Origin of the sequence: Hugenholtzia roseola DSM 9546 (genome assembly GCF_000422585.1) — a bacterium.
Classification (GTDB): Bacteria; Bacteroidota; Bacteroidia; order Cytophagales; family Bernardetiaceae; genus Hugenholtzia; species Hugenholtzia roseola.
In genome coordinates this window covers 75,340-190,682 of the sequence record NZ_KE383882.1, presented here as the reverse complement: position 1 = coordinate 190,682, position 115,343 = coordinate 75,340, and the positions used below count along the sequence as shown (strand labels likewise).

At 44.0% G+C, this 115,343-nt stretch carries 103 protein-coding genes and 1 tRNA gene (2 of these 104 only partly in view); 47 read left to right on the top strand and 57 right to left on the bottom strand.

Going from position 1 to position 115,343, the window contains the following annotated elements; genetic code table 11:
* A protein-coding gene (locus G500_RS0115690) for a T9SS type A sorting domain-containing protein (RefSeq protein ID WP_086047933.1) crosses the window boundary here: on the top strand, nt 1-3,479 show its 3' portion. 1,447 nt of this gene lie to the left of the window's left edge; 3,479 of the gene's 4,926 nt are visible here — the last part of the coding sequence; its start codon lies beyond the left edge, outside the window; its stop codon occupies nt 3,477-3,479.
* A 122-nt stretch (nt 3,480-3,601) separates the two neighbouring features.
* Nucleotides 3,602-4,789 (top strand): porin, encoded by a 1,188-nt coding sequence (locus tag G500_RS0115685; protein WP_086047932.1) that lies wholly within the window; start codon nt 3,602-3,604, stop codon nt 4,787-4,789.
* 1 nt (nt 4,790) lies between these two features.
* Here the strand turns inward: G500_RS0115685 and hemA are convergent, their stop codons facing one another.
* The 8 genes from hemA to eno form a co-directional block, all read right to left on the bottom strand.
* Nucleotides 4,791-6,131, bottom strand: coding sequence for a glutamyl-tRNA reductase (gene hemA, locus G500_RS23820; RefSeq protein WP_051203729.1), 1,341 nt, complete (start codon nt 6,129-6,131; stop codon nt 4,791-4,793).
* 394 nt (nt 6,132-6,525) lie between these two features.
* Nucleotides 6,526-6,978: a FixH family protein gene (locus G500_RS0115670; protein WP_027003242.1), complete on the bottom strand. Its 453-nt coding sequence runs from the start codon at nt 6,976-6,978 to the stop codon at nt 6,526-6,528.
* A 40-nt stretch (nt 6,979-7,018) separates the two neighbouring features.
* Nucleotides 7,019-8,452, bottom strand: coding sequence for a cytochrome c oxidase accessory protein CcoG (ccoG, locus tag G500_RS0115665; protein ID WP_027003241.1), 1,434 nt, complete (start codon nt 8,450-8,452; stop codon nt 7,019-7,021).
* A gap of 90 nt (nt 8,453-8,542) precedes the next feature.
* Complete coding sequence (locus tag G500_RS0115660; protein ID WP_027003240.1) at nt 8,543-9,418, bottom strand: cbb3-type cytochrome c oxidase N-terminal domain-containing protein; 876 nt, start codon at nt 9,416-9,418, stop codon at nt 8,543-8,545.
* 1 nt (nt 9,419) lies between these two features.
* Nucleotides 9,420-9,614, bottom strand: coding sequence for a hypothetical protein (locus tag G500_RS0115655; RefSeq protein WP_027003239.1), 195 nt, complete (start codon nt 9,612-9,614; stop codon nt 9,420-9,422).
* An 84-nt stretch (nt 9,615-9,698) separates the two neighbouring features.
* Complete coding sequence (gene ccoN, locus G500_RS0115650; protein WP_051203727.1) at nt 9,699-11,885, bottom strand: cytochrome-c oxidase, cbb3-type subunit I; 2,187 nt, start codon at nt 11,883-11,885, stop codon at nt 9,699-9,701.
* A complete protein-coding gene (ccoS, locus tag G500_RS0115645) occupies nt 11,833-12,018 on the bottom strand; it encodes a cbb3-type cytochrome oxidase assembly protein CcoS (RefSeq protein ID WP_027003237.1) in 186 nt (61 codons plus the stop codon). Before ccoS ends, ccoN begins: the two co-directional genes overlap by 53 nt.
* A gap of 433 nt (nt 12,019-12,451) precedes the next feature.
* Nucleotides 12,452-13,729, bottom strand: a complete 1,278-nt coding sequence (eno, locus tag G500_RS0115635) for a phosphopyruvate hydratase (RefSeq protein ID WP_027003235.1) — start codon at nt 13,727-13,729, stop codon at nt 12,452-12,454.
* Nucleotides 13,730-13,820: 91 nt separating this feature from the next.
* On the opposite strand from eno, the gene lpxB reads away from it, so the two are divergent.
* A complete protein-coding gene (lpxB, locus tag G500_RS0115630; RefSeq protein ID WP_245574496.1) occupies nt 13,821-14,942 on the top strand; it encodes a lipid-A-disaccharide synthase in 1,122 nt (373 codons plus the stop codon).
* Nucleotides 14,943-15,118: 176 nt separating this feature from the next.
* The gene (topA, locus tag G500_RS0115625) at nt 15,119-17,626 is read left to right on the top strand and encodes a type I DNA topoisomerase (RefSeq protein ID WP_027003233.1); all 2,508 of its coding nucleotides are present in this window, start codon (nt 15,119-15,121) and stop codon (nt 17,624-17,626) included.
* Nucleotides 17,627-17,742: 116 nt separating this feature from the next.
* On the opposite strand, the gene G500_RS0115620 is transcribed toward topA, so the two are convergent.
* From G500_RS0115620 to G500_RS0115595, 5 genes are all read right to left on the bottom strand, one after another.
* Nucleotides 17,743-18,252, bottom strand: coding sequence for a hypothetical protein (locus G500_RS0115620; RefSeq protein WP_154657182.1), 510 nt, complete (start codon nt 18,250-18,252; stop codon nt 17,743-17,745).
* Between the two features lie 125 nt (nt 18,253-18,377).
* Complete coding sequence (locus G500_RS0115615) at nt 18,378-18,842, bottom strand: hypothetical protein (RefSeq protein WP_154657181.1); 465 nt, start codon at nt 18,840-18,842, stop codon at nt 18,378-18,380.
* A 150-nt stretch (nt 18,843-18,992) separates the two neighbouring features.
* Nucleotides 18,993-19,493 carry a hypothetical protein gene (locus G500_RS0115610; protein ID WP_154657180.1) on the bottom strand — a complete coding sequence of 167 codons (501 nt, stop codon included), beginning with the start codon at nt 19,491-19,493 and terminating at the stop codon, nt 18,993-18,995.
* 17 nt (nt 19,494-19,510) lie between these two features.
* The gene (locus G500_RS0115605; protein WP_027003229.1) at nt 19,511-21,193 is read right to left on the bottom strand and encodes a hypothetical protein; all 1,683 of its coding nucleotides are present in this window, start codon (nt 21,191-21,193) and stop codon (nt 19,511-19,513) included.
* A gap of 380 nt (nt 21,194-21,573) precedes the next feature.
* Complete coding sequence (locus G500_RS0115595) at nt 21,574-21,975, bottom strand: SAM domain-containing protein (protein ID WP_027003227.1); 402 nt, start codon at nt 21,973-21,975, stop codon at nt 21,574-21,576.
* Between the two features lie 193 nt (nt 21,976-22,168).
* On the opposite strand from G500_RS0115595, the gene ccsA reads away from it, so the two are divergent.
* On the top strand, nt 22,169-22,858 hold the full coding sequence (gene ccsA / locus G500_RS0115590; RefSeq protein ID WP_035757664.1) for a cytochrome c biogenesis protein CcsA: 690 nt from the start codon (nt 22,169-22,171) through the stop codon (nt 22,856-22,858).
* A gap of 129 nt (nt 22,859-22,987) precedes the next feature.
* Here ccsA and G500_RS0115585 read toward each other — a convergent pair whose 3' ends face one another.
* Nucleotides 22,988-23,437 (bottom strand): acyl-CoA thioesterase, encoded by a 450-nt coding sequence (locus G500_RS0115585; RefSeq protein WP_051203725.1) that lies wholly within the window; start codon nt 23,435-23,437, stop codon nt 22,988-22,990.
* A 120-nt stretch (nt 23,438-23,557) separates the two neighbouring features.
* Nucleotides 23,558-24,178, bottom strand: a complete 621-nt coding sequence (gldD, locus tag G500_RS0115580) for a gliding motility lipoprotein GldD (RefSeq protein WP_035757734.1) — start codon at nt 24,176-24,178, stop codon at nt 23,558-23,560.
* A 246-nt stretch (nt 24,179-24,424) separates the two neighbouring features.
* Here gldD and G500_RS0115575 point away from each other — a divergent pair, with 246 nt between their 5' ends.
* The 3 genes from G500_RS0115575 (at nt 24,425) to G500_RS0115565 (ending at nt 28,999) form a co-directional block, all read left to right on the top strand.
* Entirely contained in the window at nt 24,425-26,719 is a 2,295-nt protein-coding gene (locus tag G500_RS0115575; protein ID WP_027003223.1) for a LysM peptidoglycan-binding domain-containing protein, read from the top strand.
* Between the two features lie 77 nt (nt 26,720-26,796).
* On the top strand, nt 26,797-27,945 hold the full coding sequence (locus G500_RS0115570; RefSeq protein WP_027003222.1) for a DUF3298 and DUF4163 domain-containing protein: 1,149 nt from the start codon (nt 26,797-26,799) through the stop codon (nt 27,943-27,945).
* A gap of 148 nt (nt 27,946-28,093) precedes the next feature.
* Complete coding sequence (locus G500_RS0115565) at nt 28,094-28,999, top strand: rhomboid family intramembrane serine protease (protein WP_027003221.1); 906 nt, start codon at nt 28,094-28,096, stop codon at nt 28,997-28,999.
* A 229-nt stretch (nt 29,000-29,228) separates the two neighbouring features.
* Here the strand turns inward: G500_RS0115565 and G500_RS0115555 are convergent, their stop codons facing one another.
* From G500_RS0115555 to G500_RS0115535, 4 genes are all read right to left on the bottom strand, one after another.
* Nucleotides 29,229-29,555: a HesB/IscA family protein gene (locus G500_RS0115555; protein WP_027003220.1), complete on the bottom strand. Its 327-nt coding sequence runs from the start codon at nt 29,553-29,555 to the stop codon at nt 29,229-29,231.
* Nucleotides 29,556-29,618: 63 nt separating this feature from the next.
* Entirely contained in the window at nt 29,619-30,035 is a 417-nt protein-coding gene (locus G500_RS0115550) for a hypothetical protein (RefSeq protein ID WP_027003219.1), read from the bottom strand.
* Nucleotides 30,036-30,223: 188 nt separating this feature from the next.
* Nucleotides 30,224-32,170 carry an OmpA family protein gene (locus G500_RS0115545; protein WP_086047931.1) on the bottom strand — a complete coding sequence of 649 codons (1,947 nt, stop codon included), beginning with the start codon at nt 32,168-32,170 and terminating at the stop codon, nt 30,224-30,226.
* Between the two features lie 492 nt (nt 32,171-32,662).
* Entirely contained in the window at nt 32,663-33,931 is a 1,269-nt protein-coding gene (locus G500_RS0115535; RefSeq protein WP_027003217.1) for a PP2C family protein-serine/threonine phosphatase, read from the bottom strand.
* A gap of 370 nt (nt 33,932-34,301) precedes the next feature.
* On the opposite strand from G500_RS0115535, the gene G500_RS0115525 reads away from it, so the two are divergent.
* Nucleotides 34,302-36,536: a TonB-dependent receptor plug domain-containing protein gene (locus G500_RS0115525; protein WP_211220166.1), complete on the top strand. Its 2,235-nt coding sequence runs from the start codon at nt 34,302-34,304 to the stop codon at nt 36,534-36,536.
* Nucleotides 36,537-36,712: 176 nt separating this feature from the next.
* Here G500_RS0115525 and G500_RS26280 read toward each other — a convergent pair whose 3' ends face one another.
* Nucleotides 36,713-41,620, bottom strand: a complete 4,908-nt coding sequence (locus G500_RS26280) for a PKD domain-containing protein (RefSeq protein WP_161626147.1) — start codon at nt 41,618-41,620, stop codon at nt 36,713-36,715.
* 380 nt (nt 41,621-42,000) lie between these two features.
* Nucleotides 42,001-43,377, bottom strand: coding sequence for a gliding motility-associated protein GldE (gene gldE / locus G500_RS23815; RefSeq protein WP_035757731.1), 1,377 nt, complete (start codon nt 43,375-43,377; stop codon nt 42,001-42,003).
* Between the two features lie 227 nt (nt 43,378-43,604).
* Here gldE and G500_RS0115500 point away from each other — a divergent pair, with 227 nt between their 5' ends.
* Nucleotides 43,605-44,414, top strand: coding sequence for a nucleotidyltransferase domain-containing protein (locus tag G500_RS0115500; protein WP_051203721.1), 810 nt, complete (start codon nt 43,605-43,607; stop codon nt 44,412-44,414).
* 43 nt (nt 44,415-44,457) lie between these two features.
* Here the strand turns inward: G500_RS0115500 and G500_RS0115495 are convergent, their stop codons facing one another.
* The gene (locus G500_RS0115495) at nt 44,458-45,189 is read right to left on the bottom strand and encodes an RsmE family RNA methyltransferase (protein ID WP_035757660.1); all 732 of its coding nucleotides are present in this window, start codon (nt 45,187-45,189) and stop codon (nt 44,458-44,460) included.
* A gap of 126 nt (nt 45,190-45,315) precedes the next feature.
* Nucleotides 45,316-46,545, bottom strand: a complete 1,230-nt coding sequence (porV, locus tag G500_RS23810) for a type IX secretion system outer membrane channel protein PorV (protein ID WP_051203720.1) — start codon at nt 46,543-46,545, stop codon at nt 45,316-45,318.
* Nucleotides 46,546-46,935: 390 nt separating this feature from the next.
* Between porV and G500_RS23805 the strand changes: the two genes are divergently transcribed.
* Entirely contained in the window at nt 46,936-48,156 is a 1,221-nt protein-coding gene (locus G500_RS23805) for a CapA family protein (protein ID WP_086047930.1), read from the top strand.
* A 111-nt stretch (nt 48,157-48,267) separates the two neighbouring features.
* On the opposite strand, the gene G500_RS0115475 is transcribed toward G500_RS23805, so the two are convergent.
* The 5 genes from G500_RS0115475 to rpsO form a co-directional block, all read right to left on the bottom strand.
* Entirely contained in the window at nt 48,268-49,506 is a 1,239-nt protein-coding gene (locus tag G500_RS0115475) for a trans-sulfuration enzyme family protein (RefSeq protein ID WP_086047929.1), read from the bottom strand.
* A gap of 49 nt (nt 49,507-49,555) precedes the next feature.
* On the bottom strand, nt 49,556-49,975 hold the full coding sequence (locus tag G500_RS0115470) for an OsmC family protein (protein WP_027003210.1): 420 nt from the start codon (nt 49,973-49,975) through the stop codon (nt 49,556-49,558).
* A gap of 100 nt (nt 49,976-50,075) precedes the next feature.
* Complete coding sequence (locus G500_RS0115465; protein WP_027003209.1) at nt 50,076-50,939, bottom strand: sigma-70 family RNA polymerase sigma factor; 864 nt, start codon at nt 50,937-50,939, stop codon at nt 50,076-50,078.
* A 425-nt stretch (nt 50,940-51,364) separates the two neighbouring features.
* Nucleotides 51,365-53,596, bottom strand: a complete 2,232-nt coding sequence (gene pnp, locus G500_RS23800) for a polyribonucleotide nucleotidyltransferase (RefSeq protein ID WP_035757657.1) — start codon at nt 53,594-53,596, stop codon at nt 51,365-51,367.
* Nucleotides 53,597-53,770: 174 nt separating this feature from the next.
* Entirely contained in the window at nt 53,771-54,058 is a 288-nt protein-coding gene (gene rpsO / locus G500_RS0115445; protein WP_027003208.1) for a 30S ribosomal protein S15, read from the bottom strand.
* A 351-nt stretch (nt 54,059-54,409) separates the two neighbouring features.
* On the opposite strand from rpsO, the gene G500_RS23795 reads away from it, so the two are divergent.
* Nucleotides 54,410-55,018 (top strand): DUF5683 domain-containing protein, encoded by a 609-nt coding sequence (locus G500_RS23795; protein WP_051203715.1) that lies wholly within the window; start codon nt 54,410-54,412, stop codon nt 55,016-55,018.
* 181 nt (nt 55,019-55,199) lie between these two features.
* On the opposite strand, the gene G500_RS0115430 is transcribed toward G500_RS23795, so the two are convergent.
* On the bottom strand, nt 55,200-56,519 hold the full coding sequence (locus tag G500_RS0115430; RefSeq protein ID WP_027003207.1) for a cryptochrome/photolyase family protein: 1,320 nt from the start codon (nt 56,517-56,519) through the stop codon (nt 55,200-55,202).
* Nucleotides 56,520-56,636: 117 nt separating this feature from the next.
* Here G500_RS0115430 and G500_RS23790 point away from each other — a divergent pair, with 117 nt between their 5' ends.
* The 4 genes from G500_RS23790 (at nt 56,637) to rlmN (ending at nt 59,519) form a co-directional block, all read left to right on the top strand.
* On the top strand, nt 56,637-57,197 hold the full coding sequence (locus tag G500_RS23790) for an RNA polymerase sigma-70 factor (RefSeq protein WP_035757654.1): 561 nt from the start codon (nt 56,637-56,639) through the stop codon (nt 57,195-57,197).
* 120 nt (nt 57,198-57,317) lie between these two features.
* On the top strand, nt 57,318-57,821 hold the full coding sequence (locus tag G500_RS0115420; RefSeq protein ID WP_027003206.1) for a single-stranded DNA-binding protein: 504 nt from the start codon (nt 57,318-57,320) through the stop codon (nt 57,819-57,821).
* Nucleotides 57,822-57,872: 51 nt separating this feature from the next.
* Nucleotides 57,873-58,289, top strand: a complete 417-nt coding sequence (locus tag G500_RS0115415) for a RidA family protein (RefSeq protein WP_027003205.1) — start codon at nt 57,873-57,875, stop codon at nt 58,287-58,289.
* Between the two features lie 159 nt (nt 58,290-58,448).
* Entirely contained in the window at nt 58,449-59,519 is a 1,071-nt protein-coding gene (gene rlmN / locus G500_RS0115410; protein ID WP_051203713.1) for a dual-specificity RNA methyltransferase RlmN, read from the top strand.
* A gap of 362 nt (nt 59,520-59,881) precedes the next feature.
* Here the strand turns inward: rlmN and rpmA are convergent, their stop codons facing one another.
* Both rpmA and rplU read right to left on the bottom strand, forming a co-directional pair.
* Entirely contained in the window at nt 59,882-60,145 is a 264-nt protein-coding gene (rpmA, locus tag G500_RS0115405) for a 50S ribosomal protein L27 (RefSeq protein ID WP_027003203.1), read from the bottom strand.
* Between the two features lie 50 nt (nt 60,146-60,195).
* Entirely contained in the window at nt 60,196-60,507 is a 312-nt protein-coding gene (gene rplU, locus G500_RS0115400; RefSeq protein WP_027003202.1) for a 50S ribosomal protein L21, read from the bottom strand.
* A 250-nt stretch (nt 60,508-60,757) separates the two neighbouring features.
* Here rplU and bla point away from each other — a divergent pair, with 250 nt between their 5' ends.
* Nucleotides 60,758-61,558, top strand: coding sequence for a subclass B1 metallo-beta-lactamase (gene bla, locus G500_RS23785; RefSeq protein WP_086047928.1), 801 nt, complete (start codon nt 60,758-60,760; stop codon nt 61,556-61,558).
* 114 nt (nt 61,559-61,672) lie between these two features.
* Here the strand turns inward: bla and G500_RS0115385 are convergent, their stop codons facing one another.
* Entirely contained in the window at nt 61,673-62,074 is a 402-nt protein-coding gene (locus tag G500_RS0115385) for a hypothetical protein (RefSeq protein WP_027003201.1), read from the bottom strand.
* Nucleotides 62,075-62,501: 427 nt separating this feature from the next.
* Here G500_RS0115385 and G500_RS0115375 point away from each other — a divergent pair, with 427 nt between their 5' ends.
* Together G500_RS0115375 and G500_RS0115370 are read left to right on the top strand one after the other, a co-directional pair.
* On the top strand, nt 62,502-62,717 hold the full coding sequence (locus tag G500_RS0115375) for a hypothetical protein (protein WP_027003200.1): 216 nt from the start codon (nt 62,502-62,504) through the stop codon (nt 62,715-62,717).
* 142 nt (nt 62,718-62,859) lie between these two features.
* Complete coding sequence (locus G500_RS0115370) at nt 62,860-63,162, top strand: hypothetical protein (protein ID WP_027003199.1); 303 nt, start codon at nt 62,860-62,862, stop codon at nt 63,160-63,162.
* 294 nt (nt 63,163-63,456) lie between these two features.
* Here G500_RS0115370 and G500_RS25770 read toward each other — a convergent pair whose 3' ends face one another.
* The gene (locus G500_RS25770) at nt 63,457-63,627 is read right to left on the bottom strand and encodes a hypothetical protein (protein ID WP_154657178.1); all 171 of its coding nucleotides are present in this window, start codon (nt 63,625-63,627) and stop codon (nt 63,457-63,459) included.
* Between the two features lie 21 nt (nt 63,628-63,648).
* On the opposite strand from G500_RS25770, the gene G500_RS0115360 reads away from it, so the two are divergent.
* Nucleotides 63,649-64,257: a riboflavin synthase gene (locus tag G500_RS0115360; RefSeq protein ID WP_027003198.1), complete on the top strand. Its 609-nt coding sequence runs from the start codon at nt 63,649-63,651 to the stop codon at nt 64,255-64,257.
* A gap of 142 nt (nt 64,258-64,399) precedes the next feature.
* On the opposite strand, the gene G500_RS23780 is transcribed toward G500_RS0115360, so the two are convergent.
* Complete coding sequence (locus G500_RS23780; RefSeq protein WP_035757652.1) at nt 64,400-66,184, bottom strand: sodium:solute symporter family protein; 1,785 nt, start codon at nt 66,182-66,184, stop codon at nt 64,400-64,402.
* 418 nt (nt 66,185-66,602) lie between these two features.
* Here G500_RS23780 and G500_RS0115340 point away from each other — a divergent pair, with 418 nt between their 5' ends.
* From G500_RS0115340 to G500_RS0115315, 6 genes are all read left to right on the top strand, one after another.
* Nucleotides 66,603-67,847, top strand: coding sequence for an aminotransferase class I/II-fold pyridoxal phosphate-dependent enzyme (locus G500_RS0115340; RefSeq protein WP_027003197.1), 1,245 nt, complete (start codon nt 66,603-66,605; stop codon nt 67,845-67,847).
* 148 nt (nt 67,848-67,995) lie between these two features.
* Nucleotides 67,996-68,208, top strand: a complete 213-nt coding sequence (locus G500_RS0115335; protein ID WP_027003196.1) for a hypothetical protein — start codon at nt 67,996-67,998, stop codon at nt 68,206-68,208.
* A 158-nt stretch (nt 68,209-68,366) separates the two neighbouring features.
* On the top strand, nt 68,367-69,695 hold the full coding sequence (locus G500_RS0115330; protein ID WP_027003195.1) for a type ISP restriction/modification enzyme: 1,329 nt from the start codon (nt 68,367-68,369) through the stop codon (nt 69,693-69,695).
* 54 nt (nt 69,696-69,749) lie between these two features.
* Entirely contained in the window at nt 69,750-70,919 is a 1,170-nt protein-coding gene (locus G500_RS23775) for a PSP1 domain-containing protein (protein ID WP_245574495.1), read from the top strand.
* A 95-nt stretch (nt 70,920-71,014) separates the two neighbouring features.
* Entirely contained in the window at nt 71,015-71,461 is a 447-nt protein-coding gene (dtd, locus tag G500_RS0115320) for a D-aminoacyl-tRNA deacylase (RefSeq protein WP_027003194.1), read from the top strand.
* 14 nt (nt 71,462-71,475) lie between these two features.
* A complete protein-coding gene (locus tag G500_RS0115315; protein ID WP_027003193.1) occupies nt 71,476-72,714 on the top strand; it encodes a glycosyltransferase family 4 protein in 1,239 nt (412 codons plus the stop codon).
* Nucleotides 72,715-72,718: 4 nt separating this feature from the next.
* Here G500_RS0115315 and G500_RS23770 read toward each other — a convergent pair whose 3' ends face one another.
* From G500_RS23770 to ftsH, 5 genes are all read right to left on the bottom strand, one after another.
* On the bottom strand, nt 72,719-73,198 hold the full coding sequence (locus G500_RS23770) for a peptidylprolyl isomerase (protein WP_051203711.1): 480 nt from the start codon (nt 73,196-73,198) through the stop codon (nt 72,719-72,721).
* Nucleotides 73,199-73,215: 17 nt separating this feature from the next.
* Entirely contained in the window at nt 73,216-75,321 is a 2,106-nt protein-coding gene (locus G500_RS25200) for a GAF domain-containing protein (protein ID WP_154657177.1), read from the bottom strand.
* Nucleotides 75,322-75,621: 300 nt separating this feature from the next.
* Nucleotides 75,622-76,029: a hypothetical protein gene (locus G500_RS0115300; protein WP_027003192.1), complete on the bottom strand. Its 408-nt coding sequence runs from the start codon at nt 76,027-76,029 to the stop codon at nt 75,622-75,624.
* Nucleotides 76,030-76,198: 169 nt separating this feature from the next.
* The gene (locus tag G500_RS0115295; RefSeq protein ID WP_027003191.1) at nt 76,199-77,095 is read right to left on the bottom strand and encodes an RpnC/YadD family protein; all 897 of its coding nucleotides are present in this window, start codon (nt 77,093-77,095) and stop codon (nt 76,199-76,201) included.
* A gap of 225 nt (nt 77,096-77,320) precedes the next feature.
* Nucleotides 77,321-79,348, bottom strand: a complete 2,028-nt coding sequence (ftsH, locus tag G500_RS23760) for an ATP-dependent zinc metalloprotease FtsH (protein ID WP_035757649.1) — start codon at nt 79,346-79,348, stop codon at nt 77,321-77,323.
* A 15-nt stretch (nt 79,349-79,363) separates the two neighbouring features.
* On the opposite strand from ftsH, the gene G500_RS26495 reads away from it, so the two are divergent.
* On the top strand, nt 79,364-79,492 hold the full coding sequence (locus G500_RS26495) for a hypothetical protein (RefSeq protein ID WP_281169334.1): 129 nt from the start codon (nt 79,364-79,366) through the stop codon (nt 79,490-79,492).
* 47 nt (nt 79,493-79,539) lie between these two features.
* Here G500_RS26495 and rsfS read toward each other — a convergent pair whose 3' ends face one another.
* Nucleotides 79,540-79,926, bottom strand: coding sequence for a ribosome silencing factor (gene rsfS, locus G500_RS23755; RefSeq protein WP_245574494.1), 387 nt, complete (start codon nt 79,924-79,926; stop codon nt 79,540-79,542).
* Nucleotides 79,927-80,155: 229 nt separating this feature from the next.
* Entirely contained in the window at nt 80,156-80,500 is a 345-nt protein-coding gene (locus G500_RS0115270; protein ID WP_035757640.1) for a DUF6787 family protein, read from the bottom strand.
* Nucleotides 80,501-80,619: 119 nt separating this feature from the next.
* Between G500_RS0115270 and G500_RS26490 the strand changes: the two genes are divergently transcribed.
* Nucleotides 80,620-80,745 (top strand): hypothetical protein, encoded by a 126-nt coding sequence (locus G500_RS26490; protein WP_281169333.1) that lies wholly within the window; start codon nt 80,620-80,622, stop codon nt 80,743-80,745.
* Nucleotides 80,746-80,829: 84 nt separating this feature from the next.
* Nucleotides 80,830-81,417, top strand: coding sequence for a hypothetical protein (locus G500_RS0115260; RefSeq protein ID WP_027003188.1), 588 nt, complete (start codon nt 80,830-80,832; stop codon nt 81,415-81,417).
* A 72-nt stretch (nt 81,418-81,489) separates the two neighbouring features.
* Here G500_RS0115260 and G500_RS0115255 read toward each other — a convergent pair whose 3' ends face one another.
* Nucleotides 81,490-81,861 (bottom strand): hypothetical protein, encoded by a 372-nt coding sequence (locus tag G500_RS0115255; RefSeq protein WP_245574493.1) that lies wholly within the window; start codon nt 81,859-81,861, stop codon nt 81,490-81,492.
* Between the two features lie 99 nt (nt 81,862-81,960).
* On the opposite strand from G500_RS0115255, the gene G500_RS0115250 reads away from it, so the two are divergent.
* Entirely contained in the window at nt 81,961-82,641 is a 681-nt protein-coding gene (locus G500_RS0115250) for a DUF697 domain-containing protein (protein WP_051203707.1), read from the top strand.
* Between the two features lie 411 nt (nt 82,642-83,052).
* Nucleotides 83,053-83,715 (top strand): L-threonylcarbamoyladenylate synthase, encoded by a 663-nt coding sequence (locus G500_RS0115245; protein WP_027003185.1) that lies wholly within the window; start codon nt 83,053-83,055, stop codon nt 83,713-83,715.
* A 64-nt stretch (nt 83,716-83,779) separates the two neighbouring features.
* On the opposite strand, the gene G500_RS0115240 is transcribed toward G500_RS0115245, so the two are convergent.
* From G500_RS0115240 to rocD, 7 genes are all read right to left on the bottom strand, one after another.
* Nucleotides 83,780-84,994: a hypothetical protein gene (locus tag G500_RS0115240; protein ID WP_161626146.1), complete on the bottom strand. Its 1,215-nt coding sequence runs from the start codon at nt 84,992-84,994 to the stop codon at nt 83,780-83,782.
* Between the two features lie 80 nt (nt 84,995-85,074).
* Complete coding sequence (locus tag G500_RS0115235; RefSeq protein WP_027003183.1) at nt 85,075-85,440, bottom strand: CoA-binding protein; 366 nt, start codon at nt 85,438-85,440, stop codon at nt 85,075-85,077.
* Nucleotides 85,441-85,471: 31 nt separating this feature from the next.
* Complete coding sequence (locus G500_RS0115230; RefSeq protein WP_027003182.1) at nt 85,472-86,839, bottom strand: UDP-N-acetylmuramate--L-alanine ligase; 1,368 nt, start codon at nt 86,837-86,839, stop codon at nt 85,472-85,474.
* A gap of 122 nt (nt 86,840-86,961) precedes the next feature.
* Nucleotides 86,962-87,390, bottom strand: a complete 429-nt coding sequence (locus tag G500_RS0115225; RefSeq protein ID WP_211220165.1) for a DUF2752 domain-containing protein — start codon at nt 87,388-87,390, stop codon at nt 86,962-86,964.
* A 4-nt stretch (nt 87,391-87,394) separates the two neighbouring features.
* Nucleotides 87,395-87,664 carry a CD225/dispanin family protein gene (locus G500_RS23750; RefSeq protein WP_035757703.1) on the bottom strand — a complete coding sequence of 90 codons (270 nt, stop codon included), beginning with the start codon at nt 87,662-87,664 and terminating at the stop codon, nt 87,395-87,397.
* Nucleotides 87,665-87,806: 142 nt separating this feature from the next.
* Nucleotides 87,807-88,607, bottom strand: coding sequence for a rhomboid family intramembrane serine protease (locus G500_RS0115215; RefSeq protein ID WP_027003180.1), 801 nt, complete (start codon nt 88,605-88,607; stop codon nt 87,807-87,809).
* 282 nt (nt 88,608-88,889) lie between these two features.
* Complete coding sequence (gene rocD / locus G500_RS0115210) at nt 88,890-90,131, bottom strand: ornithine--oxo-acid transaminase (protein WP_027003179.1); 1,242 nt, start codon at nt 90,129-90,131, stop codon at nt 88,890-88,892.
* A 190-nt stretch (nt 90,132-90,321) separates the two neighbouring features.
* Here rocD and G500_RS0115200 point away from each other — a divergent pair, with 190 nt between their 5' ends.
* The 9 genes from G500_RS0115200 (at nt 90,322) to G500_RS0115150 (ending at nt 99,921) form a co-directional block, all read left to right on the top strand.
* Nucleotides 90,322-90,642, top strand: coding sequence for a hypothetical protein (locus G500_RS0115200; RefSeq protein WP_027003177.1), 321 nt, complete (start codon nt 90,322-90,324; stop codon nt 90,640-90,642).
* A 126-nt stretch (nt 90,643-90,768) separates the two neighbouring features.
* A complete protein-coding gene (locus G500_RS0115195) occupies nt 90,769-91,224 on the top strand; it encodes a hypothetical protein (protein WP_154657176.1) in 456 nt (151 codons plus the stop codon).
* 174 nt (nt 91,225-91,398) lie between these two features.
* A complete protein-coding gene (secDF, locus tag G500_RS0115185; RefSeq protein WP_027003175.1) occupies nt 91,399-94,377 on the top strand; it encodes a protein translocase subunit SecDF in 2,979 nt (992 codons plus the stop codon).
* Nucleotides 94,378-94,559: 182 nt separating this feature from the next.
* Nucleotides 94,560-94,955, top strand: coding sequence for an effector-associated constant component EACC1 (locus G500_RS0115175; RefSeq protein ID WP_027003174.1), 396 nt, complete (start codon nt 94,560-94,562; stop codon nt 94,953-94,955).
* A gap of 105 nt (nt 94,956-95,060) precedes the next feature.
* Nucleotides 95,061-96,878, top strand: a complete 1,818-nt coding sequence (locus G500_RS0115170; RefSeq protein WP_154657175.1) for a caspase family protein — start codon at nt 95,061-95,063, stop codon at nt 96,876-96,878.
* A gap of 70 nt (nt 96,879-96,948) precedes the next feature.
* On the top strand, nt 96,949-97,644 hold the full coding sequence (locus G500_RS0115165) for an ABC transporter ATP-binding protein (RefSeq protein ID WP_027003172.1): 696 nt from the start codon (nt 96,949-96,951) through the stop codon (nt 97,642-97,644).
* Nucleotides 97,645-97,727: 83 nt separating this feature from the next.
* Entirely contained in the window at nt 97,728-98,420 is a 693-nt protein-coding gene (locus tag G500_RS0115160) for a CoA transferase subunit A (RefSeq protein ID WP_027003171.1), read from the top strand.
* A 38-nt stretch (nt 98,421-98,458) separates the two neighbouring features.
* The gene (locus G500_RS0115155; RefSeq protein ID WP_027003170.1) at nt 98,459-99,115 is read left to right on the top strand and encodes a 3-oxoacid CoA-transferase subunit B; all 657 of its coding nucleotides are present in this window, start codon (nt 98,459-98,461) and stop codon (nt 99,113-99,115) included.
* 149 nt (nt 99,116-99,264) lie between these two features.
* Complete coding sequence (locus G500_RS0115150; protein WP_027003169.1) at nt 99,265-99,921, top strand: hypothetical protein; 657 nt, start codon at nt 99,265-99,267, stop codon at nt 99,919-99,921.
* 177 nt (nt 99,922-100,098) lie between these two features.
* Here G500_RS0115150 and G500_RS0115145 read toward each other — a convergent pair whose 3' ends face one another.
* Together G500_RS0115145 and G500_RS0115140 are read right to left on the bottom strand one after the other, a co-directional pair.
* Nucleotides 100,099-100,611: a phosphoribosyltransferase family protein gene (locus G500_RS0115145; RefSeq protein ID WP_027003168.1), complete on the bottom strand. Its 513-nt coding sequence runs from the start codon at nt 100,609-100,611 to the stop codon at nt 100,099-100,101.
* A gap of 79 nt (nt 100,612-100,690) precedes the next feature.
* Complete coding sequence (locus G500_RS0115140; protein ID WP_027003167.1) at nt 100,691-101,110, bottom strand: nucleoside-diphosphate kinase; 420 nt, start codon at nt 101,108-101,110, stop codon at nt 100,691-100,693.
* Between the two features lie 321 nt (nt 101,111-101,431).
* On the opposite strand from G500_RS0115140, the gene G500_RS0115135 reads away from it, so the two are divergent.
* Together G500_RS0115135 and ftcD are read left to right on the top strand one after the other, a co-directional pair.
* Nucleotides 101,432-101,866 (top strand): TerB family tellurite resistance protein, encoded by a 435-nt coding sequence (locus G500_RS0115135; RefSeq protein WP_027003166.1) that lies wholly within the window; start codon nt 101,432-101,434, stop codon nt 101,864-101,866.
* Between the two features lie 92 nt (nt 101,867-101,958).
* Nucleotides 101,959-103,632 carry a glutamate formimidoyltransferase gene (ftcD, locus tag G500_RS0115130; RefSeq protein ID WP_027003165.1) on the top strand — a complete coding sequence of 558 codons (1,674 nt, stop codon included), beginning with the start codon at nt 101,959-101,961 and terminating at the stop codon, nt 103,630-103,632.
* A 366-nt stretch (nt 103,633-103,998) separates the two neighbouring features.
* Here ftcD and G500_RS0115120 read toward each other — a convergent pair whose 3' ends face one another.
* The 5 genes from G500_RS0115120 to G500_RS0115100 all read right to left on the bottom strand — a co-directional run bounded on the left by G500_RS0115120 (nt 103,999) and on the right by G500_RS0115100 (nt 106,756).
* On the bottom strand, nt 103,999-104,460 hold the full coding sequence (locus G500_RS0115120; protein WP_051203703.1) for an ExbD/TolR family protein: 462 nt from the start codon (nt 104,458-104,460) through the stop codon (nt 103,999-104,001).
* A gap of 41 nt (nt 104,461-104,501) precedes the next feature.
* Nucleotides 104,502-105,083: an ExbD/TolR family protein gene (locus G500_RS0115115; RefSeq protein WP_027003163.1), complete on the bottom strand. Its 582-nt coding sequence runs from the start codon at nt 105,081-105,083 to the stop codon at nt 104,502-104,504.
* Nucleotides 105,084-105,091: 8 nt separating this feature from the next.
* Nucleotides 105,092-105,619, bottom strand: a complete 528-nt coding sequence (locus tag G500_RS23745; RefSeq protein ID WP_035757635.1) for a hypothetical protein — start codon at nt 105,617-105,619, stop codon at nt 105,092-105,094.
* Nucleotides 105,620-105,708: 89 nt separating this feature from the next.
* Nucleotides 105,709-106,554 (bottom strand): MotA/TolQ/ExbB proton channel family protein, encoded by an 846-nt coding sequence (locus tag G500_RS0115105; protein ID WP_027003162.1) that lies wholly within the window; start codon nt 106,552-106,554, stop codon nt 105,709-105,711.
* Nucleotides 106,555-106,668: 114 nt separating this feature from the next.
* Nucleotides 106,669-106,756 (bottom strand) — tRNA-Ser (locus G500_RS0115100).
* A gap of 430 nt (nt 106,757-107,186) precedes the next feature.
* Between G500_RS0115100 and ribH the strand changes: the two genes are divergently transcribed.
* The 3 genes from ribH (at nt 107,187) to G500_RS23735 (ending at nt 111,308) form a co-directional block, all read left to right on the top strand.
* On the top strand, nt 107,187-107,705 hold the full coding sequence (gene ribH / locus G500_RS23740; protein ID WP_035757633.1) for a 6,7-dimethyl-8-ribityllumazine synthase: 519 nt from the start codon (nt 107,187-107,189) through the stop codon (nt 107,703-107,705).
* A 91-nt stretch (nt 107,706-107,796) separates the two neighbouring features.
* Nucleotides 107,797-108,909, top strand: a complete 1,113-nt coding sequence (locus G500_RS0115090; RefSeq protein ID WP_051203701.1) for a glycosyltransferase family 9 protein — start codon at nt 107,797-107,799, stop codon at nt 108,907-108,909.
* Between the two features lie 68 nt (nt 108,910-108,977).
* Complete coding sequence (locus G500_RS23735; protein ID WP_035757631.1) at nt 108,978-111,308, top strand: efflux RND transporter permease subunit; 2,331 nt, start codon at nt 108,978-108,980, stop codon at nt 111,306-111,308.
* 258 nt (nt 111,309-111,566) lie between these two features.
* On the opposite strand, the gene G500_RS25195 is transcribed toward G500_RS23735, so the two are convergent.
* Nucleotides 111,567-112,061: a MerC domain-containing protein gene (locus tag G500_RS25195; protein ID WP_051203699.1), complete on the bottom strand. Its 495-nt coding sequence runs from the start codon at nt 112,059-112,061 to the stop codon at nt 111,567-111,569.
* A gap of 262 nt (nt 112,062-112,323) precedes the next feature.
* On the opposite strand from G500_RS25195, the gene G500_RS0115070 reads away from it, so the two are divergent.
* Both G500_RS0115070 and G500_RS0115060 read left to right on the top strand, forming a co-directional pair.
* On the top strand, nt 112,324-113,508 hold the full coding sequence (locus G500_RS0115070) for a phosphoglycerate kinase (RefSeq protein WP_027003160.1): 1,185 nt from the start codon (nt 112,324-112,326) through the stop codon (nt 113,506-113,508).
* A gap of 181 nt (nt 113,509-113,689) precedes the next feature.
* Nucleotides 113,690-115,343, top strand: partial view of a bifunctional UDP-N-acetylmuramoyl-tripeptide:D-alanyl-D-alanine ligase/alanine racemase gene (locus G500_RS0115060; protein ID WP_342664611.1) — the 5' portion only. Its footprint extends 959 nt past the window's final position; 1,654 of the gene's 2,613 nt are visible here — the first part of the coding sequence; it begins with the start codon at nt 113,690-113,692; the stop codon falls past the right edge of the window.

Sequence of the window (115,343 nt, the reverse complement as noted above, 5' to 3'; positions counted from 1 at the left end):
TAGGTACTACGCTTTCGGGCGGCTTGAATTGGTACAATAGAAATACAGCTCTTTTAGGCACGATGACTCCAAATGCAGTGGCTGCTAACTTGACGCAGACTTGGACTTTCGTTTCAGGTACTGCCGCAGATGCCCTTTTCCCTAACAACGCCTTTTCTTTGGGTGGTGGCTGGGTACTTTCAGGACATCCACTTCCTGCTACAGTTATCGGTCAGAATGATGTCCGTTTTCGTATGGTCTTCCGCTCTAATACCTTTACAAATGGTCAGGGTGGTTTCTATTTCGATGATGTAAAAATCGTAACAACAGATTTTACTCTGATTGCGGCTTCAAACCCTACTGCACCTACTACGGGTACAAACCTTACCAATGCGGAAAATATCACCTTTACCGTAACGAACCAAGGTAGCCTTCCTGTAACAAGTATTACGGTTACGGGTACAATTACAGGTCCCGCTAATAGCACTTTCAATCAGACCGTTGTAGTGCCTGCAATTGCCCCCAATGCTACTGCTACTATTACGCTTACTGGTGCAGCAAACCTTTCTGTTCCCGGCGAATACCAAATTAACTTGACGGCTAACGTTACAGGGCAGACAAACCTTTATCCAAACGTAAATAGCGTACAATACACGGTTATTCACATTCCTACGATTGCACTCGCTTCTGGCTCTTATACTGAAACTTTTGAAACAAACGGTGGTTCTTGGATTCCGGGTGGTACGACACCTGCGGCACAAAACGTATGGCAGTGGGGTGCGCCTACTGACCCTTCTGTAGCCTTAGTACAGCCGCTTCCGCTTCCTTCTGCACCGCTCACGCCAGAGCCTACTAATGAGGAATGTTGGGGTACTATCATAAACGGTCAGTATCCAAATAGTGTGGTAGCCTTCTTAGAGTCGCCTATTTTTGACTTTACAGGCATTACTACAAACCAAATCCTGCTCTTTGATTTCTTTCACGCAACAGAAAGCTGCTGCGACGGTACGCAGGTTCAGATTAGCTTCAATGGTGGCACTACCTACCAAACTTTGGGTACTGCTACAAGTGGCGTAAACTGGTATAACAATGCTGGTACTTTTGCAGGCTTACTTGCAGGCGGTACTTGGAGAGGAACAGGTACATTCACGCCGCTAAATGATGGTTGGTTTAGAGCCTTTCACCCACTTCCTGCTGCTGCTTTGGGCAATAACAATGTCCGCTTCCGCTTTGCTTTCCGTTCTGACGTTTCTGCAACAGGATTGGGTGCTTATGTGGATAACATATACGTAGGCGGCGGCTTCTATGAAGGTGGTATTGTAGCCACTGAAATTGGCGTGAGCAACGCACAGACTTTTAGCACAGGCACTACTTCTTTCATTTTCGGTACAGAGTTGGGCTTAGAGGATATAACCGTTCCTGTTCAAAACAATGGCTCGGAAGTTATCACTTCTGTTGATTTTGAGTTCAACGTACAAGGACCTAATGGCATTGCCTTTACCGTAGAGCGCGAAAACGTAGCGACCAACATCGACTTGGGCGATACTGAAGACATTACACTCGCCGATTTAATTGGCTTTACCGACTATGGCTACTACACCATTCAGGTCAATATGACTTTGAATGATGGTACGGATATTTTCGCACCTAACAATACCGCCGTATTTTTGGTAGAAAACGTGAAGGCTGTAGCCGTTACAGACGGCGTAGCGGGTTCTTATCGCGAAGATTTCGAAATTACGCCTACTAATTCTGGTTGGTATCCACACTTATTCAATGATGTCACTACTGAAACAGAATGGGAAATAGGTACACCTTCTACGGCTACTATCAACGGTGCTGCTTCAGGTCAGAATGCTTGGGTTACGAACTTGAATAGCAACTATGGCAATGACGCGCAAGAAGGTTTGATTTCTCCTTTCTTTGATTTCACTTCTTTGAACGCCACTACGCCTGCTTTCATTAGCTTTGCCAATATCTTTGACATCGAAGAAAACTTTGATGGTGGTGTTTTGGCTTACGTTCCTAACGACATTACAGGTGCGATTGCAGCTCCACAGTTGGTAGGCACTTTCGGACAAGGCGTGAACTGGTACAACAACCCTGCGGCAGGCTTCTTTGGCGTACCACAGTGGGACGGCAATTCTACCGATTGGAGACGTTCTACCATTTCCTTAGCACCTTTCATGGGTACGCAAGGACGCTTTATCTTCTTGTTTGGTTCTGATTCAGACGTTACGGGTGAAGGTTGGGGCGTAGATGACATTCTTATCGCCAATGCAGGTATCGTAGATTTGGGCATCACTGCCATTCCTACTCCTAATACGGCTACGAATCTAATCGCGGTAGAGCCTTTGCAGGTACAACTTCAAAACTTCGGTACTGACGTTGTGAATCAGGTTGCAATTACCTACGAATTGAACGGTGCAAAAGGGCAGCAAATCGTAACTGAAAACGCTACTATTTCTTTAGCCCCTGGTGCAGTTACTACCTACCAATTCTTGAACCTTTTAGACGTTTCTTTCATCGGCGATTACAATGTGAAAACTTCACACAACTTAGCCAATGATTTAAACCCTGCCAACAATGAATTAGACAAAGACTTCACACACTTGGTTTCGCCTGTTGTGATAGACTCTTTACAGTTGAAGGCAAATCTTACCGATTCTTTGGCTATTATCGTAGAATGGATTGATGAATCAAACCAAGAGATTGGCTTCGTATTACAACGCGCCACAGACCCTACCGCTAATGGTGGTATCGGCAACTGGCAAGTCGTAACGGTAGAGCCTGCCAACGACACTTCTTACCTCGATTTGGACATCTTGCTCAACGGTCGTTATTTCTACCGTGCGCAGTATCTCTTTGCAAATGGTCTTTCTGGTTATAGCAATGTAGATACCGTAGATGTATTCTTTGAAGGCGGCGGCGGCGTGCCTGTAGAGCCTTACGAGCCTATCTTAGCGGCTACGCCCGGCTATAATTCAGCCGTCTTGACTTGGAACATGGCTATGCCTGAACAAAATGTAGCCTACTATGAAATCTATGGCTATGATTTGCAGTTCCCTTCTATTCGCGTCGGAACGACAACAAACGCCACTTACACCGTTACAGGCTTGATTAACGGCGTGAAGGTAGGATTCTACGTGCGTGCAGTTTATAGAGATGGCTCACGTGGCAATTTCTCTAACGGCGTAGAAGTAACTCCTTCTATTGTCTTAGGTGAAGACGAGGTGAAGGAAGCCTTCAAATTCCAAGTGTTCCCGAATCCAAACACAGGCACTTTCCAAATCGCTTTGGAGGGCAAAGTAGCAAGCGAAAATCTTACCATCAACATCACCGATTTGGCGGGCAAGGTTATCTATTCTACCAAAGTAAGCAATTACAGCAACCAGTATCAGGCTGAAATTGCATTGCCTAATGTAGCTGCTGGTTTGTATTTGGTACAAATTGCGACAGAAACTGAAACTTTCCAACAAAAAGTAAGTATCGTAAGATAAAACTTGCGGCTTATCGGATTTTCAAATCCTAAATTTTGTGAAAAGTCTAACCCAAAACAACACCTATCTTTGCGGATAGGTGTTTTTTTATGGTCTAAATTTTACGTCTAAATCTCGATAGCATGAACCCAAACCAAATAAATAAGGGCTATTTTTTCTTTCGCCTGCTTTGCGCCACCTGCTTTTCTATTTTCTTGCTGCCGTTTTCTTCTCTCACTATTTACGCCCAGCAAAGCAACGATTTAGAAGCCAAGTCTGATAGCCTTCCTGCTTCCTTTGCGCCTACTTTTGTGTTGAGTGCCTATGCAGATGCTTATTTTGTGTATGATTTTAATGCGCCCCAAAACCAGCAACGCCCTGATTTTTTATACAATCATACCCGTCATAACGAATTTAACCTCAATACAGGACTTCTCCATGCAGGGCTTGAAAATGGGCATTATCGCGCCAATTTGGGATTGATGGTAGGCACATATCCGCAACAAAATTTAGCGCAAGAGCCTACCTTGTTGCAAAACATTTTTGAAGCCAACGTAGGCGTGGCACTCAATAAAAAGTCAAACTTATGGCTCGATATGGGGATTTTTCCTTCGCATATCGGTTTTGAAGATGCACTTTCTGCCGACAATTTTAATTATACGCGTTCCATTTTGGCGGAAAATTCGCCTTACTATTTGGCAGGTGCAAAACTCACCTACACGCCTACGCCCAAGTGGGAATTTACAGCCTTACTCTGCAACGGTTGGCAGCGAATAAGGCGCGTCGAGGGCAGTTCTTTTCCTAACTTCGGTACAAAAATCACTTTTACGCCCAATGAAACAACTACCTTCAATTGGAGTACCTTTGTCGGTACAGACGACCCAGATGCAGTGCGCCGCCTACGCTATTTCAATAATTGGTATACTATTTTTAATGTTTCAAAAAAAATTGCCTTGATTGCAGGCTTTGATTGGGGTTTGCAGCAGGTAGAAAAGGGCAGTTCCGACCTGCATCAATGGCTTGCGCCTGTCTGCATCTTGCGCTATGAGTGGAGCGAGCGTTGGGCTATGGGTTTGCGCGGCGAATACTATCAGGATAGAAACCATGTGATTATCAGAACGCCGCAGGGAGCGCGTTTTCAGGTGAGTGGCGTTTCTTTTAATATAGACCGCCAAATTGTGCGCGATACTTTCAAGATAGGCTCGAAAAATGTCCTTTGGCGTATGGAAGCGCGTCTTTTTCAAAACCCAGACCCGATTTTTAGGCGCGAAAACAACCTTGTGCGCCACAATTTTTTTATCGCCACAGGAATTGCAGCACACTTCGAATAGCTTAGAAAGGGCAAGAGCCTCTGTTGATAGAAAGTCTTTTCTCCGATAAGGTTTCTGTTTCGGCGGTATGGTTTTCTTTTTCTAAGTTGAAAAGTTCGTGCAGAGCCTCTACCAAATGGCTTTCTTCGCCGCGCTTGCATGCCATTTTGAGGTGCAAGGCGGGCTTTTTCAAGATTTTTTGCAAAATATTTTTCGTAATTTCCTCAATCTGACCGCGCTCTGCCTCATTGATTTTTTTAGAAAAGCGATTGATTTCTTCTTGTCGGATTTGCTCTAAGGCATCTTTGAAGCGTTGTAGGGCAGGCGAAACGTCTTGTTCTTTGACCCATTGTTCAAATTGCAGTTGCATTTCTAAAATGATTTGTTCTACTTTGGGCAAGGATTCGCGTCTTTTCTGAATGGCGGCTTCTGTACGCTCATGAATTTGGTCTAAATTAAAAAGGCTCAAATTCCCCAAGGTCGCAAGGTCTGATTCTATGCTACGTGGCAGAGAAAGGTCAATAAAAAATTGGTGCTTAGGCATCTGCGGATAAGTGGCACGTAACTTTTGCATCAAAGATTTGGTGATGAAAGGTTCATTTTTGGCAATCGAGCAGACTACGACATCGGCTTTGGCGAGGCTCTCCTCTATCTGTTCAAATTCGATAGCATCATAAGCGTTTTCGGTGGCTAAAAGGGCAGCTTTGGCATAAGTTCTATTTGTAATTAAAACATTTTTGATACCTTTTTTGTGCAAATTCCGTACTGTGTCTTCGCCAATTTCACCCATGCCGATGATGAGAATGGTAGGATTGAGCGCGTCTGTGGCATGTTTTGCCATTTGCGTAACTAATTCAGTGGCGGCATAAGATACGGAGGCTGCCCCGTCGCGAAAGTTTGTTTCCTGTGCAATGCGCTTATTGGTCTGAAAAATAAGGTGCATCAAACGGTGCAAAAGCGTCCCTACTGTGCCTGCGTCGGTAGCCCATTGATAGGCGCGTTTCACCTGATTGGTGATTTGAAAATCGCCTACCACTTGCGAATCTGCACCTACCGAAATGCGCATCAAACGATTGACGGCGCGATGTGTCGTTTCTATTTCTATAAAATATTCACTATATTCTTTCCAATCTAATTCTTTAAAAATAGAGAGCATCTCCAAAATAGGCTCTCTCAAATTGCGAGGCGCGATATAAAAAATTTCGGTTCTATTGCAGGTAGAAATGACCATGACTTCCTCAATTTCGAGCTTTTCCTTTAAATCTGCCAATAAAAAGCGCACTTCGGTTTCGTCGAATGTCCATTTTTCGCGCACTTCCAAAGGCGCGTTTTTAAAAGTCAGATGAATGTTGCGGAGTTGCATGGGTAGGTTTTGAGAAAAAGTGAGAAAATTTAATTTAGATAACTGCTGTGTTCAACTCTTTTGGATACTGATTGTGATAGGTATTTTTTCAAGTTTTGATACTTTAAACGCGACAAGCCTGCACGACGGTAGTGATGTTAAGTTCTGTAAAAAGCCTTGTTTTGTCAAGTTTGACACGAAATAAAATTTGGTTGAAACCCTATTTTTGGGTCTGAAAACCCTTTTTTATTTCAATCTCGCTGCGGACAAGGCAATGCCCCTTGTCCCTACATTTGAATCTGTTTTTTTAGAATTTAACATCACCGCTTCGGAGGGAGGGCAATGCCCTACCCTACAAATAACTTTTAGAACCTAACCTTGCTGCACAAGACTGCCGTTTTTTGTGCCAGATTTCCTATTTAATCGTCAGGGTCTGTTCTTGGTAAAAGGCTTCGCCTGCTTGTTGCCAATATATTTTGGCACGCCACAGTCCTTTTTCCATTTTGGCAGTAGAAATAATTTGCTGCGCACCCTTTTCTGCTAAGGCGACTTCAAAATCGTACTTGGCATCAGAGGGGCGAAAGAAGGTAATTTTGCCACTTCTGCCACTATTTTGTGCGACTGCTGCCTGCTCTTCTGTTGCCTTTTGAGGGAAAGTAAGCGTTAGGGTCTGTTTTTCTAAAACTACCTCGATGGGGTTCTTTTGGGCGTTTTGCATCTGATTGATGCGCTGTTGGTAGCGTATTTCCTCTTGGTAGTAATCTTTTGTAACCAAATCTATATTTTCTTGTGCAGAAAGATAGACCAAAGAGAGAATCCCCGCCATAAAGAGTCCGTAGAAGATAGCAATTCCGTGTCCCCAGTTCATGTTGTGTTTGGATTTAGAGGGTAAAAAAATGAGAAAGGTTTTATTTTTTGGGAGCAAAAAAGCTCAAATCTTGAATTTCGAGAAGTTGCTCGCCTGCATAGATAGCGACCGAAACAGGTGTTTTCCTGCCTGCCGTCGTTTCGAAGGGCAAATCCACAACGAGTACGCCCTTTTTTAGTCCTTCGGCTTCGAGGGAAAAGGCTTGCCCTACTACCTCGATTTTACCTTTTTGGGGCGTTTCCAATACAAAACGAAGTTCGGCAGGTTCGGAAGTCTTATTGATAGCCTGCACCATGTACATATTGCGAATGTGTCCATTTTCCAGACGCTGAAAAGTCTGCCCCTGCGCTCTTAGAATTGTAACCTCTACGGCTTGGCGTGTGAAAAGCAAGCCGCCCATTACGGCTGCCAAAACCACTAACACTGCCGAATAGAAAAGCAAGCGCGGTGTGAAAGCAAATTTTTTGTCTTCGGCTATTTCTTTTTCCGAAGCATAACGGATAAGCCCGCGCGGACGCTTGAATCTATCCATAATATCGTCGCAGGCATCGATACAAGCCGTACAATTTACACATTCGAGTTGCGTGCCGTTTCTGATGTCTATTCCCGTAGGGCAGACCTGCACACACAAGCCACAATCGACACAATCGCCTTGAATCTTTTGCTCCAAAACTTCTATATCCGACTGTAATTCTTTCTTCGGCTTTTTGTATTTGCCACGCGGTTCGCCACGCACGTAGTCGTAAGAAATGACAATGGATTCTTTGGTGAGCAAAACGCCTTGCAGCCTACCATAAGGGCAAATTGTGGTACAAACTTGTTCTCTTAGAAAGGCAAAGACCCCATAAAACGCGCCTGTGAAAAAGAGAAGGGCAGTAAAGATACCCATGTGTTCTTTTGGCGTATCGGCTATCATATCGCCCAAACGCTCGGTACTGACGATATAAGCCAGAAATAGGTTTGAAATCCCAAAGGCGATAAGAAGAAATATCAGATGTTTGGCGGTCTTTTTCGCTATTTTTTCGCCCGTCCAAGGGGCTTGATTGAGGCGGCGTTGTTGGTTTGCGTCGCCTTCTATCCAATATTCTATTTTTCTGAAAACCATCTCCATAAAGATAGTTTGCGGACAGACCCAGCCGCAAAATATCCGCCCGTATGCTAAGGTAAAGACAATGACAAAGACAATGGAAAGCAACATACCCAAGACAAAAAGGTGAAAATCCTGTGGCATGAAAATCTGACCAAAGATGACAAATTTGCGGTCTAAAACATCAAAGAGTAAGGCTTGATGTCCCTTGATTTTGATAAAGGGTATCGCAATTAGGAAAGCTAAAAGCAAGATAGAAACGATGATGCGTCCGTTGTGGTAGCGTCCAGAGGGCTTTTTGGGATAAATCCACTTGCGTTTGCCGTCTTTATCTACCGTCGCAATTACGTCGCGGAAGTCTTCGTCGGAATGAGCTTGCGTAGCCATAAGTAGGGAGGTTTTGAGAAGGTGGGGTTTTCAAACCCTTAGCCTGCATTTTGAAAGCCAGCTAAGGGTTTGGGAGTCTGTTATGCGTGTTTATTTTTGTTCAGGCTTGTATAATTCGCCTTGTGCTTCTTTGGCATTGGCAGGGTTTGTCCCTTGTAGGGTTAGGATATAGTTGGAAACATCTTGAATGTCTTTGGGCGAAAGTTGGTCTTTCCATGAAATCATACCTTTTTCCACTACCCCATATTTGACCGTTTTGAAGATGTCGCTCAAACTGCCGCCATGCAGCCAATATTCGTCGGTTAGGTTTGGTCCTACGCCGCCTTGTCCTTCTGCGCCATGGCAGGATTTGCAGTTGTCGACATAGATTTTTTTGCCGCCTTCCAGCCCTGCATCACCTTTGGCATACGCGCCTACGTTGTTTTCATCTATCAAGGCAGCCATCTTTTTGAGGTACTCCTCTTTTTGGATAGCAGCAATCGCCATCTCTTCGCGGTATTCTTTCACCGACACAAATTCACTTTCGGTAAAATGATAATTGTAGAGATACCAACCGCTGGCAGCGATACAGGCGTAGAAGCCATATTTCCACCAAGGCGGCAGTTGGTTGTCGAGTTCTCTGATGCCGTCGTAATTGTGGTCGAGAATGATTTGCTCTTCGGTTTCGATGGGAGCGGCGGCGTTGAATTTATCCCAAAACCACTTCCAAAAGCCATCTTCTTGGGCTTTCTGTGCCTGAATACCTGCTTTTTCTTCTTCTGTGCGTGTAATAAGTTTGATAAATTGCACAAAAGAAAAAGCAATGATGATAAAAAGAACCACGATAATCGCAACAATTAGCACTAAGAGTAAAATCATTAGCTCTTCGAGCGAGAAAGTGCCTGCGCTTGTTGTTGGGCTAAGGGCAAATCCTGTCCTGCCTATCAGAAGCAGGGCAAGCGTTGGAAAAATTATTTTCTTGTACATATTAGCGTCTGTTTTCGGTGAAAGAAGGAGAAGGGTCGTCGTTTTCCAAAGGCAACGACTCTAAATGCTCTACTAAGGGCTTTTTGATAAAAACCGAATAGGCGGCAAAGGCAAGGAAGACGGCAATAAAGAGAAGAAGTCCGATGACGGCAAAAATCTCCACGCCTGAAATATCTCTAAGAACGTCTTTGTACATGGCTTTTCGGAATTGAGAAGGGCTAAGTAAGGGTTAGCCCTTCGGTGAGAGTTTTACTAAAAGAGAATCTTACCAATAAGACTCTTACTTGGTAGGCAAGTTTTCGGGCTTGACCTTCTTGATGTCCGTACCTAAGCGTTGTAGGTAAGCAATCAGGGCTACCAATTCGGTGTCGCTTTCGGTTTCGATGCCCTCTTTTTTGAGGTTCGCCTGCACCTGTGCCGCTTGTTTTTGTAGGTCTAAAACGGCTCTCTTTTCGTATCCTTCGGGATAAGGCACGCCTAATTTTTGCATGGTTACGATTTTGGCTTCGGTAGAAGAAACATCTAATTTGTTTTCATCAAGCCAAGGATAAGGCGGCATAATAGAGGCAGGCGACATACTTTGCGGCGAAATCATGTGGTTGTAGTGCCAGCCATCAGAATATTTGCCCCCGATACGGTGCAAATCGGGTCCTGTGCGCTTCGAACCCCACATAAAAGGACGGTCATAGACAAATTCGCCTGCTTTCGAGTATTCGCCATAACGCTCCGTTTCAGAACGGAAGGGGCGCACCATTTGAGAGTGGCAGACGGCGCAGTTTTCGCGCATATAAATATCTCTACCCTCTAATTCCAAAGGCGTGTAGGGCTTCACTGCCGCAATAGTAGGAATATTCGAGCGGATAAGATAAGTTGGTACAAATTCGATGATACCCCCAATCGCAACCGCTACAAATGACCAAACTAACATCTGCACAGGGCGTGCTTCAATCCAAGAGTGCCAATGTTTGGCAGAGCCGTCGTCATGGCTGTGCATAGCAGGGGCAGAGGTTTGCTCATCGCCAATAAATGCGCCCTGACGTGCCGTCATGATGAGGTTATAGACCATAATAATTGCGCCTGTGAGGTAAATTGCACCCCCTACGGCACGCATTTTATACATAGGTAAGATTTGGACAACCGTTTCCAAGAAGTTTTTGTACTTCAAAAAGCCATCTGCACCAAAATCTTTCCACATCAAACTTTGTGTAAAGCCTGCCCAATAAAGGGGAATGGCGTAGAAAAGAATACCCAAAGTGCCGACCCAGAAGTGCGTTTCGGCGAGCTTTTTAGAGTAGAGTTTGGTATTGAAAAGTTTGGGAACAAGCCAATACAAAATACCGAAGGTAAGAAAACCATTCCAGCCCAAGCCGCCAATATGCACGTGTGCGATAGTCCAGTCGGTGTAGTGGCTAATTGCATTGACATTTTTGAAGGAAAGCATCGGTCCCTCGAAAGTTGCCATACCATAAGCCGTAACCGCTACGACCATAAATTTCAGAATCGGCTCGGTGCGAACTTTATCCCACGCGCCGCGCAAGGTGAGCAAACCATTCAACATACCGCCCCAAGAGGGAGCAATGAGCATCAATGAAAAAATCGTCCCTAACGACTGCGCCCAGTCAGGCAGGGCAGTATAAAGTAAGTGGTGAGGACCCGCCCAGATATAGATAAAAATCAACGCCCAATAATGCACAATAGAAAGGCGATACGAATACACAGGTCTGTTTGCCGCTTTTGGTACGAAGTAGTACATCAGACCCAAATAAGGCGTAGTGAGGAAAAATGCCACAGCATTGTGTCCGTACCACCATTGTACCAACGCATCTTGCACGCCTGCAAACATCGAGTAGCTTTTCATACCCAAGAAATCCACAGGCATAGCCAATGAATTGACGATATGCAACATCGCTACCGTAACGAAAGTGGCGATATAAAACCAAATCGCTACGTAAAGGTGCTTCTCACGACGTTTGAGAATCGTACCAAACATATTCACCCCAAAAACTACCCAAACCAGCGCGATAAGAATATCGAGAGGCCACTCCAATTCGGCATACTCCTTTGTGGTGATAAAGCCCATCAGGAGCGTTACGGCGGCTAAAACGATAATGAGCTGCCACCCCCAGAAGTGTAGCTTGCTCAATACGTCGCTAAACATACGCGCCTTGCAGAGGCGTTGTAGCGAGTAATAAACGCCCATAAAAATCCCGTTTCCTACGAAGGCGAAAATTATCGCGTTGGTGTGAAGCGGGCGAATACGCCCAAAGGTAGTAGGCGCAAATTCGAAGTTGAAAACGTGATGCGTGAGCTGGAGTGCCGCTAAAAGCCCAACCAACATACCGACAATGCCCCAGAATGCCGTCGCTATCACAAACATCTTAACGATACCGTTATCGTAAGAGAAGGTCTCGATTTTACTTTCCGTCTGAGGAGGCTTGTTCAGAACGGTTTGCGTGTTTTGGCTCATCTTCTAAAAGGATTCTTAAACTTGGTGTATAGGTATCCTCGTACTGTCCGCCCCTAACCGAAATCAGGAAGGCAGCCAAGAAACCTAAAGCCACCAACAAACTCACGAGGATTAAAATTAGAATAGCACTCATTGGAATTGAATTTTATGCTGTTACAAAAGTAGAGCAGGCGGCGCAAGCAAAAAATGAGATTTATCAGGGTAAAAACCTGATGTTTGTCAGGTTTTTGTCTAATCTATTGATTTTCAGAGTCTTATCGCCTTTTTTATCTGCCTAAAATCGCCTTTGTGCGGTGTTTTTATCGGAAAAAAAGCCCCAATAGGCTAAAAAAATCCAAAAAAATCCAAAAAAATCTGCGACAACCCGTAAAATCTGCTTTATCTGTGTGCTTAAAATCAGGCAGTAGGGACAAGGTACTGCCTTGTCCGAAGTGAAAAGGCAGTGTGCCTTTTCAGAAGTGAGATTGAAAGAAAATGATAAAAAAAACAAACCCCAAACGTTCCCAAGACGCTTAGGGTTTGCAATTTTGGTCTATGACCAAGTTCTAAAACTTTGTAACAATACCTTAGAAATTTAGACTTGGGAAATAAGCCGTTTCGCCCAACTCTTCCTCTATGCGCAGGAGTTGGTTGTATTTCGCCATTCTATCCGAGCGCGAAGCCGAGCCTGTCTTGATTTGTCCTGTATTGAGGGCGACGGCAAGGTCGGCAATGGTGCTATCTTCGGTTTCGCCGCTTCTATGCGACATGACCGATTTGTAACTATTTCGGTGCGCCAGATTGATGGCATCGATGGTTTCGGTAAGTGTTCCGATTTGATTGACTTTGATAAGGATAGCGTTGGCTACTTCCTGCTCTATGCCCTTTTTGAGGCGTTTGGTGTTGGTTACGAAAAGGTCGTCGCCTACGAGTTGTACTTTTTCGCCTATCGCCTCTGTTAGGTTTGCCCAACCCTGCCAATCGTCTTCGTGCATGCCATCTTCGATGGAAATAATGGGATACTTTTTGACCCAATTTGCCCAATATTCTACCATCTGTTCGGAGGTGAGTTTTTCGCCTGACGATTTTTTGAAATGGTAGAGTCCTGTTTTTTCGTCGTAAAATTCAGAGCTTGCTGCATCTAAGGCAATAAAAATATCTTCGCCTGCTTTGTATCCTGCTGCTTCTATCGCCAAAAGCACGACTTCGAGGGCTTCCTGATTCGAGCGGATATTAGGGGCAAAACCGCCTTCGTCGCCTACGTTGGTGGAAAGTCCCTTTTTGTGCAATACCTTTTTGAGGTGGTGGAATACTTCCGTTCCCATGCGCAAAGCCTCAGAAAAGCGTTCCGCCTTGATGGGCATAATCATAAATTCCTGAAAATCAATGCCATTATCGGCATGTGCGCCGCCATTTAAGATGTTCATCATCGGCACAGGGAGCGTATTGGCATTCACGCCGCCTACATAGCGAAAAAGTGGCACGCCTGCTTCTTTGGCGGCGGCTTTGGCTACGGCTAAGGAAACGCCCAAGATGGCATTTGCGCCTAAGTTGGCTTTGTTGTCAGTGCCGTCTAATTCTATCATGATGCGGTCGATGAGATTTTGCTCAAAAACCGAGCAGCCCAAAAGCTGTGGAGCAATTACCTCCTGCACGTTCTTGACCGCTTGTAAAACGCCTTTGCCCAGATACAGTTGGTTATCGCCGTCGCGCAATTCCACTGCTTCGTGTTTGCCCGTAGAAGCACCCGAAGGGACGGCAGCACGTCCTAAGTGGTTGTTGGTAGTGAATACATCTACCTCGACGGTAGGATTGCCACGCGAGTCGAGAATTTGGCGTGCCGTAATATGCTGAATTTGGCTCATAAGATAGATTTGCAGTTTAGCAGTGAAAAAAGGTTGGTGCTGCAAAGATAGCGTTTTTTGGTATTTTTGCCCCTCGAATCCAAATCCGTTGATGATGAAGTTTTATCTGATTGCAGGCGAAGCCTCTGGCGATTTGCACGCCGCCAATTTAGTGGCTGCCCTCAAAACCCAATTCCCTACCGCTACCTTTCGCGGATATGGGGGCGAAAAAATGCAGCAGGCAGGCGTAACTTTGGTGCGCCACTATGCGCAAATGGCTTTTATGGGCTTTGTGGAGGTGCTGCGCAATTTGCCTACGATTCTCTCTATTTTGAGCGAGTGCAAAAAAGATTTACGCGCTTTTCAGCCCGACGCGCTTATTTTGGTCGATTATCCGGGCTTCAATATGCGCATTGCCAAATTTGCCAAACAAAAGTTGGGCTTAAAGGTTTTCTACTATATCCTACCCAAAGTATGGGCATGGAATCAGAAACGCGCCCTTGCGCTCAAACGCGATACCGACGCACTTTTTTCTATCCTACCCTTCGAAATTCCCTTTTTTGCGCAATACCAAGTAGAGCATCTCTACTATGTAGGCAATCCGCTTTTTGATGCCATTCAAAACCAAGCGCAAAAAAAGCCACCTGCTCACCTTACCCAAATAGAGAAGCCTATCATTGCCCTGCTGCCCGGTAGTAGAAAACAGGAGGTGCGCCTTTTGCTGCCCCAGATGTTGAAAATTACGGAGGCTTTCCCCGACTATCAGTTTATTATTGCGGGGGTGATAGATTTGCCTACCGAACTTTACTACCCTGCCTTAGATGCAGGTATTCCCATTTTGTATGGCAATACTTATCACCTTTTGCAAGTGGCGAAGGCTGCCGTAGTCGCTTCGGGAACAGCGACGCTCGAAACGGCACTCTTTGATGTTCCCCAAGTGGTGGTCTATCAAGTAAATCCGCTGACGTATCATATCGGCAAGCATCTGATTCGCGTGCCTTTTATTTCTTTGGTCAATCTGATTGCAGAAAAAAAAGTGGTTTCCGAATTGATACAAAAAGAATGTAACCCTTTGCGCATCAAAGCCGAATTAGCACGTGTTTTGCACCAAGATAGGGCGCAAATCTTAGCCGATTATCGGGCTTTGCGCCAAAAAATGCAAACCGAAGAGGTTTCCTTGCGTACTGCACACTATATTTCAACTTTTTTGAAAGAAAGCGATAAGAAAAGTTGATTTCTAAAAAAAAATCTATTTTTGCACCCTTAGCACCTTGCGCTGCTTTTTCCTACCCCTGCAAGGCTCTGCCAATGTGTCATTTCCCTTTCTAAAAGCCTATCTTTTTGTAGGGTAGTGCGTAGGATAGGGCAGCCCGCTGCATTTTATTTTCTCACCTTTTGAACCTTGTTGTGATGCCTAAAAATTTGGTAATTGTAGAATCGCCTGCTAAAGCTAAAACGATTGAAAACTACTTAGGGAAAGATTTTGTCGTCAAATCCAGTTACGGACACGTGCGGGATTTGCCCAAGCACAATCAGGCTATCGATATTCAGAATAATTTTGAGCCTACCTACGAAATTTCAGAAGACAAACAACAGGTAATAAAAGAATTGCGACGCATTGCCGAAGATGCCGAAACAATATGGCTTGCCACTGACGACGACCGCGAGGGTGAAGCCATCTCTTGGCATTTGAAAGAAGCCTTAGAATTGGATACGCGCAAAGTCAAGCGCATTGTTTTTCGTGAAATTACCAAAACGGCAATCTTGCAAGCCATTCAGAAGCCGCGTAGCATCGACGACCACTTGGTAGAAGCACAGCAGGCACGCCGCATCTTGGATAGAATTGTGGGATTCGAGCTTTCGCCTGTGCTTTGGAAAAAGGTGAAATTTGGGCTTTCGGCAGGGCGCGTGCAGTCGGCAGCGGTGCGCGTAGTGGTAGAGCGCGAAATGGAGATAGAAAAGTTCGATTCGGAAGCCTATTTCCGTTTGCAGGCAGAATTTGAAGCCGAAAAGCGAAGCCTACAAGCCGAATTAAGTCGCCGCTTGGAAAACGAAGGGCAGGCGCAGGGCTTCCTACAAGGCTGCAAATCGGCAATTTTTAGGGTAGAAAATTTGGAAAAGAAAGCCGTCAAGAAATCGCCTACGCCGCCTTTTACTACTTCTACTTTGCAGCAGGAAGCAAGCCGCAAACTTGGCTATTCCGTTGGGCAGACCATGTCTTTGGCGCAAAGATTATACGAGGCAGGACACATTTCTTATATGCGTACCGATTCGGTTTCGCTTTCAAAAGAAGCACGCAACAATGCCGCCGCCGCCATCGAGCAGAGCTACGGCGCAAAATACGTACATTCCCGCCAATACACGACCAAATCTTCTTCGGCACAAGAAGCGCACGAGGCAATTCGTCCTACCAACTTTGCCGCCAGAGAAGTAGGCGCAGACGCACAACAAAAACGCTTGTATGATTTGATTTGGAAGCGTGCCATTGCCTCCCAAATGGCTGATGCCGACATCGAGCGCACTATCGTTACGATAAGTATTGAAAAGGACAAAGAAATCGCGAAAACGGCGAGCCTGCCTTTGCCTGCTGATAAATTTAAAGCCACAGGCGAAGTGATACTTTTCGATGGTTTTCTAAGGGTTTATTTAGAATCTACCGACGAGGAAGAAGATGACGAGGCGAAAAATGTCATTCCACCGCTGCAAATTGGGCAAGTGCTGGATTTGAATTTTATGAAAGCCACCGAGAGCTTTACGCGCCCTAAGCCACGTTATACCGAAGCTGCCTTAGTCAAAGCCTTAGAGGAATTGGGTATCGGACGACCTTCCACTTACGCGCCTACCATTTCTACTATCTTGAAAAGGGAGTATGTCGTCAAAGAATCGCGCGAAGGCAAGAAAAGACCCTACAAAGAGCTAACTTTGAAAGAAAATCAAATCAAGACCCAAGTAAAGACCGAAATGACGGGAGCAGAGAAAAACAAACTCTTTCCTACCGATTTGGGCATTATGGTCAATACTTTCCTAACGCAGCATTTTTCAAATATCATCGACCTTTCCTTTACTGCCCAAGTAGAAGAACAGTTCGACCACATTGCAGAGGGCAAGCTCAAATGGCGCGATATGCTCCGCTTTTTCTACCAAGATTTTCACCCACAGGTGCAGAAGGTAGAAGAAAATGCAGATTTTGCCTCTGCCGCCAATTCCCGAAATTTGGGGACAGACCCTAAAACAGGGCGTAGCGTCATTGCACGCATGGGGCGTTATGGGGCGTTGGTAGAATTGAAGTCGGAAGAGGAGGACGAAAAATCGCAGTTTGCCTCCCTTAAAAAAGGGCAGTATCTCAATTCTATCACCTTAGAAGAAGCCTTAGAACTATTCAAACTGCCGCGCACAGTGGGCGAGTATGAAGGCAAGGAAATGGTCGCTGCCGTAGGGCGTTTCGGTCCTTATATCCGCCACGATAGCAAATTTTATTCTATTCCAAAAGAAAAAGACCCCTTAGCAATTAGCCAAGAGGAAGGCATCGAAATTATCGAAGCCAAAAGAAAAGCCGATGCGCAGAAAAATATTTTAGACTTTCCCGAAAACCCTGATGTCAAGGTTTTGAATGGGCGTTATGGTCCTTATATTGCGTATCAGGGGCAAAATATCAAAATTCCCAAAGACAAAGTGCCGAGCGAACTCACTTTGGCGGAGTGTTTGGAGCTAATAGAAAAAAGCCCCAAAAAGCCCACAAAGGCGATTGCCAAGCCTACAAAAGTTGCTACCAAAGCCACAAAAGCCACAGACGCAAAAGCTAAAAAAGCACCTGCCAAGCGCGTTTCTAAAAAGGCGGCTACCGAGCCAAAAACTGTCGCTAAAAAGGCAACGGTCAAAAAAACAACCGCTAAGGCAAAGACCGAAAAAAAGAAATAGCTTTTTGGGAAAAAAATTAGGGGAAATTTAGCACAATTTTCCGCTGCTTTAATAATTAATCGCAATTTAGAACCAAACCTAACAGTTTTCAAAAATCTGTTAGGTTTATTTATACCCTATTCTTTCGCAAAGCGATAATCGTCTTCGGTGAAGGTGTAGGTGAAAAGATAACTTACCGTTTGCTTAGAGGCTTTTTTTACTACCATTTCGAAATTCTTTTGATTGGGAATATTTCGCTCATGGTTATAGCCATAAAATTTTGTAGGCGTATTAGCAGGCAGAATAGAGTCGTAATAGTGTGTTACGCGGTAGCGGTGGTTAAAAATAACCACTAAGGAATCGCTGCGACGAGGCCACACGCCATATTTATGACCACTAAAATATTCTTTTGTAACATCTGGGGGCGATAATTTGCCTGTTCCAGCAAAAACCTCACGTGCATACAACAACTTTTCAGTAGGTTGAATTTGTACCGAATCGACAATCTGCCCCTCTTCAAAAAATTGAATAGAAACAATAGTTGAGGTTTGGTTTTCAATTTCTGCCACATTTTCTTCTGTCCAACCTGCTTGGCAAGCGGAAAAAAGAAGCGTAATAAAAAACACTGATAATATTTTAAATTTCATAAACAAAAGCAGAAAATTAGTAGAAAGATAAAAGAAGGTCAATTTGCGCATCAGTAACGCCAGCGGGTTTGTGTTGCTTCGAAAAAGTAGCGAAAAACTTTCGCCCTTCGCTACTTTTTTCAATCCTATTCCTTCGCAAAGCGATAGTCTTCTTCGGTGAAGGTGTAAGTGAAAATATAATTGACAGTTTGACGGGATTTTTCTTTTACTTCCAACTCAAAATTATCGTGATTCGTAAAATTGCGTTTGTCTTCGTAATAGAAAAACTTAGCAGACTTTTCCGTTGGCGGAATCGTATCCCAGTAGTGCGTAACGCTATGCAGACCATCAAAAACAACAACGACCGAATCGCGAACAAAGTAACGACTATAACCGAAATCAGGTCTTATAGTTGCATTACTCGGCTTTGTTTTTGAATCAATAATCGCATCTGTAAAGTATAGAAAATCCTTTTGAGCAGGGATATGCAGCGAATCGGTGAGAACTCCCTTATCAAAAAAATAAACCGAAATAGGAACAGATGATTTGTTTTCGAGAACAGCTTTTACGCCATGTAACCACTCCGCATTACAAGAAAATAAGAATAACAAACACAGTATTGCCCACAGTTTTTTTACTTGCATGGCTGTTTTTTTTAGAGGTTAGTAAAAAGATAAAAGAAGGTCAATTTGCGCATCAGTAACGTTGTGTTGCTTCGAAAAAGTAGCGAAAAACTTTCGCCCTTCGCTACTTTTTCAATCCTATTCCTTCGCAAAGCGATAGTCTTCTTCGGTGAAGGTGTAGGTGAAAATGTAATCGACCGTTTGGCGAGATTTTTCTTTTACTTCCAACTCAAAATTATCGTGATTGGTAAAATTGCGATTGTCTTGGTAATAGAAAAACTTAGCAGGTTTTTCCGCTGGCGGAATCGTGTCCCAATAGTGCGTAACACGATAAAGACCATCAAAAACAACCACAACCGAATCACGAACAAAATAACGATTGTTGTAGAAATCGGGTCTTATGCTTACGTCTTCTACTTCGAGTTTGCCTCCAAGAATGGCATTTTCTGCGTATGTAAAAGTTTGGCTTGGTGAAATTAGTATAGAGTCTGACGTTCTACCTCCATCAAAGAAATAAATTTTGATAGGAACAGAACTTTCGTTCTCTACGATAGCCTTAACGCCATGCACCCAGGTTGCGTTGCAGGCGGATAACATCAATAGCAAATAAGTTATCCAAAATAATAAGTTCAGTTTCATTTATTTAAATTTATAAATTAGTAGAAAGATAGTAGAAGGTCAATTTGCGCATCAGTAACGCCAGCGGGTTTGTGTTGCTTTAGCTTTTGGCTAAGGCTGGAAAGTCCGTAGCTATGTTTCAAAATATTTGCCTCAATACCTGCAAGCGTATAGCCTGAAACTTGGTCATTGACAAAACCAAAACGACGACCAGTATATTCTCTATTTAGTTCATTGTGACTATCTACTAAATTAATAAAAAGAGTAGTATAGTCAGCACTAACATCATTAAAACTTAGTCGCCAATACTGATAGCCATGTTCTCTTGGCATGTTAGTTGGCAGCGGATGGTTATAGTTCCACTCCCCATAGTTTGAAACACCACGTGCTTGATATTCTCTTTTAGTAAGCCACCATTCCACAGCTAAAGCCCAGCTTTCTTGTATTTGGGTAGATACTTGGCTAAACTGAATTACGCCTGCGTTCATACGAATTACATGGCTTACATGGGCGGTTTCGTGAATAGTTGTCCCAAAAACATCATCAGAGAGCATTTCAACATTGCCCGATTCATTGTTTTTATACCGTGCAATTTTCACAACATTGGTTACAGGCGAGCTGATTCCCTGCCAAGTTTCTTTGGCATCAACCGCTACATAGCCCGTTTGTGTGCCAAATGGTCTATAAGGTCGTTGCAAGCCATCGATAGGGCGGTAATGATACATGTAGGCTGCTCGCAATATATGCCCTGCAAATCTATTGTATCCGCTTGCTATGGTATGATTCCAGTCGGCATCTTGTTTGGGACCGTTTATCCAAACCAAAGCACCTAATACAGTTGCCTTACGAATATGGAAGTGCTGATGTTCCATGTGCAAAGAGTAGTTACAACGCCTATTAAAGGTCTTGCTCATGCGGTAGTTGCCAGCAAAGTCTGTCGTTGCTTTGTAGGTAGTAAACCATCGGTTTGCTCTTATTTCAGCACCTTGTAAGCCTATGTTCATTTGCAGGCGTGTGTCATATATCAGAATCCTACCGCCAGGTCGGTAAGGCGTAACTAAGGGTTCGTCTATATCAACCTCTATCGGTGTTCCATTTCCGCCTCCTGTGCCTGTTTGTGCATACGCCTGATTAAGCAACATATCTACATAGGCTTGGTTGAGTTCTAAAAGTCTTTCGTCTTCTTCGGGGATATAAAGTTTGGCTAAAACTTCATACTCACAAGTTACTTCCAACTTATTTTCCTTCCTTACTGACGCATATTGGTAAGTCGGTACGTCTTGTGGTAAAGTAGGGTCGTGATAGAAACTTCCTCGCTCCAAGACTTCATAGTCCAAAGGGTAGCTATAAAGAGTTAAGTCGTTGTTTGCCAAAAGCGCACTGTATTCCTCTTCGTTTTTGGGTTTAAACTTGATGTAATAGTGGCTTTCCTCGAGGTTTTCTGCTTCTAAAAGCGTATAACCTCTTCTTCCAAGTACGGCTACGGCTGCTTTCATGTTTTCCACCGTATAAGGGTTTTCCAACTTTCTACCCAATACTAAGGGCAGTGTTTCGTCTGCTTCGCCTTCTGCGTATTGTGAAGCTGTTCTTTCGCTTTTTTCGAGTTCTACTTCCTCTTCGAGCTTCTCACAAGCCGAAAAAAGAATCATAAAACCCAATAAAAGCCCTATCCGAAAATAGCTTTTTTTCCTATTTTCAAGTGTTTTCTTTTTAATTAGCATAGCGTTTATATGTAGGTACAATTAAAAAACAAACTTACATGCGTAAGCGGCTGCAAAGGTAAGGATAGTTTTTTATTGCACAAGAGCAAAATCTATTTTTAACATATTTTAGTGCTTGAAAACACAATTTTATAGGCTTTTCCTGTATAGCTATGCCTATAAAAACTATCTTTCTATCAGAAAAGGCAATTCAAGCCGCTTATCTTGCTTTTTTCTATGAAAAAAAACATAACTTTCCAAACTTTCACATTAAAAAACTTACATGGCTATCTATCACAAAAAAGAACCCTAACCCTTTTTATGAAAGGTTAGGGCGCGTAAGGTTAGCGAAATGAAGAAGAAAAAGAGCTAAAAATAGCCAGAAAGTAGAAATAAAGTAGTTAAACCTCTTTTTCTGGTGTGTCTGGGGTTTTGGATTCAATCGGCGTTGTAATCATGGCACGCACCAAATCTAAGATAAGAAAGACCTCGTCCTCGAAAGTAGAACGGATGTCCAGCGTTGGCTCCTGCCCCCCGATATTGCGCATCTTGCCTACCAAGTTGTGCTTGCGCGGTTCGCTGCCTAAAAAGACCCAGATGCCATATCCTGCCACGCCTTTTTCGCCTTGCTCATTTTCTTTTACGTCGCTTTGTGTCAAGACTAAAAACGCCTCGCCGTCGATTTCTATATGGGTTAGATTTTTCTCACTTTTTTGTGTAGAAGCGGGATTTTGTCCTTTGACCTGAATTTTCTTATCAGCAAATTTTATCCCATGGCGCGAATTGAAGGTGATTTTTTGCATTACGTCGTGTCATTTTTTTTGTATAAACACAAAGTTAGGGAAAAGACGCGGTTTAGACTACTTTTTTTGTAGCGACGGCTTAAAAAGTATGATTTGACATCAAAAGCTGCGCTCTCTGCGATTTGAGGCGTGAGTAAATTGGCTCAAAAAGCGTATTTTTGCAGCACCTTCTTGTAGCACAAACCTTCTTTTTATGACTACTTCTCGTTCCGCATTTCATTGGCTTTGGAAAGGGGCGGCAATCGCCATTATTTTCTACACAATTATTGGCGGCTTGCTTATTGAAGTGCCACGCCTCAATATTTTGAATGAAACTATCCGCAATTTGTTTTTTCATGTCCCCATGTGGTTTGGCATGCTGCTCATGCTGCTGGCTTCGCTTATTTTTTCAATCCGCTACCTACGCAAGGGCAGATGGCAAGACGACCTCTGGGCAGTAGAACTCGCCAATGCAGGGGTGCTTTTCGGCATCTTGGGCATTACCACAGGCATGTGGTGGGCAAAATTCACTTGGGGAGCATTTTGGAATAGCGACCCCAAACAGAACGCCTCGGCGATTGCGCTTCTTATCTATTTGGGCTATTTGCTACTGCGCAATTCCTTTACAGACGCACAAAAAAGAGGCAGAATTAGTGCCGTCTTCAATATTTTTGCCTTTGCGATGTACATTCCCCTGATTTTTATTTTGCCACGCCTAACCGATTCTTTGCACCCTGGCGCAGAGGGAAACCCTGCTTTTAGTGCCTATGATTACGATAATGATTTGAAAAAAATATTTTATATCGCTATTATCGGCTGGACAATGCTCGGTGTTTGGCTGGTAGAATTGAGAGTACGCTACAAAAAAATTCGCTATCAATGGGAAGAAAAGCAAGATTTTTAGCAGTTTCCAAATTGCGATACCTGCCTTTTCTAATCTTAAAAAAATAGCAAACTAAGAACAAAGTAGGGACAAGGCATTGCCCTGTCCCTCATACGGATATTGCTTAGAGCGTCAAAGCCCTGCGCTTTATCAGGCTTCACTTTGCATTGTTTCCAAGATGCTGCGAATAGAATCGTCTATCGCGACGGCGCGTTGGGTCTTCAAATCTACAAACACAAAGGTTACTTCGGCTTCGGTTGCTACTTTTTCTGTGCCTTTGAGTACAATTTTTTGGGTAAAAGTGCAGCTCTTTGTGCCGATTTCTTTCAAGAAAGTCTGCACTTCTAAAACGTCCCCTAATTGGGCAGGATAGCGGTAGCTGATATTGATATTGACAATCACAAAAGCCAACCCCTTGCTTACGTGCAGTTTCTGAACGGCTTGGTTGCCATCAAAATATGCCCATCGCGCCTCTTCCATAAATTCGAGATAGCGGGCATTATTGACGTGCTGATACACGTCTAAATGGTAGCCGCGCACGATAATATCGATGCGGTCTTTGTTCTGATTGGGGTTCTGATTGTGAGAAGATTCGTTCATCTGACTTTTTTTTAATAGATTTTGGATAAAGACTTAAAACGAACAGTTTTTAAGAGCCATTCGCTTTGTTTTTTTTAATAATTTAATAAGAGGAACAAGGTTTTTGCCTTTCGAGTGTTTTTATTGCGCCTTTTCTTTCCATCGAAACGTTTTGAGCAGGTGCATCATATCGTTTTGTGTGTATTTGAGGATAGGAGCTAAGGAATCGTTATCGCGTGAGGAGGGTACGTAGAGGGCGGCGCGGAAAAAGTGTTGGGTAGAATCGGAAATCCAATAGTTGAAGACAGTGGGGACTTCGCCTTCGGAGAAGGTGAAAAAGACGGTATTTCCACCTGCAAGGGTATCTACTTTTTGGTCTATGGCTGTGGCGCGTGCCGTAATGAGCGGGTTAAAAGTCATTTTGTAGGCATCATTGACGTATTCTTTGAAGCGTTGTGGGTTGTTTTCTATGGTATGAAAGGAAATATGAATACTCGAAATGGTGATGGAATCGTAGTCAATTTCTATCCAATAGGGCTGTGCGTGACTGGTCTTGTAGGGTTTGATTTTGGCATATTGCGAATATTCGAATTGGTAGGGATAGTCGCCTTCCAAGAGTTGATATTCTGGTTTGGGTAGTTCTATCCGATGGAAACCAATCGGTTTGGGCAAATAAACCGCTTCCTGCTCTCCACAAGCACTAAGGGCGAGCGAAAGTAGGCAGAGGGCAAAAAGAAGCCGTTTGTTTATGTTTTTTAGCATATCAATTTTTGTATCAGAATGAGGATAAAAGGGCAAAACTTGCGCTTTCTTATCTAACGCATTTTCCGACAAGACCTTACAAAAATACAAGTTTTGCACATAAAAAAGCCTTTTTAGGGCATATTTGGCTGCTAAGGCATTGAATAAAAGTAGCTTTGGAAAAGATTTTGTATATTTAAGCCCAAAAATAGCGTTATAGCCTTACATTCCGACTTGTTTTCAAATACGCTAACAAAATTATACAAGATGAAACCATATCGTTTTTCTCCTCATTTTTGGCTACCTTTTCCCAAGAAGCAGACCTTGATGCTACTTTCTCTTTGGGCTTTCGTAGGGGGCGCACTCCTTCTGACCATCTCCCCAAGCAAGGCTCAAAATCCACTTTGGCAGATAGAAGAAAAGGAAGATAGAAATATCAACGGCAAAATTTTTTCTTTTGGCAAGGTCAATCAGCTCAAAGCCATCTTGCCCGAAGAAACCGACATGATTTCCGAATTGGCAAAGGCGGCAGGCATCGAGGTTGTGGATTTTTTAAAGTACAATGACCTCAATGTGTCGGCTACCGTAGAAAGTGGGCAGGTCTATTATTTAGAGCCTAAACACAAGATTGCCTTAGTGAGCATGCACGTATTGAGCGAAGGCGAAGACTTTTGGCAGGTCAGTCAGCGTTACGGACTCGAACTCAAACGCCTCTACCACTACAATCGCTTAGAAGAAAATACCAAGCCCGAAGTGGGGCGTGTGCTTTGGCTGCAATCGCGCCGCCCCAAAAATGTACCCGTAGAGATTCGCACCGTAGAAGCTACACGCGGTATCGTTGTCAGTAGAATTGAGGGAGAAACCGCTACCCTGAATAAAATCGTGAACGACACCACCAAAAAGCCCAATTTAGCCCAAGAAGACCCCGAACTTAAACAGCAGTGGGAGGAAAATCTTAGAGAAGAAGGCTTCATTGATGCAAAACCCGAAGAGGCTACCGAACAAAAATTGGATACCCTTGCTCAAAAAGTGGCACAGAACACGACAGCCCCCCAAAAGGAAAACCCCACAGAGCAGCCTTTCAAAAACCAAGAAGAGCCACAAAAAAATACAGCCACAACCCTTGCGCCTGAAAAGCAAGCCACTACACAGCTCGAAACCCGAAATGGCGACCTCTACTACACTACCCAGCAGGAAGCAGAGCGGCTCGATAGTATCGCCAATCGCTACAAGGTTTATGTGGCAGACCTACGTTTTTGGAACAATTTAGACATTGCTACCAAAACTTTTCCCAAAGGCACGAAGCTAATTGTAGGAAAAACTTCACAGAAAGTGGCGCAAAATACGCAAACTACCACCAAACTTTCTACGCCACAGCGACTAAATGACTCCCTTTATTTGCCCGTACCCGATACAAAGGTGCAAAATGTAGCCTCGCCTGCGCATTTTGTCAATCCCGACGTGCAGTATCACTATGTAAAAAAAGGCGAAACGATTTGGCAAATCGCCAAACTATATGGCATAGAACACAAAAAGCTAATCGAATGGAATCAGTTGGGAACAGGGGACGACATCGCCATCGACCAGCAAATTGTCTTAAAGGAGTATTTGGCTTTACCCAAAAAGGAAGCGACGGCGCAAACTTTTGTAGAAAATACGCGCGGCTTGGGAACAAGCGAAAATACGACCACCACCGCTACACAGAACAACAACCAAAATACGGCTCAAAATACGACCCAAAATACGGCAACAAATCCTTCCAAACCTACGCGCGAGGAAATTCTCAAAATCGGGGGCGACCCTGATAAGGCAGGAACAAAAGGGTATGATATGTACGGTTTTCAAGTGGCGATGGCAGAGCCTGAAAAGCCCCTTTTAAAGGCAGATACCGCACAAATTTTGCTGCACGTAGTAGGTGAGAAAGAAACCCTTTGGACTATCGCAAAGGAATTTGGCGTTTCTTCGGGCGATTTAATGCGTTGGAACAAATTGCAGGACAACGGCATTTTGCATCAGGGTACAAAACTTATCGTGCGCGGCGGCGATGCCCTTCCTGCCCAACTTTTAGAAAAGCACAAACAAGAGCAAACACAAGACCTGCTGCAAAATATTCCTGCCCCCAATTCGAAGGGCGAAGGCTTGCATGTGGTTCAGAAAGGCGAAACTATCTATCATGTAGCCAAACGCTACAACCTAATGCCCGACCAAATCATCACTTGGAACGCCCTTGCCAAAGACGTAATTGATTTGAAGGCAGGCGAAACGCTTATCGTATCGCAGCCGCAGCCTATCAAAAACAATCCGACCCAAGAAAAGAATCAGGAAAAGCAAACCGCCACCGATTCTACCAAAACCACCACTTCGCCCGATACTGCCCTTGCCTCGAATCAGGAGTTAGCCGCTAAAAACGAAGTTTGGGTCTATCACACCGTTTCTTCGGGCGATACGCTCAATAAAATCGCAAACCTTTATGGGGTGAGCAAAGACCAGATTCGCCAATGGAACGAAATGAAAGACGACATAGTGCGCTTAAATGCGCGTCTAATTGTGGGCAAAAAATAGAGTAGCCTTAAAAGCGAAGGCAATGCGTCTTCGCTTTTTTCTTTTTATGATTTTCCAGATTAAGATTTTTTCAAAACATGACCGCTTTCCAAATTCGAAAACCTTTCAAACCCTTTACAATTTCGTCTGCATTTGTTTGGCTCTTATTTTGGGGTCTTTTTTGGGTAGAAAAGGCAGAGGCACAAAGCCCCCTTGTACGCAATTTTGAGCAAATTCAGTATCAGGGAACGCTCAACGGCAATCTGCCAATCGTTATGAATCTTACCTTTACAGAACAAACCGCTTCGGGGCATTATTTCTACACCAAATACCAAATTCCGATAACTTTGGAAGGCGCAAAACAAGCCAATGGCACTTGGAAAATAGAGGAGAAAGACAAATCCTACAACACAACCGCCTTTTTTGAGGGTAAAAAGGTAGGCGATAAGTTTTCAGGCAGTTGGAGAAATGCCGCAGGTACGAAAAAATTTGCCTTCGCACTGACCCAAATAAAAGAAGGCATTGTAGGCTTCGAAGGCTACCGAATCAAGGACGAAAAGCAGGACAGCAAAGGCGGTATCTCCTCCCTTGCCATCGAGGTTTTGTATCCGACCAGCATACCTACCGATTTGCCCACTACCTTGCTGCAAAAACTGCAAGATAGCGTCATTGTAGGACAGTTGGGGGCAGAATTTTTGGGAAAAGACAACGTCGCAGCAAAATTAAAACGCCTGCACAAAGGCTATTTCGAGGGCAACACCCAAGACGACGACCTCGATTTTGCACTCAACTACACAGACGAGCGCAGCATGAGCGTCATCTTTAATCAGTCCCATATCCTAACTCTGGACTATTCGGGATATAGCTATGCAGGGGGCGCACATGGCACGTATGGCACGCTCTACCAAATTTGGGATTTAAAGAAAGGGAAAATCTTACACGCCAAAGATATTTTTGTAGCTCCACAAAATCCTGCCCTTCGACAGCTCTTAGTGCGTCAGTTGAGAAAAGATTTAGCCCTCCCAAAAGAACAAAGTTTGGGCGATTACGGTTTCTTTTTGGATAAAGATGCTGATTTACCGCTGCCTGACAATATGGCAGCCACAGGAACGGGCATACTTTTTCTATATGGCTTGTATGAAATTGCGCCTTATGTCATGGGTACGACTGAAATTTTCATTTCCTATGCGGAATTAAAGCCTTTTATGCGGAACGATTGCGCCTTATGGCTACTTGCCAATCAATAACCTTTCTCCTATACGCTCACAAGTCTTTTATCGCTCTTTCGCATTTGTATAAAAAATCGTACTTTTGAGAACCCCAACCCAACGCAAGCCCTCGAAATTGCGTTTTGAAAACTAATCTCTTTTCCTCTTGCTCTAAAACCTTGTCGTCATGAGAAGTTTTGTTGATGATTTAAAATATGAATGGAATAAGCCTAATAATACGGTTATTCGCATTATCCTTATCAATGTCATTGTGTTCATTGTGGTATCCTTAGTGGGGCTATTTGGGCGTTTTGGTACTTTTATGATGGAAGTCCAGAACCTGACTAACTACTTAGTCGTCTTGCGCCCTAATGCTTTCGATGCCCTGATGACCCCTTGGACGCTACTCACCTACGGCTTTACCCACAAAGGCTTTCTACATATCTTGATGAATATGTTGATGCTTTATTGGTTTGGCAAATTTGTAGGCGATTATATCGGCAGTCAAAGGCTTTTAGGGCTTTATCTTTGGGGCGTAATTGCAGGCGGTTTGCTTTATCTTCTTGCCTACAATACCGTCTTTGTTGGGTATCAAAACTATACCACAGGGCTAATTGGGGCTTCGGCGGGCGTGTATGCTATCTTGGTAGGGGGGGCTACGTTGCTTCCCGAAATGCGTGTGCATCTTTTGCTTATTGGGGCAGTCAAGCTCAAATATGTGGCAGCCGTTTCGGTCTTTCTCTCTATTTTAGCCATCGGCTTAGAAAATACAGGTGGCAATTTGGCGCACCTTGGAGGGGCTTTGATGGGCTTTGTCTTCATCAAACAGTTCCAAAAGGGACGAGATTGGAGCGTTATTTTCGTCAAAATTGGCAACTTTTTTTCCAACCTTTTCAAAAGACGCAGACCCAAGATGCGTGCCAAAAGCTATGCCCATCATAGCAGTCAAAGTCAAAGCCAAAAAAATTCGCCTTCTGCCGTTGTGCCTAATCAAGAAATTATAGACCGCATCTTAGACAAAATTTCAGAGTCGGGTTATGAAAGCCTAACACAAGAAGAAAAGCAAGTGCTTTTTAGGGCAAGTCAAAAGTAGGGACAAGGCATTGCCTTGTCCGCATAACAAAATTGAAATAAAAAAGGATTTTCAGACCCAAAAATAGGGGTCAGTCCAAACTTTATTTCGTGTCAAATTTGACAAAACAAGGCTTTTTGCAGAACCTAATATGGCTATGCGTTGTGCGATTAAAACGCCTAAAAAAAGGAACAAGGGTATAACTTGTTCCTTTTTTTGTATCGAGGTCTGATGTATTTTGTGCTATTTTCTAAACTGCAAAACTTTCGCCACAGCCACAGGTGCGCGAGGCGTTTGGGTTGATGAATTGAAAGCCTTTTCCATTTAAGCCGTCGCTAAATTCGAGCGTCGTGCCGATAAGATAGAGCAGACTTTTTTTATCTACCAAAATCTTAACACCTTGGTCTTCAAAGACTTCGTCGGAAGCTAAAATTTGGTCGTCGAAGCTCAAATCATACATCAATCCCGAACAGCCACCACCTTTTACCGCTACGCGGACATGATGTTGTAGGGAGTGTCCCTCTTGGTTGCGAAGTTCCTGCAACTTATCAAGGGCTTTATTTGAAATGCTAATCATAGTAGAATCTTATTTGGGGTTTTAAAACAAAGATTCGCCTTTCCAAACACGACGCTAAGGCGGTTAGGAGATAGGATTCAAGACGATACTATAGACCGTTAGAGAATTTACCTCTCTGCCAAAGTAGAGTTTGTCTAAGGCTTCATACATATTACGAGCGCGAAAGTAAGAAGTTTGCAAACCTGCCGATTTTGCGCCTTCCTCTCGGCTTGCCCATTGGATTGTGTAGGAATTGTCTTTTTCTTTGTAATCTCTCACATAGGAGAGCATTTTTTGGAGGGCATCTAATTTATCTGTCCCTACTTCGGAATGAAAGAGAAAGGATTGGTTATGGCGCGGATTGACCGTAATCAGATTAAGGCGTGTATTTCCGCCTTCGGTTATAAAATCGAAGATAAGCTGGGCATCAGAAAGTCCTAAATGGTCGTGAATGGCTTTTTGAAGGCGTGCATTTGCTACGTGAATATCGGTATAACTCATAAATAAGCAAGGGAAAAAGAGAAAGCGGAGAGGGTTAATAAGATATGTCTAACACAAAGATACAAACCCTTGTTTGTAAAAGTAGTGCCTTAGACAAGAAAAAACGAAAAAATCGTAGCAGGAGCAAATGTCCTACTACGATTTAGACCTTACGGTCGATGTTTTTCTCGCAAGCGCGGTTTAAAGGCTTATTTTACTACTTTAAACTCTACACGACGGTTGATAGCCATGTTTGCTTGGTTTTGCTTGCCATCAATTTCGTTAGGTACAGTAGGACGACCTTCGCCGTAACCTTCAGACTCTAAACGGCTTGCAGGGATACCTTTTCCGATAAGGTAGTCCATGGCAGACTTCGCACGATTTTGAGAGAGGCGCAAGTTGTATGCGTCGCCACCGCGGAAGTCGGTGTGTGCTTCGATACGGATACGCAACTTAGGATAGTCGGTTAAGAACTTATAGACTTTTTCAAGTTCTTCTTTTGCTTTGGCGTTCAAATCCCAACGTGCAGTAGCGAAGTTGATGTTGTCGAAAGCGATAGCAGTTTCGTCCAGCATGCGGATATACTTGGTAACTTTGTCGCCGTAGTTTGCTTTTGTCAAGTCCAAAGTGTCCATTTCGTCGAAATAACCGCTTGCTTTTGCAGTAAGGTCATAGACAACTTTAGGCTCTAAACGGGCTTGGTATTCGCCTGTACCTTTTTTCTCTACGTTGCCGATGCTGGTGTTGTCTGCACTTTGAACCGTAAGTTGTGCATCAACAGGCTCTTCTGTAAGCAGGTCGACAATCTTGACAACTACATCTACTCCCTTAGGAATCAAACGAACACGCTTACAGATGTTAGTCAAAGACTCTTGTGAGGTGAAGTCCCACTCAAATTCGTAAGGCAAGTAATCAGGGTGATTGATAGTAACCTTGTACTTGTTGCCTTCGGTAATCATGGTTTCAAACTCACCTGTTTCAGGGTCGTTATTTTTTTCGTAACCCAAGTTAGGGCGCGTCAAGTTTTCAAATTTGAGCGTTACGGCTACGGGGTCGCCAGTTACAGAGTCTTCTACGTTTCCACAGGCACGCATTACTTTCTTAGGTGCGAAAGCAGGAGGTACGAGCGTCCAGAAAACTTCGTGTGAAGCGTTCATGTCTGCATTGAAGTACATAACGGCGTTAGGAGCGTCGTTAGGGCAGATAGAAACGAAACCTTCGGCAGAAAGGTGGTTTGCAAAGTCGGCAGCCATTGGCTCGTCCCAAGCAGCACCGCCTTCTTGTAGGCGCGTCATGAAGAGGTCGAAATCGCGTGCGTCAGCGCGGATACCTTTTACGGCAGCTTGTCTTTTAGCACCTGTCTTCAAAGAAGAATAGTAAGCGGTTTCGTTGTCAGCCATTACGCGGAAAGCCATGCTGCAATCGTCGGTGAAAGGCGAAGTAATTTCAGTAGGTGCGCCCCAAGAGCCATCTACGTTGCGCTTAGAAACGAAAAATTGGTAGCAATTTTTGCCTTTCGCGCCTTTTTTGTCGTCTTCAGTTTCAGTAGCGGCAGCCTCCTCTTGTCCTTCTTCACTGCTTGCTTTTTTGCGTGAGAAGTAAAGGAACATACCGTCGGCAGAGATAGAAGGGAAGCTCTCGTGGTCGCCTGTGTTGATGGCATCGCCTACACTAACAGGCTCTCCAAATTCAGCCTCTACGCTTTCGCGTGTAGCCATGTAGATGTCCATGCCACCTTTGGTGTCTTCTAATTCGCCACAGAAGAAGAGGGTTAGGTCGTCGTAGCTAATCCAAGGACCTGCCACGATTTTGCCGCCTGCTTTTTCGTTGATGGCTTTGATAGGCTCAGGGTCAAGCCACTTGCCATTCTTGTCCATTTTTGCTACATAGAGTTGGTAGCTATTCCAGCCTTTTCCTTCCTTGTTGGATTGGAAGTAGAGAGTTTTGCCGTCTTTGCTGATACTTGGCGCGTACTCATCATAGAGCAACGTGTTGATAGCAGGGCTGAGGCGGTGGCGTTCTGGGCTGACCCAGTTTTTGTACATATCGCCTTCCTTCTCTTCGTCGGGGCTGTTTTGCGCCTTTGCAGTACCTACTCCTAAGAAGCAGGCGAGCAGAAAGCTCAAGTAGAGATAAACTGTTCCCTTTCTCATCATAAAGGTTATTTTGATTAAATTTAGCAATTAGAGTTAAGTTGTTCCACAAGAATTCATGTAAAGGTAAAAAAATCCTTGTGTTTTCTCTACCTTTTGCCGATTTTTCTTGAAAAAAAATGTGTAAAGGTGAGATAGCACCATTTATTTGGCTGCATTTGCTTTCAAGGCATCAGCAAGGGTAAATCCAACACTCCCAATTGAAAAACAAAAAAAGCAAATTTTGGGGACTTGCTCAAACGTTTTTTTTGGGTTTAGTTAGTTTGCTGCAAATTTAAGGCAATTTGAGATAAAATATAAGGTTTCGACGTTTTTTTTTGCCCTCAAAAGGCAAAATTGCGATAAAATTTCTGTTATCGCAGACGAAAGCGAGCAGTTTGGGCAATCTACTTTTTTACTTCTGTTATTTTTAGCATCATAAAAAAGATAAAAAGCTCATTTTCGCTTCAAAGCGGCTGTTTTGCTGCGCCCTTCCAAGTTTGCGTGTTGTCAGATTTAGCCTTGTTGTGTTTTGGCGCGATTTTCTTTGAACGAAACTCGACAGGAGAGCAGGGTAATATCGTCGGCAAAACCATTGTTTCCCCGAAAGGAATTGAGATAGGAAAAGAGCTTTTCGTGCAACTTTTCTTGATTGAGGTGGTAGTAGCGCGTGATGTAGGTAATGAGCGATTCTTCGCCAAATTCCTGCCCGTCTTCGTTGGAGGTTTCGGTAAAGCCGTCGGTAAAACAAAAGAGTAAAAATTCGTCCATCTCTTCTAAGGTCGCCAAAGTTAGAAAGGGCAGGTCTTTGAAAATACCCAGAATGGTAGTTCCCTCTTGCAGGCTATGCACTTCGGTTTGGCTACGAAATAATAAGGGCGCGTTGTGTCCTGCATTGATGTAAGTGGCGGTATGGTTCTTTTTGTCATAGATAAAGAAAAAAGCGGTGATAAAATTTTCACCCCCCGAATTTTCTATAATCAGGCTATTGAGTTCAAGGACAATTTTTTTCAAATCATCAGTCTGACGCGCCAAAGTGCGCAAACCTGCCTGAAAGTTCGACATCAAAATAGCCGCAGGCACGCCCTTGCCCGATACATCTGCCACACAGACCAAAAAACGATTTTCGTCTATGCGGATATAGTCGTAATAGTCGCCTCCCAAATTGTGGTGTGGCTGATAGCTGGCTTGGATAGAAATTTGGTCGGTATGGGGCAAAGTCTTGGGTAGCAATAAAGTCTGTACCTCTTGTGCAATTTTGAGCTGTTGGTTGATGGCATCTTGCTCCTTTTGCTTACGTGCCAACTTTTTGTTTTCTACCGCCACGACGATAATATTGGTCAGTGCCTCGATATAGTCTAAACTTACGTTGAGTTCCTCTTGGTCTAAATGGTCGGTCAGGATTCTACCTATAAAAAGATACGCCAACACTTCTGTTTTGTGGCGCACAGGCAGTAAGTAAGAAAAATCGTTAAAAGGAAGGTCTAAATCCAACGCGGCACAGGCAATAGGCTCACGTACCGCCAATACGCTTTCAGGTAGTTCCGCCCCCTGATAATTAGCCTGCTGCTCTCCGCTTTGATGCCACGCACGCACTTTCCAAGTTTGGTCTTTTACAAATAAGACAAACTTCGAGATGCTCATATTCGAGCGCAGAGTTAGGTGGTAAAGGCGAAAGAGTGCCTCTTCGGGGGCATTGTTGTTGATAGAACGGATAGTTTCTATCAGCGCATTGCGTTCTAATTCGCGGCGGCGGAGTTTGAGGTTTGTTATCTCTTGAAGCATAAAAGCGCGGATTTTGGCACGTGATAGGAAGGCACAAAAGGGCTTATTTATTTGAAGGCAAAAGCGAGTAGGGTGTCCTTTGCCAAGACCAACGGCTGTAGGTTGTTTCGATAAGCAAGATACAATTTTTTTTCTAAAAAAAGCCCTTTGCTACGAAAAACTTTTTAAAAGGTTGCTTTGGGCGCGTAATTTTTTCCCTTTTTTTACAAATTTAAGCCGCTGCCGCTTCAAACCGAAAAAAAATGATACACGAGGTTTGGAATCTTGATAAAAATTTTGCAACTTAGACTTCACACCAAATTAAAGAACCCCTAATTTCATTATGTCAACTTTTACAAGTCCTACCACATTTTTGAGGGTTTCACTTTTTTTGTTTCTCCTTTGGGGTTTGAGTGCTATCGCTGTGCTTTCCGCCCAAGACCAACAAAATTCAAACCTATATCAATTTTCATTAGAAGATTTTTCAAATCCTACCCAAAGTCAAAAAAGCGTAACTGTGGCTTCGAATCTGCTGCAAAGTTCGGAAAAACAACCAGCTTCCGTAACCACAATTTCGCGCCAATGGCTGCACACTTCGGGCGCACGTACCCTTTCCGAAGCCCTGATGCTCTTTGTACCCGGTTTTTTTCTGGTAGAAGACCAAGATGATGTCATTGCTGGCTTTCGCGGATTAGCTCCCGACAACAATTCGAAGGTGCTGCTGCTCATCAACGGACAAAGCCTCAACACTGAATTTTTTTGGGGTCCTGCCGATGCCATTCTCAATTCCGCCAACTTCGACTACATCGAGCGCATTGAAGTCATCAGAGGGGCTGGTTCGGTTACTTTGGGGCAGGGTGCGCTTTTGGGCGTTATCAATATCATTACTCGACAGGGCAATGATTTAAACAACCAACAAAGTTTGGCGCAGGGCAGCATGAATATTGGCGTTGGGCAAAATACTTTCCTGCATGGCAGTGCTGATGTGCAGGTAAATACGCACGAGCTAAAAAGTTATTTCTATCTTTCCACAAACCGTTATGAAGGACAAACGCTTAGGCGCGAGGGCTGGACAGTTGCACAAAACAATCAAGGCTATGCAGGTGGGCAGGTCGCCGATATTGGCTTGCGCCTAAAAAGGGCGGAAAATGTTACAATGGTTGGGGTTTTGAGCTATAAAGATTTCACACTCAACGCTTTACATACCAATCAAACCCGCGATTTATACAATTTCTTTCGCGATAGAAATGTCTTCAATCAGAGTCTAACCGCCATTACAGGTTCGTATAGAAAAAACCTAACCGCACGCCTGCTGCTTCAAGCCGACCTTTCCTACCAAAAAGACCTATTTGCGCTCTATTCCGTCGTCGGTACTGCTATGGGCGGCACGCGCGAAGACCGTTTTGGAGGTAAAATTTTGCTTACCGCAAATGAATGGATTGCCAAAAACAAAATCGCGATAGGGGCAGAGGTCAAACGCTTTGAGATGGGAAAAGCCAATGCGCAAAACAATAACTTTATCGCCAACGTCATCGGCACTTTCGACCCTATCACCGCCAACGATTCCCTTACGATGGGCTTTCGTAAGGATATTCACCTGATAAGCCTCTTTGCAGAAAATCTGTACAGTCCCAACGATAAGCTCGACCTTTTTGCTGCCCTGCGTTACGACAATCACCCCTTTTGGGGCAACAACCTTTCGCCGCGTGTCGGTGCTATTTATAGCCCAAAAGAAAAATGGCAACTGCGCCTTTCCTATCAGGCTGGTTTTAGGGGAGCAGTGGGGCTGCATTACACAGGTGGCTACCGCTTAGATGGCTTCTTGCGTGCCGAAAACTACAATCGTGTGGAAACGGCTGCCATTGGCGGAGCAGGGCAAGATGGCTTGCAGATGGAGCGCAACATTCCTACCACTTTGCCCGAACGCATGCACAACATAGAAGCGGCTCTTTCTTATCAAATTTCGTCTTCTTTTCAGTTTAATACCGTACTCTTTTTCAACCGCATCTCAAACGTAATTGATGTAGGGGTCATTTATCGCGACCCTAATCAGATGCCACTAACCGCTATCGGAACAGATGTCGCAGGCGATTGGAATGGCTTTTGGTTTTTCAAAAATACACCAGGTGCCTTCAATCAGATAGGGGCAGAAAGCACCCTTTCTTACCAAAATAAGGCGCAAAATTTGAGCCTACGCCTCTCGCAGGCTTGGGTGCGCGTGTTGGGTGCTACACAGGCACAGCGCGAATTGGCACAGAACCAAAACAGTATGTATTTAGCTGCAAATGAAAGTGGAGAATTACATTTCAAAGCCTATCCCGAAAATATCATACGCGCTCACCTGCACTATAAGCCAATGAAAAAGTTGGGTTTTGCCCTTCATGCCCTCTGGTATAGCCGCTGGTACTCGCCCATAGGCAGTGTGTCGGAAGGTGGTCTATTGTTCAATGCAGGTTTGAATTGGGAAATCTCCACACGATTGACTTGGACGCTAAATGTTAAAAATCTGCTCAATATGCAATCGCTCTACCCAATGAATAGCAATGCAGGAGGTCCCGATGTTTCGCCCGGTACGCCTGCTTGGGAAGGCAGAACCTTATGGGCAAATCTAAGGCTTTTGTTCTAAATCCGATGAATGTTGGATTCTACAAAAAACTTGTGTTGTAAAATTTTTTTCAACCTAATTTCGGACAAGGCACTGCCTTGTCCCTACAAAGGGTATTTCGCACGAAGCTGGAGCTTCGTGCTACTATATGAGAGCTGAAAATTGTCGAGCCTATTTCTTTTATTTTGATTCTCTTGCTACAATTTGAGAATCTTCCTATGAATGATAGCATCGGGCAGGCGTATTTGTAGGTGATAAATACCTGCCGCCAAAAGTCCTAAGTCGAAAGTGTATTGTTTGCCCTTGACCAATTCTTTTGAGGTAAGTATAATTTCCTTGCCCGTTTGGTCTGTGAAGACAATGTAAGTTTCTTGCGCTTTTTCGCTATCGATATACACCTGCAAAATGTCGCGCGTAGGATTTGGGTAAATCAAGATGGCATACTTACCATCTTCCACAGCACTGATGATAGGCGTATCCAAGACGGTGATATGGCGCGAAAGCGTATCGGTGCAGCCGAGCAGGTCTTGTGTAATGAGGTCGATTTGATACTCGCCTGCGGCTTCATAGGTAAGGCGTGGATTTTCCTCTTGGCTCATTCTGCCATCGCCAAAGAACCAATACCAATTCAAAGCCCTTTCACTGCGATTTTCTAAGACTAAGGTATCTCTATAAAAGCGATTGATGGTATCGCGACTCATTTGAAAGTCGCTCTTAGGTTTGGAAAATTGAATACGTATCCTTTTGGCAGGACTTTCTATCATAGAGTCGATATTAGTTACGAAAAGGGTTTTTTCTTCGAAAATCCAACCCAAATCATAAAAACGCCCTTGGTGAATGGGAGTGCTGCTAAATTCGGAGTCATAGAAACGGAAATTTGTACCACCCTGCGGCGTTAGGCGAATAGAATCGCCCCTACAAATGGTTCTATCAGCCAATGTCGGCATGGGCGAGCGGCGAAAAGCCGTAACTACTTTTTCAGCTATCCCAACACAACCATCTACGTCGGTCATGGTCAGGCGGACGGTATAAATGCCTTGTGCAGCGTAGGTATGGGCAGGATTTCGCTCGGTGGCGGTATTGCCATCACCAAATTCCCAAAACCACTGACGCGCTAATTGGCTTTCGTCGCGAAATTGTAAGGGACGGTTTTCATCTAAATTTACTTCGCGCTCTACTGCAAAATTTGCCACTGCTTGGCGGAAGACCACTTCAATTTTGACCTTATCGCTTTCTATTCTATTGTCCATATTGCTCACCCAAACGGTAAATCTGCCTTCGGTAGGCATAGGAATAGCATAATTCCTACCGATATGAAAAGGCTCTGTATCATTTGGGTTTCGGTAAAATCTGAAAATGATGCCGTTGGTAGGTGCAATCGTAAAAGGCTCGCCTTTGCATTTGTAGGAAAGAAGCGGAAAAATAGGCGTGGGGCTTTTCCTACCTACTTTATAGACACGTTTGAGAACAGAAACACAACCCAAATTGTCGCGCACGCGAAGCGTAACTTCATAGTCGCCTTCCTGTGCATATTCGTGATAGACCTGTGAGCCATACGCCAAAGGTGAGCCATCGCCAAAATTCCACTCTCTTAGGGTAATGAAATTGCGGCTTTCGGTGCGGTCTATAAAGACGACATCAGAAAACAAAATGGTATCGTATTGTGGAATGGCATCAAATTCAGGGTTTAGCAAAGAGCGCGTGATGCGAACTTCCATAGGCAAACTTTCATAACCATTTACAACTTGTGTAACCAGTACCTGCGTCAGCAGTGGGTCATCTATCCAAAGCGAATCCGACTCCTGCAAAAGAATAGAAGGGTTGTTTTTATCATAAAGCCTCAAAATATTGAGCGAAGGCTGTGTGAGCAAAATGGGCTGTTGCCAACAAGCAGTATAGAGCCTCTGTAAGGTAGGCGGTGCGGGACGGTCTATTACCGTAACCACTTTTGAAGTAGTAGCCGAGCAGCCTATGGCATCTACCACTGTAAGCGTTACGGTGTAAGTGCCTGCCTGCGCGTAGGCATGGGAAGGGTTTTGTTGGGAAGAGCCAAATCCATCGCCAAAAGACCAAGTCCAAGATACGGCATTGGCACTTAATCCATAAAAATTCATCGCACTCGAATCGGTCTTATTAAAGAGAGAAGCCGACACAATGGCGACATTCGTGCCTGTTCCTGCATAAAAACGCGCCGCTTTATAGCCTCCTTCTAAGGTAGAATCTACACAAGTGATGTAATAGAGTTCGCCCAGTTCGCTATCAGGCAGATTGTAGGTCGTTCCGATATGAACAGGTGTTTCGGTATTGTCGTGCCTATAAAACCTAAAATTTGTACCCCCATTAGGCGCAATCGTATAAGGAGGATTGCCGCAAAAGGTGCTATCTACTTCGGGGGTAGGGCTAAGAGAGGTTTGTGGATTTTCTGCTATCGTTGCGCCGTCGATGAAATTTCTAACCTGCGCTAAGGTATTCGAAATGGCAAGGGCAAAGCGCACTGTCCTTTTTTCATTGGGTAGGAAATTGAAAAGTACCGTCCCAACTACATGCGCAACATCGTTGCCACTAACCGAAAAACCTGCCTGTGTGCGTCCTACCCGCTGTGAAAGGGTCGAGAATTTTTCGGAGCGCAAAAAGCCGTCTGTTACATTTATGTTGCTGCCGCCGACATTGGTTAGGTCGAGGGCAAAGTAAGTGCGTGGCGTGTTTTCCAACATCTTGACTCCTGCATGCAAGCCCCCTGCCTGATAGACATAGCCCATGCCACGTGTGTTGTCCCAGTCGGCTAAATTATTGCTTTTGTTTTGAATGTCCCAATCTAAGTACAGACCTACTAACATCGAATCTTGCAGGCTACCCGTCAGATTTTCAATTTCATATTCTACGATAACGTATTGATGATGAGGCGTATTGGTTTTACCTCTCACTATTTGTTTTACTGCAATTCCCACAGGCGGAGCTGCGCCTACGGTATCGGTATAGAGGGTCTGCGCTTCGGTATAAAAAGGCTCTTGCGCCGTCAGGTGGGGCGATTCGAGCATCTTAAAGTCCTCATCTTTGATGATAGTAGGCAGATTTGTCAGGACATTGTTCGAAACTTGGGTAGGATTCAGAGCGACGATTAAGCCGCCTTCGTTCAATACCTTTTGTCCGTTGAAATTGATGCCCATGCCTTGTGAATTGTAGAGGTCGTAATGCCCTTGTCGGCTATTTCCGCTTACAGTGAGGCTGATTCTATTAAAATCCACATTGATAAAGCCCGAATTGATGCGAATGGGGAGGTATTGATAATCGGTATAACCCCCTACGTCTGTAAATTCGAAGCGCAACTTGACCGTTAAGTCATTGGGCGCGTCAGCGGCTACTACAAATCGGAAGGGCAAATTTGGCGTTTGTGTCCCTTTGAGTTGCATTTCTGCCATTGCACCCAAAGAAAAGGTATCATCTAAAAAAGTAAGGAAAGGGGAATTGGTAGAAACCGTTACGGCGGCGTTGGTGGTAGGATTGAGATAATTGATAAAATCGGCGTGCAGCGTTACGGTATCGCCCGAAAAAATATAACCTGCCTGTGCGGTTTGGGGGTAAATCTCATCTACGCGGATACTTTTGGCGGTATTCCGCAAAGACAATGCTTTGAAAACATTGAGCCTGCCTGTGCCTAATTTTTCCACAAAGGCTGCATTTGCCGCAATGCCATAAGTGTTGTCGGTAGTGGCGCGGACGAGCATATTGGCTTGCATGGCGTTTAGTTCGGGGAAAGCCGAGCGCACCAGCGCGACTGCGCCTGCCGCCATGGGCGAAGCAAAGGAAGAGCCTGTTGCGCTCACGTAAGCACCTGTAAAGCGCGTCGTGAAGACCTGCCTACCCGGTGCCATAAGGTCTATATTGGTGCTAAACGTGCCGGGACTATGCCTTTGGTCGGCAGAATTGGTATGCACCACAGAAAGAGCGTATTTGTAGGAAGCGGGGTAGAAATCCCATTCTGCGGTCGTATTGCCTGCTGCTGCTACTACGGAAACATTTTTTACCAACGTTACATAGGTGATAATATCCTGCTCCCATTGAAAGCCCAAATTAGGTCTGCCCAAAGATAGATTTAAGACGGTACAGCCATTTTCAGCTCCATACAAAATGGCATCATAAGTATTGACAATCTGACCCAAAACGTTCATAACGCGCAAAGGCATCAGGCGTACTTTATTTCCTACCGCAGCAATTCCTACGCCGTTATTGGTTTCACAAGCCGCCATGCCTGCTACGGCAGTGCCATGATTGTGAACTTCGAAGGAATTGGGGTTCATATCGCCAAAATTATAGCCCAAAGAATCATCTACAAAACCATTGCCATCATCATCTACGCCCAAAACGCCATATCGCTCGGCGTGATTGTACTTCATAGCACCATCTAAATCTATGTGGTCGTATTTGATGCCTGTATCAATAATTCCCACTACAACGCTTGTGTCGCCCTGATGTAGCCCCCAAGCGTCATAGACTTGGCAGCGATTCAGATGCCATTGGCTGCCGATAGAAGGGTCGTTGGGTATGAAAGGTGGCGGCGGCGAAAGCATAAGTTGGTGCGTATAAATCGGTTCGGCGTATTCTACCCAACTTTGGGCGGCATAGTTTTGCAGGGCGCGGTCTAAATCTTGCTCGGAGGAAAGTGTAATTTCATAGAGATTGTATAACGCAATTTCTTGCGCCAATTTTCGTTTTTCTGGCGAAAGGCTCGCATAATTGGCTGCCGTCATCTGGGCATACTTGTTGTCGATGCGCTCCAAAGCCACACCTGCCCCCTTTTCAAGGGTCTGCAAAAAGCCCACAGATTTGGCAAGCGTTTCAGGCGAATGGTCGGCACTGCTCCCTAAGGCATTTCTCTTTATCTTGACCATGAGTTTGTTTGGCACGCGCACAATATCGGGGTTGGGAAGGGTCTGCGCTTCTACTTTTGGCATCAAAACCGAAAAAATAGCAAGACAGAAAAGAAACAATCTTTTTTGTGCCTGCGTCAGGGAAGAGCCAATTTGTTTGTCCCATATTTTTTTGTGTTGTTTTTGATTTTTCTTTTCGCCCGAAAAGCGCGAAAGAAAATCTATAAGACCAACCATTTTCATACAATTCTTGGTAAAATTATTCAAAATTTACTTGTAGGATTTTTGTGATGAAAGTATGAGCGTGATGGCACAAAAATTTGAAATTTACTTTTTTTACACTTTATCTTTCAAACTGTATTTTGAGCCACGCCGAAAGTACGCCCTTGTTTTAGACCTTTTTTTTAGACCCTTGTCTTAGAAAAGGGTTCGAGTCATGGAAACGATTTTTGCAAAGGTATTGTTGCAAAAGGTTTTCCCCTATGGCTTAAAGGTAGTAAATATTTGAGAATAAAGCAAATAAGGGGCAAAAAATAGCTGCCCCGAAGCATTTTTCAAGGAAAGAAGCGAAACAAAAAGTTGCATTTTATCGCGCTTCTCCAAATCTTGAAACAAGGCTATTCTGCATCTTGGCTCTGGTATTTTTCGGCTTTCTGATGCTCTATGCGCACACGCACCCTGCGAATACGGGTCTTATCTACGCTTTCTACCACAAAGTGCAAAGGCGCGAAGCTCACCTGCTCGCCTTTGATGGGCATTTTTTCAAATAGTTCTAAAAGCAAACCGCCTAAGGTTTCGCTTTCGCCACGTACAGATTCTATCAAACTCAAATCCAAACCTATCACCCTACAAAAATCATTGAGCGGAATTTTTGCCTCAAAAATGTAGTTGGTTTCGTTAATGCGATTGAATAATTTTTCCTCCTCGTCATCAAATTCGTCATTTATATCGCCTACAATCTCCTCAATGACATCTTCGAGCGTAACCAGCCCCGAAGTACCGCCATATTCATCTACAACGATTCCCAAATGGATATGAGTAGATTGAAACTGTTTGAAGACTTCATTTATTTTTTTATATTCAGGAATACGCAAAGGATTCGGCTTGATGAGTTTTGTCCAATCAAAATGATTGTCATGCTCTAAATGTAAAAGCAAATCTTTGGCATACAAAATTCCTACTACGTTGTCTAAGGTATCTTCATAGATGGGGATACGCGAGTAGCCACTTTCGCGAATGAGTTTGACCATCTCCAAATAGGGCGTTTTGAGGGAAGCCGCCGTCATGTCCATGCGCGAGGTCATGATTTGTTTGGCTGTAATTTGTCCGAAATTGATAACGCCTTTGAGAATATTGCGGGCTTCGTCGGAGGCTTCGTCTTGGGTTGTGATTTCTAAGGCTTGGTTTAAATCTTCTACCGAAATTCGCGCCCTTTGTTTATTTTTTTTCAAACGCCGCTCTAAATAATCGCCTAAAAAAGCCAGCAGCCACGCAAAAGGGCGTAGGCTCGAAGCCAGAAATAACATCGGGCGGCTCATCTTACGGGCAAAAGACAACATTCGCTGCCGCGCCACCACTTTGGGAATGACCTCGCCGAAAAAGACTATCGCCGCCGTTACGAGCATCGTTACAAAGACAACTATCCAGCCCTGATTGTCTTTGCCTGCAATTTGCCACATCATATAAGTAGAGATGACCACAATCGCCACATTGACCAAATTATTGAGCAATAAAATAGTGGCTAACAGCATTTTCTGATTATCGAGCAGGCGCAAAATGGCTTTGTCCGTAACTTTGGTACTATCCTTACAAATCTCTAATTCTTTTTGTGTTAGTGAAAAAAAGGCTACTTCCGAGCCAGAAATCATGGCAGAGGAAAAAAGTAGGAGAATCAAGATGATACTTTCTAATAAATAGACTTGCAAGATAGCCCAATCTATTTGAAGAAGTGCCGCAAGTAATAAAAAAGACGCTGATACAGGGTCGCCGTCCAAGGGATATAGGAGTTTAGTACAACAAAAGCCTACGAAAAGTAAAGTTTTGCTTTTCAGAAAGCAAAGATAAAAAAAAATAGAAACAAAACGCCCTTCGAGAGAATTTTGCCCCCCAAGCGAACTTAAAAGACAAGCCCTTTGTTTTTTTACCGCTTCCCAATTTGAGAGGCGAACTTTTTTAGACCCAAAAGAAGCAATCTCTACCCTGCAAACCTCCTTCAAACGTTATGCTCGAAAACAATGCTATCACACACACCCTCATACCCGAAGCCTTGCGCCATTTAGAAGAAAAGCACGACATCAAAATCCTCTATGCGGTAGAAAGTGGTAGCCGCGCTTGGGGGTTTGCCTCCGCTAATAGCGATTGGGACGTGCGCTACCTCTACCTTCACAAGCCCGATTGGTATTTGAGCATTGACGAAAAAAAAGACAGCCTCGAAACCTTTTTGCCACACGACCTCGACTTATCGGGTTGGGAACTTCGCAAGGCTCTCAATCTCTTCAAAAAATCCAATCCCGCCCTTTTGGAATGGCTGCAAAGTCCTCTTATTTATGCAGAAAATGGCGAAACAGCCGAAAAATTGCGCCTACTCACTGCACAATATTTCAATGCCAAAGCCTGCCTGCACCACTACCTCAATATGGCGATAAATAATTACAAGGGCTATCTACAAAAAGAGCAGGTGCGTGTGAAAAAGTATTTTTATGTATTGCGCCCGCTTTTAGCCTGCGACTACATTCGCCTTCACGATGGCATGATTCCCGTCGAGTTTGAAACGCTTTTAAACCAAGTACTCTTAAATCAAGCACCTCTCGAAAACGAAGTAAAAGGAGAGATAGAAAAGTTAGTGGTCAGGAAAAGGGCAGGCGAAGAATTGACGGAAGAGTCACAAAATGCAATCTTGAATCATTTTATAGATGAAAAGATTGAATTTTATCACCAATATCTGAAAAAGGTAGAAAGCCCCAAACAGCCCGATAACACTGCCTTGAACCAACTTTTTAGAGAAATATTGAAAAAGACCTGGGCATTGTAGTAGTCAAATTATACCTCATTTCATACCTCATTTTTCTCTATTTTTAAATACCCAAAAGCGCGTGCAAGCCCATGCAGGCTGCTAAGGCTGCCGTTTCGGTGCGTAAGCGCGTTTTGCCCAAACTCAATAATTGAAAATTGCAGGCAAGTGCGGCTTCTACCTCCTTTTCGGAAAAGCCGCCCTCTGCCCCAATCAAGATGCAGTAACTTTTTTGGGTAGGATTTTCAAGCTCTGCCACATACTGGGCTAAGGATTTTTGCGCCGTCATGTGTGCTATAAACTTCTGATTTTCAGCAGCATGCATAGCAAACTCGGCTACCGAAACAGGGGCATTGATCTGTGGTATGCGCACCTGCAAAGACTGTTTGGCTGCCGCAATCGCTTTTTTAAAGAGCCGCTCCGAATTAAGGTGTTGCCTTTCGGCGTATTGCGTGTCTAAAAAGCTAATTTGGTCTATGCCCATTTCAATGGCTTTTTCTAAAAAAAACTCGATGCGCTCGGTCTGTTTGGTAGGCGCAAGGGCAATGTGGAGCGTAAAATCGCGCAAGGGAGCAGGCGTTTCCACTGATACAATTTCTATGCGACAATCCTTGACGCTGGGCGAAAGCACACGCCCTACGGCTAATTTGCCTTTTGCGTCAGTTATCAAAATTTCATCTTGGCTCTGAATACGAAGCGTTTTGAGGTGCTTTGCCTCCTCGCCATCTAATTGTATCAAATCGCCAATTTTTAAATCGGGGTGAAAAAAGCGGTATTCGTTTGTTCGATGTGCCATTTTGGAAAAAGAAGAAGCCCTGCATAGGAATAGTACCTATACAAGGGCATTGAAATTGTGAGAAGATGCGTTTTTACTGTTTTTTGTATGATTTTTTAGACAAAAAATAGCATTTGTAGGTGCAATTTAATTTGCTTGGTCATCTACTTTGTCTAAATCCTCACCTTTCCCTTGTCCAATTTTGAGCAAAAGCGAAAAGCGCAAAGTTTCGGAAAGCGGATGTCTTTGTTGGCTTGGTATCCAATAAGCAACATCTAAGCCGAAGGACTGATAGCGCAAGCCTGCACCTAAGGAAAAAAACTTGCGATTGCCTTTAAACTGATTTTCATAGAAATAGCCTGCGCGAAGTGCCAAAAGATTGTTGTACCAATATTCTGCACCAATATTGACAATAACCTCCTGCAATTCTTCGCCAATGCCATCGGGGGCATCACCAAAGGAGCTAAAAATAGAAGACATCAAGGGTTGGTCTGCGCCATTGCGTACATTAGTTTCGGGCGTAGGAACGAGCAGTTTATTGAGGTCTAAGGCAAAAGTTAGTTTATTAAATTCGTCAAATTGAGCCGTAAAAGCCGAGCCAATTCGCAAGTTGGCAGGTAGGTAGTCGCGACGGGTAGGGTCGTTGTAGGAAATAGGCGCACCGATATTAGAGATATTCATACCAAAAGCCAAATCTGCGTCCATAGAATTGAGGTTGAGTTTGCTTTTGTAGAAAAGCGATAAATCTACGGCGGCAGTGTTGCCAGGGCGTGCGCCAGAGGCGTTGGGGTTGGTGGTAGAATTGGAAATATTGCCTGCCAAGTTGGAATGGATAAAACGCGCCGTACCTGCGATGCTCAATTTTTCGGAAAGTTGTTGTGCAAAAGTGGCATCAATCATGGCTTCGCGTGGGTTGAAAATCTGCAATTCGTTGCCCTGATTGTCGGTAAATTGTAGTTCGCCCATATTGAAATAGCGAAACGAAACGCCAACGGTTTGGCGGTCGGTCAGGCGGCGCGTAACGCCGATATAACTAATCCACATATCATTGACGAGGTTTGCTAACCAAGGCGAGTAGCCGATACCCAAAGTCCATTTATCTTCTATAAATGCCAATTTTGCAGGATTCCAATGCGCCGAAAACGCATCAGGCGAGGTAGCAACCCCTGTTTCGCCCATGCCTGCGCCACGTGCGTCGGGCGAGATGGTCAGAATAGGGACGGCGGTAGTGATAGCCCGACGCGCCGAGTTTATCCCAATAGGATTTTGTGCCTTTAAAGCAAAAGAGAAGGGCAATAAGCAGAGTGCCATCAAAACCTTATAGGCAGCCAAGCCTACGTGTGGCTTTTTTTTGCCCCAAACAAATAAAACTGACATATCAAAAGGGAAATAAAGGTGGAAACACTAAAATTAAAAGCGGTTGAATTGGGTATAAAGAAAACAACACCTATTTTTTTGCCATGAAGCTAAAAAATTAGCCTGCCAAAACCAAAAGGGGCTTTAAGACCCTTAGCGTTTTAAAAACTAAATTCAGACCGTTGGTAGAATTATTGCATCAAATTTCCGAAAAGGTTTTTAGTGTTTGCGAAAGAAGCCGCCCTGCAAACGAAGGCAGTTTTGGCACAAATTAAGCAAAGATTTATCAGAAAACGCAAAAAAAAGCCAAAGGGCTGCAAAAAAAAATGCAATTTTAGCCCTACAAAGAAGCACGAAAAAAAATAGTGGCACTTTGTCTTTAAAACAGCCTATTCTGATATAAAAAACGTTATGAAGCCAAAATCTTTCTACCTATGCCTGCTCCTGCTCTTGATGGGATTAAGTGCGCAAAAATGCAGCACCGAACAGCCTACGCCCTACTCTCTTTTAGATTCCGATACGCTCCATTACCAAAAGGCTGACCAGCGCGATTCAGTTCAGACCCTTACGTTGGCTTTTGTAGGCGACCTGATGTGCCACACGCCTCAATTTAAGTACGCCCAAACCGATAGCGGCGGCTATGATTTTTTGCCTGCCTTTTCGCAGGTGCAGCCCTATTTGGAAAGTGCCGACCTTACCTTTGGCAACTTAGAAACAGTTTTGGCAGGCAATACCGCACCTGCTTATAGTTCGTATCCCATTTTCAACTCGCCCAATGAATATGCCGACGCGCTCAAAAGCATAGGTTTTGATGTCGTCGTTACTGCCAATAACCACTCTTACGACAAATTAGAAGCGGGGCTTATTCGTACCTTAGCCGAACTGCAAAGGCGCGGTTTGCAGACCGTAGGCACGCACTACACGCCACAGGGCAAAGATACTTTTTGTATTGTAGAAAAAAAAGGATTTAAAATTGGTATTTTAGCCTACACCGAATTTAGCAACATTCCACTCAAAGAAGAAAAAAAATATTTGCTCAATCACATAGACACCAGCACCTTAGCCCTCGACATCGAGAAAATAAAAAAGGCAGGTGCAGAAGTGGTCATTGCCCACTTTCATTGGGGATATGAATATCAGACCCAACCCAACAGTTTCCAACGCGCCGTTACACAAAAAGCCTTCGAAGCAGGCGCAGACATCGTAATTGGCGGACATCCACACGTTTTGCAGCCGATAGAAAAAGTAAAAAGTGCATCAAAGGCAACCTTAGATTCGGGTTTGGTAGCCTACTCTTTGGGAAATTTCTTTTCAGGGCAGCACAAGCGTTTCCGACACACAGGGGCGATTTTAAATATAACCTTAGAAAAAAATAATTTGCAAAAAAAAATAAGGCTCAAAAGCTATGATTTCCAACCCACTTTTGTCTTTCAGGGTTTCATAGAGGGCAAACGGCAGTATCGCATCTTGCCCACTTTTGCCGCCCCACTTGTGGCTTCAAATCAACAACCAGACCTTTCAAAAGCGAACTTTTCAAAAATAGACAGCCTTTTTCCCTACCTCAACACACACGACAAAAAGCAGTTTTTTGAATCCTTCCAAGATGCCACTCAAATTTTGAAACAGCAGTAGGGAAGTAATGTTAAATTCTAAAAATTAGGGACAAATGTAGGGACAAGGCACTACCTTGTCCTAACAGTCTAAAAACTAATTTTACTAATTTTATACAAAAAAGCCTGTTAATTATTCCTCACTTGCCGCTATTGCCTGCGTCAGGTCGGCTTTGATGTCCTCTACGTGTTCTAAGCCAACGGAAAGGCGCACCAAGCCCTTTGTGATGCTTACCTTTTGTTGTTCTTGGTCGGAAAGTTTCGAGTGAGTCGTAGTGGCAGGGTGCGTGATGATGCTGCGCGTATCGCCTAAATTAGGGGTTAGGGAAATCATTTTCAGCGCGTCTAAAAAACGGACTGCACGCGTCTGCCCTCCTTTTAGCTCGAAGGTAAGCAAGCCGCCACCCAAGCGCATCTGCTTTTTTGCCAATTCATATTGTGGATGCGAAGGCAAAAATGGATATTTTACCCATTCGGTTTGGGGGTGTTGTTCTAAAAAAGTAGCAATTTCTAACGCATTCTGACAATGTTTTTCCATGCGTACTGCTAAGGTTTCCAGACTTTTAGAAAGTACCCAACCATGAAAAGGCGACATAGCAGGTCCCGTATGACGCGCCATATAACGCACCTCTTGTATCAAATCTTTCCTACCCAAAATCGCTCCGCCTAAAACTCTTCCTTGCCCATCAATAAATTTAGTAGCCGAATGGGTGATAATATCCGCTCCCCACTTGGCAGGATTTTGTAGATAGGGGGTAGCAAAACAGTTATCTACATTAAGTAGTAGGTTGTGCTTTTTGGCAAGTTTGCCTAATTTCTCCAAATCTAATAAATCAAGACCGGGGTTTGAAGGACTTTCTACAAAAATCATCTTCGTTTGGGGCGTAATATAATTTTCCCAATTCTCTAAATCGTCCCAATCGGCGTAGGTGTGTGTAATGCCCCAGCGCGGCAGAATTTGCGTCAGGATTTGATGGGTAGAGCCAAAAAGTGAGCGACAGGCTAAAATATGGTCGCCACTGCGGACAAAAGAAGCGATACTCAAAAACATAGCCGCCATACCCGAAGCCATCGCCATGCCATCTTCTGTACCCTCTAAAAGGCAAAGTTTTTGTATAAATTCGTCGTTGTTGGGGTTTGAATAGCGCGAATAAATATTACCCTCTTTTTCGGAAGCAAAGAGGGCGCGTGCTTCTTCAGCGTCATCAAAGATAAAACTTGAAGTAGCAAAAATCGGTACGGCGTGTTCTTTTTGGGCAGAACGGGGCGTTTGGGTTCTGATGGCGTTGGTTTCGAAATGCGTATAAGGCGCATTTTCATTAGGCTTTGGGGAATCGTGAGAATCCGCTACAAAATGGTTAGCATCAGGCATAGAACTGCATCGAGGTTTTGGGTGAATAGGTCAGGTTTTGAAATGACTTTTAGTTTTTGATACTAAAAGAATAGGCAATTTCTGCGGTCTTTTCCAACATTTTAGAAACCGAGCAATACTTTTCCAAAGAAAGCTCGATGGCTTTTCGCACCTTTTCGGGGTCTAAATTGCCAAAAAGGGTATAGTGCAGATTTATCTTTTCGAAAACTTTTGGAATTGTATCAGCCCTTGCGCCCTCAATTTCAATTTGAATATCTACTAAGGGCTGCCGCTGTTTTTCTAAAATAGAGATGATATCGATGGTGCTACAGCCGCCAATGGCAGCCAATAGGAGCTGCATAGGGCTAAGTCCTTGCGCCTGATTTGGGGTAGCATAAGCGGCAGCATTGTCCATCAAAAGCGTGTTGCCGTTTTCATTTCGCGCTTCCATCAAAAAAGCCTCGTTGCGGCGTTGGATTTGTATTTTCATAAAAAACTTTTAGAAGGCTATAAAAAAGAGAAACGTTCTACTTAAAAAAAGTGGAACGTTTGGATAAACGACATTTTAGTACAATTTTAGAATATTAAAGTTATCCTAAATAAGGCTTCAAAGCCTTGCTGCGCGAAGTGTGGCGCAAACGTCTGATGGCTTTCTCCTTGATTTGGCGTACCCTTTCGCGCGTGAGATTGAACTTTTCCCCAATTTCTTCAAGTGTCATGGGGTGTTCGCCGTTCAAACCGAAATAATAGGTAATTACGTCGGCTTCGCGTGGCGTAAGGGTAGAAAGCGCACGCTGCACCTCACGACGAAGTGAATCGTTCATTAAACCTGAATCAGGTTTTTCTTCTAAATTATTTTCTAAAACGTCTAAAAGTGTGTTGTCTTCGCCTTGCACAAAGGGTGCGTCCATCGATACGTGTCTGCCAGAAATTTTGAGCGTATCTATTACTTCGGCAGCCGTAATCTCTAAGGCTTCCGCCAATTCTTCGGGCGAAGGTTCGCGTTCATAGCGTTGCTCTAATTCGGAAAAAGTTTTCGAAATCTTGTTTAAAGAGCCTACGCGATTGAGCGGCAGGCGCACAATACGCGACTGCTCGGCAAGTGCCTGCAAGATAGACTGACGAATCCACCAAACGGCATAAGAGATAAATTTGAAACCGCGCGTTTCGTCAAAGCGTTGGGCAGCCTTGATAAGCCCTAAGTTGCCTTCGTTGATGAGGTCGCCCAAAGAGAGTCCCTGATTTTGGTACTGTTTAGCAACAGAAACGACGAAGCGCAAATTGGCTTTGGTGAGTTTTTCTAAGGCTACTTGGTCGCCTTCGCGTATGCGTTTGGCAAGCTCGACTTCTTCATCGGGCGAGAGCAAATCTACCTTGCCAATTTCTTGTAAGTATTTATCGAGCGATTGGCTTTCGCGATTGGTTATCTGTTTGCTAATTTTGAGCTGTCTCATCTAAACAATTTTTTACGATTTTGAAAGGACAATTTGGAAAGGACGGAGTTGAAAAAAGAGTGGGAAAGGGGCAAAATAAAAAGACAAGGGGTTATACCGCAAATTTTATGCTAAGTGTGTAAAGATGGTGATAAGTTTCTATTTGGGGCAGACGTGTTTTTACGTATAAGGCTTGTCAAGTCCGAATCGGCGCAAGCACTTTAAAAAAAAGAAGGAAAAAAGATAGGCATCGAGAGCCTACTCTTTTTTCTTGCTTTTCTCCTTTCAATACTGAAAAAAGGGTGCAAAGGTTACAAAAAAAGACAGAGGGTCTCTTTTTTAAAACCGTTTTTCTTAAAAAAACAAAAACCTTTGCCCTTTTGCGGATTTAGCCAGCGTCTGCGCTCACCAAGGGCGTGAGCGAGCCGACTTCTGCGCGGTCTTGATTAGCGTCTGCGGTTGAAATTGCCGCCGCCGCCTTGTCTTCTACCTGCATCACGACTTCCTGTTTGTGGCGTGCGCGGTCTTTCTACATAACCTTCGGGCTTTTCCAGAAGGGCTTTGCGCGAAAGACGGAATTTGCCTGTGCGTTCATCTACTTCAATGAGCTTGACTTCCAAGATTTCGCCTTCTTTGAAGATGCCTTCCATCGAGGCGATACGCTCCCAAGAGATTTCGGAAATATGAAGCAAGCCTTCTTTTCCGCGCATAAATTCTACAAATGCGCCAAATTCGGTAATGCCTTTGACCTTACCTTGATAGACTTTGCCAATTTCGGGTTCGGAAATAATCTCCTGTACGGTTTCATAGGCACGTTGCAAGCCGTCTTTATTAACCGAAAAGATAGACACTACGCCTTTGCCATCTATTTCCTCGATAACGATAGTAGTAGCCGTTTCGCGCTGAATCTCTTGAATTACTTTGCCGCCTTGTCCGATAATTGCACCAATCATATCGCGTGGCACGTCGAATTTGGCAGAGCGAGGGGCATGGTCTTTCAAGTCAGTACGAGGCTCTTCGAGGGTCTTGTTCATTTCACCCAAGATATGCAATCTGCCTTCTTTGGCTTGCAAAAGAGCCTCATTCAAGACTTCATAGGAAAGCCCATCTACTTTGATGTCCATCTGACAAGCCGTAATGCCTTGTGCCGTACCTGTGATTTTGAAGTCCATGTCGCCTAAGTGGTCTTCGTCGCCTAAGATGTCGGACAAGATGGCATATTTTTTCGTTTCGGGGTCTGAAATCATACCCATAGCAATCCCTGATACGGCGGCTTTGACGGGTACGCCTGCGTCCATGAGTGCCAAAGAGCCTGCACAGACCGTAGCCATAGAAGAAGAGCCGTTAGATTCTAAAATATCCGACACTACACGAATGGTGTAGGGGTTTTCGCTTTCAGCAGGCAATACTTGTTTGAGGGCGCGATGTGCTAAGTTGCCGTGTCCTACTTCGCGTCTGCCTACGCCGCGAATTGGCTTGGCTTCACCTGTGGAAAAAGGCGGGAAATTGTAGTGCAGCATAAACTTGCTGGTGCTGGTTTGGGTAGCACTATCGAGGAGCTGCTCATCTAATTTTGTACCCAACGTAACGGTAGTGAGCGACTGCGTTTCGCCCCTTGTAAAGACGGCAGAGCCATGCGCTGCGGGCAAATAATCTACTTCCGACCAAATTGGGCGAATTTGGCGTGTGTTGCGTCCGTCGAGGCGCAAGCCTTCGTTTAAGACCAAGTTGCGAGCCGCCTTTTTATTGATTTCGCCAAAATATTTCGATACCAATTTCAGATTTACGCTATGGTCTTCGGGGAGCGAAGCTATGTACGATTCCTTGATGGCTTTGAAGGTGCTGCTGCGTTCATCTTTCTTGCGATTGATGCCTTCTTTGTGCATCTGATAGATGCTATCATAGTAAGCGTCGAAAAGCTGTTGGCGCAGGTCTAAATCTTCGTTGGGCTTGGCGTATTCGCGCGTTTGCTTGCCTACTTTTTGTGCTAATGCCTTTTGCGCTCTGCACTGCACCTGAATTGCCTGATGTACCACTTTTAGAGCCTCTAAAAGTTCGGTTTCGGAAACTTCCTTACTTTCACCTTCTACCATCATAATATTTTCTTCGGTAGCGGCTACGATAAGGTCGAGGCGTGCGCCTTCCATCTGGCTTAGGTTCGGATTGACGAGATAGTCGCCTTTTGCATCTTGAATTACGCGCACTTCCGAAATAGGGTCGGGAAAGGGAATATTCGAAACCGCCAACGCTGCGGAAGCCGCCAAACCTGCCAAAGCGTCAGCAGGGGTGTCCTTGTCGGAGGAGATAAGCGTTATCAGGATTTGGGTTTCACAAAGGAAATCGTCGGGAAAAAGTGGGCGCAAGGCTCTATCTACCAAGCGCGAGATAAGGATTTCTTGTTCAGAAAGCCGTCCTTCGCGTTTGAGAAAGCCGCCTGGAATACGCCCTGCGGAGGCGAATTTTTCTTGATAATCTACCGAAAGCGGGAAAAAGTCTTGGTCTTCGCGAAGGTCTTTGTTCGCCACTGCTGTAGCCAAAAGCATGGTCTTGCCTAATCGAAGCACGATAGCACCATCAGCTTGCTTGGCGAGTTTGCCCGTTTCGAGGGTAATGATTCTGCCATCAGGAAGCGAAATTTCCTCTACGATAGGCGTAGGAATGTGTGAATGAGATTGCATGAAATTACGAGTCTATGAAGATAAATGGCAAATAGCGGCAAGAGCCGTTATTTAGCCTGAAAGATAGGCAAAAAAATAAATAAAGCCGTCATTTTCCCTCCCTTCTTTGTAGAAAGAAGCCAAAAAAACCTATAAAACATAGAAGTTTTATAGGTTTTAGAAGTAGCAAAAGGCTTACTTACGAATACCTAATGCCTTGATGATGGCGCGATAACGCTCGATGTCGGTCTTGATTAGATAATCTAAAAGGCGACGACGCTTTCCTACTAATTTGAGCAAGCCCAAGCGTGTAGCGTGGTCTTTGCGGTTGATTTTGAGGTGTTGCGTTAGGTGGTTGATGCGGTAGGTGAAAAGCGCGATTTGCGATTCTGCCGAACCTGTATCATTTTTAGACTTTTGAAAGCCGTCTTTTTCGAAGATTTCTTGCTTCTTGACGGGAGGAAGATATGCTGTTCTTGCCATTGTGAGGAAAGTTGGGGTGATGCGCCTGTGCAGATAGCTATGCTCGAAACTGCTTTCCTTCTATCAGGAGCCATTATCTTGCACCAGCCCATACGCCTATGAAAATTGCCTATTGAAGAATAAAGAAGGTGGAAAGCAAATAGAGCGCAAAGGTAGTATTTTTTTGGTAGATGACAAAATCGCATGCCTTTTGGGGCTATGATTCTGAAAAAGATAGCCTCAGAGCGGCTGCCAAACTGTTAAAAAGTTTTAGAAAACAGACAAAAACAAGGGCAAGCACGATTTTTTGCACTTTTTTTCGTTCTTTTGCAAACTCAAAACCCAAAGCCTTTTCTAAGCGACTTTAAAGCTATGCTTCCACTTTCTTCTCTCCTGCGTACCTGTTGGCTTTTTAGCCTGCTGCTCTTTATTCCTGCTACCCTTTTTGCCCAACAAAGCGAAACGGTTTTGGATAGTGCCTTACAGATAGAAAAGCCCAAACTCAAACTCTCGAAGCCTGCTCGCGCTGCCCTGCTTTCGGCTGCCCTACCCGGCTTGGGACAATACTACAACGGGCGCGGTTGGGCGGTAAAAGTTCCTGTTATCTACGGCATTGGCACTACTTTGGGCTATCTGGTTTTGAGTACGCATGGCGAATATCGACGTTTTCGCGAAGGCTACCTCGCCTTAGAAGACGACAACCCCAATACCCAACTTTCGCCACTTTTAGAAGGACGCACTTCCGACCAACTTTTGCGTAGCCGCGACACTTTCCGCCGAAATCGCGATTTTTATATCATCATGCTCTTGGTCTTGTACGCCCTCAATGTAGGCGAGGCAACTACTGCCGCCCACCTCAACGATTTTGACATCAATGACAATATCTCTTTTAAAATTAAACCCTACACCGACCAATTACAAGGGCAGCCACTGATGGGTTTTTCACTGCAAGTGCCACTATTTAAAGGGCAGTACAAATAAAAAAGGGCGTTTGGGCAGTCCTGTGTAAGTTCTGCGCAAACTCTTGTGTTGTTAGATTTGAAGCAAAATAAAATTTGGTCTGAACTCTATTTTTGATTCTGAAAATGCTTTTATTTCAACCTCACTTCGGATAAGGCAATGCCCTATCCCTACAAATGTCGAGCCTTTTTAAGGTTGAATTTTATCGCGCCAGACCAGCCTTGTAGCGTTCAATCGCCCTTTCGCGTGCGAATTTATGCTCTACAATCGGTTTTGGATAGGCGGCAGTATTCCATTCAGGCACAAATTTTCGAACATAAACCAAATTGGGGTCAAATTTTTTCTGCTGCTCCAAAGGATTGAAAACACGAAAATAGGGGGCAGCATCACAGCCACAGCCCGCCGCCCATTGCCAACCGCCCAAATTAGAGGCAAGCTCGAAATCCAAGAGTTTTTCGGCAAAATAACGCTCGCCCCATTGCCAAGGCAGAAGCAAATGTTTGGTCAGAAAACTTGCCACAACCATGCGCACGCGATTGTGCATATAACCCGTCTGATTTAGCTCACGCATGCCTGCATCTACGAGCAGGTAGCCCGTCTTTCCTTCGCACCAAGCCTGAAAGTTGGCTTCGTCTTTTTCCCAAGCAATGTGGTCGTACTCTTTTTTAAAGGCGCGATATTGTGTGTGGGGATGATGGTATAAAATCATCATATAAAACTCACGCCAAATTAGCTCATTCAAAAACTTTTCATTGGTTTCGAAAGCCACTTTTGCCAAACGCCGAATACTTATCGTACCAAAACGCAGGTGCAGCCCAAGCCTACTTGTTCCTTGTGGTAGATGTGGAAAATCGCGCGTTTGGTCGTATTTCTGTACAGTTTGATGCGAAATTTCGGCAGTAGGGAAAGAAAGGGCAGTAGGGATAAATCCCAATTCGGCAAGCGAAGGAAAGGGCAAATTTTCTATCTTCAAAAAATTTGAGAAGTACTTTTCTGTATTTTTTTCCTGAAAGTGAAAATCGGGAGCAGGATTGTGTAGGGCAGCCTTCCACACTTTACTATAAGGCGTGAAAACGCTATAAGGCGAGCCGTCCGCTTTTGTAATTTCGCTTTTTTCGAAAATTACTTGGTCTTTAAAATCTTGAAAATCAATGCCTTGTGTTTGTAAAAAGTCCTTGATTTGGCTATCGCGCTCTAAGGCGTAGGGTTCGTAGTCGCGGCTGACAAAGACCTTTTCTACCTTGAATTGGGCGACGATTTTTTTCCAAACTTCAAGCGGTTTGCCCTTTTCTACCCAAATATCAGAACCATAACTTTGTAGTTGGGTCTTGATTTGGCTTAGGGTCTGATGCAAAAAAGAAAGACGCGCATCTTGGGCAGGGAGTTTTTCTAAAATTTGCGCATCAAAGATAAAAAGCAGCAAGACAGGATTGCCACTTTGCAGGGCAGCAGCAAGGGCAGCTTGGTCTTCTAAGCGCAAATCGCGACGTATCCAACAGATAGAAAGAGGAGGGCTTGGCATAGTAGCATTTTTTTTAGGCTTCAAAAACAGAAAACCCCGCCTGCACGCGCATTGTTTGATTTTTTACCTAAAAAAGGCTAAATTTGCCCTACTTTTCGCTTTCCCGACCCCAACGCTATGCTCCAATTTTCAACTGATTTTGAAACGATTTTTAAGGCGCAGTATGCTCGTCTGTGTAAAATTGTGTTGCCTATTGTGGGCAATGCAGATACGGCAGAGGACATCGTACAGGAAGTTTTTATGAAAATTTGGCAAAAAAAGGAAAGCCTGCAAGTAGATATTTCGCCCGAAGCCTACTTGAAAAGGGCTGTCGTCAATGCCGCCATCGACCACTTTCGCAAAGAAAAGCGGCAGCCTACGGCTTCTATGGAAACCTTAGCCACCGAATTAGGCGAAAGCCTTTCTGCGCAAAGCTCTGAAAAAGAACTACTTACCCAAGAATTAGATACCAAAATTCAGGCTGCCATCAATACGCTGCCGCCGCAGTGTCGCGCCGTCTTTGTCTTAAATCGCTTCGAGCAGTTGAGCTATAAGGAAGTAGCCGAGCAGATGCAAATTTCGGTCAAGACGGTAGAAAATCAGATAGGAAAAGCCCTGAAAGTCTTGCGTTTGCACCTTGCCGATTACCTTTGTTTGCTTTGGTTTGTGATAGAAATTTTTAAAAACCAGTCTTTCTGAAAAGAAAAGTAGCCATTTTTAAAAGAAACTTCAAAAAAAATTTGCAGGGTCGTAACTTTTTTATTAGATTCACACTTAGATATTCTTTTCCTAACTTTTACACAAAAAGCATATTTAATTATGGCACTTGGAGTCAATAAAGTAACTTTAATCGGAAATTTGGGGCAAGACCCACAAGTACGCCCTGCCAACGATACCAAAGTAGCAACCTTTTCGATGGCGACGACAGAGTCGTATCAGGATAGAGAAGGAAAGACCGTAGAAAAGACCGAATGGCATCGCATTGTCGCTTGGCGCGGATTGGCAGAAATCATCGAGCGATACGTTAAGAAAGGCGATAGGCTTTACATCGAGGGCAAATTAGCCACGCGCTCTTACGAAAAAGAGGGACAGACGCACTATGTAACCGAAATTGTGGCGCAAAACTTAGTCATGCTCTCTACCAGAGGCGATGGAAGCAAGAGTTCGGGTGCAGTGCCGCCGCCCAACGAGGAGTATCCAACGCGCACGAATACCGCTGCGGCTTATACTGCCTCCTCTGCCCCTGTCGCGACGAATAATCCTACACACAACGCTGAAATGGAAAACAATGAAGGCGGCAACATCGACGATTTGCCCTTCTAAGGCTCTTTTTCCTTTTTCAAATCTAAGTACCACAAACTACGACATACCACGATGGCAGAAATTACCCATACCGACAAAGCTCCCAAACCTGTGGGGCTATACCCTCATGCGCGTAAAGTAGGCAATCTGCTCTTTCTTTCAGGCGTAGGACCGCGCAAGGCAGTTACAAACGAAATTCCCGGTAATGTCTATGATGCAGAGGGAAAGTTGGTCAGTTATGATATAGCCGCACAGTGCCGCTCTGTTTTCGAAAATGTTAGGACGATTTTAGAAGAAGCAGGTAGCAGTTGGGATAAGTTGGTAGATGTTACCGTTTTTCTAACCAATATGGAAGCCGATTTTCCTACCTACAATCGCCTTTACGCCGAATATTTCAAAGACAATCAGCCTTGTAGGACAACTTTGGGCATTACTGCCTTGCCTACGCCTATTGCGATAGAATTGAAATGTATTGCCATAGCGGAATAAGTTTTTTCCCGTCCGAACCCTAAGCGTAGGCAGACTTATTTGCTGCAAGGCTTAGGGTTTGAAAATATCCGCTGCACAGACTTTTGGTCGGAATGATAAGGCTGTATTCATAAACGCTGATAATTTCGTATCTTTGCAAGTGGATACAAAACCCTGATTATGAAGCCCATACGCCTCCAAATTCCTACCCAAGAAATACGTAAGCCCGATATTCGCAAACAAAGTTTGGCAGAGCTAACGCAATTTTTACAAACACAAGGCGAAAAGAGTTTTCGCGCCAAGCAAATCTACCAATGGATTTGGCAAAAGTCGGCGCATAGCTTCGAGCAGATGAGCAATCTTTCTCAAAAGTTGCGCGATTTGCTTTCACAACATTACGCCTTCTATCCGCTTGCCGTAGCCAAAACACAACAAAGTGAAGATGGCACGATAAAATCTGCCTTTAAATTAGACGGCGGACACTTGGTAGAAGGGGTGCTAATTCCTGCGCCACCGCGCATGACTGCCTGCATTTCCTCACAGGTAGGTTGTTCGCTTTCCTGCAAATTCTGCGCTACGGGCTACATGGACAAAAAGCGCAACATCGATGCCGCCGAAATTTATGACCAAGTTGTGGCGATACAAAGGCAAGCCGAAGCGCATTTCAACCTTCCCCTAAGCAATATCGTCTTTATGGGCATGGGCGAACCCCTGATGAATTACCAAAACGTTTTGAAGGGAATAGAGATGCTTACTTCGCCCGACGGCTTGAATATGTCGCCTAAAAGAATTACTGTTTCTACGGCAGGTATCGCAAAATTTATCAAAAAGTTGGGCGACGACGAGGTGAAATTTAATTTGGCACTTTCTCTGCACGCCGCCAACGACGAAAAGCGCAATCAAATCATGCCTATCAATGATAGCAATAATTTAGCGGTCTTGCGTGAGGCTTTGATGTATTTTTATCAGAAAACAAAAAATCGCATCACCTACGAATACATCATGTTTGATGATTTTAATGATAGTTTGAAAGATGCCGAAGAGCTATTTCGCTTTACCAAACATACGCCCTGTCGCGTCAATATCATAGAATACAACCCCATCAGCGAAGCCGAATTTCGCAAGCCAAGTGAGGCACGCATAGATGCGTTTGCGGCTTATTTGGTCAAAAAAGGCGTGATGGCTACGGTGCGCCGTAGTAGAGGAAAGGATATTGACGCTGCCTGCGGACAGCTTGCCAACAAAGGATAAAAGCGCAAAGGGTGCGTAAAAAAGTTAAATCCGAAATTGAATTGCAATAAAATGGCGAAACAGTAGAATGAAGCTCTGACTTCGTTCGCAGTCAGTTCTCCTTGCCAAGTAGGAATTTCGCTTTCGTAGAAACAAGACAGAGCCTTGCTTGAATTGTAATAAAATTTGTAATAAAATGGTGAAAAATAAATCCAAAGGGTCTTCAAGATGCTTTGGATTTAGCACTTGCCGTTTTTACTTCCGCAACAACGCTTTTTTAGGCTTTTTCTAAAAAAAGAACCCTAAACGGCAGAAAGCAGTTTAGGGTTGGTAGGAAAATGAGAAGTAAAGAATGGGCAACTTCTAAAAGCGTAAGCCTATGCTTAGGCTTGAGCAACGGGTTTTACAGAAACAAAAGAACGGTCTTTTTGTCCTTTGCTAAATACGACCTCGCCTGCAACCAACGCAAAAAGCGTGTGGTCTTTGCCAATGCCTACATTCTTTCCTGCATGATAACGTGTGCCGCGCTGACGGACGATGATGTTACCTGCAATTACTTTTTGTCCGCCCCAAACTTTTACGCCCAATCGTTTGCTTTCCGATTCGCGACCGTTTTTGGAGCTACCTACACCTTTCTTATGTGCCATAGTTTTCTGAATTTAAGGCGCAAGATGCGCTGTAGTGGAGAAAAAGGTGATTAGAAATTGATGTCTTTAATCAAAAGTTTGGTGAGATACTGGCGGTGTCCGTTTTTCTTTTTGTATCCTTTACGGCGTTTTTTCTTGAAGACGATAACTTTGTCGCCTTTGAGATGAGAAAGGACTTCGCCTGTGATGCTCGCACCACTCAAAGTGGGCGCGCCGATGCTAACAGTGCCATTATTATCTACCAAAAGGACGCTATCAAAAGTGACAGTTTCGCCCACTTCGCCTTTCAAGCGGTTGGTGTAGATATAACGGTCTTTTTCTACTTTGAACTGTTGCCCAGCAATCTCTACAATTGCGTACATACGATTAGGAAATTAGATTTTCACAATTTGAAACGCAAAGATACGGCTTTTTTCGGCTTTTCCAAAAGCGCACCCTCGATTTTGCCGCTAATTTGTGTAGAATTTTAAAAAAACGCGCTTATCGCGTCTGAAAGCCTCTAAAAATCTAAAAAAAAACAAAAGACAGGGCAGGGCTTTGGCTTTTTAGTCTAAAAAACAGACCTTTACCGCTTGTTTTCTTTCTCTCCTTTGTCTGTTTTTCTTTACTTCTATGCGCCTCAATCTTCTCTTTTGTTTTGTGTCTATGTGGCTGCTATTGGCTGCTTGCCAAAAAACGCGCCCTCTTTCCGCTAAGGCTGCGCCTGCCGATTCGAGCCAAAAACAAGTGCTTGTTTTGGATTCGCCCGAACTTCAAATTTATCGCCTCACGCCTCATACTTTTGTGCATATTTCCTATCTCCAGACGCAAAGTTGGGGCAAAGTAGCTTGCAACGGATTGGTTTATCTTTCTCAAAATCAAGCCCTTATTATGGATACACCTACCGATTCTTTGGCGGCTGAAAGGCTGATAAATTGGTTGGAAAAAGAAAAGGCTGCTCAAATAAAAGGCGTGATTATCAATCATTTTCATAATGATTGCTTGGGTAGTCTTTCTATTTTTCACCGTTCTCAAATTCCTTCCTATGCTTCTGCCCAAACTTTAAACTTAGCAAAGGCGAATGGACAAACAATTTTACCACAAAATACATTTGAAAAAGAACTAATCTTGTATTTAGACTCGACTAAAAAAGAGGCTGTTCGGAATTTGTACTTAGGCGCAGCCCATACGCAGGACAACATTGTGAGTTTTGTAGAAAAGGAAAAGGTGCTATTTGGGGGCTGCATGGTCAAAGCCTTAGATGCAAGCAAGGGCAATTTGGCAGATGCCGATACGTTGGCATGGTCGGAAACGATACAAAAAGTAAAACAAAGGTTTCCACAAGTTCAGTACGTAGTGCCAGGGCATGGCGAAAGTGGCAATCGCGCACTTTTAGATTATACCTACCAACTTTTTCTACCTACCCAAAAATAAGCCTAACAATAAGCCTCAAAAATAAACAAAAAAGCCTTTCCAAAGTGGAGAGGCTTTTTTAGTTTCGAGCTACATTTACCTAATTAACTACTGTACTTGAACGATTTTTAAAATCTACTTTTTTACTCTTTTGAGCAGATATTTGGTGAAATAAACCTGATTGCCGCCGCTTGTGGTAGAAACGACTTCCCAGCCCTCTTTGCCCAAAAGGTTGAGCTGTGTCGTAACCTTTGAGTCATTTGAGGCGACATTGCCAAAATTGATACCTGCCATGCTGTAATAGTTTTCCAAATTGATGGGTTCGCCTGATTTGCCGTTGGTATCGGTAACTATCATACGCGAACGCCCAACGCCACCTTGCACCACAGATTCCAAGACATTGACCTGCATATATTCGTATTGTGGGGGCGGGTCGTTTAGTGTCTTCGCTTGCGGTTTGAAGGCGAAAAAGAGGGTAGTAAGGGCAAGGGCAAAGCCTAAAAATAGGGCGCGTGTGAAAATAGGGCTTGTTTTCATGTTGGAAGTGGGTTTAAAGTTTGAGATTTGTCTTGAGATTTGTAGGGAAGATACAAAAACTTTGCGATAGGTTGCGTGGCAGCATCTTAATTTTTGAAAAAATGCCCTTTTTTCTTTGGCTTGTTTTATCTTTGTAGAAAAACCGCCAAACAGTATCTCTGCACAATGGGTCTTTCTTTTGCGAAGCTAATTTTTTGCAGCCCTAAAAAAGGAAAGTTTGTAAGAAAACTTAGCAGGTCAAGGAATTATTTTCGCGCCTTTTGTGTTGTGAAGATGTGTGCAAATGTATAGCTTTCAATAACTTTCGTCAAAATAGCAGCTTCTAAAAGAGATAGCATTTTGTAAAGATAAAAAACGAATTTAAAAACTAAATCTTACAACTGTTATCTTACCTCTGACTTTTATCACCCTCAATCTCGTTTCAAATATGTCGCACTTCGCTGGTTTATTTACTCAAAATCATACGCAAAACCCTACGCTTGTTGTCCTTTCTCCGCTGACTGGGCAGGATTTGGTAGAGGCGTTGTTTCTGGGCAATATCAAGCAAGGTGAGAGAGTAGAAAGAGGCGGTGATTTGTTACCCGAAGGCGTTGCATTTGCAGCCGACACAGTTGTAAAAGTTACTTTACAAAATGCCTTATAAGCGCGTAGGCTTGTAAGGTATTTTTTATGTCTTTTCCCAAACTGTTTAAAGGCAGATACATAGGATTCACTTTGGTTCTCGCCTGCCTTTAGCCCCTTTGTTTTCTTACTCATACTCACTTACTTAGAAACTCTTAATGCCCATGAACCTCCTCCAAGACCTCGATTATTTCAAAGTAGCCGTCCAGAGCCTACTCGATGGCGAAGCCTCGCCCGACGAAGAAAAACAACTCATGCATTTTTTAGCTACCTCCCCATGGCACAGTCGATATTTTGAAAATGAAAAGCAGTTTCACTCACTTTTACGCCATCGCCTCGAAAGGCAAAAAGCCCCTGCCGACCTGCACCAAAGCATTTGGGCAAGTGTCATGGCGAACACTGCCGCTCCCACCAGCGAGCCTACCCCCACACGTGAGTACGTGTACATCGAAACCCCCAAATCGTAGAGAAAAATACACTTCCCTACTCATTTTTTCAACTTCCTCATAAAATCCTAAGCAAAGTCCTTTTTTGGGAAAAATGCTTAGGATTTTTTTGTATGATGCTGTCTTTTTTCCAAATTTCTATGAATAGGACGATTCCTCTTTCCCTACAAACAACAATGATTGTTAGATTGCCTTCTAAGATTTTATCATAGCGAAAATAGCATTATTTTTAACCTTTAAAACTCCAAACAAAACATCGAGTTTATGAAAAATGCGTATATTGAGGTGCTAAGAAAATATCATAAAAAAACTAAATTAGATATGGAAACCTTTTTTAAGGAAGCAACGCAGGTGTAAGGTCTGGATAAGATATTGATAAAAAAGACGCGGATAGTTTTGCAACTCTGAAAGTAGAGCGGTATCGAAAGGAGCTACCAATAGGGCAAAACTGCCATTTTTTAGGTAGTTTTGCCGTAGCGTTTTCAAATTCTTTAATCCTCTCTACCTATGTTTACAGGCATTGTCGAAACCCTTGGCGAGGTTATCGCCCTTGAAAAGGAGCAGAGCAATCTAAACCTTACCATTTCCTCTTCTGTATCAGACGCACTCAAAATAGACCAAAGTGTCGCCCACAATGGCATCTGCCTAACCGTAACGGCAGTAGGTGAAGATAGCGCAGGGGCTTGGCATCGTGTTACGGCTATTTCCGAAACAATAGAAAAGACCAATATCGGCTCTTGGAAGGTAGGAGATGGTGTAAATATAGAACGCTGCTTGTCGGCGCAGGGGCGTTTTGACGGGCATATCGTACAGGGACACGTAGACCAAATTGGTATCTGTGTAGTGGCAGAAGAAACGGCAGGCAGTTGGCGTTATGCTTTTGAATATGAACCACAAAGCGATTTTTTTACGGTACAAAAGGGTTCTATCTGTGTCAATGGCGTAAGTCTGACGGTTGTGGAATCGCGTCAGGGTTATTTCAGTGTGGCTATCATTCCCTATACCTATGCGCATACCAACTTCAAGACCTTGCAAGTAGGCGATAAAGTTAATTTAGAATTTGATATTATCGGAAAATACGTCCAGACGTGGTTAGCAAGGCAGCAGAAAGGTTAGAATAATAGGGTCAAGTTCCAACTTCGCGCTACAAAGTAGGGACAAGGCACTGCCTTGTCCTAAATTTAAGCAGGTAAGTCTAAATTTTATTTTCGGTCAGATTTGAAATCGCAAGGTTTTTAGGGAACTATCCCTTTTGGGGCTATGTGTTTTTTTCTTTAAAAAGGTGAGCAAAAATCCTTTGTATGCCCCAAATGGTAGCCAAAAAGATAGAAAAAGAGAGTGCCGCCGCTGCAAAATTTTGAAACAAAAAGTAGCCAATGCCAAAAACAAAGCTATAACCCATTAACACGCCCAGAATCCAACCCAAGCCCAAAAGTGGCAGTTGATTTGGGGGTTTAGGCAGAGCCAGCGATTTTCGGACGGGTTTCCAAAAGCCTTGCGGCTCGATGTGGCGGTAAAATTTTTGAAGAATAGGGAGCGGTTCGGCAGGGAGCAGAAGCGTGCCAATAAGCCAAATGGCGGTAGAAGTAAAGGTTATGACCAGAAAATCGTTTGGCGTTTCTATGGGTACAAATTTTATCAGACCAAAAACCAAAAGGGGCGCAAGGGTAGCCAAAATTTCGCTCCATACGCTAATGCGCCACCAATACCAACGCAAAATTAGCACTGCCCCCAAGCCTGCACCTGCCGTAACCAAAAACTCGAAGGCGGCTTTGAGGGTAGAAAGTTGTGCCGTCGCCCATAGCCCTACGCCCATCAAAACTAAGATACATATTTGAGAAAGGCGCACCAAATTAAAACCTGTTTCGGCATTTTGGGCTTTCTTTTTATCGTAAAAAATAGGGACAAGAAAATCATTCACCAAATAACTTGCACCCCAATTCAGTTGGGTAGAAATCGTACTCATGTAGGCAGCAAAAAAGGCAGCCAAGAGTAAGCCCTTCAAGCCCGAAGGCAGAAAATCGCGCATGGCATAGACATAGCCCAACTTTTTATCAGCGGCAGGCAAATCAGGGTATAAAATCGTAGCGGCTAATCCTACCAAAATCCAGACCCAAGGGCGCAAACCGAAGTGTGCTAATTGGAAAAAAAGCGTCGCACCGAAGGCGTGTTTTTCGTTTTTTGCCGACATCATACGCTGCACAACATAGCCGCCGCCGCCCGGCTCCGAACCCGGATACCAACTTGCCCACCATTGCACAAAAACGTAGGAAAAGAAGGTTACGGCACTGATGGTCAGCACTTCGGCGGTTTGGGACGCAATTTGAGTTGGTTCTGAAAAGTCGAGGGTAGGAAAAAAGGCAAGACTTGAAGTTGGCAGTTTGGCAATAAGTCCGCTCATGCCACCGATACCTTCGCTGCTCACGACTAAATACGCCAAGATGGTGCAGCCTATCATCGCAATTACAAACTGTATCGCATCTGTAACCACTACGCCTCTCAGACCCGAAAGTGCCGAATATAGCACCACAAAAGCCATTGCCGCACCTGTCCAGATGAAAGCCTCTGTTTTGCTAAGTTCGAAAAAGACTTCCAAAATAGACATAAGGGCTACATTGACCCACGCCATGACAATCGCATTGAGAAAGATGCCCAGATAGAGGGCGCGGAAGTAGCGCAAATAAGTGGCTTTTTTGCCTGCATAACGCAGCGTAATAAATTCAACATCTGTGAGCGTGCCTGCTTTTCGCCAATATCGCGCAAAGAAAAAAACGGTGAGCATGCCGCCAATCATACCATTCCACCAAATCCAATTGCCGCTGATGCCATTCTGTGCCACTAGTTCGGTGATAAGCAACGGCGTATCGGCGGCAAAGGTAGTCGCGACCATCGATGTTCCTGCCAACCACCAAGGCAGATTGCGTCCGCCCAGAAAAAATTGCTCTAAGTTGCGGTTGCTTTTTTGGGTATAACGCAGGCTTACTACCAAAATCAGCAGAAAAAATAGCCCAATTAGACTATAATCCAAATAAGAAAGGGTCATGGTACGATTTTTTGTTATCTTTGTAGGAAGTGGCTAAAAAAGTCAAATTGCGCCAAAGATAGGGTTTCATTTTTGATACACAAAAAGAAAACCTTACAAACAAGGTTCATACCTTAGAAACGCTTTGCCACTTTTTGCCGCTGGATAAGAAAAGGCAAGAGAAGGCAGAAAATATCGCAACGCACACAAAAGCACTCAAAACCATTGAGAAGGATTGAAGGGTTTGAAAAGAAAATGATGAAGTGCCTATTCTTCTGACTCTTGGGGTCTGAAATAGCCTACAAAACGCTACTTTTAGCCTTGAAAGTGCCTTTTTTTTGCCTTAGAAAGGCGAAAATCGTTTTTTTTGCCAAAAAGCCTTATTTTTGCGGTTACGTTCTTGGAAAACGATTTGCTCACCATTAAAGAGAATATAGAAGTGGATTTATTCGAGAAATTACAATCTAACAAAGGTCCCTTAGGACAACACGCCCATATTGCACATGGCTATTTTGCATTTCCCAAGTTAGAAGGCGAAATCAAGCCGCGCATGCGTTTTAGAGGAAAAGAAGTATTGACATGGAGCTTAAATAACTACTTAGGATTGGCAAATCACCCTGACATCCGTCGCGTGGACACTGAAGCCACTGCACAATGGGGGTTAGCCTACCCTATGGGCGCACGTATGATGTCGGGCAATTCTAATATCATCGAGCAATTTGAAGCACAATTATCAGAATTTGTAGGCAAAGAAGACACGATGGTCTTGAATTACGGGTATCAGGGCATTATGTCGGTGATTGACGCACTCTTAGACCGCAAAGATGTAGTTGTGTATGATTCCGAATGTCATGCCTGTATCATCGATGGCTTGCGCATGAGCCTTGCCAAGCGTTTTGTATTTCCTCACAACGACATTGCCAACTGCGAAAAGCAATTAGAACGCGCCACCAAGTGGGCAGAAAAAACAGGCGGCTCTATCTTAGTCATTACCGAAGGCGTGTTCGGTATGCTCGGCGACCAAGGCAATCTCAAAGACATCGTCGCTTTGAAAGAAAAATTCCAATTCCGCCTTTTAGTAGATGATGCGCATGGCTTCGGTACGATGGGGGAAAAAGGTATCGGTACGGGGGAAGCGCAAGGCGTACAAGCAGAAATAGACCTCTATTTTTCTACCTTTGCCAAGTCTATGGCAAGTGTAGGTGCTTTTATTTCAGGCGAAGAACGCGCCATTAGCTACCTGCGCTACAATACGCGCTCACAGATTTATGCCAAGACCTTGCCTATGCCTATCGTTGTGGGCAATATGAAGCGTCTGGAAATGCTGCGCACGATGCCCGAACTCAAAGACCAACTCTGGACGGTTGTCAATGCCCTACAAAATGGCTTGAAAGAGCGCGGCTTTAATATCGGCAAGACAGAATCGCCCGTTACGCCTGTTTTCCTAAGCGGCGGCAACAACGAAGCGGCAAATCTTATCATCGACCTGCGTGAAAATTACAATATCTTCTGTTCGGTCGTTATCTATCCCGTTGTGCCAAAAGATGTCATTATGTTGCGTCTTATCCCAACGGCTTCGCACACCTTAGATGATGTAAAAACTACCATCGAGGCTTTCGAGCAAATTTCGGACAAGCTCAAAAGTGGCTTCTATGCCAACGCCGAAATCAATGTGAGCCTATAAGCTCTCCTCTCAAAGCCCTAAGTAAGCCCCCAAACGAGCCGCGCTTAGGGTTTGCCCACCCAACTCCTATCTGACTCCGACAGCGTAGCAGTTGTGTTTTTCTTTTTTTCTAAATCTTTTCCGTATTCTCTTTAATTTTATTTTTGCTATGGCAGAAAATCCGTACAACAAAATCGAGGCGATTATCACCGAATTGAAGGCTGATTTCGAGAAATTTTATGAAAAAGACAATCAAGCCGCAGGAACACGTATCCGCAAAGGCATGCAAGAGCTAAAAGTCTTAGCACAAGATACGCGCAAAGAGGTGCAAGACATCAAAAATGCACGTGCCAAGGCGGAAGCCGATGCCAAGAAAAAGTAAGCCCTGCTTCCTGCAACGCGCTGAAACCTGCTCTTTTTACCCTAAATCGTCAAATCTTTCCGACGATTTAGGGTTTTGATTTCTACGAGCAGACGCTAAAAAACGTAGAAAATTGCGGAAAAACTTAGCATTTTCCAAATAATTTGTATTTTTGTGGTATGACAAGTCAAATCAGCCCTTCGCTATCTTCCGCGACCCTGACGCACGAATCCACTATGCACACTTTCCCGACCCTACCTCTGAAAGGTAACCCTGACGCTATCTTTGTCAAGGCTTCACAAGGCGTGCTTACGGCGAAAGATGAATGGCTCTATGATTTTGCCCCAGACAAATTAGCTCCCAAAGTCGCATTTTTTATCCAGACCTACGAAAAGGAACGCCTCCGTTGGCAGCAGGCAGGGCAGCGTGCCTTTGCCCACCAATTTGTCGCCCCCCTTATCAAATGGACTCCCGAACTGATAGAACATCTGACCCAAAATCGCCCCTTGCAGCTTGATTTAGAGGCGTTTAGATGGGCAGCCTATCGCCCTTTCATAAAAAAAAGAACTTATTTTGCCCCCCTTATTACGCACCGCCCTTATCAGCAGCCTTGCTTTTTTCCCTTTCAGGGTCAGGTAGAAAATCCTACACTTTGTCTAACGTATCACAAGCAAGTACCCCTAACCGTTCATGCCGTTAAGCATCTGCCCGATAATGGCTATGGCTCACGCGCTACCCAGAGTTTTTCTCTTTTTTGGTATGATGAAAACGGGCAGCGTCAGGACAATATTTCAGACGCAGCCTTAGAAAAGTTCAAAAATCATTATGCCAATATTAGTTTTAAAATAAAAGCCAAAAATATTCACGAACTAAAAGCCTCCCTACAAAAAGTAAGAGAAGCAAAAGGAGACGGCATCAAGCCCATCAAAAAAGAGGACATTTTTGCCTATGTATATGCTGTTTTGCAAAGCCTTGATAAAAAAGATTTTCAATACCAAATTCCGCTCTACAAAGATTTTTGGAAGTGGGTACAATGGGGCAGAGAACTCCTGACATTGCACCTTGATTACGAACAAGCACCTCGCTACCCTTTGGAACGCATCACGCATGTAGGGCAGGCGTATCGCGATACGCCAAATCTAAATAGCTTAGATGGAAAAGAAACTTTTGCAGCCAGCACAAAAAAAGTATCACATTTGAAATCATATCCTGCACAGGGGCGTATTCGCATTGATGCCGAAACAGAATTGGCAGCCATTCCGCTTGCCGCTTGGCGATACCGTTTGGCAGGCAAACCCGCGATTGAATGGGTCTTGCAACATTATCAACCGCGCCATTTGCGCGATAAAAGCCTGCAAAAGTTAGTGGCAGAGGGCAGGTTTGCGCCTTACGATTTAAAACAGGAGAAAGAAAACCTAATTAGCCTACTCGGAAAAGTGGTGCAGGTTGCGCTAAAAAGTGTAGAGATTTTAGAACAAATCAGACAAGAAGCCACTCAAAACCCGTAGATTTTACAAACTCCCCCTTTGATAAGCGCGTCAGAAACGAAAAAATGCGTAAATTTGATTTTATTAGACCTAAAAAAAATCGACATGGCGTGTAGCAGTTGTGGCACAAAAAAGACGCAAACAGGACAGGTGCAGGGCTGCCAAAATAATGGCTCCTGCGGCACTTCGGGCTGCAATAAAGTCAATCAATTTGATTGGCTCTCGCATCTCGAAATTCCCGACCCAACTCCTTTTCCTTTTGTGGAGGTCAAATTTAAGGGCGGTAGGAAGGGCTACTACCGAAATGAGCAGGGCATAGACCTACAAATTGGCGACTATGTCGTCGTAGAGGCGTTGCGTGGCTACCATATCGGCATGGTTTCCCTGCGTGGCGAATTGGTGCGCTTGCAGATGAAAAAGCTAAAACTAAATACCCAAGACGCAAATCTTACCGAAATTTGGCGCATGGCACAGGCTCGCGACATGGAAAAATTTGCCGAATCGCGCCGAAGAGAACTGCCGACACTTTACCGCTCGCGACAGGTTGTGATAGAATTAAACCTAAATATGAAAATCTCTGATGTAGAATTTCAGGCAGACGGTACAAAGGCTACTTTTTACTATTCTGCCGACCACCGCGTAGATTTTCGCGAGCTTATCAAATGTTTGGGCATGGAGTTTCGGGTCAGGATAGAAATGCGACAAATCAATGTGCGGCAAGAGTCGGCGCGTATTGGGGGGATTGGTTCGTGTGGGCGCGAATTGTGTTGTTCTACTTGGCTTGCCGACCTCAAAAATATAGAGCCTATCATTGCCCGTTATCAAAATCTTTCTATCAATGCTCAAAAAGTTACAGGACAGTGTGGCAGATTAAAATGTTGTCTTAACTATGAATTAGATACTTATTTAGACGCTTTACACGACATTCCACAAGTTCCCAACGAAGAACTTACCACAGGTTTGGGTATTGCACGCCTACAAAAGACCGATATTTTTAAAAAAATACTTTGGTTTAGTTATCAATTTGAAGGCGACGGCGACTGGTATCCCCTTACGGCGGAACAGGTAACGCAGGCTTTGCAGTGGCAAAAAGAGGGGCTTATCATACCCTCCTTGCAAGCCGATGAGTGGGGACTTTTAGAAAATGCAGTTTCAAATAAAAACGAGTCAGGTTTAAATCAGAAAAAAGAGAAAAGTCTAAATCGCAACACACGACGACAAACAGATAGTCAGGAGTACGAATAAACCCATTGAATCGCTATCTTGCCCCAACAATGCCTTGTGATAGTCTTTTAAGACAAAAAATAAAAAACAGAAAACAGTTGAAAATATAGCTAAAAATGAAAGCAGTTATCCAACGTGTAAGTCAGGCTTCGGTAGAGGTCGAGGGCAAAACTGTGGGCAGCATCTCACAAGGTTTGCTTGTCTTATTGGGTATCAGTCAGCAAGATACGCCACAAGAAGTTGAAAAGTTGGCACAAAAAATCGTCAATTTACGTATCTTTTCTGATGCCGAAGGTAAGATGAATCGTTCTTTGCTCGAAAGCGAGGGCGAGGTTTTATTGGTGAGTCAATTTACTTTGATGGCAGATACACGCAAGGGCAATCGCCCTTCTTTTGCCGCCGCTGCCGCGCCTCCTTTGGCATTGCCGCTTTATGAAGCTATGCAGCGAAGGTTGAGCGAACTTTTACAGAAAGATGTACCCACAGGGGTCTTTGGGGCAATGATGCAGGTACGACTTTGCAATGAAGGTCCCGTTACGATTATTTTAGATACTGAAAAATAAATTGAACCCAAATAATGAAAATTCTTTTCCTCACCCATTATGCCCTGCTCTATGGGGCTAATCGTTCGCTGCTTTCTTTGGTAGAAAATTTTGCTGCGCGTGGGGTGCAGGTTTGGGTTTGGATAGGCGAAAAAGGCGATTTGGGAGAATATCTGCAAGCGCGAAAAATCCCATTTTGGGAAAAAGATTTTCCTATCTCGATGCATTACGCGCCTGAAAATGAGGCATTTTGGAAAAAAAAAGCAAGGTTTGTATTCAATAAGTTTAAAATTTTAGAAAAAAAACACAAACAAAAAAAAGCAATTTCTTGGGCATTAGAAACGATAAAAAAAGAAAAAATAGAATTCGACTTTATCTATTCCAATTCTACCGTCTTTGAAGTAGGTACGATTTTGGCGCAAAAACTTCGACTGCCTCACGTGCAGCACCTGCGCGAATTTGGTTATGATGACTATTTTTTAAAGCCTGACGCTGGTCTGGACGCTCATTTCAAACGTCTGGCGGCTGCTCAAATCAAAATTTGCATCTCGAAAGCGATTGAAACGCATTATTTCGGAACATTAAGCCCTGAATTGCGACAAAAAAATGCAATTTTTCAAATCTACAATGGCGTTTTGAGTAAGGAGGAGGGGCTGAAAAGGGAAAAGTTGAAAAAACAAAATGATTTGCAAAACAAAGCAGAAGCAAATAAAACTGCTACTTTTCTTTTTATCGGACTAATACACCCCAACAAAGGCACGCACGAAGCGATTGAGGCTTTGGGGTTGCTCAAACGCGCTTATCCGCAGTTGGCAGAGGTACGTCTTCAAATTGTTGGCACTTGCAATGTGAAAGGCTATCAAGCAAAGTTAGAAGAATTGGTAGCGCAATATAAATTAGAAAAACAAGTAGATTTTGTAGGATTTGTGTCTAATCCAAGTATTTTTTATCAAAATTCTGTTGCGTTGTTGGTTTGTTCTAAAAAAGAGGGCATGGGTAGAGTTACGGCAGAGGCGATGTTGGGCAGCTGTGTGGTAATTGCTAAAAAAAGTGGTGCTAATATCGAACTTATTACAGAAGGCGAAACAGGTTTCTTTTACGAATCAGTTTCGGATTTAGCTTTAAAAATGGTTGAAGTATTAGAAAATAAAGAAAAATGTGAACAGATAGCAGCAAAGGCATTTGATTTTGCCAAGCGTCATTTTTTGATAGAAAACTATGCAGCGGCGGTTTTTGAGGTTTTAGAAAATTACCAAAAAAATAGCACCATTTAAAATTTTACCCTAAGCGGCGGTTTCCTATCGCGTTTTGTGTGCCATCTAAAATTCGGATACGCTGTATTTTTGTGCCTAATTTAATGTTATTTAAAAATTCAAAACCTTTTACTACTTGCCCAAAACAAGTATGGTTGTCGTCTAAATAGGCTATATCGCGCTCGCCCAAACAGACGAAAAATTGCGAACTTGCCGTATCTCTGCCCGAATGTGCCATAGAAAGCGTACCTAATTTATGGGCTTGATTGTCGCCAAAAAGTTCGCAACGAATAAAATAGCCTGCATTTCCCGTACCATTTCCTTTTGGGCAGCCTGTTTGCGCCAAAACATTGGGAATGACTTTATGAAAAATCAGACCATTATAGAAGCCGCGCTGCACTAAGTAACAAAAATTAGCGACTGTAATGGGCGCATCACGCTCAAAAAGGTCGACAAGAAGTTCTGCGCCGCCTTCGAGTAGGATTGAGGCTTGTAGTTTTTCCATACAAAAGACGACTATTTTTAGAAGGAATCGAAGTGGTGGTAGCCCTCCCAGCGAGTAGGATAGAGCCAAGTAACGTCGCGTGTGAAGATGGTAATACCCACGATTTGGTCGCTTTGCTCTTCGCTATAAATCGGACTTAGTTCAATTTCGTAATAAACATCTTCGTAATCGTAACTCTTCACCGTCGAGATGATGGTATAAGATTCACCTTTGAGTGCGCGTTCGTAGAAAGGTCGCCAATATTCCAACTGGGCGGGAGTCATAATTTCTAAAATATTGACCCCTGCGGGTACTTCTACCCCCTTGATGCGGCGCAAGAGGCTCGAATAGGCGTGATTTAGGAATTTGATGTTAAAGTTTTGGTCTAATGCCAAAATCATTGTTTTGGTATTATTCACAACTGCATCTAAGATATTCGCCTTTTTGCGTAGCTCGCGTTGGCTTCGTTCCATCTCTTCCTGTGTAGCCGCCAACTCTTCCATATTTTGGCGCATCTCTTCTTCTTGCGCTCGCATCTGTTCGGTAAACATTTGCGATTCTTCCAAAAGTTGGCGCGTGCGCTCATTGGTCTTGACTGTGGCTAAGGTAGCGGCGATATTGGCTGAAATGCTCTGCACAAATTCTATCTGATAGGTTTCTAAACTTTGAAAAGAGGCAATTTCTAATACGCCATAGATAGTTTCGTTCATTAAAAGTGGCATCACCAGCAAGGCACTTGGCGTAGCCGCACCCATGCCAGAGGTAATGTAGGTGTAGCCATTTGGCACTTGTTCCAAATAGGTATGCTCTTTTTCTAATACCGTTTGCCCGATAATACCTTGTCCAACGGCAATTTCTTTTTCCAAATAGCGGCGTTTGTCGTAGGCGTAGGCGGCTTGCAAAACTAATGCTTCTTTTCCTAAATCTTTTTGTAAAATATAAACTGCCCCCTGATTTGCACCCAAATAGCGTACTAATTCGGAAATGACCTGATAAGAAAGCTCTTGAATATCCTCATTTGAAGTGCGCAAGATATTACCGAAAATGGCAATGCCTTCATTTGCCCAGTTGCGTCTTCGGTCGGCTTCGGCGTTGATTTTGAGGTTGTTACGCATTTCCAAAAGGGCAAAACTGATGCTATCTTCGGCACTTCGCTCGCGTAGGGGCGCGTCGTAGTTGCCTTGCCCTACATTTTTAGCAAATTCGGAAATCGTTGCCAAGCCCTGTGAAAGGTTTGCCAAACTTTTGCGTAATTGACTAATCTCATCTTTTTGGCGGCTATAAACAGGGCGTAAGACCTTGCCTTCGCTCAAACTGTCTATATTGCGCTTGATACGGCTTAAAGGTTTGATGCCATAATCAATAATAAAGGTATAAGCCAAAATCAATAAAAAGAGGTGAAGGGGCAGCAAAGCAAACCAAAAAGTTCGCGCCGCTAAGGTTTCCTTCTGCTCTTGCTCGATGCGATAGGCTTGTCCTAAGTTTTGAAGCGACAAAATAAGCGGGTCTATGTTGCGCGTAATTTGGCTGATGTGCTTGGTGAGCATGGGATTGACCACTTCAAGGGAGAGTGAATCGCGCAAGTATTGGTTTTGTTTTGGCAGCGGCTCTGAAAAAAGGCTGGCTAAATCGTCGGTCGCTTCTATGTCCATAGGCGCGTCCGATTTTTCTCTGGATTGATAGAAAAAAAAGGTGCTATCGTGATGCAGGGGTTGTGCCAAAAGAAAACGATAACTTTTTTCTACCTCCTGCCACTGTTTTTCGATGAGCAAAAGTTGGGGCAATACTTCTTCGCTGGTCGGCTCGATTTGGTAGGAAATTTTGGTATAAATATCGAGGTACGCACCTCCATTTTTAAGAAGTTGCTGCTGTTTTTTTATCTTTTCGAGGTAATTAACCAAATCATTCAAACTGGTAGGCTGATGGAAATAGAGGGCGTTGCGCATAAAAAAGATGCTGCGTTGCAAAAGCAAAGCATGCTGCCCTACCAAATCAGACTTGGCGCGGTACTCTTCTTGTTGTGATTGTAGATACCATTGGTGGCTACTATGAAAGACAAGCAATAGCCCTAAGCCTATGAAAAATAGGGCAATCCGCTGTTGTAGCGTCCAACTAATTTGTGAGAGGCGTTTTTTCCAAGTCATACGAGCCGAATTACGAGCCAAATCAGGCAAACGAAAAGATGCGTTAAGATAGTCATTTTTTACCGATTTCCTACTTTCAAACGAAGAAAAAGCAATTTTTTTGCCGTTTTTCCTTTTTGCAGAGCTATCAAACAAAGAAAACCCCTTCGCAACAGCAAAAGAGGGCGAAAGGTAGTTCGGTTAAGTTTTAAAAATCGCTTGTCAATGGATAGGGCAGAGGCGCAGACAAAGGTTTACATTTGATTTTGTTTTTTTAGTGTTCGGAAGACTCGCCGAACAGGGTATATTTTTAAAATATATTTATTTTATTACTTTTTGAATATCAAAGCGTTCTATAACAAAATAGACATAATTACCTATCACACTTGAATTACTAATCCAATCTTTAAAATAAAAATTTATCAAACCACAATTAACTGTTACTGGATTAATACTTTTTAGTTGACCATAACAATAATAGCGACATCTATTATTTTCTGATTGTATTAATTCTACTTTACAATTTTTGTTCTCTGTCCAAAATATAAGTTCTGATACTTCATCTTCAAGAAAATCAAAGTAAACTTCAGCTATTTCATTTTCTTTAAAGTTGCAAGGATGACAGAAAGCCCAGAAAACTGCCCCATTTATTTCAAATAGCACATCTGCTTCAGGATTTTCCTTGTCAAACCAATCTATTTGTTTTATAAAAACTTTATATTTTTTCATAGTTTTTATATTAAGCTAAGTTCTGATGCTAATTTTATATGAAAAGTAGAAATTGTAGAGCCTCACATTGGGCGTACCCCATATCACACATTGAACCAACAAAATCTCACTTATCATCTTTTTCCACTAATTATCCTGCACAAGCAACAGCCAACTACGCCTAATAAGGTTACAACTCTTTACTTAATTTGCGAATTTCCTCGATAGATAGTTTTGTGAGTTTGGCGGTTTTTTCGACAGAAAGCCCATCTTGTAAGCAAGAAATCGCTAACTCACGGCGAGCTTCGAGCTTGCCTTCAAGTTTGCCTTTCTCTAAGCCTTTCTCTATACCTTTCTCTATGCCTTTTTGCAAGCCTTTTTCCAAACCTTTTTCCAAACCTTGCAAATAAAAGTCATCTTTTTCGATGTCGTATCCTATCGTTCCCATATTTCCTAATTGGTTTTGAATGATTTTTGGAAGTTTATTGCGCAGACGTGCCAACACAAGCAACTGCTTGACATACTTATTTAACGCAGTGAGGTCGGTTTTTAGTTGCGAAAGGCGAAATAAAATTTTACGAACTACCTCTTCCTGCTTCTCCTTTTCAAAATCTGCCAAAACAGCCATAATGACCTCTTCGGCATTTTCAGATTCGATAAATTCTTTGTAAGAATAATCTCTAAAAGACTTTAATTGAAAGCCTGTGAATACCTCCGACGGCGCAAGGGTAGCACGCATATTGCTGGGCGTTTCACCTAAGTAATAAACGATTTGAATAATAGGCTTTTGATATTTTTTTTGTAAAATGGCATAATATTCTTGCATGCGAAGCACCATATTAGGCTCATCTCTTGCTTGAAATTCTAATTGTAGGATAAATTCTTTTTCGTCTTGGGTGGTGATAAAGATTAGAAAGTCCGCTTCTCGTTCTAAGGTAGTTTGTAACTTATCTTTTAATAAAGTATGCTCTTTAATTTGAAAACCTAACTGCCTTTTTGAAAACTGCAAAATATAGGCTAAGATATTTTCCTTTAAAATTTTATCGTAAAGATTTTGTTCTTTTTGATTAGTTTTTTCGTCTTCCATAAAAGGCTTTATGAGCTAATTAGAGTGTGAAGGTACGCTTTTTTTTGAAAATGTCAGCACTTTGGGTAGTTTTTTCTACGCGCTATTTGAGATTCCGCAATGGGTAAGGCAGAGGCGGCTTTGGGTTTTAAAAAGTGCGATTTTATTCTAATAAAAAAATAGAGACAAGGCAAACCTTGTCCCTACTTGGTTTTGGGTCAGAAAAAAGAAATTCTCTTTTCGCGCTTATATCGCTTCGCCTTCGGTGGGTGCGTCGGTAGCTCCAATATTGGGGCTTGCTTCGGCTACCTGCCATTCTTGGGCTGTGCCATTGGCATAACGTTGGTAGTTGGTCGGATTTTTAAAGGGGCGTGCGCCAATCAAACGCTCTAAGTCTGTTTGGAAGATGACCTCCTTTTTAAGTAGCTCTTGGGCAATGATGTCCAGTTCTTTGCGCTTTTCTACCAACAATTTGTGTGTGCGCTCGTGTGCCTGACTGACCAAATTTTTTACCTCTTGGTCTATGATTTCGGCGGTATTTTCCGAATAAGGCTTGGTCATGCTGTATTCTGATTGTTGCGAATCGTAGAAAGAGATGTTACCAATAGCCTGATTCATGCCATAGACCGTAACCATGCTGTATGCCATTTTGGTGATGCGCTCCAAATCGGAAAGCGCACCTGTGGAGATTTTACCAAAAACGACTTCTTCGGCTACTCTGCCGCCCAAAAGGGCGCACATTTCGTCTATAAATTGTTCGGTGCGGTACAAATAACGCTCATTGGGGAGGTACTGTGCATAACCCAAGGCGGCTACGCCACGCGGCACGATACTGACCTTTACTAAGGGGTCGGTGTGTTCTAAAAACCAGCCCACAACGGCGTGTCCTGCTTCATGGTAGGCGACAATTTCTTTTTCTTCGGGCGAGATGATTTTATTTTTCTTCTCCAAACCCCCAATTACCCTATCAATCGCCGATTCGAAGTCTTCCAACTCTACGGCTTTTTTGCCTTTTCGGGCGGCAATAAGGGCGGCTTCGTTGCAGACATTGGCAATCTCTGCCCCTGCAAAGCCGGGCGTTTGGGCGGCTAATTTTTTTACGTCTAAGTCGGGCGATTTCTTCAAAGGCTCTAAATGCACTTTGAAAATCGCTTCTCTGCCCTTTATGTCGGGTTTATCTACTGAAATGTGTCTATCAAATCGTCCAGGGCGTAAAAGGGCATTGTCTAACACATCAGGGCGGTTTGTGGCTGCCATGATAATCACGCCTGCGTCGGTAGAAAAACCGTCCATTTCTACCAAAAGCGAATTGAGTGTATTTTCGCGCTCGTCGTTAGAGCCGGGCATGCGGCTGCCGCCACGTGAGCGTCCGATGGCATCGATTTCATCTATAAAGATGATACAAGGAGCTTTTTCTTTGGCTTGTTTGAAGAGGTCGCGCACACGTGCTGCCCCTACGCCTACAAACATTTCTACAAAGTCAGAACCTGAAAGCGAAAAGAAAGGTACGCCCGATTCGCCTGCGACGGCTTTGGCAAGAAGGGTTTTTCCCGTCCCCGGAGGACCTACCAAAAGAACGCCTTTTGGTATCTTGCCGCCTAATTCGGTGTAGCGGCTCGGATTTTTTAGGAAATCGACAATCTCCTCGATTTCTTCCTTCGCCTCATCTAAGCCTGCCACATCTGCAAAGGTTATCTTGACTTTGCTTTCGGCATCAAAGACCGAAACACGCGCCTTGCCGATATTAAAGAGTTGTCCGCCGCCTGCGCCTCCTGTCATGCGACGCATAAGAAACCAGAATCCGACTACTAATAAAATTAGGAAGCCCCAAGTGGCTAAGATGCCGCTCAAATCGGTGCGCTCCTCTATTTTGTAGGGGATTTCGGTTTTGGTTTCGGCTAAAAGTTTTTCAAACTTGTCTTGAAAGTTTTCCGCTGTGATGACGCGAAAGGCGTATTGAGGCGATTGCGGATTGACTAAACCCAAAGGGTTTTGTTTTTGTAAGACCTGTGCGTATTTTTCCTTTTGCAGGGCTTCGGGAGTCAGGACTACCTCGACGACGTTTTCGTTCTTGACGATAATAATTTCCTTGACTTCGCCTGCTCGTACCATGCGCTCGAAATTGCCTATGTCGGTCTTGACGGCGGTACTACGGCTCAAATACATCAGTCCTAAGACGACTACCGCCGAAATGATAAGTAGCCAAAGCTGGTAGGAATTGCGCTGTGGCGATTTGGGCAGCAGGTTTTTATTTTGATTCGGATTTGTTGCCATTTATAGAAAGAGAATATGATTACAAGAATAGAGTTGGGAAAGAAGCCCAAGCGCGTAACGCAAGCCTCTTGGAGGGTGGGAAGCAGGGGCGGCTTCGGTGCGCCTTCTTGTTTGGGGAAACACGCCAAACAAGGACTTTGTTAGGAAGTAGGCGATAAAAGCAAGAGTCTGCCTACTTATTTTTCGCAGGCTTAGAGCATTTTGCCCTCGTCGGAAAAGCGGATTCTTTTGGCATCACCCCAAAGTTCTTCTATGTCGTAGCGTTGGCGTTTTTCTTCCTGAAAAATATGTACCACTACATCGATATAGTCTATCAAAACCCATTCGCCCTTGCGCTCGCCTTCCACGCTACGGGCATATTCGGCTAATTCCCTTTTTACTTGTATTTCTACGGCATCTTTAAGGGCATTGACGTGCGTATCGGAAGTGCCTGTGCAGATGACAAAATAATCTACGACGGCTTTTTGCAGGTGTCTTAAATCTAAGAGAACAATGTCTTTGCCTTTTCGTTCAATTAGTCCATTGATAATGACTTGGCTAAGGGTTTGAGAGTCGGCTTGTGTTTTTTTTATCATCATAAAATTGGCTACATAGAAATAAAATGAGTATGCAGGAGCAAGGCTTGCAAGAGTTAGTCCAAATACGCAAAAAGCGGCTTTTGGGTTCATTTTTGCCCTTTGTAGGCTTGCTTGTCAGGTTTGGAACGCTTGCTACGCCAAAGTGCAGCCGCTAAGAGGCAAAAGACGACCAAAGATAGGTAAAAATACTGTCATATTGGCATCTTTTCGAATGAAATTTCGCCTGCCTTCATTTTCCAAAAAATCGCTGCCAAAGCCAAACCAATCCCTGCCCAATTCTACCAAAAAAACGCTTCTCGAATTGCCAAAAAAAGCGAAACTGCCCCAAAAGCGCACCATAGCCCAAGAGTAAGACCTGATAGGCAGGAAAAACCGTCAGCCACCAAATAAGGCTGCGTTTCCAAAAGGGTGTTGTTGCCTCTACCCCTAAGTAGGCGTAAATCGGGATTTTGAGATACATCGCCGAAAAGCCTGTCAGGGCAAAAACACAGAGGATAAGCAAGACCTGCCAATTACTTTCTACCTGCCAACGCTGACGAAGGCGTTGCAGCCACGAGGGAGAGGGATTATCCATGCCAAAGGAAGTCGGGAAAGAAAAAGAAAAGTGCGAAAGAAGCCCAAAGGTAGCGATTTTTTGACACTTTCCTTTTCAACTGCTTATCCCATCTGAATTTCCCTTTTTTCCCACTTGGTTTGGCAAAACGCCAAAAAACACTAAAAAAACCAGATTTCCCTATCCAAAATTTTAAAAAACCTAAAAAGAATAAACATTTTAAAGAAAAAAGTAGTATATTTGTGCCAACAGATAGGGCTTTATAGCCTTTTAACAAGATAAAATAGCCCTATCGCTCTATTCGTTTCCTTCCAAAACTACTCTATTTTCTTACCAACCACACACCATTTATGCCTCAAATAACGCTCACGCCTACCCAACTTGCCGAAATGATAGCACGTTATGAGCGCAGGCTGGCACTCATTACCAAAGAAGCGGAGGATATCAGGAGTGTCTTAGCACAGCTCAAACAAGCGCAAGCCGAACATTTCCCCAAAAAGCAAGAGTCCGCAATCGGTATCAAAGAGCTACAAAATGCGCAAGATGCGATGCTACACGAAGATATTTTACCTTCCGACTCGGATTTGCCTTTGGCAGCGTTGCCCAAAAGACGCGGAAAGCGCATCAACTGGGAAGAATTTATCCTTGAACATTTGGCGAAAAAAGGCTCGCTTATGTTTAAAAAAGAATTGCGACTCTTGGCATTTAAAGATGAAAGAATCGGCGACCGAAATAGGGAGCAGGTTGATAGGGCTTTATCGGCGGCTCTTTTTAAATTAGGGAAAGAAATTGGCAAATTGCAGGTAGAAGGCAAGAAAGGACTGGTCTATGGGCTGCCACATTGGTTTGATGCACAAGGCAATCCTTTGGCGCAATACCTCCCTGCACACCTCAATCCCGAAGAATTAAGCCCACTGACGCATAACGTAGAAGCCTAATTTTGTGCCTATACAAAAAAAGTATTCTTCCCAACTGCAAAACGCAAAGCCCTCGCCTTTCAAGGTAGGGCTTTATTTTTTTCGCGTTTTTTCAAAATTTTTCCTTTTCAAATAGGCAAAAGAAGCCCAAATTTCGCGCTTTTTCAGGTAGTCAAAATCGTCTTCTTTTTCAAAGGCTTCGCGCTCGAAAAAAATATCGTAGTAGGCTTCGTAGTGGTTTTTGTTCCGAAAAATTCTATTGTAGAGATAATGTGCCACATACAAGACGTAAAAAGGCAGAATGAGCAGCTCTATTTGCTGACGGAGGTGGATTTTTTCGTGATTGAGCAGGCGCAGGTTGTTGCGGTCGGAGCGGCGGCGCAAAAGCACAAAAGGGTACAATGCCATGCCCATTGGGGGCTGATGCATCAGACGAAAAAGCCAAGGATTGTAGATGATAAACATAGCGATATAAACTTTTAGAAGCCCTTTGGAAGTGCAGTTTCTGGATTTTGAAACCCAAGGTACGCTTTTTTTGTCAAATCTCAAACCTAACTTTTTAGAATGAATTGCGTTTATCGCAAAAATACTTTTTTCACCCAATTTCTTTTTCTGATGAACACAACGGCACAAGAACAAGCCTCTGAAATTGTACAAAAACACGTCTTATGGTCGATGGGGTCGGGTCTAATTCCTTTTCCTATCGTCGATAGCATTGCCGTTACGGTAGTGCAGCTCGATATGTTACGCCAAATTTCGCACCTTTACGGCAAGGAGTTTTCGGAAAATATAGGCAAGTCGGTTATTTCGCTGCTCACCAGCGGTTTTTTGGTGCGACAAGGTGCGTCTTTTATCAAGGCGATTCCGATTTTGGGTTCGGTAGTGGGCGGCTTCTCGTTTTCTATTTTGGCGGGTGCTTCCACCTACGCCATTGGGCAAGTCTTTGTTCAGCATTTTGAAAGTGGCGGCGATTGGCTCAATTTTGATACCGATAAGTTTAAAAATTTCTACAAAGAGAAGTTTGAGCAGGGCAAAAAAGTTGCCCAAGATTTGAAAGACGAAGACCAACAGCCCAAAGCACAAGCCAAGCCCCAAGACAAAGCGGCAGCAGCAGAAACAGGCTCCAAAACAGAAACGCTTATCATTGAAAAGCTCAAAGAGCTACACGATTTGCACACCAAAGGGATTCTTTCCGAAGAAGAATATGAACGCCTCAAAGACAAGGTTTTGAAAGGAGAAGCCTAAATCTAAGACTTCAATCTGACAAATAAAATCGCGCTCATTCGCAGGGACAAGGCATCGCCTTGTCCGCAGTGAAATAAAAACACGTTTTCAGCCCTAAAATAGGTTTTGAGCCAAATTTTATTTCGTCTCCAATTTGATAAGATAAGGCTTTTTGCAAAACTTCCTCTGGCTGCCTTATTTATTTGGCGCGAGCCACTTGACAGGCTTCAATTTTTTCCCTAATTTGAGTCAGGCTTATGCGTCCTTGTCAGTGAGCCTTGTAGCAGAGAGCCTCCTCTTATTCACTGATTTGAAGATTTCAAATGATAAGGATTTGAGTCTGTCGAGGCGGAAAGGCAGGCGCAAGCGTGTGAAACTACCTGCGCTGCCTTGCTTCTATTTTTCTTCTTTCACCTTCAAAACAAATTCCCAATGGCAGAACTCATCAAGATTCACCCTGACAACCCACAGGAAAATAAAATTCGTCAGGTGGTAGAGTGCCTCCAAAAAGGCGGCATCATCATTTATCCTACTGATACGGTCTATGGTATCGGTTGCGACCTAACGCAAGCGCGTGCCGTAGAGAAAGTCTGCCGCATCAAGCAAGTCGACCCCAAAAAGATGCACCTCTCCTTTATTTGCAACGATTTGAGCGATTTGAGCCTCTATGCTCATAAAGTAAGCAATCACGTCTTTAAGGTCATGAAAAAAGCCCTGCCCGGTCCTTATACTTTTATCTTAGAATCGAGCAACAAAGTGCCTAAAATTGTAGGCATCAAGAAAAAAAGCGTTGGTATTCGCGTACCCGACCATAAAATTCCGCGCCTGATTGTGGAGCAGATGGGCAATCCGCTCGTAACGACTTCTTTAAAAACAGACGACGACATCATAGAATACCTAACAGACCCCTCCTTGATGATGGAAAAATTCGGACATCAGGTCGATATGATTATCGACGGCGGCTTGGGCAATACTATCGCCTCTACGGTTGTCAAGTGCATAGAAGAAAATATTTACCTTATCCGACAAGGTTTGGGCAATATCGAGGACTTTACCGACGTGCTGCCTATTTCGGAAATGCCCATTGAGGCTTAAATCGTAAAAGTCTTAGCTTTGAAAAGTAGATTTTTTCTTTTTTGATAAAAAGTATAAAAATTTGCTAATGGCGTAGGAAACGCGCCAACTTATCAGCTTCTCCCTGCCAAAGTATCGCCTCTAAGGGTGTGATTTGTGCAGGGATTTCTTTCTGCCAAGTCAAAAAGGCGGCATCAGAAAATAAGTTGGAATCCAGCGCGGTAAAATTTGTAAAAAAACACGCAGGGAGCGTCCCAAACTGACTTTTCCAGAAAATATTATTTTGCAATAAGATTTTATTTTTGAAAAAAAGCCCTTCGTATAGTTTGGTAGGAATACAGTTTTCGGTGCTTGCATTGGGCAAATAGGGAAGCAGCAGGTATTCGGCTCTTTGCATTGCCTGCCAAATTTGAAGCGGAGGGAGCGGCTCTGCCAAAATTTGTGCCTCTATGCGGGCTGCCTCACACGAGTTTTCTATCGCAAGTTTGATTTTTTGGCGATAAGCCGCAGAAGGCGCGTAGCCTATTATGCGCAAACGAAGGGAGGGCGAGGGAAAAAAATGGCATAGTTTTTCAAAAAAAAGAATCCCTTGCAGTGTTCCGTAGGCTTCGGTGAAAGTGCCTGTGAGTAGCCACTCATTTTTTTCTTTTTCTTTATTTTTTTCTGATGTTTGGTCAGATAAAAAGGCAGTAGGTTTAAATTTGTTCTCAATAATTTCATATTTTCTTTTTGATAAAAAATCAATTTCAAATACATAACAACGCTCTGCCACCAAGATTTTATCATAAAAAAGCGTACAAAAACGCTCATAGAGGCGCACCGCAGCGGAAAGCCCTTTTTTCAGAAAGGCAGGATAGACATTTTGATAGCGGATATTGCGGTAATAATTTTCGCGCAAATCATAGAGAAGCAAGGCTTTTTGTTTTGGGTTTTGAAAAAAGCAACAAACCCAACAGTTATAGCCTATTTTATACAAAAAGCCTACCCAAAGTAATTCTACTGCACCAATCAAGACCGTTTGTGGGCGGTAGTGCATAAGCCACCTTAGCAAGCCAAAACCTGCTCCTAAGCGGCGTAGGGAGTGGCGTGAAAAGCGAAAAAGGGGGTGAAAAAAAATTGAGTTCGCCGCCCCTTCTGTCTGTGTTCGGGAAAATGCTTGGGGCAAATTTCCATTATCAAAACCAATGATATGCACTTGATTATCAGGGCTTTGTTTGGCAAAAAATAGCCCTAACTTTTCGAAGTTTCGCACATCATCAATGGCTTTCAAGACGGTGGCTAAGGCTATTTTAGGCATCAAGGCGGCATTTGAACATCACAATAAAACCAAAATAAAACCAAATAAAGTTTCGTACTTATCTGGCTTTTCTCCTTTAAAGGCTAAAATTGCCCCAAATTGAGCAAGACCAACGTGCAGGCGTTTTCTGTTTCTATGCCTGCTTGTTTGGCTAATTTAGCTAATTCGGGATTTTCCGTACCGGGGTTGAAAAGCAAGCGTTTGGGTTTCGTTTTGAGGATAAAATCGTACCATTCGGGCTGATTTTTGACCCCTACATAAAGGGTTAGGGTGTCAATTTGTGCCTCTGGCATCGGATTTTTTTCGGTCAGAATGGGTTGTCCAAAGACTTCGCCTGCCTTGACACCGACAGGTACAATCGGGTGTCCATAGCGCGTCAGGAGCTGGGCAGCGGCGTAGGCGTATCTGTCGGGGTTGGTGGTTGCGCCTAAAATGAGGGTCTTTTTCATTTCAATACAGGATTAGCCGTTGGAATAGGGGTTAGGCATGGTTGAAAATCTCCTGCCAATCTATACCGCCCCATTTGCCTGACGACATGAGTAAAAGGTTGGTGTGTTTTAAATCTTCTTTGGCTACAAAGCTAACAAGTTCGGCGATGTCGGTAAAGACAAGTAAGTCTTCGCGTTGGAAGGCATCGCGCAATTCTTGACTCTCAAAGGTGGGCAGATTTTTCTGCGCCAATACCTGCGGATTGAAGTAGAGAAGTGCCTTGTCTGCTTGTTTGAGGCTGTGGCGATAATTTTCTAAAAAACGCTTATCCAAACTGCTAAAAGTATGCAATTCCAAACAAGCAATGAGGCGACGGTTGGGATACTGTGCCTTCACCGCCTGCACGCTGGCGGCTACCTTCGAGGGTGCGTGTGCAAAGTCGCGGTAAATATGGCGGTCGTCCTTTTCTAAAAGCACCTCTAATCGCAGACTTGCTCCACGAAAAGAGCGCATGGCATCATAAAATTGACTTTCCGATACGCCCAAACGCGCACAGACGGCTTTGGCGGCGGCTAAATTGGTCATGTTGTGTTCGCCGAAGAAAGGCACTTCGATGTCGCCCAGATGTGTTTTGAGCAGGGTCTTATTTTCGCGGATATTGAAAGGGTGCGCCTTGTAAGCAATTTTGATGGTGTCTTCGCGAATGGCGGCGTTGTCGGCACAAATTTCTCTGACCTTTGGGTCGTCTTCGTTGTAAATCAGCGTGCCTGCTTTTACAGAGGCTTCTGCAAATTTACGGAATTGGGCGATATAAGTTGCCTCTTCGGGATAGACGTTGATGTGGTCCCAAGCAATACCATTGAGAACGCCGATATGGTGTTGGTAGTGCAAAAATTTGGGCGTAGGGTCTAAGGCAGAGGAGAGGTACTCATCACCTTCGATGACGATAAGGGGGGCTTCTTCGGTGAGCGAAACTGTCCCTTCGAAGCCTTCTACATACGCGCCTACTAAGTAGTCGAACTGATAGTGTTGCTGCTGTAAGACGTGCATCACCATTGCCGTTGTGGTGGTCTTGCCATGGCTGCCCGCAATCACGATTCGTTCCTTGTTTTGGCTTTGGCGGTAGATGTAGGCAGGAAAGGAAAGGATTTCTAAGCCTAATTCCTGTGCGCGTACAAGTTCGGGATTATCGAGGCGTGCGTGCATGCCCAAAATAATCGTTTCTATGTCAGAACTGATGCGGCTTGCGTCCCAGCCGAGCGAGGCGGGCAGTAATTGGTGTGTGGCTAAGGCACTTCGCGAGGGTTCGTAGATGGCATCATCCGAGCCACTTACCTCAAAACCTTTATGATGGGCATCGATTGCTAAGTGGTGCATAACACTACCACCTATCCCAATGAAATGTATGCGTTTGCTCATTGCGCTATTGAAATGGAAAAGGGCTTTTTTCGCCTGCAAAGTTAGGATAATTAGCAAAGAAACAAAAATCGCAACTTAGAAGCCTTTAAAAGCATTACAATTATAGCGTGAGCCGCCTTTTCCTATTCTAAAATCGGTGCCAAAAGGGTAAAGGGAAAGTAGGGCAGATTTCGCAAGATGACAAAAATAAGCAAAATAAGGGGTAGCGAATACAATATGGGCTTAGGTAGCGGAAAAGGGCGGATTTTTATTTCCCAAAAAAAGCCAAGATAGTGTCGCAGGATTTCATACAAGATAAAAGGTAGCGTCAGGACAAGAAAAATATTTTGGCGCAAAGCCGTTGTTATATCCAGATGCAGCAGGGCATGCACAGCCCTTCCAGAGCCACAACCAAAACAGTGCAACCCCGTAGCGGTATAGACGATACATTTTGGGAAAAAGAGCGTGCCAATCGGATTGAAGTACCACAAGGCTACCACACCCATTCCGAACAAAAAAGGCAAAAGCAAGCCCCAGACCTGCCTTTGCCCTTGTATGTGCATTTTATTCATAGAACTACATTCCGCCGCCGCTCATGACAGCTGCACCGCCCATGACGACCATAAAGATAATGTAAAGTACCATGATGATGCCTGCGCCTGCTGCGCCCCAGATGCTGTATTTTTTGGCATTAGCGGCAGCTTGCTCTGCACCGCTATAATCGCCTTGTGCGTAGAGCTTATCTACTTTTGTGGATTCGATAATGGCTACAATGCCCAAAGGAAGGCAGCAAGCTACTGTACAAACGATTGCCCAGACGAGGTTGTTATCGGGTTTTGGTGGCATGACGTAAAAATATTGAGTGGTTAGAAAAAAGAAAAGATTAGAAAGTGGAGTGCTAAGATATGTTTTTTTTCTTAAACCCCAAAAAAAATTAAAACGTTCCCTACAAATTGTGAAAAAAAGCAAAAGCAGGGTAGTAGCCTTTTCAGACTTTCCCCTGCGACTGCCAAATGCGCAACAAGATAAAACCTACTACAAAGCCGCCTAAATGCGCAAAGTGCGCCACATTGTCGGCAGGGTTCGCCTGATAGATAGCATAAATTTCCATGCCTGCATAGAGCAAGACAAAATACTTGGCTTTGAGTGGAATAGGTGGAATGAGCAGCATCAGTTCCACATTCGGGAAAAGCATGGCAAAGGCAATAAGTAAGCCGAAAATCGCACCCGAAGCCCCTACGGTAGGCGTATTGAGTTTGCGCAAATAAACCTTTTCTACAAAGGCGGTACTTTGCGTAATGTATTCATTATCAGTAGGATTTTCTCCGAAAGCCTCGATAAAGCCTAAATTATTGTGGTAGTTTTCTGTTGAATGTTTGAGCAAAAAAGCCGAAAAATCTTCGGGGGCAGGGCTTTGCAAATACACCTCTACATCTGCCTTTATCGCTTGCGTTTCCCACGCGCTTATGCCTGCATGAATGATGCCTGCACCCAAACCGCAGATGAGATAGTAGGTCAGAAATTGTTTCTCTCCCCAACGGCTTTCCAAAATACTACCAAAAAGATACAGACCATACATATTGAAAAAAATGTGCATCAAGCCCCCATGCATAAAGATATGCGTCAGGATTTGGTGCGGATAAAATAGGTCGGATTCGAAGGGATAGAGTGCCAAATAGCGCACAAATAAGTCGCTATTGCCATTTTGAAGCGTCAGAAGGTACTCTGCCACAAAGACCAAGATGGTAATGATAAGCAAGGCACGGACGATGGGCGTAAGTGGGCGCATAGTGGTATTTTGTTAGGGAATTTAAGGAATCGGCAGGTTTTAAAACCCCAAGCATTTCGAAGAGGCTTAGGGTTTCATTCCAAATAATAGGGGCTATGACCAGTGATGTTAAATTCTAAAAAAACAGATTCAAATGTAGGGACAAGGCATTGCCTTGTCCTATGCCCCAAACCCTAAGGGGCTTGAAGACCCTTAGGGTTTAAGTCCAAATTTTATTTCGTATCAAATTTGACAAAACAAGGCTTTTTACAGAACTTAACATCATTGGGGTTATGACCTATTTTACTTTTTAAAATTCAGGATTGTGTTTTCGATAATATCACAACACTCGTGTAGCTGTGTTTCCGTCATGACCAGCGGCGGCGCAAAGCGAATGATATTGCCATGGGTAGGTTTGGCAAGCAAGCCGTTGTCGCGCAAGGCAAGGCAGATGTTCCAAGCGGTCGGGCTATCTTCGGTGTCGTTGATGACGATAGCATTGAGCAAGCCCTTTCCACGCACTAAGGTTACAAGGTCGGTTTTGGCTATCATCTCTTCCATGCGTTTTCTGAAAAGGATACCCATTTTTTCGGAATTTTCGGATAGCTTTTCATTTTCTACTACTTCCAATGCTGCCATCGCAACTTTACACGCCAAAGGGTTGCCTCCGAAAGTAGAACCATGCTCGCCGGGGCGAATCGTAAGCATCACCTCATGGCTTGTCAGGACGGCAGAAACGGGCAGCACGCCGCCAGAAAGGGCTTTTCCCAAAATCAAGATGTCGGGTTTGAAGCCTTCATGCTCGCAAGCGGTGAGCTTGCCTGTACGCGCAATGCCTGTCTGCACTTCGTCGGCAATGAATAAAACATTTTTGGCTTTACAAAGTTCGTAGGCTTTTTTCAAATATCCAGCATCAGGAACGACAACGCCCGCCTCGCCCTGAATCGGCTCTACCATAAAACCCGCCACATGAGGGTCTTGTAGTGCCTTTTCCAAGGCTGCTAAATCGTTGTAGGGTATGATTTCGAAACCGGGTAGGAAAGGACCATAGTCTTTATAGCTGCTTGGGTCGGTAGAAGAAGAAACGGCGGCTAAGGTTCTGCCCCAAAAGTTGTTTTCTACAAAGATGATTTTGGCTTGATTTTCAGGTACTTGCTTGATTTTATATGCCCATTTGCGGCAGAGTTTGATGGCGGTTTCGCCCCCTTCTACGCCTGTGTTCATGGGCAGGACTCTATCATACCCAAAAAAATCGGTGATAAATTTTTCATAGACCCCTAAGACGCTATTATAGAAAGCGCGTGAGGTAAGGGTCAGTTTTTGCGCCTGCTCGGTCAGTGCCTTGATGATATGGGGGTGGCAATGTCCCTGATTGACGGCACTATAAGCCGAAAGGAAATCGTAGTAGCGTTTGCCTTCTACATCATACAAAAAAACGCCTTCGCCTCTATCCAAGACCACAGGCAGCGGGTGGTAGTTGTGTGCGCCATGTGCCTCTTCGAGCGCAATTAGTTCGTGACTGCTATATTGAGTGGCTGTAAGCATAAATTCTTGTGTTTGTGGTTAAAAATGGGTTTCGACAAAGATACGAAAAGCAAACGAAAGCCACAAAAGCGCGTGTCTTTTTAGGCTTTGCGCCCAATTTTAGAATTTTTACGATAAAACTTTTTGCCGCCATGCAACGATTTGCCGTCTTTTTTTGTCTTTATATCAACACACACAACTTGAAGACCTTATGAAAGCACAGCACAAATATCTTATCTTCGCCTTCCTGCTCCTTGCCTTTTTCAATCTTGGCACACTTGTTTGGGATAATTGGCAAAGCGAGGCGGCAACTTCGGTAGAGTCGGTACAAAAAGTATGGCTTTCTACCCAAACACAAAAAGAAAGCCCTTCGGTTTGGAAAGAAGCCACCTGCCAACTTTCGCGCAGCCTCAAAGGGGACAAAAAAGACGCAATAGAGCGGCAGCAACTACCCAAAGCGCAAAATTTGAACCCGCAAAAAGAGGCTTATTCTGATAGCTTCGAAAGCGAAAGCACCATTTCTTACGAATAGGTGCTTTTTTTTATGCCCATTTTTTATACTCATTTTTTAGGTCTATCGTGCCGCACAAAAAAGCGAATTTGCATTTTTAATATCCTTCCCCTATCTTTGCGCCCGATATTTCTTTTGCTTTTAGTTATGATGCGCACTTCTCCAAAAGATTCTTTTTTGATGTTTGAAAAGCCACAGCGTTTTTCTTGGCTCAAAAGCCGCTCTTTGGCGGTCTTGATGTCCTTGATGGCGTTTTGGGTCTTATTTGGAAATAGTGCTTCCTTTTGGCTTTCCTATGCCTACCCTTCACACTTCGAAACGCCCTTTCAGACGGCTATAAAAGATGCAGCGTCAGAAGAAAAGCAAGAAGCGGAAGGCAGCTCGCCCCAACTTATCTTTAAAAAACAGCTTCAAACTGATGCCCTGCTACAAATTCCTGCCTTTTGGGTAGAAAAAATAGCTTGGGCAAGTCCTTTTTTTGTATTCGAATTTCCCATTGCGGCATTTTTTAAAATCGGAACAACAGAAAAGACCTACTTTTTTCCTACCACAGCCCATTTTAAGGCTCTTTTTCAGTGCTTTATCGCAACGAAAGCCCCTTAAACGTATCCTTTTTGTACTCTTTTAGCCCTAAAACCTAATTTTAAAGCGGGTAAGATTTCAAAAAAAATACTCGACTTCGAAAATTGATAGGCTTTTGGTTGTGAAGTGCTGGTTTGGTGCTTCCCCTTTCTCTCGACTTTATTCATTCAATTACCTATTTCATATCCTTATCTTATGCAAAATCGCGGACTGATTATTTTCATCAGCGTTTTGGTTTCAGTGCTTTGTGCTTTTTATCTCTCTTTTACCTTTGTAGCGCGTAGCGTGGAAAAAGATGCAGATGCTTTCGCACAAGGCAGCGTAGCCAAAAAACGCCAATATTTAGACTCTATCTCGAATAAAGAGGTCTATAATTTGGGCTTTAAAGCCTTCACCTATCAGGAGGTTAAAGACAAAGCCCTCAATTTAGGACTCGACTTGCAGGGTGGCATGCAGCTTACCTTAGAAATTTCGCCTGTCGATATCATCAAATCGCTTTCTGGCAATAGCCAAGACCCTAACTTTTTGGCTGCCTTAGACGAGGCGCAAAAAATGCAGGCTTCGCGCCAAGACAAATTTACGGTGCTTTTCTATGAGGCTTTCAAGGCAAAAGCAGGAGAAAACAAACTCAACAACATCTTCTCTACCGCCGACAACCGCTCTAAAATCACCTTCCAATCTACGGACAAAGATGTAATGGATTTCATCGACAAAGAAGTGGATTCGGCTATCCAACGCGCCTTTGAAATTATCCGTACCCGTATCGATAAATTTGGCGTGTCGCAGCCCAATATCACCCTTTTGGAAGGGACAAATCGTATCCAAGTAGAACTACCCGGAGCAGACAACCCTGAAAGGGTGCGCAAACTCTTGCAAGGGGTAGCCAAGTTGGAGTTTTGGGAAGTCTATCAGCCACAAGAATACCAAGAGTTTTTGATGAACATCAATACTTATTGGGTAGAAAATAAAATGCCTAAGACCGACACTACCCAAACGGCACAAACGGCTCAAACCACTACCGATTCTACAACTACCGAAACTACTTCGGACGACCTCTTTGTAGAAGGCGACAGCAGCAAAGTGGCACAAAACGATTCTACTTCTACCGACTCGACAGCGACGGCACAAGCCGACACAACAAAAGCCCCCACCAACGTTTCGCCTATGCTTGCCAAATTAGCAAGCCCTTACGAACTTTTGTATGCTTCAAAAGATACGGCGGCGGTCAATGCCATGTTGCGCGACGAAGGCGTGAAGGCTTTGCTTCCTTCTACGGTCAAATTCTTTTGGAGCGTCAAGCCTACTTTCGAAAACAATGGCGAGAATTTTTACACCCTGCACGTCATTAAGGCAGGCATGGGCGGAATCGCGCCCCTTGGTGGCGATAAAGTCATTGATGCCAGCGGCGACTACGACCAATTTGGCAAGCCTTACGTGAGCATGACCATGAACCCCGAAGGTGCTAAAACTTGGCAAAACCTAACGCGCGAAAACGTAGGCAAGCAAGTAGCCATCGTTTTAGATGACTTGGTGTATTCTGCTCCTCGTGTGAATGAGGAAATTGGCGGCGGACGCTCCTCTATTTCAGGTAATTTCACCATCGAAGAGGCTTCCGACCTTGCTAATATCTTGAAGGCAGGTAAGCTCCCCGCGCCTACGCGCATTGTAGAAGAAGCCGTCGTGGGACCTTCTTTGGGTAAAGTGGCACAAAATCAGGGTATCATTTCGGCGTTGGTCGGATTGGGCTTAGTGGTAGTCTTTATGGTGCTTTACTATGCCAAAGCGGGCTTAGTGGCTAATGCAGCCTTGCTTTTCAACCTTTTCTTTGTTTTTGGTCTGATGACGCAATTTGGCACTTCGCTTACCCTACCCGGTATCGCAGGTATCGTTCTTACGATGGGTATGGCTGTTGATGCCAACGTGCTTATTTTTGAGCGCATCAGAGAAGAACTCCGCAATGGGGTCAAGCTCACAGAGGCTATCAATTTAGGCTTTAATCGCGCCCTTATCACGATTTTAGATGCCAACATCACCACTTTCATTACGGCGGCGTTTTTGCTCGTCTTCGGTTCGGGTGGCATCAAAGGTTTTGCCGTAACGTTGATTATCGGTATCCTTTGCTCTTTCTTTACTGCCGTCTTTATTACGCGCTTGCTTATTGCACAAATTACCAAAAAACAAGGTGATAATAGCAATTTCAAACTCGAAACAGGCATTTCTAAAAACTTCCTTCAAAATGCGCATTTCGACTTTATGGGCAAGCGCAAGATGTTTTACGGCATCTCGGCGGTATTTATTGCTATCGGATTGGGCTTAATTTTCACCAACGGCTTGAACTTGGGTGTAGATTTCAAAGGCGGACGCTCGTATGTGGTACAATTTGAAAAAGAGGTATCGCCTACACAAATTAAAGCCGACCTTTTGAAAGCGATTGCAGCCAGCGTAGAGGTAAAATCTTACGACGGCAGCGATAAGGTCAAAATCACGACCAACTACAAAGTAGAGCAGGAAGGTTCTGAAATCGATACCGAAGTGCAAAATGCCGTCATGACAGGCTTAGAAGCCTACAAAGACCTCAATCCGACGATTGTAAGTACGGCAAAAGTAGGGGCTACTATCGCCGACGACATTCGCGATGCTGCCTCCTCTGCTGTTATTTATTCGCTGATTGCGCTTTTCCTCTACATTTGGGTACGCTTCAATGGTTGGAAATTCGGCTTAGGCGCAGTGGTTTCGCTCTTCCACGATACCTTGATTGTGTTGAGTGTATTTGCTCTTACCTATGCTTTGGGTCTGAATTTGGAAATAGACCAAGTCTTTATCGCCGCTATCCTGACCGTAATCGGTTATTCTTTGAACGATACTGTGGTTGTTTTTGATAGGATTCGCGAAACCTTAGTGGGCAGAGAAGACCAAAATTTGGCTACTGTCTTCAATAAAGCCATCAATGAAACCCTTAGCCGCACAGTCATGACCTCTGCCACTACTTTGGTTGTGATTTTGATTCTGCTCGTCTTTGGGGGCGAAGTGTTGCGCGGCTTCTCTTTGGCTCTTTTTGTGGGTATCATTGTAGGTACGTACTCCTCTATTTTTGTGGCGACTCCGTTGGTCTTAGATTTTTCAGGTAGGAAAATCAAGGCGGAAGCGGAAAAATCAGCTGCCGAAAAAGTGTAGTAAGCCCTTATTTGTCCTTCTTTCAAACCCCAATGCACCCTTCGGTGTATTGGGGTTTTTTGGTTGTCAAAAAATAAAGTTGCAAAATCGCGCAAAAATACCTACCTTGCCGATTGTAATCTTACGAATAAAGCCCTTCGCGTAGGGCGCACTCCTACTCATTTTCCATTCTTTTTTCCAATATGGCATCACTATTTTTGCAAATCGAGGGCTTAGAAAACGAGGAAGCCCAAAAGGAAGCCCGTTCTTTGCGCCAGTGGCTCGAAAACGACGAAGATTTAGACTATGATAAGATTGAAACTGTGCGCAAGGAACTTGCCCCCGACGAGGCTGGAGGCGCATTGGAGGCGGTCTTAGCCGTTGTCTTGGGTGCGCCTGCGGTGGTGCATCTTGTCAAATCCCTACAAGTCTTTTTTAGAGAAAAAACCAAAACTACCAACGGGCAAAAGCTCAAAATAGACATCACCACACCCAACGGCGGCAAACTCAAAATCGATGCCCAACAGATGAACCGCGATACTGCCGATTTGGTGCGTGAAATTTCGGCTCTGCTCCAAAATCCGAAGGCGAGCGAATAGCACCCTGCGCTTGTTTTTCTCTTTTTCTCACTTTTCGCACCCTTTCAAGGGGCTTTTCCGAAGTAGAGGCGCGTTTTGCTGCCTTCTTCATCTTGCTTTGCAGCCATGAAACTCATCGACGCTGAACACACACAGGCACTGCTGATAGGGGTGAGCGAGTACCAAGACCCTGCCTTGCCGCCCCTACCTGCTGCACAAACCAACCTGCAAAAGCTCCAAACGCTTCTTGCCTCTGACTCCATAGGCATGGCTGCCGACAATATCCAGACCCTCTACAACGAAACCAACCCCCAGAAGGTATTTACTGCCCTTTCACAGGCTACCCAAAAAGCGAAAAAGACCCTCCTGATTTACTATGCAGGACATGGCGTTTTAGACGACAACAACGAACTTTATCTGACCCTAAGCAGCACAACGGTAGAAACGGTCTTGTTTTCAGGGCTTTCCATCGAGATGATGAGCCGCATCATCAACAAAGAACGCTTAGATGTCATCTTGATTATTGATGCTTGTTTTAGCGAAAAAGCCTTCGAGTATTTCAAAAAGACCAATTACTATGTAATGGCTTCGTCTAAAAAAAATACGCCCTCGAAGTACCCTTTGGAAACCCTTTATTCGGCTTTTACCAATGAAATTGTTGAGGCTTTGGAAAAAGGCATCAACAATAGAAAACGCGAAATTACGCTCCGCGACCTATACCGACACGTGCGCGAAAGCCTTTTGAGCAAGGATTTTCCCGAACCGCGACAAATCAATACCAATATCATTCAGGAAAAAGTCTTTGCGCAAAACAATTACGACGTACTGCTGCCACTTGCCGAGCGCAATAGAAACCTCATTGTGCCAATTTTTCAAGCCATGCAGCACTACCGCCCCGAACAGTTTATTAACGTCCAAAATGATGTAGGGCTTGATGAAATCAACGATTTGAGCCGTTATTTCGAAGATGATTCCGACGAAGATTATCACGACAATTTGGCACTAACTCAGAAAGCAAATCATATCATCAATCATTATCCCCTCTCTATTGCCGAAGAACTCAAACTCTTTTTCGCCCCCTCGCCCCACCAACTCCAACAGACGCAATGGCGTTTGCAGCAAACGCTTAAAATCTATGAAGAAACGCTGCGTTATTTAGCCTATTTGCTTTTGGCGCAACTTTGGGACTTGCAAATGGCGGAAAAATTGACTTTGCCTACGCCCTTGCAAAGTGAGTGGAAGGCGCACTTGCAGCAGATTCACAATCCTACTCCTGCGTGGCTTTTTCATACCATTCAAAAAGTAGGTCTGATTTTTAAATCGCAAAATGTACCTTTTTTTATACCTGAATTAGAAAAATGGCACGATAAATTAGTAGGCAATCAAGATTTGGCACATATCACGCAAGACTTTTTAAGCCTTTATGAAAAGCCGCTCGACCAGATTTTGGCAGAAAAAGAGAGCGACTATTGGGCAGCTCTCTGCGGTCAGACCGAGCAGGCTTTGAGCCGTTTGCTGCAAAGTTTAGCCTTCCTGACTGCCTATGAGTTGGTTTCGGTCAAAAACATCTTGATTGTCAAGCTCAAAAATGAAAAGCCCGATTTTCTGCACTTTCTTAGTAAAGTGAGTTCGGAAAGTACCAACTTAGGGCAAATTAGCCAACTGCCTTCGCTTTTTTATACAGATAGCCATTCGGTTTTGTTGGTAAAGGATAGCAAACGCATAGAGCCTACTTTTTTAAATCTTTCGCCTTTTATTGTAGATAAAAATGCGTATAATACCAAAAGTATTCCCAGTATTTTTATTTACGAAAAACAGGAAAACGACCAAGCCTTTCTCTACCGTTCCCTTAGCAATAGAAATGAGGCGAGCTTTGCTTTAGCTTCACAGGCGGGCAATGCCAAACTTTTAAAACAGTTCTTGCAGTTTCTCAAAAGTTTTTAAAATGTTTGTAAAATATTTTAAAAAATGAAATTCTTTCCATATTTTAAAACTCTTAGCATTTAGCGTTTCAATGGCAGCACAAAAGGAAAAATTGGTCTTGAAGGCTGAAAAAATCAACAAGTTTTTTTATAGCCCCCTCGAATTTCATGCCCTCAAAGATATAACGGTAGAAATTGGCGAAGGCGAATTTGTAACCCTTATCGGCAAATCGGGCTGTGGGAAATCTACTTTGCTGTATATCCTTTCCACGATGGATACGCAATATAAAGGCGATTTATACATCAAAGAGGAGCTACTGACGGGCAAGGAGGCAAATTTTTTGGCACATTTTCGCAATGCCCATATTGGCTTTGTTTTTCAGTTTCATTACTTGCTGCCCGAATTTAGCGTCTTGCAAAACGTGATGCTCCCTGCTCTCAAATTAGGGCTTTACACACGTGCCGAAATAGAGGAACGCGCCTATACCAAATTAGCACTTTTGGGGGTGAAAGAGCAGGCACTCAAACGCGCCAGCCAACTTTCGGGGGGGCAGCAGCAAAGGGTTGCGATTGCACGCGCTCTTATCAATGACCCTGCCGTTATCATGGGCGACGAGCCGACGGGGAATTTAGATTCCAACAACACCCGAATTGTTTTCGACATCTTCAAAGAACTGACAAGCGAATACAAACAGACCATTATCGCCGTTACACACGATGACGAATTTGCACGCAACGCCGACCGCATCATAGAAATGCTCGATGGGCGCATTATTAGCGCAGGTTAGTACGCCTCTGTGTTTGCATTTTGTATTTCAACTTTTTTTTCTAAACTTTGGAATGGCAAATCCATTTCCTTACACTCAACAAGATGAACAAAGTATATAAAAATGCCGAAGATGCCTTAGTAGGAGTCAGCGATGGCATGACCCTGATGCTGGGCGGATTCGGACTCTGTGGTATCCCTGAAAATAGTATCGCCGCGCTGGTCAAGATGGGCGTGAAGAATCTCACTTGTATTTCCAACAATGCAGGCGTAGATGATTTCGGAATCGGACTCATGCTCCAACAGCGGCAAGTACGCAAAATGATTTCCTCCTATGTAGGCGAAAATGCCGAATTCGAACGCCAACTGCTTACGGGCGAATTGGAGGTAGAGCTAATTCCACAAGGCACGCTTGCCGAGCGTTGTCGGGCAGGGGGCGCAGGCATACCCGCCTTTTTCACACCTGCTGGATACGGTACCGAAGTGGCACAAGGCAAAGAAACGCGCCAATACGGAGAGAAAATGTACGTATTAGAAACCGCCCTAACCGCCGACTTCGCCTTCGTCAAGGCATGGAAGGGCGATACAATGGGCAATCTTATCTTCAAGGGAACGGCACGCAATTTCAATCCTATGATGGCGATGGCAGGAAAAATTACCGTCGCCGAAGTAGAGGAATTAGTGCCTGCGGGCGAATTAGACCCCAATTTTATCCATACGCCGGGTATCTTTGTGCAGCGCATCTTCAAAGGCGTAGGGTATGAAAAGCGCATCGAAAAAAGAACGGTGCAAAAATAATATCTTCCTTTTTTTCCCAACTCTAACGAACTTAGTCTATGCCCTTAGATAAATTTGGCATTGCCAAACGCATTGCACAAGAACTACAAGACGGCTTTTATGTCAATTTAGGTATCGGAATCCCTACCTTAGTTGCCAATTACGTACCCCAAGGTATCGAAGTCGTCTTGCAATCAGAAAACGGACTGCTCGGAATGGGTCCCTATCCTACCGAAGAAAAAGTAGATGCCGACCTCATCAATGCAGGCAAAGAAACCGTCACCACCTTAGCTGGTTCTTCTATCTTCGACTCTGCCCTTAGTTTTGCCATGATTCGCGGCGGACACGTAGATTTGACCGTTTTGGGTGCGATGGAAGTAGCCGACAATGGCGATATTGCCAACTGGAAAATCCCCAACGTCATGGTCAAAGGCATGGGAGGCGCGATGGATTTGGTAGCCTCTGCCCAAAATATTATCGTGGCGATGATGCACACCAATAAAAAAGGCGAATCGAAACTCCTTTCGAAATGCACCCTCCCCATCACAGGTTTGGGTTGTGTCAAAAAAGTGGTAACTGATTTAGCCGTTTTAGACATCACCCCAGAAGGCTTTTTATTAGTAGAAACTGCCCCTGGTGTGAGCGTTGAGCAGGTAAAAAATGCGACCGAAGGCAAACTTATCATTCCTGCACACGTGCCTGAAATGAAAATCTAACCAAACACAACAAACCCTAAGCCTCGATAAAGGGCTTAGGGTTTCAATTTGGACTTGCGTAGAAATAGGACTTTTTTCGGAATAAATTTTTTATTCGTATCTTGCGGCTTCAAATTCTTTTTTCGTCATCTCTTTTAAACGCTATTTTTATGAAACGCTATTCTTTTATGCTGCCCCTATGTGTGGCAACGACCGTACTTTTTTTCGGATTGAGCAGTTGTGATAAAATCAAAGAAGCCGCTCAAAACAAAGCCCAAGAAGCCGTACAGGAAGCCTTAGCCGAAGAAGGCATAACGGTAGAAAATGCACAGGAAGGCGAAAATGCCTACCCCGTAACTTTGAATCAGGAAATATTGGATAACTACATAGCGGTTATGCAGGATTTTGCAGGGCAAAATTGGGGCGACAAAAGCGCACTCATGGCAAATGTCGAAATTCGTCAGAAAATTACGGATAAGGGTTTTAAAGACTTCAACGACTTTTTAGCCACTCACATGAAGATTACCAGCGGATTGGCATATCTGCAAATGGAAAATGCAGATTTATCGGGGCAGGTAACAGACCAAATACAAGCCTCCATAGAGAGCTACAAAGAACAACTCAATAACCCTGATTTAGACCCTGAATCGCGCAAGCAGATAGAAGAAGTCATCAAATCTGCCCAAGCACAGCAAGAAAATTATGCGAAGGGGCTTGAAGAAACCCAAGCGCGTGCCAAAGCTGATAACGAAAAAACTTTTACCGCCCAAGAGAGAGAACTCTTGAAGCAAAACAAGGAAAAGTTAGCCGCAGTGGTTAATAACTAAAAATTGTAAAGAAATCACAAACAAATTACAAACAAATTACAAACAAATTATAGACAAGTTCTGAAAGGGCTTGTCTTTTTTTGCCTCCCCTATCTACTGAAAAGGCAATGCCCTGCTCCTACAAATTCCTACAAATCGATGCTATAAAAATGCTTTTTCTACCTAAAAAACAGCAATCTAATACAAATAAACGCCTATTTCCTGATTTTCTTTCAAAATTACCTCTACGTGTTCCAAAAGTGTAGTCGAGAGGCGATACCCTACAAAGTCTGCCGCAATCGGAAAATCGGCGTGGTTTCTATCTACCAAAACCGCCGTTTGCAGCCTTTTAATCGGCACTTCTAAAAAAGGGCGCAGGCTATAAGCCAAAGTCCTGCCCGTATTCAGAACGTCATCTACCAAAATAATCACCTGTTGTTCTAAGGTCGGCAAAGGAACAGAAATGCCTACCTTGCTTTGTGTGGGATACAATTTGTCTAATTCTACCGATACCAGTTCTACTTCTATGGGCGCAATCGCTAAGAGTTCCGCCTTGAGCCTTTGTGCCAACACATAGCCATTTTCTTGGATACCTGCCAAAATAAGGGTATCTACACCAAAATTTTGCTCATAAATTTCATAAGCCAAACGGCGTATCTTTTGCAGCGTTTGGGCGGCAGTCAGGATTCTATTTTGCGGAGAAGCAGGCATAGGATTTTGAAAAAATAAAAATAATTCAAACCCCAAGCCTCTTTTCGCGCTTAGGGTTTGAAAAATAAACCGTTTAAGTTTAGAATTGTTCTAAGTTAGAGAAGAAAAAGCTACCCTCGATGGCGGCATTTTCATCAGAATCAGAGCCATGAACGGCATTGGCTTCGATGGAAGTGCCATAAAGGGCGCGTACAGTGCCTGCGTCGGCTTTTTTAGGGTCGGTTGCGCCGATAAGTTTGCGGAAATCTTCTACCGCATTTTCTTTTTCTAAAATGGCAGCCACGATAGCACCCGAAGACATATAAGCACAGAGGTCTTGGTAGAAAGGACGCTCTTTATGGACAGCGTAAAATTCGCCTGCACGTGCAGGGCTAAGGTGAGTGATTTTTGCCGCTACCAAGCGGAAGCCCGCTTTTTCTATCATAGCCAAAATATTGCCTGCATTGCCTGCGCTAAAAGCGTCGGGCTTAATCATGGTAAAGGTGCGATTCGTCGCCATCTGCAAAGGGTTAAGGGTAAAGAGATAAACAAGTCTATTCGCCTGCAAAGTTACGTTTTTTTTCAAATGCAGCTTAGGAAATTCTCCACGTATTCGCCTACATTTTTTTTATTGCAAAAAATTGCATGGGAAATATAAAAGTGCTTGACAGTCAATACTTTATATCTTCAACTCTGTTCATGTCCCTTATTTGTATTGCAAGTAATTTCATACAATAGCTTTAAAATAGCTTTACTATTTTATATCAAATGCTAAACTCGTATATTCGTGCCGTAAGTTTTTTTATTAGTCTTTAATTTACCAACTCAAAAATTTTATCCTATGGGTTTTCTTGATAGCTTTATGAATAGCGAAAAACGGAAAAAGCAAAAAAGTCACATTAAAAATCTTCTCATTATAGCTGCTGCCGATGGCGATATTAACGAAGACGAGCAGGATTTCTTATTGCACGTCGGAGAGCGACTTGGCATAACACGCGAGGATTATGTCAGCGTTTTAAAATATCCAGAGGGGGTAGAATTTTATCCACCTTCGAGCGATAGAGAACGACTCGACCAACTCATAGACCTTGTGTATATGATGCTTATTGATGGTGAGATAGATGAAGACGAAGTCTATAAATGTCGCCGTTTTGCTAATGCTTTGGGTTTCAAGGCGCAGGTAGTAGATGTTATTGTCGAAGATATTATCGATGCTGCTATCAAAAAACAAAAGCGAGATGAGATTTTTGCAAGTTTATCACGCAGGCTTGGTTAGGGATTAGAAAAGAGAAAATACGCTATCAAGGGGTTTGGAAAAAAGCCGTAATTTTGTCCGACTTCTTTTCCCAACCCTATTTCTCTTTTTTTATGAAACAGTTGATAGAATGTGTGCCTAATTTTTCGGAAGGTAGAGATTTGAAAATTATCAAAGAAATCACCGACCAAATAGAAAGCGTGGAAGGCGTACAACTTTTAGACGTAGACCCCGGATACGCTACCAATCGCACCGTCGTAACCTTTGTAGGTGAGCCTGCGCCCGTCTTGGAAGCCGCCTTTCGCGCCATCAAAAAGGCACAAGAGCTAATTGATATGCGCAAGCACAAGGGCGAGCATCCGCGCTTTGGGGCTACCGACGTTTGTCCGCTTGTTCCGATAGCCAATATTAGCATGGAAGAAACGGCAAAGTTAGCCCACCAATTAGCCGAGCGCGTAGGGCGCGAATTAGACTATGCCGTTTATTGCTATGAAAGTGCCGCTACCAAACCTGAACGCAAAAATTTGGCGTATGTGCGGGCAGGCGAATATGAAGCCTTACCCGAAAAACTCAAAAAGCCCGAACACAAGCCCGACTACGGTGCAGCCGAATTTCGCCCTCGCACAGGTGCAACCGCTATCGGCGCACGTGATTTCCTCATTGCTGTCAATTTCAACCTCAATACCACTTCTACACGACGCGCCAACGCCGTTGCCTTTGATGTGCGCGAGGCAGGCAGGGTAGTAATGGATAGCGAAGGCAAGCCGCTTGTTGATGAAAAAGGTGAGCCAATTCGCCAAGCAGGTGCTTGCAAAGGCACAAAGGCTATCGGTTGGTACATTGCTGAATATGGCATTGCACAGGTTTCGATGAACATTACCGACATCAACGCTACTCCCTTGCACCTTGCCTTCGAAGCCATCGCCGAAAGTGCCTATCAGCGCGGTTTGCGCGTTACGGGGACGGAAATTGTAGGACTTCTGCCTTTGCGTATGATGCTCGAAGCAGGCAAATATTTCCTTCGCAAGCAGCAGCGTTCGGTCGGCGTTTCAGAAGCCGAACTTATCAAAATTGCCATCAAATCTATGGGACTTGATGATTTAAAACCTTTTATTGCCGAAGAAAAAATCATCGAGTATCGCATTGCAGAAAAAAATGCGCGTCCTTTGGTAGGGCTTTCGCTGGCAGATTTTGCACACGAAACGGCTTCGGAGTCGCCTGCGCCGGGGGGCGGTTCGGTATCGGCTTATATGGGTGCTTTGGGGGCGGCTTTGGGTACAATGGTGGCAAACCTTTCTTCTCATAAGCGCGGTTGGGACGCACATTGGGAAGAATTTTCTAACTATGCCGAAGAAGGCGAAAAAATCAAAAATCGCCTACTTTATTTGGTAGATGAAGATACCGCCGCCTTCAATGCCATTATGGAGGCGTTTAAACTGCCAAAAGATTCGGAGCAGGAAAAAATCGTGCGTAGTCAGGCTATCGCAAAGGCAAATCGCAATGCAATAGAAGTGCCTTTGGAAATTATCCGAACTGCCGTATCTGCCTTTCCGCTCATCAAGGCGATGGCGGCTTCGGGCAATCCTAATTCGGTTTCTGACGCAGGCGTGGGCGCGTTGGCATTGCGGGCTGCCGTTAGGGGGGCGTATCTAAATGTCCAAATCAATGCGGCTTCAGAAAGCGACAAGGAATATGTAGCCGAAATTTTTGCAGAGGCAAAAGCCTTAGCCGACACCGCCGAAAAGATGGAAGCCGAAGTATTGGAAATTGTGCAAAGTAAGATGTAGTAAGGGTCTGAAAGGCAGCCCTGTGAAATTTTAACATCATTCGCTTACGTAGAGATAAGGCGTTGTCCGCACAAAAAAACCTAAGAAAATGCTATTTTCTTAGGTTTTTGGCTTTTAATGGCGTTGTTACAATGGTCAGAAGGTCAAAAAATAGGGTTTTGTGCTTCGTGCAAGCCTCCTGAACCCCCACCCTGCCCTCCCCCCATAGGGGAGGGTTCGAAAACCAAATCATTTTTTTTGCATTTATGCAAAAAAAATGATTCCGAATCAAAGCCCCGCCCTATGGGGGCGGGGTTTGGGGTGGGGTGTATTTAAGGCTTTTATCGTTGTTACAACGCCCTTTTAAAACGAAAAGCGTAGGTTATTTTATTCTTCGTCGCTGCTTGTTACGGAAGCGTAATTGATTTTGAGTGCGTTAGATTCTCTTAGTTTTTCGCGCACGTCAGTTACGATACCCATCTTGACATTTCTATCTATTTTGAGCGAAACGACTAATTTTTCTCTATCCACTTCGGGTAGTTTGCTCTTTTCTGAAAAGACAAACTGTGGGATATTTTCGGGAGTAGCCAATACGTCGTTGAGCTGAATACGCGGCTCGGAGCCGAATTTGCCTACGTCGCGCGGCTTTCCTACATAGATAAAACTCACCAAACGCCGCTTTTCCAACTTCTGTATTTGAGAGGCTTTGGGTGCTGCCGTTTCTACCAAAATATCACGCTCACGCAATACCGTTGCTGCCATAAAGAAGAAGAGAAGCATAAAGATAATGTCGGGGAGCGCGGAGGTAGGAATGACGGGTTCTTCTTTCTTTTTTTTCTTGATTTGCATCACCTTGCGGGGTTAAGATTGGAAAAGATAAGGGACTGCGCTTATTGCGCCGCTTCGCCTCCTGTGGGTTCGGCATCAGAAACGTTCATCGGATAAGCGTCCTTTGCCATAGTGTACCACTCTACGTGCTTTTTCTTATCCTGCTTCGAAATTTCTATAAATTCTTCTACCGTTACGCGCCTGCCAAGCTGTTGGCTTAGGTAGTCAGCGCGAACTTCATTGTAGGCGGCACGCACTTGGTCGGCTATCTGCAAATAAAAGTCATAACTGGTGCCTCTATCAGCGCGAATGGAAACGACGGCTACTTGTGGGGTGTCTGCGAAATTAGGGTCTGCACCATTATTTTTAAGGTGCTTGATGACATCTTTTTTAATCTGTTTTACATCACCCGGGCTATCTTCTATTAGAAGGTCGTCTTGCGAATTGATGAGGATTTTGTAGACATTTCGCTGATTTACGTCAGTAGGTTTGGTTTCTTCTTTCGGCTTGGGCGGGAGCTGCACAGAAAGACCGCGTTCTGTGTCGATGCGCGTCGTAACGAGAAAGAATATGAGCAACAGAAAGGCAATATCCGCCATAGAGCTGGAATTGACTTCGGGTGCTTTCTTTTTCTTCTTTGCCATAGTTGAAATTAGTTAAATCTTTTTGCAAAAATATTAGCCACGATACCCAAAATGGCAACAATAGCTAAAATATAGACCATACCTAATAAACCGCCTATCATCTGTGAGCCAGAAGCATCAACGCCATACTTTTCGTAGGGTTCGTTGCTTGCCATCAGATAGCCGATACCGAATAAGACCAAGAGTATGCCACCAGCGGCTGCCATATAGACCAAGCCTTTAAGCTGTCCTTCTTTTACGGCAGTAAAGACGGGCAAAGCCACTGCACCTGCAATAGCGGCAAAGAGTAGAATCATGCTCAAAGTAACCATCGCATCACCAGCGACTGCACCTTTTACCTGATTATCCACCTTGCTTGAGAGCTTGACTTTGCTCTTTTGCTCGTCTGTGGGATTTTCGTATCCTTTATTTTGAGCGGCTTCAGTACGGGCTGCATCAATAGCAGGCATATACTCGACAAAGCCTTTGATTACAAAAATGAATATCATAACAGCCACTACGCCATAGATGATATTACTAAGAGAAAGATTTTTCATATCGTTACAAATTGAGGGCGATTGAGAAAGAAAGTAAAATGAGCGCAAGAGGGAGCGGCTGCCCCCTCTACGGGCGAAATTTTAAAGGCTTACTTCTTGTACTTGATAATCAAATCCACCAAAGAGATAGAAGCATCTTCTAAATCTATAACCAAAGAATCGATTTTGGCCACACAATAGTTGTAAAGAACTTGCAAAATTACGGCAACGATAAGACCGCCTACCGTCGTGATAAGAGCGACTTTGATACCACCTGCTACAAGGCTTGGAGAAATATCGCCTGCTGCTTCAATTTTATCGAAGGCATCAATCATACCCAATACCGTACCCATGAAGCCAAGCATAGGCGCAAGTGAGATGAAAAGAGAAAGCCATACTAAGCCTTTTTCTAATTTGCTCATCTGAACAGAACCTGTCGCCATAACGGTTTTTTCTACCATATCCACGCCTTTGTCGGCAGAAAGCAAGCCTTGTGTGAAGATTTCGGCAATCGGTCCGCGTGTAGAAGCTGCTACTTGCTGCGCACGCTCGATACCACCTTCTTGCAGTGCGTCGCGCACTTTTTCTAAAAGACGCTCGGTATTGGTAGAAGAAAGGTTCAAAACAATGATGCGCTCGATGGCGATAGCCATACCTAAAATCAAACAAATCAGGATAGCCGACATAAAGTCCCAACCACCTTCAATAAATTTCTGCTTGATAAACTGCGTGCCTGTTGCTTCGGCAGGAGCTTCTTCTTCTGTGGCAGTAGTAGCCTCGGCAGTTTGTGTGGTTTCTTCGGGGGTTGCCGTTTCGGTTGTCATGGCTGCGCTATCAGGGTTAGCGGCGTTTTCGATGGAGTCTGGGTTTTGAGCCAAAACTTGTCCGCTGAAAGGTAGCGAAAGAGCCATTACAAGTGCAAAGGCGAGGGTTAAGTTTGCAAGGATTTTTTTCATGAGTCAGAAAGTCATTAGTTTTATAGAGTTGTTGCCAAAAAGAAATGCAGAGGATTAGGTTTGAAAATCATAAAAAAAAGCAGTACGCCTTTGGGGAAAACGCAACACTTTTAGCAGAGAAGGCGGGATTCGAACCCGCGATACCCTTGAGAGGTATACCCGCTTTCCAGGCGAGTTCCTTCAGCCACTCGGACACTTCTCTATGTAGTCGGTTGAAGACGTTTATTTTATGCCTTGCCCCTATTTTTTCGCCCTTAGCGGCAAAAGGAAAGAGCGAACAAGCAAAACGATACTTTATCTTTGAAACGCAAGCCCAAATTTGAAGTATTTTTTTCGAACTTTCAAATTTTTGCCCTAAGAAATGCAACCTTTTTTTAGAAAAAACGTGAGAATCGCCTTTTTTTACAAAGTAAGGGCAAAGAAATTGATAAATTTGGCTATCTCCAAATGTAGAAGTCAAATTTTACCATTCCGTAACATTGGAAAGCAAAAAAGACAGGGCAGGGCTGCCGCCTGTGGGCTTGTCTGGTTTAGGGTTTTAGGAAAAAAAACGTATTTTTGCCCTTTCAAAAAAAGGCACTTCTGCAAAAGCCTTTTCCCTTCTCCTAAGTTTTGCCCTGTGAATAATGAATATGAATACAGATTCGAACCCCTCTTCTGCTGCAAGTTTTGAGAAACAAAACCTAAGTGCGCATGCCCTTCATACTTTTGTCGGCATAGAAAAGATGCGCTTTGTCATTTTGGTATCCGAATGGAACGCCGAGGTAACACACGCCTTAGAAAGCGGCACGATAGCCACGCTTTTAGCCGCAGGAGCAAGTCGTGATAATATCGTTTCGCACCCCGTACCGGGCAGTTATGAATTGCCCTTAGCGGCGCAGTGGTTTGCACAGAAAGCCGAAGTCAACGCCGTCATTTGTCTGGGCTGTGTCATACAAGGCGAAACACGCCACTTTGATTTTATCTCTCAAGCCGTCGCTGATGGTATTATGAAGGTGAGTTTAGAAAATAATAAGCCCGTAGTTTTTGGTGTTCTCACGCCCAATACGCCCCAACAGGCTTTAGACCGCGCAGGCGGAAAGCATGGCAATAAAGGCGACGAAGCGGCGCATGCTGCTATCAAGATGCTTGCCCTACAACAGTTGCTTTAAAAAATCGAGTAGCCTAAGCCTTTTAAAAGAAGCATTTGGGCAAACTTCCACAAAATAAGTCTTTATTTTTGCTTTTACTCCGCCTTTTCGCATGAATCCTACCATTCGCCCCGCCATTCGCCCCGAAGAAGTCAAATACGACTGCCGTTTTTTCAGAGGACATATTCCCTGCCAACCGAACAAAGATTTTGGCGTGATGTGCAATGCTTGTTCGCACTATGCACCCAAGAGTTTTCGCATCTTGATTATCAAATTAGGGGCGATTGGCGATGTCATTCGGACGACACCGCTTTTGGAGCGACTTCGCAAGGTCTATCCCAATAGCTACATCTCTTGGCTTACCCTTTCGCCCGATATTTTGCCGAAAAATCAGATAGAGCGCATCTACCGTTATGATGAAACCTCGCTTTATATCCTTCAAAATCAGGCGTTTGAGTTGGCTATCAATTTAGACAAAGACGAGGAAGCCTGTATTCTGCTTAGTCGGGTGCAGGCAAAGACCAAATACGGCTTTTCATGGCAAGATGGACACATCATTGCCGCCGACGCTGCCGCCGAACACAAATTATTGACAGGGCTTTTCGATAACCTTTCAAAAGCCAATACCAAAAATTATTTGGAGGAGATTTTTGAAATTTGCCACCTCGATTTTCAAAAAGAAGAGTACGTTTTGGAAGTCCGACCTGATTTAGATGCCCTTTGGAAAGGGAAACTACAAGATTTGGCGAAAGGGAAAAAAATTATCGGACTCAATACAGGCTGTGGCGTGCGTTGGCAGACGCGCCTTTGGAAACCTCAAAATTGGATTGCGCTGATAGAAAATATCCAAGCACAGGGGCATTTTCCCCTGCTTTTAGGGGGCAAAGACGAAGAGGCGCAAAACCAAATCTACGCCCAAAGTACGGGCGCAACTTATTTGGGCTGTTTTTCGCTACCCGAATTTATGGCAATTTCAAACCAATGCGACCTGATTGTAAGTGCCGTAACGATGATGATGCACATTGCGATAGGATTGAAAAAGCCACTTTTGCTTTTTAATAACATCTTCAACCCATACGAGTTTGAACTCTATGGCAGAGGACAAATCATAGAGCCTACTTCGGGCTGTGATTGCTACTATGGCAATCGCTGTAAGCGCGAAAAATCGTGCATGGACGATATTGCCGTAGAAACGGTAGTCGCTGCCCTGCAAAAATGGATTTAATCCTCTCGATGGTCAAATTGCTTGCACCCTAAAAAAGCAGATAGCACTTTACGAACCTACTCCTAACTATGTGGAAAAAAATTGCCCATTTCATTCTTCAATACCGAATTGTTTTATTGTGTTTATTGCTGCTTGCAACCGCCTTTATGGGCTGGCAGGGCAGGAAGGCAGAAATGTCCTACGATTTTGCCAAAATCGTACCCGATACAGATGCTGATATGCAGTATTTTATCCAATTTAAAGCCCTTTTCGGACAAGACGACAACATCTTAGTAGTAGGCAGTGCCGACAAACGCCTTTTTGAATACCAAAATTTTAATGAATGGGTCAAATTGCGACAAGCTATCGCCAATTTGCAGGTAGAAACGCCCGATAGTACGCTTCGCCTTATCAAAGGCGTAGTAGGATTGGCAGGTCTGCCGTATCTAAAAGCCAACCGCCAAGAAAAACGATTCGAAGTAGATTTCCTACTCGATAGTGCCATTTCAGACCAAACCCAACTCGATAGCCTGCTTGCCTTTGCAGAAGGGCTAAAACTCTATCAGGGACAAATTTACAACCCTGAAAGCCAAGCCACACTTTTAGCCATTTCCCTTTCGCCTGCCATTTTAAGTAGCCCCTATAAGCACTTGGTAGTGGCAAAAGTGGAAGAATTGGGCAAAGCCTTTGAAGCCAAAACGAGCGTAAAGCTCCACTATGCAGGTGTGCCTTATGTACGCAGCGTAGTGGCAGGGCAGGTCAAGACCGAACTCAACTGGTTTTTGATGCTTTCCGTAGGCGTAACGGCGATTTTTCTCTTTATCTTTTTCCGCTCCTTTTCCGCTACTTTTGTGCCGCTGCTCCTAATAGGCATTATTATCATCTGGACGGTCGGAACTTTGGGCATTTTAGGCTACAAAATTACCCTACTTACGGGACTATTGCCGCCCATTTTGGTTGTGATAGGGATTCCAAACTGCATTTATTTGCTTACCAAATACCACCAAGAGTGTTTGCGTCTGAATGATAAAAAAGCGGCTATTGCTTCGGTGATAGAAAAAATAGGTATCGTAACACTTCTGACCAATACCACAACGGCAGTAGGCTTTTTAGCCCTGCTCAATACCGAAACCGACCTCTTGCGCGAATTTGGTATCGTGGCGGGCATCAATATTTTCATTACCTTTTTGGTGAGTCTAATTTTTATCCCTTCGGTTTTTTCTTTCCTGCCTGCCCCTTCGGAACGCCATACCAAGCATTTGGAATCGCGTTTTGTCAATCAGATTTTGAGTCTTTTTGAAAGTCTGATTTTGCGCCACCGTAGCAAAGTCTATTTGGGTGCAACTTTGGTCTTAATTGTTGCCTTAGTGGGGATTTCCAAAATTACGGCGGTATCTTATATGGTAGATGATTTGCCCGAAGAGAGCGACATTCGCAAAGATTTAGCCTTTTTTGAGCAACATTTCAAAGGGGTCATGCCCTTAGAAGTGGTTGTGGATTTGGGTAAGGAAAAAGCCATTCGCAACCCCAAGAACCTCAAAATTTTGGATAGCCTGATTCAAGATTTGGAAAAATCGCCCTACCTTTCACAATCGGTCTCGATGGTGAGTTTTCTCAAAGCCGCCAATCAAGCCTATTTTGGAAACAACCCTGCCGATTTTACCCTGCCCACTAATAGGAGTGCGCCCTATATTCAGCAGTATTTACGCAATGAAAAAGGCACGACTTCTAACCAAATGCTCGCCGCCTTTGTGGATAGCGCAGGGCAGAAAGTGCGCATTTCGTTTAAAGTGGCGGATATCGGTTCTATTCGTATGGATTCGCTCATAGAAAACGACCTCAAACCAATTCTAACACAAAATTTGGCAGAGAGCCAATTCCAAGCTACTATCACAGGCACAACGCCCATTTTCATCAAAGGCAACGCCTATCTTATCAGTAGCCTACAAAGTAGCCTTATCTTGGCTTGTATTCTAATTGCGGTGATTATGGGGATTTTATTTTTAGACCTAAAAATTGTCCTTATCGCCTTGATTCCCAACGTCATTCCGCTCTTGCTAACGGCAGGCTTGATGGGCTATTTTGGCGTACCGCTCAAACCCAGCACCGCACTCATTTTCAGTATTGCCTTTGGCATTTCGGTAGATGACACCCTGCACTACCTCACGCGCTACCGTCAGGAACTTTTGCTAAACGGACGCAACCACTACGAGGCTATCCTCAAAAGTTTGCGCGAAACGGGAAAAAGCATGGTCTATACCTCCCTTATCCTTTTTGCAGGCTTTGTCATCTTTACGGGGTCAGATTTCGGGGGAACGGTGGCTTTGGGCGTTCTCACTTCTACGACTTTGCTAATTGCGATGCTTACCAATTTATTGTTGCTGCCTTCTCTTTTGATGAGTTTTAAAAATAAAAAATAGAGAGTTGTCTTTCGATAAGGTATCCTCAATCTCTATCTTCGGGCGTGGCATAAAATGACAAATGGCGGCGAAGTTAGAGCTTCGCCGCAGTGATGTTACATTCTAAAAATTAGGTTCGAATGTAGGGACAAGGCATTGCCTTGTCCGCAGTGAGATTGAATGACATTGAAATAAAAAAAGGATTTTCAGACCCAAAAATAGGGTTGAATCCAAATTTTATTTCGTTTCAAATTTGGAAAGGCAAGTTTTTTTCAACCCCTAACAGGGCGGCGTTTGCACCTTACAAACTTGCTGCGCCTTTTTTTCGGCTTGCCAATGCAAAAGGTGTAAAATAATAAGCATCAAAGAAGCAAAATAACCTACGTATGTAAAGGCAGGAATTTGATGCTCTAAAAGGAGGGCGGCAGAAAAGAGTAGCCCCATCATCCACAAAAGCGTTGATAGGCGTTTGGCTTGTGAATGGCGTGTGGCAAAATAAATAGCAATAAGGGCAAAGACGATAAAGGCGTAGTCGAGCATGTGCCAATGCACGAGCCAAGTGCTTGCCGTATCGTGGTGGTGTAGCTCCTGCTGCCCATGCACGTGGCTATGCGCCTCTGCCGTAGAGAAAAACTCTACCCCATGATAGGCACTTTGCAAACCCGTTTGCAGTGCCAAAAAAAGCGGTGCTGCCAAACAGTGCAGCAAACACAAAGTAGAGGCGAACATGCCCGCTACATCTGCTTTTATCTTTCCCAAGTCTTTGAATTTCATAGCTCAAAATTACGCTTTTTTCTTGATACGTGCAACCTTGTTGCAAAAAATATAAACGCAGGCTTGGCTCAAAACGTTGTCTTGCTACTAAAAAAAGTCGTCTTTTTCGAATATCTTTGCAGCCTTATCTCTTTTTGTGAGGGTGAGTCTGTTTGTGGCATCTTTCAAGGCTGTAAAGTTTGCTTGTTTCGGCAAAAGATACAGACCGTCGCGAAGTTGCTGCAAATGCTTTATCAATCCCATTTATCCAAAAAATCTTGTGATGCGATTCTTAGAAGATGCCCATTTTGAAGGAAAGCGCGTTTTGGTGCGCGTAGATTTCAACGTTCCGCTCAATGCACAATTTGAAATTACGGACGACACGCGCCTTGCTGCTACCCTGCCTACCCTGCGTTATATTTTAGCGCAAGGGGGAGCTTTGGTTTTGATGTCGCACTTTGGCAGACCTAAAAATAGGGAAGCCAAATATTCTTTGGTGCATGTCCGCGCCTATTTAGAAAAAGCCTTAGCGCGACAGGTGCTTTTCGCACCCGACTGCATTGGGCAGGAAGCAGAAAGGCTTTCCCAAAATCTTAAAAGCGGGGAGGTCTTGCTTTTGGAGAATGTTCGCTATTATACCGAAGAAACCCAAAATGACCCTGCTTTTGCCCAAGCCTTAGCCCGTCATGGCGAAATATACGTCAATGATGCCTTCGGTGCGGCACATCGAGCGCATGCCTCCACCACAGGGGTAGCCAAATATTTTACAGAAAAAATTTGTGGCAAGGTCATGCAAGCCGAAATAGAAAACGCCAACAAGGTCTTAGAAAAGGCAGAACGCCCCTTTACGGCTATCATGGGAGGCGCGAAGATTTCGGACAAAATTCTCATCATAGAAAAATTATTACCCAAAATAGACCACCTAATTATCGGGGGCGGCATGGCTTATACCTTCTTCAAGGCAAAGGGTTGGGAAATTGGAAAGTCCCTTTTGGAGGCGGATAAAGTGGAAGTGGCGGCAGAGCTACTCAAAAAGGCGCAAGAGATGGGCGTAACGATTCACCTCCCACAGGATAGCGTCGTGGCGGAGGCGTTTTCAAACGAAAGTCCGTATCAGCAGCTCCCAAGTGATGCGCTCCCTGCGGATAAGATGGGCTTAGACATCGGCAGTGCCGCACAAGCCGACTTTGCAAAACTGATACACAATTCCAAGACCCTACTTTGGAATGGTCCGATGGGGGTCTTTGAAATGCCTAATTTTGCCAAAGGGACGGCAGCGATTGCCAAAAGTGTGGTAGAAGCAACGCAAAAAGGGGCTTTTTCACTTATTGGCGGCGGCGATTCGGCAGCGGCTATCAAGCAAATGGGAGCAGCCCAAAGCGTTTCTTATGTATCAACAGGTGGCGGCGCACTTTTGGAATACATGGAGGGTAAAATTTTGCCCGGCGTAGCCGCTTTGATGGACTAAGTAAAAAGTCCGAAGTAAGGTAGCGCGAGTTGTAGGGACAAGGCACTGCCTTGTCCTGATTTTTATTACAAAAAAATTGCATTTTTAGACAAAAAATAAAATTTCGTAGGGGCAAAACGAAGCGCGATTTGAAAATAGATAGGGTGATGGTGCGTTTTCGTTTTGTTTTCTTTTCTTATCTTTGCTCACTTCAAATGTCTGTTTTTTGGTTGTTTCGTTGGTCAAGCCCTCTTCTTTTATGCCACTTTTCAAACCTACCCTACTTTCAGAACACTATTCTACCTTACAAGGCAAACAACTTCTGACCGATAGCCGCAAGGTTTCGCTCCCTTCCCAGACGGTGTTTTTTGCCTTAGCAGGCGCAAATCGCGATGGACACGATTTCATTGGCGAATTGGTCGGAAAGGGTGTGGCGTATTTTGTCGTGAGTCAGATGGAGAAGATAAGCCCCGAATGGCTCGAAGAGGCAGATTTTTTCCTCGTCCCTGATACTTTGCAGGCACTACAAGAGTTGGCTGCTTTTCACCGAAGTCAGTTCAAAATTCCCGTTATTGGCATTACAGGTAGCAATGGCAAGACGATAGTAAAGGAATGGCTCTCACAACTTTTGGGCGATAGCATTTCTATTGTCAAGAGTCCGAAAAGCTACAATTCTCAAATTGGCGTGCCACTTTCTGTTTGGGAAATCAATAGCCAGCACCAGTTGGCTATCTTCGAGGCAGGGATTTCGCGCCCTGATGAAATGCAGGCTTTGGCGCAGATTATTCAGCCCCAAATAGGCATCTTTACCAATATCGGAACGGCACACAGCGAAAATTTCCCTTCGCAGCGAGCCAAAATTATAGAAAAGCTCAAACTTTTTGGTCAGGCAAAATTTCTTATTGTGCGCGACATTTACACACAAATTGTAGAAGAAGCGCAAAATGCTTTGCCAAACCTCAAAATATTTGGTTGGGCAACGGGGCAGAGCCAGCGCGACCAAGTATCGCTCCGCTATTGCGATAGGAATGACGACGGTTATAGCGTTGGGCTTTATGATTATCGCAACCAAAAAACGCACCACCTACACGTACCCTTTACCGACCCCGCTCACTTCGAAAACGCACTGCATTGTATCGTCGTGATGCTTTTCTTCGACTATTCCACCGAAGAAATCCAATACAAGATAGAGCGATTGCGCAATATTCCCATGCGCTTAGAACTCAAAAAGGGCATCAATAATACGCTTTTGATAGATGACACCTACAATAACGATTTAGCAGGGCTAAAAATCGCCCTCGATTTCTTCGGACAAAATCAACAAAAAAACGACAAAACGGCTATCCTTTCCGATTTGCCCGAAGAGGGCAGCAGTGCCGAAGTCTATGAAAAAATAGTGCATCTTTGCGCCGAGCAGAATATTCACCGCATCATTGGCATTGGCGAAAGATTTAGCACCTTTGTAGCGGCACTTTCAAATGCGACTACCCTACAAACGACAAAAGGGCTGATAGACGCGCCCACTGTGCAGACTTTTCCCCATACGGCGGCATTTTTCAAGGCTTTTGAAGGCAAAAAAATTGCCTTCGAAAATGAGATGATTTTGATAAAAGGCGGCAGAAGGTTTGAGTTTGAAAAAATTGTGCAGCTATTAGAGCAAAAAATACATGGCACTAAACTCGAAATTAGCCTCAATGCCCTGACGCACAACCTCAATTTTTACCGCAATTTGCTCAATCGGCGCACCAAAATTATGGTCATGGTCAAAGCCTTTGCCTATGGCAGTGGCAATTTTGAAGTGGCGCATCTTTTACAGTACCATCGTGCAGATTATTTGGCAGTGGCGTATCCCGACG

Bases quoted from the DNA above. Each gene is read 5' to 3' on its own strand.
- G500_RS0115685 (WP_086047932.1), top strand. From the start codon at position 3,602: ATGAACCCAAACCAAATAAATAAGGGCTATTTTTTCTTTCGCCTGCTT.
- hemA (WP_051203729.1), bottom strand. From the start codon at position 6,131: ATGCAACTCCGCAACATTCATCTGACTTTTAAAAACGCGCCTTTGGAA.
- G500_RS0115670 (WP_027003242.1), bottom strand. From the start codon at position 6,978: ATGAACTGGGGACACGGAATTGCTATCTTCTACGGACTCTTTATGGCG.
- ccoG (WP_027003241.1), bottom strand. From the start codon at position 8,452: ATGGCTACGCAAGCTCATTCCGACGAAGACTTCCGCGACGTAATTGCG.
- G500_RS0115660 (WP_027003240.1), bottom strand. From the start codon at position 9,418: ATGTACAAGAAAATAATTTTTCCAACGCTTGCCCTGCTTCTGATAGGC.
- G500_RS0115655 (WP_027003239.1), bottom strand. From the start codon at position 9,614: ATGTACAAAGACGTTCTTAGAGATATTTCAGGCGTGGAGATTTTTGCC.
- ccoN (WP_051203727.1), bottom strand. From the start codon at position 11,885: ATGAGCCAAAACACGCAAACCGTTCTGAACAAGCCTCCTCAGACGGAA.
- ccoS (WP_027003237.1), bottom strand. From the start codon at position 12,018: ATGAGTGCTATTCTAATTTTAATCCTCGTGAGTTTGTTGGTGGCTTTA.
- eno (WP_027003235.1), bottom strand. From the start codon at position 13,729: ATGAGCCAAATTCAGCATATTACGGCACGCCAAATTCTCGACTCGCGT.
- lpxB (WP_245574496.1), top strand. From the start codon at position 13,821: ATGATGAAGTTTTATCTGATTGCAGGCGAAGCCTCTGGCGATTTGCAC.
- topA (WP_027003233.1), top strand. From the start codon at position 15,119: ATGCCTAAAAATTTGGTAATTGTAGAATCGCCTGCTAAAGCTAAAACG.
- G500_RS0115620 (WP_154657182.1), bottom strand. From the start codon at position 18,252: ATGAAATTTAAAATATTATCAGTGTTTTTTATTACGCTTCTTTTTTCC.
- G500_RS0115610 (WP_154657180.1), bottom strand. From the start codon at position 19,493: ATGAAACTGAACTTATTATTTTGGATAACTTATTTGCTATTGATGTTA.
- G500_RS0115605 (WP_027003229.1), bottom strand. From the start codon at position 21,193: ATGCTAATTAAAAAGAAAACACTTGAAAATAGGAAAAAAAGCTATTTT.
- G500_RS0115595 (WP_027003227.1), bottom strand. From the start codon at position 21,975: ATGCAAAAAATCACCTTCAATTCGCGCCATGGGATAAAATTTGCTGAT.
- ccsA (WP_035757664.1), top strand. From the start codon at position 22,169: ATGACTACTTCTCGTTCCGCATTTCATTGGCTTTGGAAAGGGGCGGCA.
- G500_RS0115585 (WP_051203725.1), bottom strand. From the start codon at position 23,437: ATGAACGAATCTTCTCACAATCAGAACCCCAATCAGAACAAAGACCGC.
- gldD (WP_035757734.1), bottom strand. From the start codon at position 24,178: ATGCTAAAAAACATAAACAAACGGCTTCTTTTTGCCCTCTGCCTACTT.
- G500_RS0115575 (WP_027003223.1), top strand. From the start codon at position 24,425: ATGAAACCATATCGTTTTTCTCCTCATTTTTGGCTACCTTTTCCCAAG.
- G500_RS0115570 (WP_027003222.1), top strand. From the start codon at position 26,797: ATGACCGCTTTCCAAATTCGAAAACCTTTCAAACCCTTTACAATTTCG.
- G500_RS0115565 (WP_027003221.1), top strand. From the start codon at position 28,094: ATGAGAAGTTTTGTTGATGATTTAAAATATGAATGGAATAAGCCTAAT.
- G500_RS0115555 (WP_027003220.1), bottom strand. From the start codon at position 29,555: ATGATTAGCATTTCAAATAAAGCCCTTGATAAGTTGCAGGAACTTCGC.
- G500_RS0115550 (WP_027003219.1), bottom strand. From the start codon at position 30,035: ATGAGTTATACCGATATTCACGTAGCAAATGCACGCCTTCAAAAAGCC.
- G500_RS0115545 (WP_086047931.1), bottom strand. From the start codon at position 32,170: ATGATGAGAAAGGGAACAGTTTATCTCTACTTGAGCTTTCTGCTCGCC.
- G500_RS0115535 (WP_027003217.1), bottom strand. From the start codon at position 33,931: ATGCTTCAAGAGATAACAAACCTCAAACTCCGCCGCCGCGAATTAGAA.
- G500_RS26280 (WP_161626147.1), bottom strand. From the start codon at position 41,620: ATGGTTGGTCTTATAGATTTTCTTTCGCGCTTTTCGGGCGAAAAGAAA.
- G500_RS0115500 (WP_051203721.1), top strand. From the start codon at position 43,605: ATGCTCGAAAACAATGCTATCACACACACCCTCATACCCGAAGCCTTG.
- G500_RS0115495 (WP_035757660.1), bottom strand. From the start codon at position 45,189: ATGGCACATCGAACAAACGAATACCGCTTTTTTCACCCCGATTTAAAA.
- porV (WP_051203720.1), bottom strand. From the start codon at position 46,545: ATGTCAGTTTTATTTGTTTGGGGCAAAAAAAAGCCACACGTAGGCTTG.
- G500_RS23805 (WP_086047930.1), top strand. From the start codon at position 46,936: ATGAAGCCAAAATCTTTCTACCTATGCCTGCTCCTGCTCTTGATGGGA.
- G500_RS0115475 (WP_086047929.1), bottom strand. From the start codon at position 49,506: ATGCCTGATGCTAACCATTTTGTAGCGGATTCTCACGATTCCCCAAAG.
- G500_RS0115470 (WP_027003210.1), bottom strand. From the start codon at position 49,975: ATGAAAATACAAATCCAACGCCGCAACGAGGCTTTTTTGATGGAAGCG.
- G500_RS0115465 (WP_027003209.1), bottom strand. From the start codon at position 50,939: ATGAGACAGCTCAAAATTAGCAAACAGATAACCAATCGCGAAAGCCAA.
- pnp (WP_035757657.1), bottom strand. From the start codon at position 53,596: ATGCAATCTCATTCACACATTCCTACGCCTATCGTAGAGGAAATTTCG.
- rpsO (WP_027003208.1), bottom strand. From the start codon at position 54,058: ATGGCAAGAACAGCATATCTTCCTCCCGTCAAGAAGCAAGAAATCTTC.
- G500_RS23795 (WP_051203715.1), top strand. From the start codon at position 54,410: ATGCTTCCACTTTCTTCTCTCCTGCGTACCTGTTGGCTTTTTAGCCTG.
- G500_RS0115430 (WP_027003207.1), bottom strand. From the start codon at position 56,519: ATGCCAAGCCCTCCTCTTTCTATCTGTTGGATACGTCGCGATTTGCGC.
- G500_RS23790 (WP_035757654.1), top strand. From the start codon at position 56,637: ATGCTCCAATTTTCAACTGATTTTGAAACGATTTTTAAGGCGCAGTAT.
- G500_RS0115420 (WP_027003206.1), top strand. From the start codon at position 57,318: ATGGCACTTGGAGTCAATAAAGTAACTTTAATCGGAAATTTGGGGCAA.
- G500_RS0115415 (WP_027003205.1), top strand. From the start codon at position 57,873: ATGGCAGAAATTACCCATACCGACAAAGCTCCCAAACCTGTGGGGCTA.
- rlmN (WP_051203713.1), top strand. From the start codon at position 58,449: ATGAAGCCCATACGCCTCCAAATTCCTACCCAAGAAATACGTAAGCCC.
- rpmA (WP_027003203.1), bottom strand. From the start codon at position 60,145: ATGGCACATAAGAAAGGTGTAGGTAGCTCCAAAAACGGTCGCGAATCG.
- rplU (WP_027003202.1), bottom strand. From the start codon at position 60,507: ATGTACGCAATTGTAGAGATTGCTGGGCAACAGTTCAAAGTAGAAAAA.
- bla (WP_086047928.1), top strand. From the start codon at position 60,758: ATGCGCCTCAATCTTCTCTTTTGTTTTGTGTCTATGTGGCTGCTATTG.
- G500_RS0115385 (WP_027003201.1), bottom strand. From the start codon at position 62,074: ATGAAAACAAGCCCTATTTTCACACGCGCCCTATTTTTAGGCTTTGCC.
- G500_RS0115375 (WP_027003200.1), top strand. From the start codon at position 62,502: ATGTCGCACTTCGCTGGTTTATTTACTCAAAATCATACGCAAAACCCT.
- G500_RS0115370 (WP_027003199.1), top strand. From the start codon at position 62,860: ATGAACCTCCTCCAAGACCTCGATTATTTCAAAGTAGCCGTCCAGAGC.
- G500_RS0115360 (WP_027003198.1), top strand. From the start codon at position 63,649: ATGTTTACAGGCATTGTCGAAACCCTTGGCGAGGTTATCGCCCTTGAA.
- G500_RS23780 (WP_035757652.1), bottom strand. From the start codon at position 66,184: ATGACCCTTTCTTATTTGGATTATAGTCTAATTGGGCTATTTTTTCTG.
- G500_RS0115335 (WP_027003196.1), top strand. From the start codon at position 67,996: ATGGCAGAAAATCCGTACAACAAAATCGAGGCGATTATCACCGAATTG.
- G500_RS0115330 (WP_027003195.1), top strand. From the start codon at position 68,367: ATGACAAGTCAAATCAGCCCTTCGCTATCTTCCGCGACCCTGACGCAC.
- dtd (WP_027003194.1), top strand. From the start codon at position 71,015: ATGAAAGCAGTTATCCAACGTGTAAGTCAGGCTTCGGTAGAGGTCGAG.
- G500_RS0115315 (WP_027003193.1), top strand. From the start codon at position 71,476: ATGAAAATTCTTTTCCTCACCCATTATGCCCTGCTCTATGGGGCTAAT.
- G500_RS23770 (WP_051203711.1), bottom strand. From the start codon at position 73,198: ATGGAAAAACTACAAGCCTCAATCCTACTCGAAGGCGGCGCAGAACTT.
- G500_RS25200 (WP_154657177.1), bottom strand. From the start codon at position 75,321: ATGACTTGGAAAAAACGCCTCTCACAAATTAGTTGGACGCTACAACAG.
- G500_RS0115300 (WP_027003192.1), bottom strand. From the start codon at position 76,029: ATGAAAAAATATAAAGTTTTTATAAAACAAATAGATTGGTTTGACAAG.
- G500_RS0115295 (WP_027003191.1), bottom strand. From the start codon at position 77,095: ATGGAAGACGAAAAAACTAATCAAAAAGAACAAAATCTTTACGATAAA.
- ftsH (WP_035757649.1), bottom strand. From the start codon at position 79,348: ATGGCAACAAATCCGAATCAAAATAAAAACCTGCTGCCCAAATCGCCA.
- G500_RS26495 (WP_281169334.1), top strand. From the start codon at position 79,364: ATGATTACAAGAATAGAGTTGGGAAAGAAGCCCAAGCGCGTAACGCAA.
- rsfS (WP_245574494.1), bottom strand. From the start codon at position 79,926: ATGATGATAAAAAAAACACAAGCCGACTCTCAAACCCTTAGCCAAGTC.
- G500_RS0115270 (WP_035757640.1), bottom strand. From the start codon at position 80,500: ATGGATAATCCCTCTCCCTCGTGGCTGCAACGCCTTCGTCAGCGTTGG.
- G500_RS0115260 (WP_027003188.1), top strand. From the start codon at position 80,830: ATGCCTCAAATAACGCTCACGCCTACCCAACTTGCCGAAATGATAGCA.
- G500_RS0115255 (WP_245574493.1), bottom strand. From the start codon at position 81,861: ATGTTTATCATCTACAATCCTTGGCTTTTTCGTCTGATGCATCAGCCC.
- G500_RS0115250 (WP_051203707.1), top strand. From the start codon at position 81,961: ATGAATTGCGTTTATCGCAAAAATACTTTTTTCACCCAATTTCTTTTT.
- G500_RS0115245 (WP_027003185.1), top strand. From the start codon at position 83,053: ATGGCAGAACTCATCAAGATTCACCCTGACAACCCACAGGAAAATAAA.
- G500_RS0115235 (WP_027003183.1), bottom strand. From the start codon at position 85,440: ATGAAAAAGACCCTCATTTTAGGCGCAACCACCAACCCCGACAGATAC.
- G500_RS0115230 (WP_027003182.1), bottom strand. From the start codon at position 86,839: ATGAGCAAACGCATACATTTCATTGGGATAGGTGGTAGTGTTATGCAC.
- G500_RS0115225 (WP_211220165.1), bottom strand. From the start codon at position 87,390: ATGAATAAAATGCACATACAAGGGCAAAGGCAGGTCTGGGGCTTGCTT.
- G500_RS23750 (WP_035757703.1), bottom strand. From the start codon at position 87,664: ATGCCACCAAAACCCGATAACAACCTCGTCTGGGCAATCGTTTGTACA.
- G500_RS0115215 (WP_027003180.1), bottom strand. From the start codon at position 88,607: ATGCGCCCACTTACGCCCATCGTCCGTGCCTTGCTTATCATTACCATC.
- rocD (WP_027003179.1), bottom strand. From the start codon at position 90,131: ATGCTTACAGCCACTCAATATAGCAGTCACGAACTAATTGCGCTCGAA.
- G500_RS0115200 (WP_027003177.1), top strand. From the start codon at position 90,322: ATGAAAGCACAGCACAAATATCTTATCTTCGCCTTCCTGCTCCTTGCC.
- G500_RS0115195 (WP_154657176.1), top strand. From the start codon at position 90,769: ATGATGCGCACTTCTCCAAAAGATTCTTTTTTGATGTTTGAAAAGCCA.
- secDF (WP_027003175.1), top strand. From the start codon at position 91,399: ATGCAAAATCGCGGACTGATTATTTTCATCAGCGTTTTGGTTTCAGTG.
- G500_RS0115175 (WP_027003174.1), top strand. From the start codon at position 94,560: ATGGCATCACTATTTTTGCAAATCGAGGGCTTAGAAAACGAGGAAGCC.
- G500_RS0115170 (WP_154657175.1), top strand. From the start codon at position 95,061: ATGAAACTCATCGACGCTGAACACACACAGGCACTGCTGATAGGGGTG.
- G500_RS0115165 (WP_027003172.1), top strand. From the start codon at position 96,949: ATGGCAGCACAAAAGGAAAAATTGGTCTTGAAGGCTGAAAAAATCAAC.
- G500_RS0115160 (WP_027003171.1), top strand. From the start codon at position 97,728: ATGAACAAAGTATATAAAAATGCCGAAGATGCCTTAGTAGGAGTCAGC.
- G500_RS0115155 (WP_027003170.1), top strand. From the start codon at position 98,459: ATGCCCTTAGATAAATTTGGCATTGCCAAACGCATTGCACAAGAACTA.
- G500_RS0115150 (WP_027003169.1), top strand. From the start codon at position 99,265: ATGAAACGCTATTCTTTTATGCTGCCCCTATGTGTGGCAACGACCGTA.
- G500_RS0115145 (WP_027003168.1), bottom strand. From the start codon at position 100,611: ATGCCTGCTTCTCCGCAAAATAGAATCCTGACTGCCGCCCAAACGCTG.
- G500_RS0115140 (WP_027003167.1), bottom strand. From the start codon at position 101,110: ATGGCGACGAATCGCACCTTTACCATGATTAAGCCCGACGCTTTTAGC.
- G500_RS0115135 (WP_027003166.1), top strand. From the start codon at position 101,432: ATGGGTTTTCTTGATAGCTTTATGAATAGCGAAAAACGGAAAAAGCAA.
- ftcD (WP_027003165.1), top strand. From the start codon at position 101,959: ATGAAACAGTTGATAGAATGTGTGCCTAATTTTTCGGAAGGTAGAGAT.
- G500_RS0115120 (WP_051203703.1), bottom strand. From the start codon at position 104,460: ATGCAAATCAAGAAAAAAAAGAAAGAAGAACCCGTCATTCCTACCTCC.
- G500_RS0115115 (WP_027003163.1), bottom strand. From the start codon at position 105,083: ATGGCAAAGAAGAAAAAGAAAGCACCCGAAGTCAATTCCAGCTCTATG.
- G500_RS23745 (WP_035757635.1), bottom strand. From the start codon at position 105,619: ATGAAAAATCTTTCTCTTAGTAATATCATCTATGGCGTAGTGGCTGTT.
- G500_RS0115105 (WP_027003162.1), bottom strand. From the start codon at position 106,554: ATGAAAAAAATCCTTGCAAACTTAACCCTCGCCTTTGCACTTGTAATG.
- ribH (WP_035757633.1), top strand. From the start codon at position 107,187: ATGAATACAGATTCGAACCCCTCTTCTGCTGCAAGTTTTGAGAAACAA.
- G500_RS0115090 (WP_051203701.1), top strand. From the start codon at position 107,797: ATGAATCCTACCATTCGCCCCGCCATTCGCCCCGAAGAAGTCAAATAC.
- G500_RS23735 (WP_035757631.1), top strand. From the start codon at position 108,978: ATGTGGAAAAAAATTGCCCATTTCATTCTTCAATACCGAATTGTTTTA.
- G500_RS25195 (WP_051203699.1), bottom strand. From the start codon at position 112,061: ATGAAATTCAAAGACTTGGGAAAGATAAAAGCAGATGTAGCGGGCATG.
- G500_RS0115070 (WP_027003160.1), top strand. From the start codon at position 112,324: ATGCGATTCTTAGAAGATGCCCATTTTGAAGGAAAGCGCGTTTTGGTG.